Source organism: Lentzea sp. NPDC058450, assembly GCF_042721395.1.
In the GTDB taxonomy this organism is placed as follows: Bacteria; Actinomycetota; Actinomycetes; order Mycobacteriales; family Pseudonocardiaceae; genus Lentzea.
In genome coordinates, this window is record NZ_JBHXLO010000012.1 from 57,672 (window position 1) to 172,058 (window position 114,387).

A 114,387-nucleotide genomic window follows, 5' to 3' on the forward strand; every position below is an offset into this window, starting at 1 on the left:
CGGCCCGACACCGCGGGCGATGAGGTGGTGCGCGATCCGGTTGGCGCGCGCGTCCAGTTCGCCGAACGTCAGGGTCCGCTCACCGCAGACCACGGCTGGTGCGTCGGGATCCTGGCGCGCCACCAACTCCTGGACCGTCACGTCCAGCGAGTGGTCTGCGGCCGTGTCGTTCCACTCCGCCAACTGCCTGCGTTCGCCCGCGGTCAGCACCGACAGCTCGCCGACCGGCAGGTCGGGCGTGGTGGCGAGCTGGTCCAGCAGCACGTGCAGGTGCCCGGCCATCCGCTCGATCCGGGCGGCGTCGAACAGGTCGGTGTTGTACTCGACCGCGACGTCCATGCCGTCGGCGTGCTCGGTGAACTCCACGGTCAGCTCGAAGATCGACGACACGTGCGGCAACCCCTGCCGCCCCACCGCCGCGCCCGCGAACGCCAGGGGCTCGTCCGGCGTGTTCTGCAGCACCACCAACGCCTGCACGATCGGCGTGCGGCTCGGGTCGTGCTCGGGCCGCAGCTCCGCGACCACCCGCTCGAACGGCACCTCCTGGTGCGCGAACGCCTCCAGCACCGTCGTGCGCACGTGCCCGAGGAACTCCGTGAACGGCAGCGCGGCGTCCACAGTGGACCTCAGCGCGAGGGTGTTGATGAAGCATCCGACGAGCCGTTCGAACTCGACCCGGTCGCGCCCGGACACCACGGTCCCGACGACGACGTCGCGCTGCCCGCTGTACCGGGCGAACAACACCTGGCAGGCCGCCACGAGCACGGTGAACACCGTGGTGCCGTGGGCTTCGGCGAGCCAGCCGAGCCGTGAGGTCAGGCTCTCGGGGAGCTGGAAGCGGTGCTCGGCACCGGCGGAGGTGCGGACGGCGGGGCGCGGCCGGTCGGTCGGCAGCTGCAGTGGCGCGGCACCGTCGAGGGTGCGGCGCCAGTAGTGCAGCGGACCGGCCAGCGCGGTGTCGGCGAGGGCTTCCCGCTGCCAGAGGGCGAAGTCGGCGTACCGGGCCGGGAGCGCGTCGACGCGGGCGGGGCGGCGTTCGAGGGCGGCGGCGTAGCGCTCGCTCAGTTCGCCGGTGAGGACGCCCATGGACCAGCCGTCGACGGCGATGTGGTGGACGCCGAGGACGAGGACGTGGTCGGTGTCGGTGACGCGGAGGAGGTTCAGGCGCCAGACGGGGCCGGTGGTGAGGTCGAACGGGGTGGCGACTTCGCGGTGGAGCAGGCGGTCCAGCTCGGCCGGGTCCTCGCCGACGTCGGTGAGCTCGACGACGCCGGAGGCCTGGCCCACGAGCTGGCGCGGGCCCTCGCCCACCACCGTGCGCAGCGGTTCGTGCGTCGCCACCACCTCGCTCCACGCCTGGCCCAGGGCCTCGACGTCGAGCGGTCCGCTGATCCGGTAGGCGAAGTGGACGTTGCTGTCGACGGCGTCCGGGTCGATCTGGTGCGCGACCCACAGGCGTTCCTGCGGGAACGACAGCGGGAACTCCGAGCCCGGCGTGTGGTGCGGTGCCTCCGGCACGAGCGCGGCGGGTCGGACGGCGATCTTGCCCGCCAGCTCGGCCAGCGTCGGTGCGTCGAACAGGTCGGCCACGGTCAGCTCGACGCCGAACCGCGCCAGGATCCGGGCCAGCACCCGCACCGCCAGCAGGGAGTCGCCGCCCAGTGCCGAGAACGCGTCGCCCGCGCCCACCTGGTCGACCGGCAGCACCTCGGCCCAGATCGCCGCCAGCGCGGACTCGATCTCGCCGCTCGGCGCCCGGTGGCCCGACTCCGCGCCGCGACGCGGTTCGGGCAGGGCGGCCCGGTCCACCTTTCCGTTGGGGGTCAGGGGGAACCGGTCGAGCAGCACGAACTCCGACGGCACGAACGGCTCAGGCAGCAGCCCGGCCAACTGGTCGCGCAGCGACGCCGGGGTGGCTGACTCGGCGATGACGTACGCGACCAGCCGGCCGTCCCGCACCACGACGACCGCGTCCGTGACGCCGGGACAGCGGCGCAGCCGGGACTGGGTCTCGCCGGGCTCGACGCGGAAGCCGCGGATCTTGACCTGGTCGTCGGTGCGGCCCAGGAACTCCAGCACGCCGTTGTCCAGCCGCACCAGGTCGCCGGTGCGGTACAGGCGTTCGCCCGACGGCGCCGCGACGAAGCGGGTCGCGGTCAGCCCAGGCCGGTTCAGGTAGCCGCGCGCCAGGCCGGAGCCGCCGACGTACAGCTCGCCCGTGGTCGCCGGTCGCAGGGACGCGTCGAGGACGTGCACGGTCGTGCCGGCGAGCGCGGTGCCGATCGGCACCGGGCCGGACACCTCGGTGATGTGGTGGCAGGCGGTGAACGTCGTGCCCTCGGTCGGGCCGTAGCCGTTGACCAGAGCCAGTTCGGGGAACTCGGCGAGCACCCGCGCGCAGTGGCTCGGAGAGAGCACGTCGCCGCCGGCGAGCAGGATCCGCAGCCCGCCGAACACCGTGACGTCGGCGTCCACGACCTCGTGGAACATGCCCGCGGTGAGCCAGAGAACGCTCACCTCGAAGCCGGCCAGGAACCTCCCGAGCTCGGCGACCGAGACCGCGCCGGACGGGCCGATCGCCAGCTGCGCGCCGCTCGTGAGCGCCGCCCACACCTCGAACGTCGACGCGTCGAACGACGCGGAAGCCAGGTGTGCCACCACGTCCGAGGGCGTCAGCGCGGCGTAGGACTGGCCGCGCACGAGCCGCACGATCGCGCGGTGCTCGACCAGCACGCCCTTCGGCCGCCCGGTGGAACCCGAGGTGTACATCACGTACGCGAGGTCGTCCCCGGACACCGGAACGTCAAGCGGCCCAACGGGTCCGTCGAGAAGATCGGCGTCCAGGCAGACGATCTCCGCGCTGCCGAAGGGAATCCGGTCGCGCAGCTCGGCCGACGTCAGCACCAGCGGCGCGGCGGTGTCGGCGAGCATGAACGCCAGGCGGTCGGCCGGGTAGCCGGGGTCGAGCGGCAGGTAGGCGCCGCCCGCCTTGAGCACGGCGAGTTCGGCGACGACCAGGTCGACACCGCGCTCGAAGCACAACGCCGTGACGACACCGGGACCGGCACCGCGCGAGACCAGCAGGTGCGCGAGGCGGGAGGCGCGTTCGTCCAGCTCGGCGTAGGTGAGGACGACCCCGGCGGAGGACACCGCGATCGCGCCGGGCGTGCGCCGAGCCCACTGCTCGAAGAGCTGGTGCACGGACGCGGGCATGACGGTGTCCACGCTGCTGCTCCGTTCTGTCGGATCCCCCGAGAAGAAAACGCGGGCATCCCACGACCCCTGTGGTCCCGCAATCGGAAGTCTTGTTCGGTGGACGGCCCGGCGGCAACGTGTTTAAGCCGTGACCAAAAAGGACCTGCGCCACATCGGCGCCGAGCTGGGAGTTTCGGCAGTGGCTAAAGGAGGTGGAATCCTGCGCCGTCCTGCGCAAGGCTGGTGTCGCCGGGCAACCGTCCCGTTCGCAGTCTGCGCACGGCAATGTCCGCGATGGACCGGACACGTTTTCCGGCTTTCCGAAAATCGGGGTCGCGGCGCGCCGCGCGACAGGAGGCTGTCCATGACCAGCACGACCACGCGGGCGACCGCGCAGATCTTCAACTCCGCGGTGGCCGCGTCCGCCATCGCGGCGGCCTGGGAACTGGGAGCATTAACCGAACTACGTGAATCAGGCACGCTGAAGGTGCCGGAATTCGCCGGGAAGAACGACTTGCACGAGGAGTCGACACGCGGGCTGTTCGTCGCTCTCGCGAGCGTCGGAGTGGTCAGCAGGGACGGCGACACGGTCGTGCCCGGCGAGCAGTTCGACGAGGTCTACCAGGCAAAATCGCTCTTCCACTGGCTCATGCGGGGGTCAGCCCCGCTGTTCGCCGAGATCCCGTCGGTGCTGCGCAACGGCAACCGCGAGGGGCGCTACTACCACCGGGACGCGGCCGCGATCAGCGCCGCCTGCCGGGAAGCGAACACCCAGTTCTACGACCCGGTTTTCTGGCCGGTCCTCGAAGGAATCGATTTCGAACCCGCGGGCGTGGCCGATCTGGGGTCGGGAAGTGGTGAACGACTTCTCCAAATCCTGAAGCGCCACCCGCAGGCACGTGGTATCGGAATCGACATCGCGAGCCCGGCGATCGACATGGCCAGGGCCGAGGCCGAACGGCAGGGCGTGGGCGACCGTCTTTCGTTCATCGAGGCGGACGTCCGCAAACTCGAACCGTCCCCGGAATTCGAGGACGTCGACCTGCTCACGTGTTTCATGATGGGACACGACTTCTGGCCGAGGGAACGCTGCATCACGTCCCTCCAGCAGCTGCGCAAGGCATTCCCGAACGCCCGCAGGCTGCTGCTCGGCGACAACGTCCGCACCACGAACGTGCCGGACGACGAAATCCCGGTGTTCACCCTCGCGTTCGAATTCGGCCACGCGATGATGGACGTCTACCTGCCGACGCTGGACGAGTGGCTGGACGTCTTCGACGAGGCCGGCTGGAAGTGCGTCGAGGCGCACCGCGTCGAGAGCCTCGCCGGGGCCGTCGTGTTCGAGCTGAGCTGAGGCGGCGATGACGGTCCTGATCCGCCCCGACCTCGACGCGCTGCCGCTGTACCAGCAGCTGCCCACGACCGCGCGGGTCCAGCTGTCCAACAACGAGACGGCCTTCCCGCCGTTGCCCAGGGTGGCCGCCGCGCTCACCGCGGGCCTCGCCGACATCAACCGGTACCCACCGGTCAGCCCGCACACCACCGCCACCCGCCTCGCCGAGCACCTCGACGTGCCCGCCGGGTCGGTCGCCGTGGGCGCGGGCTCGGCAACCCTTCTGCTGCAACTGATGCAGGCCGTGGTGCACGGCCCGAGCAGCATCGTCTACGGCTGGCGCTCGTTCGAGGCCTACCCGATCCTGGTGCGCGTCTCGGGCGCCGAGGCACGTCCGGTCCCGTTGACCGGCGACCTCGTCCACGACCTCGACGCCATGCTGGCCGCCGTCACGGCGACGACCCGCATGATCATCATCTGCAACCCCAACAACCCCACGGGGACTGCCCTGCACCGCGACGCGCTCGCGAAGTTCCTCGCCGCCGTGCCGGAGCACGTCGTCGTGGTGCTGGACGAGGCGTACCGCGAGTTCGTCACCGACCCGGACACTCCGGACGGGCTGGAACTCGTCCGCGAGGCGGCCGGGCGCGGCAACCTCGTGACGCTGCGGACGTTCTCGAAGGCGTACGGCCTCGCGGGTCTGCGCATCGGCTACTGCGCGGGCCCGATCGACCTGATCCGGGCGGTCACCAAGGTCGGCGTCCCGTTCAGCGTCAGCACGCTGGCCGAGACCGCCGCCCTGATCAGCCTCGACTCCGCCGACGAACTGGCGCAGCGGTGCGAGCTCGTCCGCACGGAACGCGACCGCGTCGGCGAGGCGCTGCACGGACTCGGGCAGGAGTTCCTGCCGTCACAGGGGAACTTCCTCTGGCTGCCGCTCGCGGACCGGTCGCCCGCGTTCGCCGCCCACTGCGCGGCCGACGGCGTGATGGTGCGCCCGTTCGGCACCGAGGGCGTCCGGGTCACGATCGGCAGCCCCGCGGACAACGACGCGTTCCTCGCGGTCGCCCGCACCTTCGCCTGACCCCCAAGGAGAACCCGATGAGCAGCAACCCGTTCGACGACCCCGACGGCACGTTCCTCGTGCTGGTGAACTCGCCCGGCCAGCACTCGCTGTGGCCGCGGGCGATCCCGGTGCCCAGCGGGTGGACCGAGGTCCACGGGCCGGGCACCAGGCAGGAGTGCCTCGACTACGTGTCGGGCCACTGGACCGACCTCCGCCCGCGCGAGGCCGTCGCCGGCGCGTGACGCTCACTCACCAGCCGCCGCTTCCATGAACTGGTACGTCGTGTACTCCAGCAACGCGGTGCCGAGAGGCGTCACGCTGTGCTGGACGGTGTTCCGGTTGCGGCGGCTGGTGATCAGGCCGGCCTCCCGCAGCACCGAGGTGTGCTGGCTGATACTCGCCGACGAGATGTTGAGCCGCTCGGCCAGCTCACCCGTGGTCGCGCTCTCCACCAGCTCCTGCAACACCGCCGCACGCGTGCGCCCGACCAACGCCCCGAGCGCCTGCTCGCCGCGTTCGGTGACGTCCCAGAACGCCGCCGCCGCGCTCGCGGCCGCAGTGACGGGCGGCGCGGCGAACACGAGGATCGGGCTCGACTCCGTCCACTCCGCACCGATCAGCACAGCGGCCGCGTTGTCGTGAAGGAACAACGACGGCGCCAGCAACAGGCCGCGGCCTCCGAGGTGGACGTCGATCTCCCGTTCGTGCGGGATCTCCAGCACGTTCGATCGCCATCGGACCCTCGGGTGCAACGTCCCGAGGAGACGTTCGACGCCTCCGGTCATCGCGAGCCGGCCGCGGACGTCGCGGACCGTCTCCAGGTAGCCCCGCACCTGCCGCCAGTACGGCGACACCGCGACCCTGGCGAACCCCTGGGCGGTCTCCACCACCTCCTCGCGGCTCAGGCCGGCTCTGCCGAGCGCGCGTTCGTCCGCCTTGAACCCTCCGTCCACGAGCCACAGCAGATCCGGGACCGGCCGCAACACCTGAGCCATGCGCTCGATGCGACCGGCACGCCTGCCGAGCCGTTCGCTCACGCGGTCGCGCCAGATCCCGAAGAACCCTCCTGTCCTGGTTCGCCCGAGCGACTCCATGGCGAACACGGTCTCTGCACCCATGCCCAACGTCGCCGAGACTTTCACCCGTGCGAGGTCCTCGCCGGTGAAATGAATCCTCTGCAACTCTGCCCCCCGGTCGTTGGCCCGTTCGACGGACGCGACGTGCGCGAACATCGCCGAACCGGGACCACCTCTATGTGGGCTGAACGGAGCACGCGAGGTTAATGCGCCTCCCAGCTCTTCTTTAGCCGCACACCAACAGAGCCCCTGATCCCCCAAGCGCGGGTACACGTTCCCCCAGACCGCGCGCCAGGTGCGTCGTTCACAGCGTACATACCCCGCAACGAAACCGCCGCCACTCAATGAACCGGGCTAAAGCAGCCCACCCGCGAACTCGATTTTTAAGCCAGAACCAAAACAGCCGCACGCCTGCGACCTGCACATACCACACAAACCGCGTTTCTCATGAGCTTTTGCTCCGAATAACGGAGAGACCGCCACCACACTCCCCGCCACCCTGCAACCTACTCATGAATAAAGTAAAAACTTCACTCTTTCGCGAGGTTCAGCTCAACTCGTCCGATTCACAGATGACAACCGTCGAAATCGCACTTCAGAACTCATGATTGCAGCCTGAACGTCCACTTCAGACGCCGAGCGATAACGATTTACACCATCAGCGGAACCGATCCGGCGTCAGGACGCCCCGGCCGCGATGTCCTGCACGACCTGGCACGCGCTCGGCACCGGGTCCAGCTCGTTCACGTGCCCGGCCAGCCGGCAGAGCAGTTCCTTGAACGTCCGGCGGTCCGCGGCGGGGAGGCTCGACAGGACGTGGGCCTCGGCGTGCTCCAGCCGGAGGTCGAGCTCCCGCAGCCTCGTCCGGCCGACCTCGGTGGCGACGACCAGGCGGGTGCGGCGGTCGGTGGGCGCGGGACGGCGTTCGACCAGCGACGCGCGTTCCAGGTCGTCGAGCAGGTACGTCATGACCGTGCGGTCGATGCCGAGCTGCTGGCACAGCGCGGACTGGCTCTCGGGCTGGTCACGGGTGGCGGCGGTGAGGATCTGGTAGCCGCGGTGGCCACCGGGCAGGTCGCCGACGGCCTGGTTCGTCGCCTTGACGTAGGCGCGGAACACCACACCGAGGGTCCAGCCGAAGTCGTCCTCAAGCGCGGTCACCCGGCCAATGATAGCCGCGACAGAACGTCTGCACAGCAGAACATCTGCGTGGCATACTTTCGGCATGACAGATTATGGCCACCCGCTGGAGTTCGGGGTGTTCCTGCCGCCGGCCGCCGATGACTTCGGCACCACACTCCGCCTTGCGCAGGCCGCTGACGTGCGCGGACTGGAGCTGGTCAGCATCCAGGACCACCCGTACAACGCGGCGAACCTGGACACGTGGACGTCGTTGTCGGTCATTGCCGCGTCCACCACCAACGTCCGGGTGTTCCCCAACGTCGCGAACCTGCCCCTCCGCCCACCGGCCGTGCTCGCGCGCGCGGCGGCGAGTCTGGACATCATCAGTGGCGGGCGCGTCGAGCTGGGACTGGGCGCGGGCGCGTTCTGGGACGCCATCGCCGCGATGGGCGGCCCGCACCGCAGCCCGGCCGAGTCGGTCGAGGCGCTCGAAGAGGCCATCGCGGTGATCAGGGCGCTGTGGACGCCTGGACGCGGAGTCCGGTTGCAGGGCAAGCACTACGGGCTCGACGGCGCGCGCCCCGGGCCGTTCCCGAAGCACGACATCGGCATCTGGCTGGGCGCCTACAAGAAGCGGATGCTCCAGCTCACCGGCCGGCTCGCGGACGGCTGGCTGCCGTCGAGCCCGTACTCGCCACCGGCCGAGCTCAAGGCGATGAACGCCATCATCGACGAGGCCGCGAACGACGCCGGCCGCTCCCCGAAGGCCATCCGCCGGATCTACAACATCGGCAGCGAGTTCACCGCCGAGCAGCTCGCCGAGCTCGCGCTGAACGACGGCATGAGCGGCTTCATCGCGATGGTCAACACCGAAGAGGAGCTCCTCACGTTCGCCGACGAGACAGCCCCGGCCGTGCGCGAGATCGTGCAGAAGGAACGCGGCGCGAAGCTCCCGTGGGACGAGTCGACCCGCCCAAAAGCACCGGCGCCTGAAGCGGGCGCCGTCTACACCGCTTCGGGCAGGGCTCTCGGCCGTCAGCTGGTCGGCGTCCACAACCATCTGCGCGACGAGCTCACGAAGGTCCGGTCGATCGTCGACCAGGCCGCCGAGGGGATCATCGGCATCGGCGAGGCGCGCGACGAGATCAACACGATGACCATGCGCCAGAACAACTGGACGATGGGCGCGTACTGCGAGAGCTACTGCCGTCTCGTCACGATCCACCACACGCTCGAGGACACGAGCCTCTACCCGCAGCTCCGCCAGGGCGACGGACGGCTGGGCCCCGTCCTCGACCGGCTGACCGAGGAGCACCAGGTCATCCACGAGGTGCTCGAACGGCTCGACGCCGCGCTCGTGGCGACGGTCGCGGAACCACACCGGATCGCCGAGGTGAAGGAGTCGGTCGACCTGCTGACGGACACCCTGCTCTCGCACCTGTCCTATGAGGAGGGTGAACTTCTCGAACCGATGGCGCGCATCGCGTACCACCACTGAGTGCACTTCGGCGTGTGCGGCGGCGCGCGACCGCGCACAGCCAACAGACTGGGGTGCGTGGACACCAGGAAGCGAGTCGATCCCGTACGCCGCGGTCGCACCATCCTGGGGGCGTCGCTGCTGCTCACAGCCGTGTTCGCGGGCGGAAGAGCCGCCGCCGGGTTCAGCCACGAGGCCGACACCGAGGCCGCGATCCGCGCGAAGGACGGCCTCGACCTCACGATCGCGCTGCACAACGGCATGACGTACGCGTGGCTCGCGTTCGCCGTACTGGCCGCGATCGCCGCGCTTCCGTTGCTGGTCAACGGCTCCGGCCGGACGTTCGCGGCCGGGGTCTGCTACGCGCTCGGGATGCCGTTGCTGCTGTTCAGCATCGGCGTGATCCCGCCGGTGCCGACGGTCCGCACGCTGACGTGGATCGCGTGCGGAACCGTCGTGCTGCTGGCGTGCTTCGTGATGCTGACCTCCGGACCGGTACCGGCTCCGGGGCGGCGCGGGCCGGTCCGGAGCCGTCCCCGTCGCTAGCGGCCGGTCACCGTGCAGGTGGCCGTCGCGGACCTGCCGGGGTTGCTCTCCGACACGGCCGTCAGCGTCACCTTCGACATGATCGGGCCGCTGCCGCGCTGCGCGTGCACCGGAACGTCGACCCGCCCGCCGAACTTGGCGGTGGCGAGCGCGTTCGGCACCGAGACGGTCCAGCCGTTCTCCGCCTTCGCGCTCACCCGGTAGACGTCACCGTCGACGTACTGGTCGACGGGCTCCGGGTGCTGCCCGCCGGGCGTCGCCGCACGACCGGTGTTGGTCAGCGGGAAGCGGCAGGTCGCCACGCCCGTCGAGTCGGCACGGGCCGCCGTCGGGTTGACGCGCACGCCACGTTGCTGCGGCCCGGCGCCGTCGAGCGACCGGATCGCCACGGTGTACGACAGCACGCCACGGGCGTCCCGCTGCACGTCGAGGATGTAGAAGTGCAGGCGGTTCGCGGTGTCGACGAACTCGTACTCGCTGCCGGAGTCGGTGCCGGCGTGGAACAACGCGTCCGAGAGCTGGCGGTAGTCGCCGACCGTGATCGGGACCTTCGTGCCGTCCGGCAGCACGTAGTCGGTCATGCCGATGTCCTGCGGGTTCGCGTCGATCACCCACGTGAACGGCGCCGCGTCGGCGTTCTTGGTCTTGGCGAGCAGCACGCCGGAGTCCGGGGTGAACGAGTCGGCGCCCATCCGGTCCACGACTTCCAGGGTGTAGTTGTTGTAGCCGCCGCCGTCGCAGAACGGGTTGGTGGAGACGTTGCAGGACGGCGTCTTGTCGCCGGTGCCCATGGCGAGGTTGATGCCCGTCAGCCCCGTGGCTCCGGGGTTGACCTCCCGTGCGGTGATCTTGGCGATGACCGTGCCGGAACCGGCCAGCGCCTCGCGTGAGAGTCGCAGCACGTTCTTCTCGTCGATGATGCCGAGCTTGATCCGGTTGCGCACGGTCTGTTGCGCGCCAAGGGATCCACCGCCGGTCGCCGGGATCGTCCAGCGCGAGTGCGGGCCGCCGGGACCGTTGAACGAACCGCGCGACAGCATGTCCCACGGGCCGCTGTAGTCACGGCGTGGCGGGCTGCCGTACGGGTTGTTGTAGTTGTCGCCGATGCCGAGGATGTGGCTCAGCTCGTGCGCGTAGACGCCCTGGCCGGAGCTCTCGGCCTGGGTCGACGAACCGCCGCCCGCGTTGGGCCAGATCGACGAGCCCGCGGCCCACGACGTCCAGTCGACGTACCGGGTGCGCGACCAGTTCGGCAGCGCGGGGTCCGGCGGGCCGAAGTCGTCGGTGACGTCCTCCTTGGTCCGGAACTTCATCATCCCGAACTCCTGCCAGGTGCCGGACTCGTCCTGGCCCGCCGACAGGTAGTAGATGAAGTCGTAGCCCGCCGGGACCTCCGCGCCGGCGTCCGCGACCCACGCGGCCCGGCCGTCGGTGCGGATGTTCCGGGTGCAGTTGTCCCCGGCCGGACATCCGGTGCCGCCCTGGAACTCCATGGCGTACTCGTGGTCCTTGCCCGGCATCGTGTACGGGCCGAACGCCTTCAGCTCGACGCCGTAGCGCCCGCCGGAGGTCTCCATCCAGTACTCGTGCACGGTGTGGCCGCGGTTCAGCCCGTTCGGCTTGTTCAGGAAGTCCTCGTAGAACTGCCCGACCTGCGCGCGCGGCACGTTGCTCGCCTCGGCGCTCGGGTTGCCGAACACCGTGGAGTTCTTGGCCTGCGTGACGACGAACGGCTGGTTCGGGTAGTCCAGGAGCACCAGCGCGCCCTTGAAGTTGCGCACCGAACCCTTGACCGACGGGTCGGCCCAGGTGGTGCCGGGGATCTTCTTGTAGTCGCGTTCCCAGGTCATGTGGTCCGGGTTGACCCAGTTCTGCGGGTCGATCGGACCGGGGAACCCCGCCTGCGCGAGGACGCGCGCGGAGTCTCTCGTCTGCTGCCACGGCTGTTGCTGCGGCCAGTGGTCGTACTGCCAGTGGTTCGCGGGACCGGGATCGGCAGGGGCGGCGGCGGAGTGGCCGACGTTGACCATCGCGATCGAGAGGAGCGCGGTGATCAGCAGGGCAGGGCGCCGGTGTTTGCGCTTCATGCCCTCACCGTGGTGCAGAGCGGGTGGTGCGAAACACCCGTCGATCGTCTGCCGCTTAACGGAACTCGGGCAGATCCACGCGAACGGACGCACCGCGCGGTCTCGGTTCGAACCGGACGCTGCCACCGTGGACGGCCACGACGTCCGCCACGATCGCGAGGCCCAGCCCCGATCCGGGCAGGCGGCGGGCGTCCGGGGCGCGCCAGAACCGTTCGAACGCGGCGTTGCGGTGCTCGAACGGCACGCCCGGCCCCTCGTCGCTGACGGTGAGCCAGCCGGGCTTCGACCGGACGGTGATCGTGGAGCTCGGCGGGGAGAACTTCACCGCGTTGTCCAGGAGGTTCAGCACGCTGCGTTCGAGCGCGTTGGCGTCGCCGACGACGGACCACTGCTCGTGGTCGACGTCGAAGAGGTGGTCGCGGGAACGGCTGCGGGCGCGTCTCACCGCCCTGTCGATCACCTCGGCGACCTCGACGTCGTCCTGCGCCAGCTCGCGGTCGTCCCTGGCGAGCACGACGAGTTCGGTGACGAGGTCGCCGAACTCCTTGCTCTGCGCCTGCAGGCGGTCGAGGACCTCGCTGCGCTGTGGGAGCGGTCTCCCGGTGCGTTCGCTGCGGACCAGCAGTTCGATGTTGGTGCGCAGGCTGGTCAGCGGGGTGCGCAGCTCGTGCGCGGCGTCGTTGACCAGGTCCTTCTGCCGGCGCCGGGACTCGGCGAGGGCGGCGGTCATCGACGCGAACGCACGGCCGAGCCTGCCCACCTCGTCCCGGCCGTCGACCTCGACCGGTGTCGTGAGGTCCTCGGTGCGCGCGATGTGCTCGGCGGCCGCGGTCAGGCGTTCCATCGGGGCGAGGGCGCGGCGGGTCAGCCAGAGCCCGGCGCCGGCGGCGAGCAGGACGCCCAGGACCGACACCGCGATCAGCACGCCGGCGAGCGTGGTCAGGGTGCTGTCGATCTCGGCCGTGCTGCGGCTCAGGATCAGCACGTCGCCGGTGCCGATCGGTTGCAGGAGAACGCGTGCCGGCGCGCCGGACGCCGTGACGCCGTCGCGGAACGTCGGGGTGGTGATGAAGTCGGCGCCGGTGGTGGCGACGGGGTCGACGCCGGGCGGGGCGCAGGTCTGGCCGTCGAGGGTCAGCGTCTGGATGCCCTGCAGGACCTGCTGGAGCCCCTGGGACGGGCCGGGGTCGTCGCAGCGGATCTTGATGCGGGGCGGCGGCATGCTCGCGAGCAACGACTTGTCGAGCTGCGAGCGGAGGTTGTGCTCGGTGGCGATCCAGGTGACGACGCTGATGCCCGCGATCGCGACCGCCACGACGAACGCGGTGATCAACGCGAGCTTGCCGCGCAGGAGGACCGGGCTTCTCACGGCGACTCGCGCAGGATGAAACCCATGCCCCGCACGGTGTGCAGCAGGCGCGGGCGGCCGCCGGACTCGGTCTTGCGGCGCAGGTAGCCGATGTAGACGTCGAGCAGGTTGGTGCCCTGGTCCTTGCCCCACACGGCGTGCTTGAGGTGCTTCTTGGTGAGCAGCCGGTCAGGGTCGTTCAGGAACACCGCGAGCAGGTCGAACTCGGTCGGCGTCAGGTCGAGCCTGGCGGTGCCGCGCAGGACCTCGCGGGCCTGCGGGTCCATGCTCAGGTCGGCGAACCTGAGCAGCTGCGGGGCGGCGCGGCGGCGGTTCTGCTTGAGCAGCGCGCGGACCCTGGCCAGCAGTTCCTCCAGCGCGAACGGCTTGACCAGGTAGTCGTCGGCGCCGGCGTCCAGGCCGGTCACGCGGTCGCCCAGCGCGTCGCGGGCGGTGAGCATCAGCACGGGCAGCCGGACGCCCGCCGCCCTGATCCGGCGGCACGCCTCCGAGCCGTCCAGGTTCGGCATCATCAGGTCGAGTATGGCCAGGTCAGCGTGCCTGACGAGGGGCAGCGCCTCGGCACCGTCCGCGGCGGTCGTGACCTCGTAGCCCTCGAACTCGAGGCTGCGCCGCAGACTGTCCCGCACATCGGGGTCGTCGTCCACCACGAGCAGTCTCATGGGCGGAACGGTAGGGCGTCTCGCTGTGAGCCAGCTGTGCATCCGCGCTCTCACGAATCTCTCAGCGGAAGCCAAGGACGTTCTCACAGAAGGATCAGCAGGCTCGGTCTCACAACGGTCACAGCTGTGTCCACAGTGGAACGGAGATGGCATGACGGTGAGCACCGCCCAGGCCACGGGGACTGTCGACATCATGATCCCCGTCTACAACGAGGAACGGGCCCTGCCCGGCTGCGTCGAGGTGCTGCACGCGTTCCTGAGCGAGCAGTTCCCCTTCGACTGGTCGATCGTCGTCGTCGACAACGCGAGCACGGACGGCACGCTGGAGGTCGCCTGGAACCTCGCTTCCAAGTACGAGCGGGTCCGGGTGCACCACCTCGACCAGAAGGGCCGCGGGCTGGCCCTGCGGGAGTCGTGGGGCGCCAGCGAGGCGGCGGTCGTCGTCTACATGGACGTCGACCTCTCGACCGGCCTGGACGGGCTGCTGCCGCTGGTCGCGCCACTGCTCAACGGGCACTCGGACCTCGCGATCGGGTCGCGGCTCGCACCCGGTTCGCGGACGGTGCGCGGGCCTCGCCGTGAGCTGGTGTCGCGTGCCTACAACGCGTTGATCAGGCTGACGCACGGGGCGCGGTTCAGCGACGCGCAGTGCGGGTTCAAGGCGGCGCGCACCGAGGTCGTCCGGCCGTTGCTGGGACAGGCACGCGACGAAGCCTGGTTTTTCGACACCGAACTGCTGTTGTTGGCCGAGCACAACGGGTTGCGGGTGCACGAGGTGCCCGTCGACTGGGTCGAGGACGTGGACAGCCGGGTCGACGTCGTGCGGACGGCGATGGACGACATCAAGGGGCTGATCCGGGTCGCCCGTGCCAAGGCGAACGGCACCGCGCTGGTGACCGGGTTGCCGCAGCGGCCGTTGCCCCGCGCGATCCACCCGGACGCCGTGCTGAGCCGCAGCTCCGGTGGGCTGTCCTGGCAGATGCTGTCGTTCGCGGTGATCGGGGTCATCTCGACGTTGGCGAACTTGGCTCTGTACGGCATCTTCCGGACGTGGTGGCCGGTGCTGGGGGCGAACCTCGCCGCGCTGGTGATCACGACTTTGTTCAACACCGAGGCGAACCGGCGCTTCACGTTCACCGCGCGCAAGGCGTCGCGCGGCAGAACACATCTGCAAGGGCTCGTGGTGTTCGGGCTCTACTACGCGTTCACTTCGGCCGCGTTGCTCGTGTTGCACGCGGTCTCCGTCTCTCCGTCGCGCACGCTGGAACTGGCGGTGCTGCTCGGTTCTTCGGCGCTGGGCACGGTGGGGCGCTTCTTCCTGTTGCGGAGCTGGGTGTTCCGCAGGACCGACCGAGAGGATGAGGGATGACCGCCACTGCTTCGGTGGCAGTTCCGGCCGGGGAACCGGTCGTGCAGAGGGGTTCTCGTTGGCCCGCTTGGGCTTTGGTCTTCGTTTGCGTGCTCGCCGGCGTGCTGTACGCGTGGGCGATCTGGGGTGGGCAGGTCGGCAACTCGTACTACTCCGCCGCCGCCAAGTCGATGTCGACGTCGTTCACGAACTTCCTGTTCGGGTCGTTCGACCCGTACGGGGTGGTGACGGTCGACAAGCCGCCGATGGCGTTGTGGCCGCAGGCGATCTCGGTGTGGCTGTTCGGGTTCTCCGGGTGGGCGGTGTTGCTGCCGCAGGTGTTCGAGGGTGTCGCCGCGGTGTTCCTGCTGCACCGGACCGTGCGGCTGTGGGCGGACGAAAAGGTGGCGCTGCTCGCCGCGTTGATCTTCGCGTTGACGCCGATCACCGTGGCGATCAACCGGGACAACAACCCCGACACGCTGCTGGTGCTGCTGCTCGTCGCGGCGGCTTACGCGTTCACGCGGTCGGTTCAGTCGGTGGAGGCTCGTCCTCGCACGAAGTGGTTGCTGTGGTGTGCCTTCTTCATCGGGTGCGGGTTCCTGACGAAGATGTTGCAGGCCTGGATCGTGGTGCCGGCGTTCGGTTTGGCCTACCTGGCGGGGACTTCCGGTGCTTGGAAACGGCGGATCGTCGACCTGGTGGCGGCGGCGGGCGTGTTGGTGGTGTCGTCGTTCTGGTGGGTGGTGCTGCACGCGTTCTGGCCGGGGTCGAAGCCGTACATCGGCGGGAGCACCGACGGCGGGGCCTGGGACCTGATCATCGGGTACAACGGGCTGGGCCGGGTGTTCGGCGGCAGCGGGAACCGGGGCGGAGGGCCGGCTTCCGGCGGCCAGATGCCCTCTGGTCAGCTTCCTCCAGGTCGGATGCCCACCGGTCAGGGCCCGATGGAGTTCATGGGTCCCGGTGGTGGCGGGATGTTCGGCGGCCAGCCCGGTGCCACCCGGATGTTCGACGCGTCGGTCGGCGGCCAGATCTCCTGGCTGCTGCCGCTCAGCCTGCTCGTGCTGGTGGTCGTCGCGGTCGCGGGCATCCTGCGATGGCGGCGTGGTGTCCCAGGGGTGCCGGCCGAACGCGCGGGCTGGTTCATGTGGGGTGGGTGGTTGCTGATCACGGCGGCGGTGTTCAGCTTCGCCCAGGGCATCTTCCACCCCTACTACACGACGATGCTGGCTCCGGCGATCGCGGCGATCAGCGCGGCCGGAATCATGATGTTCTGGCGCGCCAGGAGTTTCGTGCGGTTCCTGCTGCCGTTGTCGGTGGCGCTGACGGCCGGGTGGGCGATTGTCGTGGTCTCGCGCGACACGTCGTGGCACGGCTGGCTGCGGTGGGCCGTCCTCGCGGTGGCGTTCGTGGCCGTCGTGGTGCTGCTGGCCGGGTTGCGGCGCACCGGGTTGGTGGCCGCGATCGTCGCGGTGTTGCTGGTGCCTGCCGTCTGGTCGTCCGCGACCGCTGCGACGGCGAGCACCAACGGGGTGATGCCGGCGGCCGGACCTGCCGAACGCGGTGGTGGCGGCTTCCAGTTCTACGGGCAGCCACCGTCCGGGACCGGCAACCGGCCCGCTCGTCCGCAGATCGGGTCGCCGCCGGGTGGCCGCGAGCTCACCGACGAGCAACGGCGGATCCTGGCCTACGCCAAGGAGAACGGCGGTGGCGCGGAGATCACGCTGGCGGTCGCCGGGTCCGCGCAGATGGCGTCGCCGTTCATCATGAACACCGACGAGGTCGTGATCGGCATGGGCGGGTTCTCCGGGTCGGACGACGCGCCGTCGGTCGACCAGCTCCAGTCGTGGGTGGCCGAGGGCAAGCTGAAGTACGTGCTCGGCATGGGCGACCGGATGGGGGCGCGTGGTCCTGACGGCCGCGGCGACAACGGCCGTCAGGAGTGGATCAACACGCACTGCACCGCGGTGGATCCGAGCGCCTACGGAGGTTCGTCCGGTTCTCAGCTGCTGGAGTGCCGGGCGTGACGGTCAGGGCACCAGCGCCCAGGCCTGCTGCGCGCTGGCCTTGCAGAAGGCGAGCCAGCGGCTCTGGGTGGTGATCACGCCGTCGGAGCCGGCCCGGACGAGGGCGGCGGAGGAGTCCCGCTGGGTCTGCGGGCCCCAGTCTCCGTCGATGCCCGTCGAGTAGCCCCAGATGTACTGGCAGGCGGCCTGGACGAAGTACGTCTGGGTCGCCGAGCTGGTGGCGAAGCTGGAGTCGCCGCCGCCCGAGATCGCGTTGTCGATGTGGGCGTGGTTGTGGTGCTCGGCGTTGTCGAGGTACGAGATGACGTGCCGGAAGTGGTAGTGCAGGGACGCCATGGTGCCCCAGTAGCGGATGCGGGCGGTGCGCAGGGCGTCGCCGGTGGAGTTGCGCCACTGGTCGTAGCGGGCGTTGAAGGCGGTGAACGTCGCCCCGGTGTCGCGGTTGGTGATGAGCATGCGCGCGAGGTCGAACGCCCTGCCCTCGCCGTGCATGCCGGACTTGTTCACGTATGCGCCGTACGAGTAGATCTTGTGCGGTGCGGTCCAGTGGTAGGGCGTCCAGTTGCGCCAGTGCACGTGCCACGTCTCCAGCCGCGCGTAGAACGCGGGCTCGTAGCGGAACGACGTGGCGGCGCCGTTCACCTCGTAGAAGGTCGGCTGCGAGTTGATCTCGCTCTGGGTGACGAGGGTCGCCGCGGAGGCGTTCGTGGTGCCGAGCAGTACCGCCGCCGAGCCCGCCACTCCCGCGGCGAGAATGCTCCGGCGCGACAAGGATCCGTCCATGCCCGGCACTCTTCCTCCGGGCACGAACGCGATCCCTAGTCCTGCGACCAGTCTTCGGTCGCGCCGACCGGCTCGTCCTCACCGGCCTGCTGCCGCGCCTCCTCGAGCACGCGGCGCACCTGCTCCTCGCTCGCACCGAACATGAAGCACACGCCTGCGACGTTAGGCGCGCCCGGTGCGCCGAGCTTCTCGATTCCTGCTCGCTCTTCCGTTTTGCGAGGCCTCGCACCCCAACGCGAGCCGAATCGGAGACGAAATTTGCACGCGCACGCCGCGCGCGGCCCTCCGGCGTGCTGGGATTCCCACCCTGAGACAAGGGGTGACCATGACCGATCGCGGCGACCGCATCGTGAGCGTTCTCGAGGAGGCCTTCTCCGGCCTCATGTCCGCCGACCCGGCCGCGTTCCGGCACAAGTTCCGCAAGATGGCGGCCGAACCGTTCGCCTTCTACCGCGGCAGCGCCTGCCTGTTCTACGCCGACATGGCCGACCTGTCCGACGAGTGGGCCGACGACCGCACCAGCCGCGTGTGGATCCAGGGCGACCTGCACGCCCAGAACTTCGGCACCTACATGGACTCCGAAGGCACCCTCGTCTTCGACGTCAACGACTTCGACGAGGCCTACCTCGGCGCGTTCACCTGGGACCTCCGCCGCTTCGCCGCCTCCATGGCCCTCCTCGGCTGGCGCAAGGCCCTGCCCGACAGCGTGATCACCGACCTGGTGACCACCTACCTGCTGTCCTACGTCTCCCAGGTCCGCACCTTCGCCGACCACCCCGGCGACGAACTCTTCCGCCTGGGCCTCGACAGCACCGAGGGCGCTCTGCACCGCGTCCTGCAACGGGCCCGCCTCGCCACCCGCATCGGTCTGCTGAACGAGAAGACCACGATCGTCGACTACGAACGCCGCTTCCGCCGCGACAACGAAGGCACCCACGAACTCCCGTCCGACGTCCTCGAAGCCGTCACCAGCGCGTTCGAGTCCTACCTGGACACCATCCCCACCGGCAAGCGGGCGTCGTCGCGCACCTACGCCGTGAAGGACATCGTCGGCCGCAGCGGCTTCGGCATCGGCTCGGCCGGCCTGCACGCCTACAACATCCTGGTCGAGGGCCGCTCCCAGGCGTTGGAGAACGACGTCGTCCTGTCGATGAAGCAGGCCAACATCGCGGCCCCCAGCCGAATCGTCCCCGACGCCCGCATCCGCGAGTACTTCACCGACCACGGCCACCGCACCGCCGTCTCCCAGCGAGCCCTCCAGGCCCACGCCGACCCGTGGCTCGGCCACACCCAGATCGGCGGCGTCGGCTACGTCGTGGCCGAACTCTCCCCGTACGAGGCGGACCTGGACTGGTCGGACCTCACCGAGCCCGCCGACATGCTGCCCGTCCTCGACTACCTGGGCCGCGCCACCGCCAAGATGCACTGCGTCTCCGACTCGGACTCGGCCCAGACCCTCGTCGACTTCCAGTGCGAGGAGGCGATCGCCGCCGCCATCGGCGACCGCGAGTCCGACTTCGTGGCGTCGATCGTGGAGTTCGCGCTGGACTACGCCCGGCAGACCCGCGAGGACCACCGGCTGTTCGTGGACGCGTTCCGGGACGGCCGGATCAAGGGGGTCGGCGCCACGGCGTAGCGCCGAGGTGGTGCGCTTCCTCGCCGGGTGATCCAGGCGACAACACACATATTCGTTAGATGACTAGTCTAGTGAATATGCGCATCCTCTTCTCCAGCGTTCCTCAGCACGGCCACCTCCTGCCCCTCTTCCCCCTCGCCCGCGCCTTCCAGGAGCGCGGGCACGACGTCGCCGTGCTGACGGCGGCGGGGATGGCGCCGGTGGTCGCCGAGCAAGGGCTGGGACATCTGGCTGCCGGGCCGCTGCCGGACGTGTTGTTCGCCGAGGTCGCGCGGCGGACCGGGGCCGATCCCGCCAGTGCGCCCACGCCGGAGTCGGTGGCCGAGTTCTTCGCCGGTACGCGGGTCGATCTGACGGCGGACGAGGCGTTGACCGCGGCTGCCGGGTTCGGGCCGGATCTGGTGGTGGCCGAGTTGTGCGACTACGTGGGACCGCTGGTGGCGGCCGCGGCCGGGGTGCCGGTGGCGACGCTGGCGTTCGGGCCGCCGTTGCCGGACATGTTCACCGAGGCCATGGAGGCTTTGGCGCGCACGCGGTACGAGGCGCGCGGGGTGACTTGGCGGGAGCGGACCTGGTTGCTCGACACGTGGCCGTCGTCCATGCGTGCGGACGGGTGGCAGCGGCCTGAGGGGTGGCTGCCGTTGCGGCCCGAGGCGTTCCGCGTGCCCGGGGCGGTCAAGGGCGACGGTCTGGCGGTCAGCGGGCGGCCTCGGGTGCTGGTGACGTTCGGGACCTGGTTCGGCGACCCCGCGAAGCTCGGCCCGCTGCTGCGGGCACTGGCCGCGCTGGACGTCGACGTGGTGGTGACGCTGGGGCTCGCCGCGCAGGCCGAGGAGTTCGGCGTCGATCACGAGCGGGTTCGGTTCGTCGGGTTCACGCCCATGGACGAGCTGCTCGACGGGGTGGACGTCGTCGTCACCCACGGAGGCGCGGGGACTACGGCGGCCGCGTTGCTGAAGGGGGTGCCGCTCGTGGTGCTGCCACAGGGGGCCGACCAGTTCTTCCAGGCCGAGCGGGTGGCGGCGGCCGCGGTCGGGGTGGCGCTGGAGCCGGCGGCGCAGACGGCCGAGAAGGTGGTGGAGGCCGTGCGGCGCGTGCTGGAGGATGCGAGCATCCGGGAGAACGTTGTCACCGTGGCCAAGGAGATCGCCGGCATGCCCGACGCGCACGAGGTGGCCGCCCAGCTGGAAGCCGGTCTATGACGAGGTCCTACCACTCTCCGCGCCGCGCGCGGGATGCCGCCGACACCCGGCGGGACATCCTGCGTTCGGCCGCGGAGTTGTTCTCCGCCGACGGGTACGCGCGGGTCACGGTCGCCGAGATCGCGAAGCGGGCAGGGGTGGCGCCGCAGACGGTGTACTCCAGCGCGGGGAGCAAGTCGGAGATCCTGCTCGAGGTCGTGAACGAGTCGATCGCGCGCACCGACGCGGCCGCGGTGACGGAGGCGATCCGGCAGACCGAGGGGATCTCGGCGGCGCTCACGGTGCTGGCCAAGGGCACGCGGCTGGGCAACGAGAACGAGCAGCAGGTCATCGACGTGCTGTTCGCCGCGTTCCCGGTGCACGAGGACGGGGCCGCGCTGTGGGAGCACAGCACGCGGAGCTACCGGTTGGCGTTGCGCGAGGCCGCGGAACACCTGGAGAGCAAGGAACTGCTCAAAGTCGACGTCGAACGGGCCACGGATGTGCTGTGGTTCTGCTTCGGGTTCGGGGCCTGGCGGACGCTGGTCAAGGAGTGCGGCTGGTCCTGGGACGACGCCGAGAAGTGGCTGGCCCAGCAGGCCATCACGACGTTCACGCACTGAGCGGCGGGACGTCCGCGCGGCCGTTGTTCGTGGACGTGCAGCCCGTGAGGGTCGCGAGGGTGTCGCCGTACCGGACGAAGCCCTCACGGCCGTTGTCCTCGGCCGTGCAGCCGGTCAGCGTCGACGTGCCGCCCGCGAGCTCGAAGCCCGCCAGGGTGCCGCCGACGGTCCGGCAGCGGTCGAACGTCATCGTGCCGCCCATGACCATCACGCCGGGGTCGCCGGCGCCGGTGACCAGGCAGTCGGTGAAGGTCGCCGTGCCGCCGAAGACCTCGATGCCCTTGCCGGTCACGCCCGACACGGTGAGGGCCGAGATCTCGTGCACGCCCTGGTGCAGTTCGAGGCCGCCGCGGCCGCCGGTCACGGACACGTTCGCGACCACCGAACGACCGCGGGCCAGGGCGAGCGCCGGGTCGGGGCAGTCCTCGAAGTGGCAGTCGCGGATCTCGGCGACGCTGTCCTCGTGTGCCACGCGCACGCTTTGCGAGCAGGTGCAGCCGATCATCGTCAATGCGCCGCCGGCTGTCACCTCGGCGCCCAGTCGGCAATTCCGGAGGAGGAGCGAGCTGCCCGGTCCGGTGTGGACGGTGCCGGTGGTGAGCTCGCAGTTCTCGAACGTCGCCGACGTGCCGGAGGAGACCCAGATGTCGCCGGACAGGGCGAGGCCGCGCACGGTGACGTCGCCGCTGAGACTGAGCACGTAGTCGTCCGGCGCGGAGAGCCCGGCGCTGCTCGACCGGCCCATCGCGCGCAGTTCGATCGCGTGGTCGACGCGGACGTGTTCCGCGTACGCGCCCGGCTCGATCTCCACGACCTCGCCGGGGGCCGCGGCGGTCACGGCCTCCTGCACGCCCCGGTAGCCGTCCGGGCCCACCAGGCGGAGCACTTCTCCTTCAGGGGAAAGGGAAACAGCCTCCGGGCGGCTCAGGTCGTCCCGGATGCCGTTGCCGTACGACTCGCAGGCATCGAGCGAAACCTTCTGCAGCAGCGAGAAACCCTTGCCGGCGTTGTTGTGCGCCACGCACCGGGCGAACTCCGCTTTCCCGGCCACCACGAGGAATCCGTCGCGGTCGGAGTCGATGGCCTCGCAGCGTTCGAACCTCGCCCTGCCGCCCATCATCCAGACCGCCGGGCCGTGCGTGCCGGTGACACGGCAGCCGCGGAGCAGACCTTCGCCGCCGTGGAAGAGCACGCCGTCGCCGCCCACGCCGTCGATGCGGAACCGGTCGGCGCGCAGCACGCCGTCCTCGACCTCCAGGGCGGTTCCCCCACCGCCGTGCACCGCGCAGTCGGCGAGGTCGAGCCGCCCGGACGACCTGATCGCGGTGACCGTCCCGCACTCGATGTCGTTGTCCCGCAACGAGAGGGCGGCCCCCTTGTCCAGGACCACCGCGTGCCCGCGCTGACGGACGAACCGGGAGTCGGCGATCTCGAAGTCGGCGCCGAACGCGGCGGTCACCGCGGTGAGATCGGTGTCGGTGAACTCGCAACGCCAGTAGTCGCCGCCCGCCGCTTCGACGCGCAGGCCGTGTGCCGCCGGGCCGATCCGGCACTCGAGCACCTCCGGGCGGGCGTTGCCGCGCACCCTCAGGGCGGTGTGGTTCGGTGCGCTCAGCGTGCAGTTCTCGATGATCGGGCGGATCGGGCCGGACACTTCGACGGCGGCGGCACCCCAGGCGTTGCCGATGATCGTCAGGTCGACGATCCTCGCGTCGGCCAGCAGCATCAGGGTGTTGCCGGTGCCGCAGGAGAGGGTGACGGTGCCGGGGCCGTGCTGCGGCCGGAGCTCGATCCGGGCGTCCACGACGAACTCGCCCTCGTAGTGGCCGGGCGGCAGTTCCAGCACGTCGCCGTGGTGAGCCGACCGCAGCAGGGCCCGCAGATCTGTCCGCACGGACCGAGAAGGTACCTGTGGCAGAGGGCTGGGAACAGCGGTTCTAGTTGACCCGGCCGTGGTGCCGGTTCGTCCAGGCGGCGACGGCGGGCAGCACGTCGGTGATCCACTCGCGGGCGGCGGCCGTCAGCTCGTAGCGGGACGCGCGGCGGAGCACGAAGCCGTTGTCCTGCAGGCGTTCCAGGGTCATGATCACGCGTGGGCCGAGCACCGCGATCAGGTCCTCCGCCGACTTGGCGCCGTCGGAGAGACCGACGAGGACCTGCGGGAGCTGGTCGCTGCTCATCAGGTCCTGCAACGCCAGCAGGTGGTGCAGGGCCGCGGAGTCGGTGCGCTCGGCCGGGTGCGTGCTCGGGTCGTGCACCTGGACGCGGGCGCGGCCTGCCCGCTTGGCGCGTTGCAGGGCCGCGTCGGTGTCGCGGACCAGGTCCAGCAACGAGTCCTCCGCCGTCGGCACGTGTGCCGCGACGCCGATGGACGCCGTCTGGCCGTGCAGCGTCAGGTGGTGGCCGTCGTTGGTGGTGACCTCGGACTGCAACGCGCGGATGCCGCGCAGGATCCGTTCGGCGACCAAGGCCGCTTCTCCGCCCGTGGTGCGCGGCAGCAGCACGAGGAACTCGTCGCCCCCGTAGCGGCACACGAGGTCCGTCGGTCGCGTGTGGGCGTTGAGCACCGCGGCCACGTCGCTGAGGACGATGTCCCCTGCGGGGTGGCCGTATTCGTCGTTGATCTTCTTGAAGCGGTCCAGGTCGACCATGAGCAACGCGACCTGTTCCCACCGGCGTTGCGCGCGGCGGTACGTCCCCGGCGCCTGGTCGTCCCAGCCCCACCGGCCGAGCAGGCCCGTCAGGCGGTCAGTCGCCCACGCCCCAACGGGTTGCGCGCACGAACCACATCGCGAGGGAGCGCTTTCGTCGTGCAGGCGCAGAGAACCGCGGTCCGCCGGCAGCCCCATCCGCACAGTCGCCACGAGTCCCCCCAGACTTCAGCTCCGACCGGCCCGATCTGCCCCTTTCAACTGAGGTGACGTCGTTCGGATCAAACGCGACACATCAGTGCAAGCGGCGGAGTGTGATCATAGGACTACGGACAGGTGGATTCAACCCCTGTGATGTCATATGATCTCTTGGTTCCACAGCAGTGGAACGATCACCGGGCCCTGAGTCGCTCCAGCGGAGGTGTGGCGTGAGGCCGTTCGCCGAGGTCCTCAACGAGCTGTGCACCAACCCGCCCGATGGCCGAGGCAAGGTCACCAACGTAGCGCTTGCCGCCGCGGTCAAGTCACGGGGTGGGGACATCGGGCACGGCTACATCTCGCAGCTGCGGCTCGGCGTGAAGGACAACCCCACCTGCCAGGCGATCGTCGACCTCGCCGGCGCGCTCGGCGTGCACCCCGCCGCGTTCCTGGGTGGGCGCCGCGAGCTGCACCCGGACGAAAGACCCTGTTGGCGCGCAACGGCGTTGAGCACGCTCTTCGAAGCCGTGCACCCGCCGGACCGCGGCCCGTGGTCGCCGGAAGAGGTCGCCGCCGCGATCAGCTCGTCCGGTCAGTTCGGCAGCATCTCGGCGAGCTACATCCGTGAATTGTTGAGCAATACAAGCGACAATCCGCGACTGAAGCACATTCTGGGGCTCGCGGATCACTTCGGCGCCGACCCCGGATACTTCTTCGACGACGACCTCGCGGCGAAGGTGGATTCGGAGCTGACGGACTTCCTGGCCCTGCGCGAACTCGGTGTCGTCGAGTTCGTCACCCGTCTGGCCGAACGCACGGGCGATCTCTCCCCACAGGCCAGGGCCGCTGCGGTAGAAGGATTCCGGCAGGCGCTGGAGGGCGGCGAGGGCTGGTCGTTCCCACTGAACAGCCGCCGTACGCCCGCGGACCACAATTGATGAAGACGACGGCGTGAAGATCTCGGCCTGGAACGCTGCAGACGACATCGAGAGGAGGCGACGGGTGAACCGCAGGAAGCTGCGCAAGCTGGTCGACGAGGTCGCCCGCGACCTCGACCTGCCGCCCGACGCCACGCACCAGGAGGCGAGCCGCCGCGTCTGCGAGCTGATGAGCGAACGACTGGGGCGCCGCGTCGACGTCCGCTTCGCCACCATCACGAACGCGGTCTGCCTGAGCGGCGCGACCGCGTTGCTGGAGAACGGCACCTATCTCGTCATCTGCGCCGACTCACCGTCGTGGTACCACCGCCTGCACGTGCTGCTGCACGAGTTCGCGCACGTGCTGCTGAAGCACCAGCCCGTCGCGCTCACCCGGGACGAGGGCATGCGCCGGCTCGCCCCGAGCCTCCTGCCGCGGATGGCGAAGATCATCGCCGGCCGGACGACGCTGACCGAGGACGAGGAGCGCGAGGCCGAGAACCTCGCCGACCACCTGCTGGAAAGGCTGACCGAACACCGGGTGTGGGCCGACACGGCCGCCACCGAGGAGCCCGCGCACGTGCGGCGGGTGGCCGAGTCGCTCGAGGGAAGATCCCGCTGGGTGCGTCGTGGCGATCTTTAACCTGATCTACCTCTCGTGCGGCTTCGTCGGCCTGCTCCTCCTCGCGTACAAGATCCGCGCACTGCGGTCGAGCTGGGGCAGTCCCAGGGTCGTCGCGCTGATCTCGACCGTGTTCTTCTCGGCGTTCGCCGTGCTCTTCGCGGCGCCCGCCAACATCACCTGGATCAACTGGGCCTCCGGCGTGCCGAACTTCGCCGCGCTGCTCGTCTACAGCCTCGTCGTGTGCTTCGCGGGGGCGGCGTTCGCGCTGGTGCTGTACTGGCGGTACCCGGCGGCCCAGGCGTGGCAACGGGTGCGGCTGATCGTCGTCAGCTACGCCACGATCGTCGCGGCGATGATCGTGCTGTTCTTCAAGTCCGAGGTCGACGAGGAACGCCAGGTCGACTTCGACACCTTCTACGCGACGCAGCCGACGATCGCGGTGTTCCTGTTCATCTACCTCGTGGCGACGATGGTCGGCTGCGGCGGGCAGGCGTACCACTGCTGGCAGGGCTCGCGGGACCCGGCGATCTCCGCGCGGCCGTGGCTGCGGCTCGGGCTGCGCTGGTACTGCGCGGCGGCGTTGTTCCCGATGGCGTTCGCGGTCATCAAGCTGTTCGTGCTGCTGATGGACTGGGCCGGCGAGCGCAGCTTCGACGTGCTGAGCACCACCGCGCCGTTGATGGCGTCGCTGTCGATGATCCCGCTGGTGATCGCGATGGCGCTGCCGGTCTTCGGCCCGCGCCGCCCGTCGCCGTCGTTGTGGCTGCGGCGCTGGCGCACGTACTTCGCGCTGCGGCCGTTGCACCGCGCGCTGGTGCACGTGAACCCCGGCATCGTGCTGGTGGCGCCGGGCAAGTTCCTCAACCCGCACCACCGCGTGCGACGGCAGATCATCGAGCTGAACGACTGGCGCTGGGCGCTGACGCCGTACTTCGACCTGAGCGTCGGCGAGGCGGCGGGTTCACTGGCCCGTGAGGCCTCGCTGGCGAAGGACGAGGTGGCCGCCGTCGTGGAGGCCGCCCAACTGCGCGCCGCGGGCTCCTCCGGCCGTTCGAAGCCCGCGAAACGCCGTCCCGCCTCGGAGATCGTCGACGGCACCGACCTCGCCACCGAGCACGACCGGTGGGTGCGGATCTCGCGGGCGTACCAGCACTCGCCGATCGTCGTCGCCGCCGTCGCCGATGCGGCACGGGTGCGAGCAGCAGGGGGAATGGATTAGATGGCACCGACACACGCCGTGGTCCTCGGCGGCGGACTCTCCGGCATGCTCGCGGCGTCCGTCCTCGTCAAGCACTTCGACGAGGTCACCGTGGTGGAACGGGACAAGCTGCCGGACGGGCCTGCGTCGCGGTCCGGTGTTCCGCAGGCACGGCACGCGCACCTGCTGATGTCCGGTGGCGCGCGGGCGATCGAGTCGTTGCTGCCCGGCACGCTGGACGCGTTGTTCGCTGCGGGCGCGCATCGGATCGGGGTGCCCAACGACCTGGTGTCGCTGAGCGCGCAGGGATGGGTGCCGCGGTTCCCCGAGATGCAGTTCATCGTGTCGTGCAGCCGTGGACTGCTCGACTGGGTGGTGCGGTCCCAGGCGTTGCGGGACGACCGGATCTCGGTGCTGACCGGCACGGAACCGGTGTCGCTGCTGGGGTCTGCCTCCGGTGTGACCGGGGTGGTGGTCTCGGACCGGATCTCCGGTGGGGAGACCTCGCTCGACGCCGACCTGGTGCTGGACGCCTGCGGTCGCGGCTCGCGGTTGCCCGCCTGGCTGGTCGCGCTCGGGCTGCCCGAGGTGCACTCCGAGAGCGTCGACTCCGGCCTGGCCTACGCCACGCGGATCTTCCGGGCGCCGCCGACCGCCTCGTCCGGGTTCCCGATCGTCAACGTCCAGGCGAACCCGCGCGATCCGCATCCCGGGTGCACCGCGACGTTGCTGCCGATCGAGGACGGGCGCTGGCTGGTCACGCTGTCCGGAACTCGCGGCGGCGAGCCCACGACCTCGGAGTCGGAGTTCGTCTCCTTCGCCCGGTCGGTGCGGAACCCGGTGGTCGGCGATCTGATCGCGGACGCCGAGCCGTTGTCTCCGGTGTACGGGTCGCACAGCACGTCGAATCGGCGGATGTTCTTCGAGCGCTTGAAGTCCTGGCCCGCCGGGCTGCTGGCGCTGGGCGACTCGGTGGCCACCTACAACCCCGTCTACGGGCACGGGATGTCGATCGCGGCGCAGAGCGCCGAGGTGCTGGACGCCGGGCTGGCCGCCGGGCAGTCGGCGCACCAGATCCAGCGCGGGATCGGCAAGGTCGTCGACGGGGCCTGGGCCATGGCCACCAACCAGGACATCCTGTATCCGGGGGCCGTCGGGAAGCCGCTGCCGTTCGCCGGGCGGGTGTTGCAGCGGTACGTGGACCGGCTGGTGCGCACCGCCACCACGGAGGCGGCGGTGACGCGGGCGTTCCTGGACGCGTTCACGTTGTCGGCGCCGATGGCGAACCTGTTGAGCCCCAAGGTGTTGTGGGCGACGCTGCGCGGGCCTCGGTCGGCCTCGCCGGAGCCGACGCTGACGTCGGACGAGCGCGAGCGGGTGACCGGCTGATGTACGACCTGCAGGCGGCCATCGCCCCGGCCGGGATGCTCGGCGCCCGCGCGGTGCCACTCGCACAGGGCCTGGAACTGCTGCCGCTGCCCGACGGTCCGGGGGAAGCGCGGCTCGCGGAGTGGTCCTCGCACGGGCCGGTCGCTCTCGTGGACGCGGAGTACTTCGGCGGCGTGGGCACGCAGCGGGCCGAGGTCTGGGACCAGGGCAGCCTCGTGCTCGGGCCGCTGGTGCTCGGGCACGACGACCCGCCGCCCGACGTCTCCCCGATCTCGCTCGCCCTCCGGCGGCTCGGTGCCGTGCGGGGCGAGCACCACGACGAGTTCGACGCCGTGGGGCTCGGCCGGCACCGCGACACCAGCGACTGGGTCACGTCCGCCGGCTGACCTCGGCCGGCACCTGCCCGCTCCGCCACGCCCGCAGGGTGCCGCACGTCCGCGGGGTGAACTCAGCCAGCACCGCAGCACGCACCGTTGGGTCACATCCGCCGACCGAACCCAGCCGGCACCGCGACACCTGCCCACCGAGTCACCTCTGCGGGGCGCACTGCCGCACCTGCCCGGTGCGTCACGCCTGCGGGGTGAAGACCGCGCTCTGCACGTAGTTCATCGCCTCGACGAACGCCGGGTCCGTCATGCGCGCGGTCATCTCCTCCTCCGTGGGCTGCACGACTCGCTGGTGCACCCACCACAGGTTGCCGAACGGGTCGGCGAAGCGGCTGACCCTGTCGCCCCAGAACAGTTCCGTCGGCTCGGTGACTACCTCGGCGCCCAACCGCACCGCTCGGCTCAGGACCTCGGCGTCGTCGGCGACGTAGAGGCGCAGGAAGCCCGGGGTGGGGGTCCAGTCCGGCTTGTCGAAGAGCATCACGACCGAGTCGCCGATGCGGACCTCGGCGTGGCCGATGTTCGGGGCCTCGCCGACGCGGCCGAGGTCGGTGGCGTCGAAGACCTCGACGATGAAGTCGATCAGGTCCGCGGTGCGGCCTCGGCTGATCAGCCACGGCGTCACGGTGTGGTAGCCGTCGGGCACGACGTTCATGCGATCTTCCCCTTTGCGTTCGTTGGGGACGACCGTATGGCGCAGATAGGACCATTTCGGTCCTAGTTCGCGCTTAGGCTGGCGACCATGAGTGATGCGGCTCGGTTGTTGCGGCTGCTGTCCCTGTTGCAGACGCCTCGGGAGTGGCCCGGCAGTGAACTCGCCGAGCGGCTCGGGGTCACCGGCAGGACCGTGCGGCGGGACGTCGAACGGTTGCGCGACCTCGGGTATCCCGTCGAGGCGAGCTTGGGCGTGCTCGGCGGGTACCGGCTCGTGGCCGGGGCCGCGATGCCGCCGCTGTTGCTCGACGACGAGGAGGCCGTGGCCATCGCCGTCGGGTTGCGGACGGCCGCGCGGCAGCCCGTGGCCGGCATCGCCGAGGCCTCGGTGCGGGCGTTGGCGAAGTTGCAGCAGGTGTTGCCGCCGCGGCTCGGCCGGCGGGTCTCGGCGCTGACGACCGCCACGTCGGCGGCGGAGGCGTCGTTCGCCACGCTGGTCGATCCCGGCCAGCTCACCGTGATCGCCGGCGCCACCACCGCGCGCGAGCGGGTGCGGTTCACGTACGTCACCAATGAGAGCGCGGTCTCCAAGCGGCACGTGGAGCCTGTTCAGTTGGTAGCGCTCGGCCGGCGCTGGTACCTCCTCGCCTTCGACGTGGAACGGGACGACTGGCGGATCTTCCGGCTGGACCGCGTGTCCGAGGCGGTCGCCACCGGGGCGCGGTTCTCCCCTCGCCTGCCGCCCGGCGGGGACGCGACGGAGTTCGTGACGCGCAAGATGTACGACTCAGCGCCCACCTACCGGGCACACGCGACCCTGCGGCTGCCCGCGGACCTCGCGCGGGCACGGCTGGCGGACTTCGCGGGCGACATCACCCCGGCCGGCGACGACTCGTGCACCTGGCACAGCGTCGAGGACACGATCGACTACCTCGCGTTCCGGCTGACCCTGCTGGGCTGCGACTTCGAGGTGCACGGACCCGCCGAACTGGTCGAGCACCTCCGGAGGCTGGGCGAACGGATCACCCGCTCAGTCAGGTGATGCCCTGATCCCCAGCACCGGCTGCCCTCCCCGCACCCCGGAGTACGAGCGATCCCACGGCCAGCGCCCCGCCGCGTCGGCGTGCGCGAGCTGCAACGCCGAGATGCCCTCGCCGTACAACCGCGCGGACACCAGCAGATGCGCCCACGGCCGTGCGACGCGCACGACCTCCAGCAGTCGGTCGCCCACGGTGAAGCGATCCCCCGGCGACGGCAGGCAGGTGCGCACGACGTGGTCCGCCGCCGAGTCGAGCAGGCGCCCCGCCTCCAGCACGGGCAGGCCCGTCACGACGAGCTCCGGCAGGCCGTGCGGGCTCAGGCCGACCGTGTAGGCCCACGGCGGATGGGCTCTGTCCCGATCCATCGCCTGCACGGCCCACCCTCGCGCGTCGATGCAGCGGCGCAGGGTGGCCAGGTGTTCTTCCATGCGGTCGGCGGGGTGGTCGCAGTCCCAGCACATCGCGGTCTCCTCGGATCGGTGGTGGATCCAGTGTGCCGAGGAGCACCGACAAGATCGTTTGGGCAGTTCGTTGACAGAAAGTGGACAAACGATCTGTGGGCCGTCTGGATCGTTAATCTGCGACGCACGGAGGATCGTGCATGCGCCAACGAACGCGTCTCACCGCGGCTGTCGCGGCCGCGGCCGAGTCCACCCGCCGGTCCTCCCGATCGGACGGAGACATGGGCGAAATAGGACCCGGTAATGCGCCCACAGTGGACGCCAGGGGCTGCGGGGCCTGAATGCACTTCGAACCCGGCACCCCGCTCGCGGACGCGGTCAAGGCCGCCCGGTCCGCGGCACTGCGCGGCAACGTGCTCGGCGTCGACCTCGCCTACCGCCGGGCCGCGACGATCAGCCCGCTCGTCGCCCACGACCACTGCGCCACCCTGCTGAACCTCGGCGCGGTGACCAAGGCCGCGCAACGCTGCGACGAGTACCTGAGCCGCACCAAGGACACCACCCTGCGCATCCTGCGCACCCAGATCCGCAGTGCCGCAACGGATCACACCGCCGCCGAGCAGGACGTCCGCGAGCTCCGCAAGCTCAAGCTCACCGAACTGGAGCAGGCGCGGCTCGCCCGCGTCGCCGCGCTCGCCGCCGCCGACCGCTACGACTACCCCACCGCGGAGAGCGAGCTCGACGCCGCCGAACGCCACTTCCGCCGCGCCGGACGACCGGAGCACCTCGAGCACCTCGGCCGGGACCGGGTCCTGCTCGACGTCCGCAGGGGCACCCGCGTCGCGAAGATCACCACGACCCCGCCGACCAGTCCCGCCGAGTTCCTGCAACGGGCCACCGCGCTGCGCCGGGAGGTCCGCTACGACGAGGCGCTGGCGTTGATGACGAGGTGCGCCACCAGCTACCAGATCGAACCCGCGCTGAGGTTCGCCGTCCTCTTCGAGCTGACCGTGCTGCTCGTGCTGACCCGGCAGGCGGGCGCGGCCCGCCGGCTCTTCCCGCTGCTCGTCGCGGCGGCGGGCCCGGAAGTGCTCGAAAAGCTGCCCGACGCCACCCAGACGTTGCGCCCGGAACGCCGGCTCACGCACGTGCGCCGCCTGATCGCCGACGACGAACTCCTGAAGGCGGAGGGCATGCTGGGCGAGGGGAACTCCCCGCTGTGGCACCTCACCGCCGCCGAGCTCGCCTACGCGCGGGGAGAGCTCGAACAGGCCGCGAAGCACTTCGAGGTCGCCAGCAGGTCGGGTCACGCCGAGCTCACCGCGCTCGCCCTGCGCAAGCTCGGCGACACCTTCGCCGACGCGGGCCACGAGGCACTGGCGACCCGGCACTGGGCCGAGTCGCACCGGGTCGAGGAGAGCGTCGCCGACCACCGCGACAGCGCGAGCGTCAAGCTCAGGATGCTGCGCACGGCCCCGGACGTGCGCGACGGCCGGGTGCGCGCGGCCGCCCGCCGGGTCCACCGCGAGGGCCCGAAAGCGTTGCCCGGCCTGGTGGTCGCCGTCGAGGCGGCGCGCGGCGCGGCGTTGTTCGACCACCGCGACCTGCCGGGGTTCGCCGACCTCAAGGCCGCGCGGCGCTGGCTCGCGCGCGCCACCGCGCGGCTGCCGAAGGACCAGGTCGTGTGGATGATGCACGCGACCCCGGACCAGCTCCACCACGTGCTCGTCAGGGGCCGCCGGATCACGCACCTCACCCAGGACGTCCACATCGGCGACCTCACCGACACGATCCGCCGCATCAAGGCCTGGAAACCCCGCTACGACCCGGCGATCCTCAGCGCGTTGCTGCGGGAGCTCAGCCGCCAGATCGGGCTGGGCGAGGTCGTCGAAGCCCTGCCGCCCAACGCGACCAGGGTCGTCGTGACGACGGACGGCCTGCTCGCGGACGTCCCGCTGACGGGCCTGCCGGTCGCCGGGACGCACCTCGGCCGCGTCCTCGCGTTGTCGTGCCTGCCGAACCTCTCCGCGCTGCGCCCGTTGCACCGCCGCTCCCGGACGCAACGCGGCGACCAGACCGCGATCGTCGGGAAAGCCGAAGAGCTGCAACGGACTCTGGACGAACGCCGCTGCCAACGCCTCCGCGTGCACGCCCACGGCATGCACGACCGGATGAACCCCGAGCTGTCGTGGCTCCAGTTCAACGACGAACAGGTGTCCGTGGAAGCGTTGGCGAAGCTGGACTTCAGCGCGTTCGGCACGGTCGTGCTGGGCGCCGCCGACACCGGTTTCGTCCACGCGGCCATCACCGCCGGCACGGCGTCGGTCCTCGCCGCCCGCTGGCAGCCGGCGGCCGACGCGCAACGCAAGATGCTCGACGCGTTCGACCACCACCTGGCCAAGTTCCCGAGAGACCTCGCTCTGCAGCACGCGCTGAAGGAAGTCGCCGACCGGCACCCGGCCGACTGGGCGTGCTGGTCCCTGCACGGCGACGCGGGCGTTCAGACCTCAGCGGGCCCGCTGCGCAGAAGACTCAGGAAGGACGGAGACCCCGTGCCGCTCGAAACCCGCCCCAAGGTGTTCCTGTCGTTCGCCGGGAAGGACCGCGCGCAAGCCGAGCAACTGCGCGCCGAGCTGGAGGCCCGCAACGTCAACGCCTACCTGGACGAGAACGAGGCCGCGGCCGGCGACGACGCGACGACCGCGATCGACGAGGCACTGGCGACCTCGGACTACTACGTGCTGCTGTGGTCGGAGAACACCCCGCACCGCGAGTGGGTCGCGGCGGACTGGACGGCGGCGTTCAACCTGGAGATGACCCGCCGCCGCGCCTTCCTGTTCATCGTGCGGCTGGACGAGGAACCGCTGCCCCCGTTGCTCGCGCCGCGCAAGCACATCGACCTGGTGGACGCGGCCGACCGGCTGGTCGCGACCTGGCGGGCCGACCGCAAGTCCGAGCTTCCCGTGTTCCCGCAACCGGTCCCGCCGACGCCGGACGGTCCGACGGTCGCGATCTCCGTGCGCAGCCACGACCTCGGCACCACGCACGTCGTCATGACCCCGTTGCACCTCACCGGCGCCGGGCTGTACCGGTCGGTGTTCCAGGCGATGCAGCTGCCGACCGAGCAGGTCACGTTCGACGGCACGATCGGCATGCGCTTCACCTACGAGCTGTACCAGCAGAACGAACCGATCCCGGACGACCAGTCCACCGTGGAGCTGGCCTCGGACCTGGTGGACATCGCCGTCCGGGTCGAGTCGTTCAAGCAGGACGAGGAGACAGACGACGGGCTGGACGTCGACCAGCAACGGATGCTGCTGGTCGCCGCCTTCCGTCACCTGCTCCCCTGATCGGGTGAACTCGTCGACCGCTCTCAGCTTTTGCCACCTTCAACGCCTGTCACCGGTGAAAGTCGCCTCCAGGCGGTGAAGGACGCGCGCGGACGCTGAAGGGAAGGCCGTTGAGCACACCGGACCAGGGCTTCAGCGAGTTCTTCCGGGAGTGCCTGCCCGTGGTGACGCGGACGTTGACGGCCCTGAGTGGTGATTCACGCGTGGTCGAGGACATCGCGCAGGACGCGATGGTGATCGCACGGCACCGGTGGCACGACATCCACGCGTACGACAAGCCCGAGGCGTGGGTGCTCAAGGTCGCGATACGGCTGCTGAGGCGCTGGCAGCAGCGAGATCGCGAGACACCGGTGGCCTCGCTGCCGGATGTCGCGCAGCCCGCCGCCGAGGTGGAGGCGCTGCACGCCGCGTTGCGCGAACTCTCGCCCCGGCACCGCGAGACGGTCGCGTTGCACCACCTGCTCGGCTACTCGGTCAGCGAGATCGCCGCCGTGCTGACCGTCGGCGAGTCGACCGTGCGCACGCACCTCACCCGCGGCCGGGCCGAGCTGCGGCGCATCCTCGGAGGCAGTGATGAGTGAGCTGCTGGACGGCTTCGAGCTCGACGAGGCCGTCGAACGCCAGTACCACCTGGGCGCGGAGGCCGAACGGACCGGACGCCTGCGTGACGCGGCCGTCCACTTCCGGGTCGCCGCCGACCAACGCCTCGGCGACGGCGCGGTGCGGCTGGCCCGCGTCCTGTTCAAGCTGGGCGAAGAACCAGAGGCTTTGTCGTGGTGCCGGGCAGCCGTGGCGGACGGCTTCCCCGAGGCCGCGGAACTGGCCGAGGAGAACTCGGTGGCACGGCAGCGTTTCCTGCAGCACGCAGCCCGGATCATGGTCGGCGCGCCGACGTTCGACTGGGTGCCGTCCGGCGTACCGCCCGTTCAAGTACCGGCCGAGACGATCTCGGCTCGTACCAGGGCGTTGCGCGCGCTGGACGAACGCTACGGCGGAATCGCCTGCCACAGCGCGGTTCTGGAGCACCTGGCCGCCGTCGAACCGATGATCGTCGTCGGCGACCCTCCCACGTGGACCGCCGTCGCCGAGGTCTGCGCACTGGCGGGCTGGACGGCGTTCGACAGCGGTCTGCCCGGCACCGCCCTGCCCCACTTCGCACACGCCCTGACGCTCGCCCGCCAGGCCGAGAACGAGGCGTTGATCGCTTCCGTCCTGACCAGCGCAGGGCGGATGTTCCTGCACCACAACGCTCCCAATGACGCCCACCGGGCGTTCCAGCTGGGCCTCGTGGCCGCGCACAACGCCTGGGCGGACCGCCGAACGCTGGACGACCCGCCCACCGCCATCACGTCACTGACGACAGAACTGGGTGCGTACGACGAAGGCCGTGCCCGAACCCTGACCCTGATCGCCTTGGCCCGCAACCACCTCGCACTGGGCGACCTCGAGCGCGCCACCGAGTTCGCCGCTCAGGCAGTCGACGCGGGCAGGAATCTCCGGTCGGCCCGCGCCGACGACCACCTGACCTGGCTGGCGGCAGAAGCCCTCGCATCAGGCGCGACGGCACTGGCGGAACAGCTTTCCTGACAACGTCACCCAATCCGGGCCGATACACGCGTACGCGCATGCGAGTAGGTTCTCCGTCATGGCCGAGCCTTTCGCATGGGTGCCCGCAGGAATCAACACGGACGTGCCCAGCGCGGCACGCGTCTACGACTTCCTGCTGGGAGGTGGCCACAACTTCGCGTCCGACCGCATGGTGGGCGAGAAGGTGCTGCACGTCCTGCGCGACGGCCGCGCCATCGCCTCGTCGAACCGCTCGTTCATGCGCCGAGCCGTCCTCATGATGATGGAACAGGGCATCACCCAGTTCCTCGACCTGGGCTCCGGCATCCCGACCGTCGGCAACGTCCACGAGATCGTGCAACAGGAGAACCCGGACGCACGAGTCGTGTACGTCGACTACGACGAGGTGGCCGTCTCCCACAGCCAGCTCATCCTCGAAGGCAACCCCAACGCGGGCGTGGTCCAGGCCGACATGTGCCGCCCCGACGACGTCCTCTCCGACCCGGTCGTCAAGCACCTGATCGACTTCAGCCGGCCCGTCGGCCTGCTCATGGTCGCCGTCCTGCACTTCGTCTCCGACGAGAAGGGCCCGGCCGAGGTCGTCGCCCGCTACCGCGACGCCATGCCGCCCGGCAGCCTCATCGCCCTCTCCCACCTCACCGCCGACTTCAAGCCGGAGGAGATGGGCGCGGTCGTCGACGCCATGAAGCACAGCCGCGACCCGATGTACTTCCGCACCCTCACGGAGTTCGAGCCCCTGTTCGCCGGCCTGGAGGTCCTCCAGCCGGGCGTCGTCTCGGCGCCGCAGTGGCATCCGGAACTCGGCCCGGCCGGAGAAGGCGGTCCTGCCGACGTCTACGTGGGCATCGGCCGCAGGAGCTAGCCGGTTTGTGTACCACCACGTACTACCGAGTTCACAGATTGAAGTACGCAAACGTACTTGACGAGTGATCGACAGCGTCCTATCGTTCTCATCAACGCAGTCGGACAACTCGGCGATCCCGGATCGGGTGCGCCAAAGACAATGCCCCAGGTGGCATGCCGAAGCAGAGGCGAACCTGGGGCCTACTCACGCACCGTACCACGGCAAGTCGTGTCGTGGTTCTCATGATCCAGGGGGAATGTCATGACTTCGAGCACCGGCATCATCAAAACGCTGTCCGCAGTCCGCTTCGCGCCTTACCTCACCGCCAGCGGCGGCGACAAGGCGGCGGCGTTGCACTCTTACCGCTGGAACGTCCAGGTCAGCGCCGCTTTCTACCCGCTGCTCGGCTTCATGGAGATCGGGCTGCGGAACGCTTTGCACGATCAGTTGCACGCCAGGTTCCACCGACCAGACTGGTGGTCCGCTGCCCCACTCGCGGACAACGGTCAACGGCTCGTCAAGCACGCGCAGCAGAAAGCGTCCGGCGTCAACGCCGACGACGTGGTGGCTCAGCTCAGCTTGGGTTTCTGGGTGTCTCTCGCGAGCAAAGGCTACGACCGCGCGCTGTGGGTGCCCGCCCTGCACAAAGCTTTCCCTCACTACAGAGGCCGTCGTGACCACCTCCACCGGGAACTCATGAGCCTGCTCGTGCTCCGCAACCGCGTGATGCACCACGAGCCGATTCATCGCCGCGATCTGCGAGCGGACCACGCGATGCTCTATCGGGTGTGCGGATACCTCTCGACCGATCTCGTCACGGAGGTCGCGCTGGTGGACCAGGTACCCCACCTTCTCGACCACCGTACGAGTTGAGGAGCCTGATGTGAGCGAGCGCGACCTGCCGCTGTCCGAGATCGCCAAGCTGGCCGGCGTCCGTGTGAGCGCCGCCAGCAACTGGCGAACCCGGCACGCCGACTTCCCCGCTCCCAAGGTGGTGGCGGGGCAGGAACTATTCGACTCGACGGAGATGTCGCGCTGGCTGAGCCAGCGCAAGATCCCTCGCAACGGCCTGCGTCCCGACGAGCCTCACGGCACCACTTACGGAGACAGGTTCGCAAAGAAGAGCGGTGCGAACACCGCCGAGGCAGTGGCCGCAGCCCACCGGGAATCGGCGATCGGCAAGCTGTGGAACCTGGCGGACCTGCTGCGCGGAGAGCTCGACTCCGCCTCCGCGGTCCAGTTCACGATGGCTCTGTTGTATCTCCGCAAGACCGCGCCCGAACAGTGGTCCGAACTCCTCGCGGCGTCGGCGTGGGAGTTGCAACACCGGCTGGACAAAGCGCTCTCCCGAGGTCCGGACGCACATCTGTTCCCCGGCAACCGGGCCCCGCTGAGCGATCGAACGCTGATCGCGGCGGTCAGGCTGGTGGACGAACTGCCGGCCGGCACCGACTTCGGCGGCCTCTTCGACGATCTGTTCCAGCGAGCCGATCGTGACCTCGGTCGGCATGGTGGCCACTTCACGCCACCGAGCGTCGTGCGCGTGTTGGTGGAGATCCTCGCCACCAGCGACGGAGAGAGCGTCTACGACCCGTCCTGCGGTTCTGGTGAGTTGCTCGTCGCACTGGGCAGGACTGGCACCGCGGGAAACCCTCTCTTCGGACAGGCCCTGAACGATCAGTCGTACCGCTTCACCGCGATGAACCTCGCCATGCACGACCAGATCGCCGATATCCGCGTGGGCGGCCCGCAGATCGAGGACGGTTCGTTTTCGGACAAGCAGTTTGACGTCGTTCTGGCGAACCCTCCCTTCAGCGGCGTACTCCCCGATTCGGCAGAGTTCGACAACTGGCCGTTCGGGCCTCCCTCCAAGCGGGGCATGGGCTTCGCCTGGCTCCAGATCGCGGCCGCCAAATTGAAGCCCGGTGGACGTGCCGCGATGCTCATGCCGGCCGGCTCGCTCTCTCACGGCGGACGGGATGGAGACGTCCGGCGGAGGATGGTCGAGAACGGCCTGGTCGTCGGCGTCATCGCCCTGCCGTCGGGACTCTTCACCTCGACCGGCATCCCGGTCTCGCTGTGGTTGCTGCGAAAACCGCTGCCCGAAGAGCCTCCTAGGCACTCGATGCTCTTCGTCAACGCTTCCAGGCTTGGAACCCAAGCACGCACGCAGCGCCACCTGCTCGAGGAAGACCTTGAACAGATCCTCCGTGCCTGCCGAGGATGGCAGCACGGCGACGATCCCGTTCAGGTGGAAGCCGGGTTCTCCCGCTTCGTCGAGCTCGAGGAAGTTCGCAACCGCGACTACCAACTTCACCCAGGCCGATACGTGGACCAGTCAGCCGCGTCTTGGGAAAACGAGGCGGCCGACGCTCACTGGGCACGGGCCGACTCCCTTCGGCGACACCTCGGCTCGCTCCACGAGGAGATCGAGGGAGCACGACGGGCACTGAACTCCCGGCTCGACCAACTGGCCGATCTCGCACCCAGGAACTGGCGAACGGAAAGGCTCGGCGACCTCTGTGAGATCCAGGTAGGGCTCGGGCAGGCCGAACGCGACCGCGGTGTGCACACACCCGGTTGGACGCCGCTTCTGCTGCCGCGCAACATCAAGCTCGGTTTCCTCAGCCATGACGAGCTGGACACGCTCGACCCCGAGGTCGTCCGCAACGCTGGAACCAACTGGGCGAAGTACCAGCTACGAGCCGGAGACGTGGTGTCCGCACGTTCTGGCACGCTCGGCAGACACGGGTTGGTCAGTGCGAGGGAGTCGGGGTGGATTCTCGGTCCCAGCTGCATGCGCATACGGCCGAAGGGAGATGTGCAGCCGGCATACCTGGTGCACTACCTCAACTCGCCCGAAATGCACTCGTGGATCACGCAATCATCCACGTCGACCGCCATTCCCCACATCAGCTCCAAGCGCATGGAGCAGCTGCCACTAGCTCTCCCGCCCCTCGAGGTGCAGAGCGAGATCGCAGCGGCAATGGACGCGCTCGCGGACCAGATGAGGCGCTACGACGAAGCCGTGTCCGCCACGGGCTCTTTGCGTGACCAGGTGTTCAGCACACTGATGAGCGGCAGGAAGTGAGTGGGTCCGCAGCAACGGACCCACTCGGCCGCAGGAGCTAGCGGAGGCGCCAGGCCTGCGCGGCGGAACCGTTGCAGGTCCAGATGGTCAGGCGGGTGCCCGGAGTGGTCGAGGCGTTCGGGTTGTCCAGGCACAGGCCCGACTGCGGGTTCTGCAGGGAGCCGTCGGACCGCGCGCGCCACTGCTGCGCGCCCGTGCCGTTGCACTCCCAGAGCTGGACGATCGTGCCGGGGGTCGTGCCGCTGTTGCTGACGTCCAGGCACTTGCCGGAGATGGCGACGGTGCCGTCGGCGACGACTCGCCACTTCTGGGCGTAGGAGTTGTTGCACGTCCAGGTCTGGACCGGGTTGCCGTTGGCGGTGCCGCCGGCGTTGTTGTCCAGGCAGAGCGCGGGGTTCGCGGTCAGTTCGACCGTGCCGGTGCCGGACGGGAGGCGTTCGGCGGGCAGGGCCGGGGTGTTGCGGTGGTAGAAGTCGACGGCCAGGTAGTTCGGGGTCTTGCGGGCCGCCGGTTCGCAGAAGCGCTGGGCTCGGTTGACGGCCTTGGAGTTGTCGGTGGCGACGGTGTTCTCCATCGGGACGTCGCGGAAGTGGTTCATCACGAAGAGCGGGCGGAAGTTGGCTTCCGTTGCGGTGAGGGGCTTCTCGCCCCAGCGGGAGTAGCAGGACCAGTCGGAGGCGCCCACTCCGGAGCCCATGGACCAGTAGTTCTCGACGGTCCAGTCCCTCTGGTAGAGGACGCCGGAGTTCTCGCGGCCGTCGCGGCCGTGGTCGGTGAAGATGAGCAAACGCTTGCCGGCCGCCCTCATCTGGGACAACGTCGGCCAGCCGTTCTCCCGGACGCCTTCGGCGCGGAAGAGGACGTCGTTCAGGCCCTGGACGCGCGCGAGTTCGGACCGCAGGACGTCTGCTGAGACGTAGTCCTCCAGGAAGACCGTGACGATCTCCGTCGGGCGGGACTTGAGGAAGTCGACGATGCGCTGGATGTCGACGTTCAACGCCATGGGGCGGCTGACGGCCGTGCAGCTGTTGTGGCAGAGGATGGCGCCGTCGGGGGTCTGGTGGATGTCGAGCATGAAGCCGCGGACGCCGTCGTTGAGCTGCTGCACGATGCCGCGCGACTGGTTCGGGGCGATGTTGGCGAACATGAAGCCGCCGTCGACGCCGTTCGCGTAGGCGTTGTGCGAGGTCAGGAACGTCATCTCGTCCAGGCGCGGGTCGGCGGGGACGGGGACGCGGACCGGGTTGACCGGGGTCAGGTACCAGGTGTCGTTGCCGGTGCCGACGCGGACCTGGTCGGTGCCGGACGCGATCAGGTAGCGGTCGGCGCCGGGGTCCTTGAAGCGGTATCTGTCCTGGTCGTCGAGGAGGCCGACCCACTGGGCGTCGGCACTGGAGCAGCTGACCATCTGGGCAGCGTCACCGGCGCGGCCGAGGCACTGGCCGCCTTCGGAGAGGGTGCGGCCGTTCCACGAGAACTGCTGGCGGTCCTCGTTGCCCTTGGGGCGGTGTTGTTGGACGGCGGTGCCGGAGACGGCCGCGTTCTGGCCGGTCACGGCGCTTTGCAGGTAGTAGTCGCCGTTGGGGGCGGCGGCTGCGTCCACCGGGACGAGCAGCAGCGACAACAGCGCGAGTGCAGGGATGATGCGCATGGGGTGAAGGCTCGCTCATGGACGTGAACATGAAAAGGATTCATTCCGAAATCCGTCCGAACCGAGACATCGGTGAGCCGGGCCACAGAAGTCGATGCAGCGGATCGGACCGCCGGCGGGGTTTCCCACTCCGCAAGCGACCGCGAACGAGAAGGGGGCGGCGTGGGGTTCGACCAGTTCGTCCATGATCGGCTGGACCGGCTGTTGGGGTATGCCACGGCCATCACCTGCGACAAACACCTGGCGCAGGACATCGTGCAGAACGTGCTCATGCGCGCGCAGGGCAAGTGGGAACGCATCGGCGCGATGGACGCGCCGTACCTCTACGTGAAGCGCATGGTGACGAACGACTACCTGTCGTGGCGTCGCCGCAGGGCCGCGAGAGAGATTGCTGTCGAACGCGCGGAGCTCGCGCAGCACGTGCCGTCGACGGCGGACCCGGCTGACGCGCACGCCGAAGGCGACGCCATGCGCGCGCGGATCGCCGTGCTGCCGCGCAAGCAACGTGCGGCGTTGGTGCTCCGGTTCTACGAGGACTGCTCCGACGCGGAGATCGCACAGGTGCTCGGGTGCACGGAATCGACCGTGCGCAGCCAACTCTCTCGTGCGCTCCAGACGTTGCGCACCCACGAACTCGCCCGATCCGCCACCCTGGGGGTGCAAGCATGAACGACCTGATCCGTCAGGCCATCGAGGCCGAGGCCGAGGAGCGCGTCGACTCCCGGACGGTGCTCGCGAACCTGCACAAGCGCAAGAAGAAGCCGTTCGGGCTGATCGTCGGTGTCGCCACGCTGACCATCGCCGCCGCGGCCGTCGCCGTGATCGTCCCGACGACGATCAAGAAGACCGATGCCTCCCCCGCCGCGCAGCAGCCGGCGACAGCGCAGAACGTGCTGCTCATCGGCATGGACGACTTCACCAAGACGGACGCGCTGATGCTCGCGCGGTTCCGGGCTGACGGCGCGGCCGTCATGATCGTCTCGCTGCCGAGAGACATCTTCGTGGACGACGAGAAGCTCAACGACCTGTACCGGAAAGACCCGAAGCAACTGGCCGCGGCCGTCGAGCAGACGACCGGCGTGAAGGTCGACCACTACGCCGCCGTGACGATGTCCGGCTTCGCCCGGATCTCGCAGCTCATCGGCGGGGTCGAGGTGTGCCTGAAGGCAGCGGCGACCGACCCGGTCACCGGGGCGAGCTTCCCCGCCGGGCGGCAGTCGCTCGAGGGTGAGCGAGCGCTCGCGTTCCTGCGCCAGCGCCACGGCCTCGCGAACGGCGACCTGGACCGGGTCAAGCGGCAGCAGGCGTTCCTCGTCGGGCTGGCCTCGCAGATCACCAAGGAGAACGCACGCGAACTCGCCCAGGGCGCCAAGGGGATGTTCGTCGTGGACGACGGCTGGGACGTCCTGGAGTTCGCGCAGCGGTTCACCGGTCCGCTGGGGATCAGCGTGTCCACGCTGCCGGTGGAGTCGGAGGTCTGGCGGGAGACCGGCTCCGGCTACCAGATCGACCAGGCCAAGGCGAAGGAGTTCGTCGGCAAGGCGCTCGACGGCGGCGACACCTCCGGCGGAGACGGCTGCGTCGACTGATCACTCGGATGGAGCATCAAGTCGCTCTTCTGCGCAGCCGATGATCTGCATGTAGCGCGCGAGACGGCCGCTACGATCAATTCGTGCGCGAACCACTTGAACGTGACTCTGAGATCGCGCACATTCGTGAAGCTCTCGACGCAGCCACCCGTGGTGAGGGTCGCGTCGTCGTCATCGAGGGCCGTGCGGGCATCGGCAAGACCAGGCTCGTGCACGAGTGCCGCGAGCTGGCCAAGGAGCGCGGGTTCGGCAGGCTCCAGGCGGTGGGCGACGCCCTGGAGAGCGCCATGGCGTGGGGCGTCGTCCGGCAGATGGTCGAACGGTCCGTGTCGCGGTACTCGGGCGAGGTCCGCGAGAAGATCCTGGCCGGGCCGTCCGGCGCGGCGCTGAAGGCGCTCGACGACGCCGCGCTCGACCCGAGCCAGGCCGAGCTCGCCCGCACGTTGCACGCGCTGTGGTGGGTCGCGGTGGACCTCTCGTCCACCCGGCCGCTGCTGATCACGGTGGACGACGCGCACTGGGCCGACCACTCGTCGCTGCAGTTCCTCGTCTACCTGTCGCGCCGGATCGCGGACCTGCCGATCGCGCTGGTCGTCGCCACGAGGCCGCCGCTCGACAACTTCGGGCCGCTCGCGCAGCTCAGCGTGTCCGCCGACCGGTTGCTGCCGCGCCCGCTCACCGCGGACGCGCTCGGCGAACTGGTCGGCGGGCACCCCGAGGTGATCACCGCCCTGCACGCGGCGAGCGGCGGAAACCCCTTCCTGTCCGGGGTTCTGGTCGACGAGCTCACCGCGCTCGGCCTGCCCCTGGACGAACCGGCGACGGCGGAGAAGGTCGGCTCGCTCGGCCCCAGCACGGTCTTCCGCGCCACGCTCGGGCGGCTGCCGGCCGAGGCGGTGGCGCTCGCGGGCGCCGTCGCCGTGCTCGGCACGCACGCGGACCCCTGGCAGTCGGCGGAACTGGCCGAGGTCGCCGACCTCCCGGCCGCGGTCGAGGCGCTCACCGCCGCCAACGTCCTGCTCACCGGCGAGCAGCTGGAGTTCGCGCATCCCGTTGTGCGGGAAGCGGTTCTGGCGAACCTGGGGCCGATCGCCCGGGCTTCGCTGCACGCGCGCGCAGCGAAAGCGTTGCAGGAAGCCCACGCTCCGGCCGACCGGATCGCCGCGCATCTCGTCCACGCTCCCAAAGGGACACTGCCGAACGCCGCCGAGGTGCTCAGGAAGGCCGCGGCGGCGTTGCTCGCGGCCGGTGATCCCCGCACGGCGGCAGGACATCTGACCCGGGCCGTCGACGAGAAGCCCGCGGACGCGGGACTGCGCGCCGAACTCGGTCGCGCACTCCTGCGGGTCGGCGACGCGGTCAACGCGCACCGGCACCTCAAGGCCGCGGCACAAGGTCTGCCGGACGCCGAGCTCGTGGCGGCAGCGGCATCGGCCACGGCAGCGCTCGAAGGCCCGGCGGCCGCCATCACCGAACTCACCGAGGCCATCGACGCACGGCCCGATGGCGAGTCACGCCTGCACCTCGAAGCACGGCTGGCGGTGTTCCGCTCGTTCCTCCCCGACCAACGCCAGACCGCGTCGGCGCACCTCAGCGCGTACGCGGGCCTCGCCGGCGGCACCCCAGACGAACGCACGCTCCTCGGCCTTCTCGCCCAGATGGGGCGCTACGAGGTGTGGCCGCACGAAGAGGTCGCCACGACCGCAACGCGCGCGCTCGCGAACGGCGCCTACCTCGACGACGCGACGGGCAGCACGGACGCGATGGTCGCCTGGCTGGTCGCGTTGCTCGCGCTGATGGCTGCGGACGGCGTCGACACCGCACGGCACGAGATCGAGCGAGCCAGGCTGAAGGTCCGCGCCCACGGCTCCCCGATCGAGTTCGCGATGGTCGCGAACGCGTCGCTGTTCCTGAACTGGCGCTGCGGAAACATGCAGGCCGTCGAGGCGGAGGCCGAGGGCGCGCTGGCCGCCGTCGCGCACGAGGACCCGGTGTCCGAGGTGATCAGCCTTCGCGCCACCTCGACGCACTTCGCGGTCTACGCGGCCCTGGAACGAGGTGACGTCACGGCCGCGAAGGCGTTCACGACGGCGTTCGACGGCAGGCACGCCGACGCCCGCCTGACCATGCCGATGATCTGGCTGCACGAGGTGCGCGCGCTCACCGCGTTGGCCGAGAACGACCCGAAACGCGCGATGTCCGAGGCCTACCGCCAGCGCGACGCGATGCACCAGGTGCACGTGGACCCGCCGACGATCCCGTGGCGTGCCCCGGCGACGAGGGCCGCGCTCCTGCTCAACCAGCACGAACTCGCCCTCGAACTGGCCACCGAACAGCTCGACGTCGCCCGGAAGTGGGGCGCGGCGACCGAACTCGGTGCCGCCCAGCGCCTGCTCGCCCACGCCGACCCGGACGAGCGCCTGCCCCTCCTCACCGAGTCGGTCAGCACTCTCGAAGACTCCCCCTCACGCCTGGAGCTCACCCGCTCGCTCGTCGACCTGGGCGAAGCGCTGCGAGTGGCGAGGCGCAGGTCAGACGCCCGAGAACCGCTGCACCGGGCCATCGAACTGGCCGAGGCGTGCGGCTCGACCGTCCTGCAGACCCGCGCCTCCGAGGCGTTGGAGGCGCTCGGCGACCGGCCACGGCGCCACGTCGTGCTGGGGGCGGAGGCGCTCACGGCGTCCGAACGCAGGGTGGCCGACCTGGCGGCGGCGGGCCGGGCGAACAGGGAGATCGCGCAGGAGCTGTTCGTGACCCCCAAGACCGTCGAGAACCACCTCGGCCGCATCTACACGAAGCTCGGAATCGCAGGTCGCAGGGACCTCTCCCGAGTACTCGCCTGAGACAGAGCGACGTGGGGGTGTCCCTGATACACCCATCTTTCGGCCCCGGACGTTGAGGGTCGTTCCCTCATGCCCTTGGGGGTTCGCCTCGGCGAATCTTGTGTCACCGCAGGGGAACACAGGAACTCGAAGGGGACACCGAAATGATCCGCAACGCTCTCATCGCCGCCGCCGCTCTGACCGCCGTCGTCGCTCCCGCCACCGCGATGGCCGACCCGATCATCGGCACGCCCGCCCCGTGCGTCGGCGCCTCCGACCTCGTCGGGCCGCAGTTCAACGTCAAGAAGTGCGGCGTCAGCGACGTGGACCAGCACCGCGCCGGCCTGGAGAGCAACGGCAACGCCTACTGCGGGCCCGCCTCCCTCTACAACGTCCTGCACTACTGGGGCCACGAGAAGAACGCCCCGGTCGGCTGGCTGACCACGAAGGTCGGCAACCTCGATCCGAAGGACCCGGCCGACTTCAGCGTCATCACGAACTCGATCTGGCGCATCGGCGTGGACTCGAAGTACAACGGCGGCACCAACCTCACGAACCTCCGCAAGGCGTGGGACATCGCCACCAAGCCCGCCCGCGACGCCGGTTGGAGCACCTCCACGGGCGTGGTGAGCACCAACGACGTCAGCGACTTCGGCGGTGAGCTCGCCAAGAAGCTCAACGAGGGCCCGATCCAGCTGGTCTACGGCCGCTACAAGGCGGGCCCCACGACCGGGTCGTTGCAGCGCAGCGGCGGTCACATCGTCACGGTCGTGTCGGCCACCGGGTCGTTCAACGGCAACACCATCCAGCTCAAGCTCGCCGACCCGGGCCGCGCGGGCGACAGCGGCCAGGGCAACTACCTCTACACCCAGTCCGCCTACGAGTCGCTCGACGTCACGCTGACCAAGAAGGTCCTCAACGAGTACGTGCCGGTCAAGGACGACGAGGACACCCGCGAGGACGAGTCGCAGCAGCCCGGCACCTACCGCACGGTGACGCGCTGGGAGCTCACCGGCCCGCGCTACGTCAGCGACACGACCCGGCAGATGGTCGAGGGCTTCAACTGGTTCGACATGGCCAAGTGACTCTGTTCGAGGCACCTGCTTGAGGTAACTGCTTGAGGCAGCTTGGGGCCGCGCTCTTCGGGGCGCGGCCCTTTCGCCATAGCCTGAATCCATGCCCAGCCGCGATCGGGAACGCACCCGCCGCCGGTTGCTGGACGCCGCGTTCGTCGAGTTCGCCGCCTACGGGATCGCCGGGGCGCGGATGGAACGCATCGCCCGCATCGCCCGGTGTTCCGCGGGTCTCGCCTACACCTACTACGGCGGCAAGGACGAGCTGTTCGACGCCGTGCAGTCCGAGGTGGTGCACGCGTCGTCGGTGGAGTTCGACGCCTTCGACCTGCCGGGCTACGCGGCCCGGCTGTACGACCTGCAGCACCAGCACCCCGAGCTCGCCCGGCTCGCGACGTGGCAACGGCTGGAGCGGCGCGGGGCGGTGAGCCGGGCCGCGGACGTCGAGGCGATCAGGTCGGCTCAGGAGCTGGGGCTGGTGTCCACGCGGTTCGCCGCCGAGCAGATGCTGCAGCTCGTGCAGGCGATCGCCTCGATGTGGGCGTCGGCGCCGTCGAGCTCGGACCACGTGGTGCGCCGGCAGACCGTCGAGGACGCGGTGCGCCGGCTCGTGGAGCCCTGAACGAGGGTTAACGTGGAGGTATGCGTGTTCTCGTGGTCGCCGCTCCCCTCCTCGGTCACGTCTTCCCGGTGATGCCGCTGGCGCTGGCGTTGCGCGAGGCGGGCCACGAGGTCGTCGTCGCCACGGGCGGCGAGGCGTTGCGGGTCGCCGATTCGGGACTGCCGGTCGAGGACGTCGTGCCGGCGAACGTCCGCTTCGGACCCATCGCGCTGCGCATCATGCTGACGCATCCGTTGGTGGCCAAGAGGGAACTGCGCGGCAGCGGCCGGCTCGACTTCGTGTCACGCCTCTTCGGCGCGGTCGGGGACGCCATGACGGCGCCGTTGCGCGCGCTCGCCGATCGGTGGCGGCCGGACGTCGTGGTGCACGAGCCGCTGGCCGCCGCCGGGTCCGCGCTGGGCGTGCCGTCGGTGGTGCACGACGTGTCGTTGTTCGACGGGCTGGAGCTGACGGCGGCGGTCGGCGCGCGGATGAAGGCCGAAGTGCGTTCTCCCGCAACGGTTCTGCGCACGGCACCGGCGTCGCTCGCGGAGTTCGCCGGGGGTGAGCCGATGCGGTTCGTGCCGTACAGCGGGGACGGCGAGGTGCCCGACTGGCTCGCCGGGCCGTCCGGGAGGCCGCGCATCCTGGTCAGCCGGAGCACCGCGCCAGGTCCCGGCGCCGGGCGGATGATGGCGGCGGTGGTGAAGGCGGCCGAACGGGTGGACGCCGAGTTCGTGCTGGTGCGTCCTGACCGGACCGGCGGGCTGCCGGAGAACGTGCGGACCGTCGGGTGGGTGCCGATCCCTCGGGTGCTGCCGTTCTGCGACGGGATCGTGCACCACGGCGGCGCGGGGACGCTGCTCGGCGCGCTCGCGGCCGGGGTGCCCCAACTCGTCGAGCCGGGGCCGGGTGACCGGACCGCGCACGCGACGGCGATCACGGGTCGTGGGGCGGGGCTGCGGGCCGAGCCGCGCGAGGTGACGCCAGACCTGCTGACCGCCCTGATCGAGGACGCGAAGCTCCAGCGGGCGTCCGGCGAGGTGCGCGCCGAGATCGCCGCCATGCCCTCACCGGCCGATGTCGCCGATCGGTGGGAAAGTGTCCTGCATCGGGGTCAAGATTTACGCGAATGACTCCCGAACCATTCGGTGAGCACCTAATGTGTCCGCGTGCGCATTCTCTTTTCGAGCCTGGGCTCGCACGGACACGTGTATCCGATACTTCCGCTCGCGATCGCCGCCCGCGAGCAGGGACACGACGTTCTCTACGCCGTCGACGGAGGATTCCACGCGACGGTGGAAAAGCTCGGCCTGACGGTGGTCGACGCGGGCATCAGCATCTGGGACGCGTTCCGCCAGGCCAACGAACTGCACGGCACGGGCGAGTTCCGGCGCGACATGCTGCGCCAGACGGCCGTCGACGCGTTCGGATCGCTGCTGCCCAGGGCGTTCGTGAACGATCTGGAGCCGGTGCTCGAGCGGGACAAGCCGGACCTCGTCGTCTTCGAGCTGATCAACCCCGGCGCGGGCCTCGCGGCGATGCGCGCGGGCATCCCGGCGGTGTGCCACGGATTCGGCAAGATGGACGGAGACCTCGTTCCGGAGGCAATGAGCGACCTCCTTTTGGAGTACGTCGCCGAACTCGGCATCACCTTGCCTGATGGGCATCATTACGGACTCGGATCGACTTATCTGGACGTCTTCCCGCCGTCTTTGCAGGACCTGGACTTTCTTTCGGATGTGGATCGCATTCCGATGCGACCCGTTCCGTTCGCGGAACCGGGCGAATTGCCCGATTGGGTCGTCGCGCACGAGAAGCCGCTCGTCTACCTCACGTTCGGCACCGCGTTCTCGAACCCGGACGTGCTGAAGACCGCCGTCGCGGGCCTCTCCGGGCTCGACGCCGAGGTGCTCGTCGCGACGGGGCCGCAGGTCGACCCGTCCGCGCTGACCGACGTGCCGGGCAACGTGCACGTGCTGCCGTGGGTGCCCCAGGCGGATCTGCTCGCGCACGCGGATCTCGTGGTGCACCACGGCGGCGCCGGCACCACGGTCGCCGCGATGACGAACGGCCTGACGCAACTCGTGCTGCCGCAGGGCGCCGACCAGTTCCGCAACGCCGACATCGTGCGGGACACCCGGCTGGGTGACCGGCTCGTCGGCGAGGACTTCACCTCGGACGCGCTGCACGAGCTGGCGCGGAAGTTGTTGCGGGACAACGACGTCAAGGCGGCGAACGCGACCATCAAGGCGGAGATCGCCGCCATGCCCGCCCCCGGCGAGGTCGTGCCGAAGCTGGTCGACCTGGCCGGGTGAACACGGGACCGGTGCCTACTCGGTGGGCACCGGTTTCAGCGCCGACAGCGCCTCGTCGACGGAGTCGTGCAGCCTGAGGACGTCCGCGACGCCCGTGACCTGCAACGGTCTCCGCACGGCGCGCTGCGGCGCGACGACGTGCAGCTTCTTGTTCTGCTTCTCGGCCAGCTCATGTGCGCTGATCAGCGTCGAGATCCCCGTCGAGCCGAAAAAGCTGACCAGCGTGAGGTCGGCGACGAGGGCAGGACCCGCGGTGGCGAAACCGAGCTGAACGGCGTCCAGCACGACGTCGGCCGTGTCGACGTCGATCTCCCCCTCCACCGCGATGACCACCACTCCGGCCACTTCCGTGGCACGTGCTGTGAGCAGCGGTGCTTCCTGGAACTCTTCTTCGTTCACCAGCACTCCCCGGTGGCCGAAGCGCACGAGACTCGGACTCCGAGCACGCTGTTGAACCCGGCTGCGTCCCCGACGTTACGGCCGTTGCCTGCCTCCCACAACCTACCTGGCGGCGTAGCGGAAGTTGCGCGAACGTCCGACCACGAACGGTCGGGCCTGGTCGAACACCTCTTCGTGCTGCCGCTCGACGCCGAGGTGCGGGGAGATGAGCTTGAGCAGGTGCGTCGCGCCGGTGCCGAGCGCGCCGCCGAGCGGGAGGAGGCCGAAGAAGATGTCCGTGCTCGATGATTCCGCTGTCGCCAGCGCACGTTGGAGCGCTTCCAAGGGCACGTCCTTCAGGAGGACGTTGTCGCCCTGGTAGGCGTGCGGCGGCAGTGGCCTGCCCGCTGCCTGCGCGAACGGCCTGACGCCGAACTCCTCCTTCAGCACGGGGGCGACGCGGAGCGGTCCGATGTCGAACGGTCGGGTGCTCGCGAAGGTGACGCGCACGACGTCGCCGAGGGTGGTGAACGCCGGGGTGACGTGGTCCGGCAGGTCCCAGCCTTGGAACGCCTCCAAGACGCGTTCCGCGTGCTCGGCCGCGAAGAACAGTTCGCCGGCGTGGACGTTCTCGATCGGCAGGAGCTCGAACTCCAGCGCGGTGACGACCTCGCCGACCTTCTCGGTCCTGGTCACGCGGTCGCTCGCGAGGCCGAACTCCCTTGCCAGCACGCTGAACCCGCCGCCGAGGGTGTAGCCGACGACCCCGACGTCGCTCGCGTCGCCGCTCAGCGGGGCGAGGCCGTGGTCCGCCGCCTGCTCGATCACCTGGTGCCACACCGCGCCCGCCTCGACCCTGGCGGTCCTGGTCGCGGGGTCGATCTGAACCCCGTTCAGGCGCCTGGTCGAGATGAGGACGCCGGTGGTGGCGGTGGTCAGGCCGTGGCCGGTGGTCTGGATCGCGTACTCGAGGCCGTGGTCCTCGGCGTGGCGGACAGCCTCCTCGACGTCTTGGACGCTCTCCACGGCGAAGACCACCTGAGGTTCGTGGCGGAGTCCGGTCTGGAAACCGCTGCGTTCCTCGTCGTAGCCGGGGTCACCGGGGTAGAAGATCTGCATAACTCCAGGGTGCGTGAGCTGCGAGTATATGTCCAAGATCTAGTTGTGCTGGCTTCTATAATCGTTGGTTATGGAGCTTCGGCAGCTGGAGTACTTCGTGGCGGTCGCGGAGTCGGGGTCGTTCACGCGGGCGGCGGAACGGGTGCACGTCGCGCAGCCCGGGGTGAGCGCGCAGATCCGGCGGCTGGAGCGGGAGCTCGGGCACGACCTGCTGGACCGGTCCGGGCGGGTGGTGACGCTGACGGACGTGGGCGCGGCCGTGCTGCCGCTGGCCCGGGCGGCGCTGGGGTCGGTGGAGTCGGCGCGGCGGACCGTGGAGGAGATGGCCGGGCTGGTGCGCGGGTCCGTGCGCGTCGGGATGGTCGTGTCGTGCGGGATCATGGACATGCCTGAGCTGCTCTCCGCGTTCCACACCTCGTTCCCCGCTGTCGAGATCACGTTGTCGGAGGCCAACTCCGACGCGCTCGTCACGTCCCTTGTGGACGGTTCGCTGGACTTCGCCCTGGTCGGGTACGCGGGTGAAGTTCCGGAAGGGCTGGCCGTCCGGGTGCTGGCCGATGAGCCGCTGGTGGCGGCCGTGTGTGCGGCAGATCCCTGGTACGGCAGGGAGTCCGTGCCGGTGGGCGAACTGCTGGAGCGCGGGCTGATCAGCCTGCCGCCGGGCACGGGGTTGCGCGGGGCGCTGGACGCGGCCTGCGGTGCGCGCCGGCCGCGGATCGCGTTCGAGGCGTCCGCTCCGCCGATGGTGGTCACGCTGGCGGAGCGCGGGCTCGGCCCGGCGATCCTCGCGGCGTCGATGGCCGGCGACCTGCACCCCGTGCGGATCACCGATCCCGTGCCGCACAGCAGGCTCGCGTTCGCGTGGCGTGCGGCCGGCCCGCACAGCCCGGCCGCGCGGGCGTTGATCGAGCTCGCGGAAAATGGGGTGACAGCGGTCTAGACCGCCTGTCACGATCACCGCATGTTCCTGACGGCTGAGCTGCACACGTGCGCGGGTGTTCCCGCGGACGCGCTCGCCGTCGCCTCGGCACAGCTGAACGGCGCGCGACGCTGACCCTTCTCCAGTCCATCCTTCAGGACCACTGGAGGAGGGTGGTAGCGGTCCACGGTTCTGAGCCACCGTTCGCCTTGAGGACACAGGAAGATGAAGCAGGAGTTCGTGCGCGCCAAGCCGCACCTCAACATCGGCACCATGGGGCACGTCGACCACGGCAAGACCACGCTGACCGCGGCCATCACCAAGGTTCTGTCCGAAAAGGACCCTTCGGGCACGACCTTCACAGCGTTCGACCGGATCGACCGGGCGCCGGAGGAGCTGGCCCGCGGCATCACGATCAACATCGCGCACGTCGAGTACGAGACGCCGACGCGGCACTACGCCCACGTCGACATGCCCGGCCACGCCGACTACGTGAAGAACATGATCACGGGCGCGGCGCAGCTGGACGGCGCGATCCTCGTGGTGTCCGCGGAGGACGGCACGATGCCGCAGACGCGTGAGCACGTCGTGCTCGCCCACCGGGTGGGCGTGCCCTACGTCGTGGTGGCGTTGAACAAGGCCGACGCGGTGACCGACCCGGAGCTGCTCGACCTGGTGGAGCTGGAGATACGCGACCTGCTCTCCCAGTACGGCTTCGACGGCGACGCGACCCCGGTCGTCCGCGTCTCCGGCCTGCGCGCGCTCCAGGGCGACCCGGTGTGGACGCAGTCGGTGGTCGACCTGCTCGACGCCGTGGACGAGCACGTCCCGGTGCCCGAGCGGGACGTCACCGGCCCGTTCCTGATGCCGATCGAGAACGTCCTGACCATCACCGGCCGCGGCACCGTCGTGACCGGCGCGGTCGAACGCGGCGTGCTCGGCCTCGGCGACGCGGTCGAGGTGCTCGGTCTCGGCGACGCGGTGACCTCGGTCGCCACCGGCATCGAGACGTTCGGCAAGCCCATGCGGCAGGCGCAGGCGGGAGACAACGCCGCGATCCTGCTGCGCGGTGTGAAGCGCGGCGACGTCCGGCGAGGCCAGGTCCTGGCCCTGCCCGGCAGCGTCGCGCCGCACACCAGGTTCCGCGCGACGGTGTACCTGCTCTCGCACGCCGAGGGCGGCAGGCACACCGGTATCGCGACGAACTACCGCCCGCAGTTCCACTTCCGCACCGGCGACGTCGTCGGCGTGGTGGAGCTCGACAGGACGCTGGCCCTGCCAGGAGACACCGTCGAGGTCACCGTGGAGCTGGGCAAGGCGGTGGCGATGGACACCGGACTGGGCTTCGCGATCCGCGAGGGCGGCAAGACCGTGGGTGCCGGCACGGTCGGCGAGATCCTCGCCTAGGCGGCGGTCGACGGCCCGAGAAGGTGGTCGCGTCGCCATGAGGAGCGCGGTGGGACTTCTGTCCCGCCGCGCTTTTCACTGCACGGTGAGCATGGCGCGGAGGTCCGCGTTGTCGTAGCTGGGGGCGGATCGGGCCGTGCACGAATCGGGTCCAGATGGCGAGCGCGCGGGCGACGGCACCTGGATCGAAGTGCTCACGCTCGACCGTGGCGATGGAACGTGCCGTGGCCGCGGACACCCTGGCCACCTGTGGGATCGACCTGCGGGTCCGCTGGGCGCGGACGGGGCGCCTACGCGGCATGGCCCTTTCGGTTGGTCATGCCGCCACCCTAGTCGTCAGTCGTCGAGCAGCGGCACGACTTCCTTGGCCCAGAACTCGAAGAACTCCTGCTGTTGCGGCCCGATCTGCTGCACGTACACCTCGTCGAACCCGGCTTCGGCGAACTCCCGGACCTTCTCGGCGTACCTCTCCGGATCGGGACCGCACGGGATCGCCGAGGCGATCATCTCCGGCGTGACGAGCTGCGACGCCTGCTCGAAGTGGCGCGGCGTCGGCAGCACCTGGGCGAGCTCGCCCGGCAGGCCGTCGTTGGGCCACAACCGGTGTGCCGTGGCGACGGCGTCCTCCTCGGACTCCGCCCAGCACACCTTCAGGCCGCTCTGCGCCGGACCGCGGCCGCCTTCCGCGCGATACCGGGAGACCAGGTCGCCGGCCGGTCCCACCGACACGTAGCCGTCACCGCAGCGGGCCGCCAGCCGCACGGCCTTCGGGCCGAACGCCGAGACGTAGATCGGCACCGGGCGTTCGGGGACGGTGTAGAGGCGGGCGTTCTCCACCGTGTAGTGCTTGCCGTGGTGGGTGACCTCCTCGCCCTGGTGGAGCGTGCGGATCAGGGCGATGGCCTCCTCCAGCATCTCCAGCCGCACGTCGGCGGACGGCCAGTGGTCGCCCAGCACGTGTTCGTTCAGGGCTTCGCCGCTGCCGACGCCGAGGACGAAGCGGCCTTCGGTCTGGACCGCGGCGGTCGCGGCGGCCTGGGCGATGACGGCCGGGTGGATGCGGACGGTCGGGCACGTCACGGCCGTGGTGATCGGCAGGGTGACGGCCTCGGACAGCGCGCCGATCGTGCCCCAGACGAACGGGGACTGGCCCTGCTCGGCGTTCCACGGGTGGTAGTGATCGGAGATCCACAACGACTCGAAGCCGTGGTCCGAGGCCAGGCGGGCGTGCTGGACGAGCTCGCGCGGGCCGTGTTCTTCTGACGAGAGGAAGTAGCCGGTGATCACGGCAGCAGCTCCTGGATCTTGGTCTTGAGGCCGCGCGTCATCAGGTCCCAGGCGTCCGGGTCGCCGCGCAGCACGGCCTCGGTCATGTCCTTGATCTGCTCGAACGTCGCGTGCGGCGGGATCGGCGGCACGTTCGGGTCGCAGCGCACGTCGAGCACGGTCGAGCCGTCGAACGCGAGCGCGGTCTCCCAGGCGGTGCTCAGCGACGCCGGGTCGTTGACCTCGATGCCCTGCAGGCCGATGGAACGGGCGAACGCGGCGTAGGAGATGTCCGGAAGTGTTTGCGACTCCTCGAACTTCGGTGCGCCGCCCATGGCGCGCAGCTCCCAGGTGACCTGGTTGAGGTCGTTGTTGTGGAACACGCACACGACGCAACGAACGCCGTATCTCCGCAGTGTCAACAACTCCGCCATGCCGTTCATCTGCATCGCGCCATCGCCGACCAACGCGATCAACGGCCGGTTGGGCTGCGCGAAGGAGGCGCCCAGCGCATAGGGAACAGCGCACCCCATCGTGGCCAAAGTGCCGGACAACGACGACCGCACGCCGCCGCGGATCTTGAGCAGCCGGGCGTACCAGTTCGTCGCCGAACCGGAGTCCGCGGTGACGATCGCGTTGTGCGGCAGGCGTTTCGAGAGCTCGGAGACGATCCGCATCGGGTTGACCGGGTCGGCCGGCACCTGCGCCTGCCGTTCCACGACCTCCCACCAGCGCGCGACGTTCGACTCGATCGTCTCGCGCCACGAGCGGTCGGTCTTGCGCTCCAGCAACGGGATCAGCGTGCGCAGGGTCGCGCCCGCGTCGCCGACCAGGTTCACCTCGGTCGGGTAGCGCATGCCGATCACCCGGCCGTCGAGGTCGATCTGCACGCCCCGCGCGGCCCCGAACTTCGGCAGGTACTGCGAGTACGGGAAGTTCGAGCCGATGATCAGCACCGTGTCGCAGTCGCGCATCATCTCGTACGACGGCCGGGTGCCGAGCAGGCCGATCGAGCCCGTCACGTACGGCAGGTCGTCGGGCAGCACGTCTTTGCCCAGCAACGCCTTCGCGACGCCCGCCCCCAGGATCTCGGCCAGCGCGCGCACCTCGTCGGCGGCCTCGCGGGCGCCCTGACCGATCAGCACGGCGACCTTCTCACCGCTGTTGAGCACCTCGGCCGCGCGTTCGACCTCCTCCGGAGCGGGCACCACGGACGAGATCGGCCGGGACGGCGGGCTCGACGGGATGTACTTGAACTCGTGCTTCGGCGCCGCGTACTCCTGCTCCTGCACGTCGTTCGGGATGATCAGCACGGCCGGCGCGCGGTCGGCCGCGGCCGTGCGCATCGCCCGGTCCAGCGCGTTCGGCAGCTGCTCCGGCACCGTCACGTCGACCAGGTAGGAGGCGACGTCGCGGAACAGCGAGTGCAGGTCGACCTCCTGCTGGTAGCTGCCGCCCTGCGCGGTGCGGGCGGTCTGACCGACGATCGCGACGACCGGCACGTGGTCGAGCTTCGCGTCGTACAGGCCGTTGAGCAGGTGGATCGCGCCGGGGCCGCTGGTCGCGAGGCACACGCCGACGTCGCCGCTGAACTTCGCGAAGCCCACGGCGGCGAACGCGGCCATCTCCTCGTGCCGCGTCTGGATGAACTTCGGGTCGTTGTCCGCCTTGCCGAACGCGGCCACGATCCCGTTGATGCCGTCGCCGGGATAGGCGAAGACCTGGCGGACACCCCAGTCACGCAGTCTTTGGACGACGAAGTCCCCGACGGTCATCAGTTGTTCCCTTCCAGCACGTAGACCGTGTAGGCGGAGCGGATGATCGGCTGCGCGACGTTGCGCACGCGCACGCCGCCGGGGGTCATGCCCTGCTCGGTGCCGAAGTGCGCGTGGCCGTGCACGGCGAGGTGCGTGCCGGTGGCGTCGATCGCCTCGCCGAGCAGGTACGAGCCGAGGAACGGGTAGATCTCCGGCGGTTCGCCGCGCAACGTGTCCGGCACGGGCGCGTAGTGCGTCAGCGCCACCTTGACGTCGGTGTCCAGTTCGGACAGTGCGCCCCGCAGGTTCTCGGCGATCTCGCAGGTGTGCTGGATGAACGCCTTCATCTCGCGCTCGCCGAACGCGCTGCCGCACTTGCCGGCGAAACCGCCGCCGAACCCCTTCACACCCGCGATGCCGATCGAACGGCCGTGGGCGCGGTGGGTGAACGTCGTGCCCTCCAGCACGTGGATGCCCTTGTCCTGCAACGTCTTGGTGACTTCGAGCGGCTTGTCGTCGTGGTGGTCGTGGTTGCCCAGGACGGCGACGACGGGCACCGGCAGGTCCGCGAACTCGTCCGCGACGACCTCGGCCTCGGCGACGGTGCCGTGCCGGGTCAGGTCGCCGGCCAGCAGCAGGACGTCCGCGTGCTCGCCGACCTTCTCGAGCGCCGGCCGGAGGTGCCCGCGCATGTCCTCGCCGAGGTGGATGTCCCCGACCGCAGCAACCCGGATCATCGCAGGTCCTCCTCACCCTCCGGCTCGCCCGCAGGTGTCACGCGCACATCGTTGAAGATCGTCAGTTCGGGGGCGGCCTCGTGCAGGACCTCCTCCAGCGCGGCTCGGCGGTCCGCGCACGCCACGTCGCCGGAGAGCATCACGTGATCACCGCGCACGGTGACGCGCACTCCCAGCTCGGCGGTCCGCGGGTCCTCGGCCACCGCCCTACGCAGATTTGCCGCCAGGTACTGCTCGGAACTCATGGCCCCTCCCGATGATGTCGAGACGTTCGATGAGCATCAGAAACGCTTCGGCGTAAGGAGAGTCCTTGGTCTCCTCACGCACCTGCTCCCAGTCGATCTGTTCGCGCAACGCCCGTGCGAACGGCAGCAGCTCGCTGAAGTCGCACCGATGTCCGTCCAGCACGAGGAGCTTGCTGCTCAGCACGAACGTCGCCGGCATGACCGGCAGCATCACGGACCCGACCGACATCTCCTCGGCCATCGCGAGGACCTCGTCGGTCACCGGCCGCTCGTTCGGCCGGAAGAGCAGGTCCACCAGCGAATCGCCGTCGTAGACCTTCAGCAGCCAGTCCTCCGGCGGCTCCGCGCCGCGCAGTCCCTCCTCCACCAGCAGTCGCACGGCCTCGTTGACGTCCTCCTCCTTCACCAGGAGATCGACGTCGTGCTCGCTCACGGGTCCGCCGCGCGCGTAACCGGCACATCCACCGGTCAGGGCGAACGGGATCTCCGCTCCACGTAAGACCTTGGCGACCTTCGTCAACGTCATCAGCAGTTCGGCCTGCACGTCGCTCATGCACTCCGGGCTACCCGGACGGGGCGGAAGTGAACCTTGACAGAGGGGAAGGGGAGGGAGAAACCGGGCGGGGAGTTCAGTCCGTGGCGAGGCGCGCGTGGGTCTCGGTGTCGTAGCGGACGCCGTCGTAGAGCAGCCGCGCCCGTTCGACCCCCTCCACCGCGAACCCCGCCCCCGTCGCGACCCGGCAGGAGGCGGGGTTGTCCAGCCGGTGCGCCAGTTCCAGCCGGAAGAGTTCCAGCTCCGCGAACGCGAACTCGCTCACCGCCCGGCACGCCTGCGTCGCGATCCCACGACCCCGCGCCGATTCCAGCGTCCAGTACGAGATCCACCCGGTGAGGTGGCGGCGTTCGACGCTCGACACCGCGACGTTGCCGACGGGGACACCGGAGTCCAGCACGGCGAACGAGTAGGCGACGTCGTCCTCGCGGCGGGCCGTGAGCAGGGCGATCCAGTCCTCGGCGGCCGCGAGCGAGTCGATCGGGAGGGTGAACTGGCGGCTCATCCCGGGTTCGGCCGCCGCGGCGAGGATGGTCGGGGCGTCGTCAGGGGTCCAGGGCCGCAGCAGGGTGTCCACCTGTCCACCTTCTGAAGAAGGCGAACCGATCGCAACTCAGATGCCTCGCCGTGCGTCTTACGTGCAACCCGACATCAGGAGCGCTAATGGTCATTTTCGGCTGGCGGACGACGATCGAGACGGTGCGCATGCTGACGCTGGTGTGCGGGCACTGCCACCACCAGTCGGCGCACAACCTGTTCCGGCGCTACACGAAGCCGACCATCTTCTTCATCCCGCTGTTCACCGTCAGCAGCAGGTACGGGCTGCAGTGCACGTTCTGCGGGGTTCAGTACGACATCAGCAAGATGCACGCGCATCAGCTGGTCTGACAGGCCGGGCAACCGGGCGCGCCCGAGTCGGTGGTGACGCGCCCGCACTCCGGGCAGATCAGTTCGAGAAGGCAGGCCGGCTCAGCTTCAGGGACACGGCCGAGGTCCACAGCCAGCCGATCGTCGCGACCACGTACAGCAGCACCGTGCCGCCGGGGTTGCCCAGGAACGCCATCGGCACCATCAGGAGCACGCCCGTCAGGCCGCTCAGCATCGCCAGCCACCCTCCGAGCCTACGCGCGAACACGAAGCACGCCCCGATCCAGCCGATCATCGCGATCCCGAACGCGACCGCGTGCAACGCGCCGTGCCAGGACAACGACTCCGGTGGTCCGGCAGGCGCGCCGGCGGGGAAGCCCATGGCCGGATCGGCGACGAAGACACCGCCGAGGATCATCCCCACCCCCATCAGGCCGATCAGCCGCGCTCCCCACTTCGAGAACCGCGCCATGCCCGTGGCGGCGACCACGAACAGCGCGCCGCTGACGACGAAGTTCGCGATCTGGATCCAGCCGAGCGAGCCGAGGCTCAGCATGCTGAACGGATGTTGCGCCAGGTCGAAGCCCTCACGGGTGAACGCCTGGGCGTACCCGACGACGAGGTAGAGCGGACCGGCGACGACGCCACAGGCGATGCGGGACATGGGGTTCCTCCAGGAGGTCTCGGGTGCCTCATCACCGAATCACCGACAACTTTTTTTGTCAAGACTAGGTTCACTGTCTTGACGAAGAGAATCGTCGGGAGCAGGATGGGACCATCCACGAACCGAGCAAGGGGAGAGCTGATGGGCCACGAGTTCAGGAGCACCGACGAGATCGAGGTGCCGGCGTCCGTCGAGGACGTGTGGACGGCCATCGCCACCGGCCCCGGCATCGACTCGTGGTTCATGGGCCGCAACGAGGTCGAGAACGGCCAGGTCAGGATGGCCTTCGGCGGCTACCGGCCGACCAGCGAGATCACCGCCGAGGAACGGCTCAGGCACTTCGCCTACGACTCCGGCAAGGCGCCTGACGGCCGGTTCGTCGCCTACGAGTTCCTCGTCGAGGGCCGCGAGCACGCCAGCACGGTGCTGCGCATGGTCACGAGCGGCTTCCTTCCCGGCGACGACTGGGCCGACGAGTTCGAGGCCATGACGCTCGGCGGCGCGCTGTTCCGCCGCACGCTGCTGGAGTACCTCACGCACTTCCCCGGCCGCACGGCCCGTCCGCTCACGGTCTTCGGCCCGATGATCAGTGACTGGGACGAGGCCTGGAAGAAGCTCGACGCGGCCGTCGCCGAGAAGCTGCCGGACGCCGTCGAGTTCCACCGCAACGCCCACACGCTCGCCCTGCGCACCGACAGGGCCATCTACCGGTTCATGCGCGGGTTCTTCGGTCCCGTCATCGCCGCGCACCACGTCTTCGAGGGCGACGAGTCCGAACAGGACTGGCAGGACTTCCTCGACACCACCTTGGGAGAGCAGAAATGACGCGCTTCACGACTTCCGCCGACGGCACCGAGGTCGCCTACTCGATCACCGGCTCGGGGCCCGCGCTGATCCTCGTGGACGGCGCGATGTGCCACCGCATGTTCGGTCCGTCGACCGAGCTGGCCTCGGTGCTGGACAAGAACTTCACCGTCTACACCTACGACCGCCGCGGCCGTGGCGAGACCGGCGACGGCGCGACCGCGTGGTCGCTCGACCGCGAGATCGAGGACATCGACGCGGTCGTCAGGGAGGCCGGCGGCAGCGCGTTCGTCTTCGGCGTCTCCTCCGGCGCGGTGCTCGCGCTGGAGGCGGCCTCGAAGCTGCCCGGCATCTCCCGGCTCGCGCTCTACGAGGCGCCGTTCGTCGTGGACGACACCTACAAGCCGCGCCCGGCGGACATCGTGCAGCAGATGAACGACATGCTCGCGCGCGGCGACCGGGGCGGCATGCTCTCGACGTTCATGAAGATGGTCGGCGTGCCCGGCATCGGGCTCGCGGTCATGAAGCTGACTCCGGTGTGGAAGAAGCTCAAGCTCGTCGCGCACACCCTGCCGTGGGACCTCACGATCCTCGGCGACGACGGCCGCGGCTCCAAGCTCCCTGCCGACCGGTGGAACATCAAGGTGCCGACGCTCGCGATGGACGGTGGCAAGAGCCCCGAATACCTCCGCAACGCCATGAAGAACGTCGCGGAGGCGGTGGGAGCGGAGCACAAGACGCTGCCCGGTCAGACGCACATGTACAAGTCGTCCGTCATGGCGCCGGAGCTGGTGGAGTTCTTCGCACGGGCCCAGCGCACCGCCGGTCCCATCGCGTAACCCGCCACGACGAACAACCCGCCGACCGCGAGCCACCCGAGTGCTCCCCAGCCGAGCACGACGGTGGTGAGCAGGGCGGGGCCGACCATGCGCGCGACGGCCGTCCCGGTCGCGAAGAAGCCCTGGTACTGGCCCTGCCGGTCGGCGGGCGCGAGGGAGAAGCTGATCTCCCACGCCCCGGAGGCGAGCATCATCTCGCCCAGCACCTGCAACGCGGCGGCCACGACGAGCAGTCCGGCCGCCGCCCACGCACCGGAGCTGAACGCCGTCACCGCGAACACCGCGCAGGACGCGAGCATGATCAGCCCGGCGTGCCGCACCAGCACCGAGGCCTCGGCCAACCCGGTGGCACGGCGGGCGATCCGCACCTGGAACAGCACGACGCCCGCGGTGTTGAGCACCAGCAACGCGGCCGCGAGCCAGGTCGGCGCCTCGGTCCGCTGCACGATCCACAGCGGGATGATCAGGCTGAGCAACGGCATGTAGAGGAGCATCACCGCGTTGATCAGCGTGATCAGCGCGTACGGCCGGTCCTTCAGCACGTCGAACTTGCCCTTGGCCCTGGTCATCACGGTCTCCGGCAACGTGCCCAGCACGACCGCGGCGATCAGGAACGCGACGACGTCGAGCACGAACACGGCCGTGTACGCGACCTCGGTGCCGAGGTGCAACGCGAACCCGCCCGCCGCCGCCCCGATCGCGATGCCCGCGTTGGCCGTGGACTGGATCCGCGCACGGACCCGCGTGCGCTCCTCGGGAGTCGTCAGCCCCGCCAGCAACGCCTGCCGCGACGCCTGCAACCCGCTCTGGAAGCTCGCGTAGAGGCACATCACCACCACGAACGCGGCGAAGTTCCTCGTGAACAGCAGGATCGCGATGCTCGCCGCCGTCGCGCCGGCCAGCACGACCGCCGTGGTCCGCGGACCCAGCCGGTCGGCGACGTGTCCCAGCGCGACTCCGGCGACGGCGCCGACACCCCACGCGAGCGTCAGCGCGAGGCCGACGCGGGCCGCGCTCAGGCCCACGACCTGCGTGAAGTAGAGAGCCGAGACGACGAGGAAACCGCCGTCCCCGATGGAGTTCGTCAGCTGCGCGTACGCGAGTCGCCTGGTCATGTCTCAGACCGTAAGGCGACTATTGGCCCTAGTCGCGGGACAAAGACAACGCCCTTTTCTGGGCCAATTTGGTGCCGACCCAGGACACCGCGAACGACAGCGCGACGAACACCACCGCCACGAACACGCAGCCCACCGCGACGCTGCCGTAGCCGTGCGCACGCGGGTCCATGAACGGGTACGGGTACCAGCCGACGATCGGGCCCCTGACCAGCGTGTACACCAGGTAGGCGGCCGGGAACGCGAGCCAGGTCCACCACCGCCGCGTCTTCTCCGGCGCGAGCAGCCACTCCACGGCGACGAGGATCGGCACGATGATGTGCAGCACCCAGTTCGCGTACGCGGGCGTCTGCACGTCGATGCCCCTCAGCAGGAACGAGTACACGAGCCCCGTGGTGGCCATGTAGACCACGGCCGCGCCCCTGAGCTGCGCCGACACCGGCCGGAACACCCCGAGCAGCATCACGACGGCCGCGAAGACGTTCGACAGCACGGTGAAGAAGCTGAAGTGGTCGGCCGGCCGGAACCGGTCTCCCAGCACGACGACCAGGTAGACCTCGGCCGACAGCACCAACAGGAACACGGCCATCCGGAGCAGCTTGATCACGCACGCATTAGAACCCGGTTTCGTCAGGGGTGCATCCGCGCGCCCTTGAAGATCTTGTCGACCGCGTTCTTCTGGCCGTGCACGGCGATCCCGACCAGGTCGAGGTCCTGCGTGTGCACCTTGCGGACGGCCGCGCGGTTGTCGTCGTCGTTGCCGGTGGCGAACAGGTCCGCGGTGAAGATCGTCATGGCCTGGTCGCGGTTCAGCGCCCGCTCGTGGGCCTTCCTGAGCAGCTCGGCGTTGCCCTGGAGCACGACCACGGGCTGGCCGAACATCGGCAGGTACCGCACGTCGTCGGCATCGACGTACGGCTCGCCCTTGAGGGTCTCGGGGAGGCCGCTCACGAGGAACGCGGTGACGTTCAGCGCCTGCCATCCGGCCAGGTCGTCCCGCAGCAGCACAGCGATCTTGGTGTCGAACATGGACTCCACGATCGTGGGCAGGTGCCCCGGCGGTCTTGTACGTTTCTGACATGAGCACGACCGCGTGGAAACCCGCGGTGGACGGCATCAAGGAGGCCTTCCACGCGTCGTTCACCACGCACGCCTACCCGACGCACACGCACGACGCGTGGACGTTGATGGTGCTCGACGACGGTGCCGTGAAGTACGAACTGGACCGGCACGAGCACGGCGCGCTCGTCTCCGCCGTCACGCTGTTGCCGCCGCACGTGCCGCATGACGGGCGGTCCGCGTACCCGACGGGCTTCCGCAAGCGCGTGCTGTACCTGGACGGCACGGTGCTGCCGGACGACCTGATCGGCAAGGCCGTCGACACCCCGATGCTGCCCGATCCCCTGCTGCGCCACCGGGTGCACCAGCTCCACCTGGTGCTGGACGAACCGTTCGAGGCGGCGTCACGGCTCGCGTTGATCGCCGAGCGAGTCCAGCACCACTTCGCCGGCACCGCGCCCGTCGTGCACGCGGACCCGACGCTCGCCGACCGGCTGCGGCAACTGCTGGACGCCTCACTGCCGGAGGGCCTGTCCCTGACCGCCGCCGCGCGGGAGTTGCAGACCAGCCCGACTCACCTCGTGCGGGCGTTCAGCCGCCGGTTCGGGCTGCCCCCGCACAAGTACCTGACCGCGCGCCGGGTCGACCTCGCCCGCGGCTTCCTGATCGAGGGGCGACCGGCGGCGGAGGTGGCGGTGCTGGCCGGGTTCCACGACCAGTCGCACCTCACGCGCCACTTTCGCCGGGTGCTGGGTACGAGCCCCGGCCGCTTCGTACGCTGACACCGTGCACGTCGGCATTCTCGGGCCCGTTGAGGCGCACTCCCCGGACGGCAAGCTCGCGGTGGGTGGTCCACGGCCACGCACCCTGCTCGCGTTGCTCGCGCTCCGAGTGGGGGAAATCGTCCCGCTTGACCGGTTGGTGGACGAGCTCTACGGCTCCGAGCCGCCGGCCGACGCGGCCAATGCGTTGCAGGGTCAGGTGTCCCGGTTGCGCAGGGCGCTCGGGGACGCGGCGCTGATCGAGTTCCACCCGGCCGGATATCGCCTCGCGCTGTCCGCCGCGCAGGTCGACGCACACCGGTTCGCCGCGCTGGCTGCGGAAGGCCGCCAGGCGCTGGAGGCCGGCGACGTCCGCGGCGCGGAATCCCTGTTGTCCGAGGCACTTCAGCTCTGGCGCGGTCCGGCGCTCGCCGACGTGCCGCTCGCCGACCACGCGACTCGCCTGGAGGAGCAACGGTCCGCGGCACTCGGTTCGCTGACCGCCGCGCGCCTCCGGCTCGGCACGGCGGACGTCGCCGAGATCCAGGAGCTCGTCCGGCAGCACCCGCTCGACGAACGGCTGCGCGGCTTCCTCATGCAGGCGCTGCACCAGCAGGGCCGCCAGGCCGAGGCGTTGCAGGCGTTCGAGGACGCCCGGCAGCTGCTGGCCGACGAGCTGGGCACCGACCCGTCGGCCGAACTGCGGGCCGTGCACCTCCAGGTCCTGCGCGGCACGACCCACCGCGAACTGCCCGCCCAGCTGACGAACTTCGTGGGCCGCCAGGAGGAACTCCGGCGGATCAAGGCGCTGACCTCCCGGCTGATCACGCTGACCGGGCCTGGTGGCGCGGGCAAGACCAGGCTGGCGTTGCAGGCCGCCGGTGCCGGGGCGATCTTCGTGGACCTCGCGCCCGCCAAGGACGTCGCGGCGGCCGCGCTCCAGGCGTTGGGGCTCAAGGAGACCGTGCTCGAACCCGAGGAACGGCTGGTGCTGGCGTTGCGCGAGCGCTCGGCGTTGCTGATCCTCGACAACTGCGAGCACCTGATCGTCCAGGCGGCGCGGCTCGCCGGGCACCTGCTCAGCACGTGCCGGTCGGTGCGGATCATCGCCACGAGCCGGGAGGCGCTCGGCATCACCGGCGAGACGCTGTGCCCGGTGCCACCGCTCGACCCGGCGCAGAGCGTCGAGCTGTTCGCGGACCGCGCCCGGCTGGTCAACCCGGCGTTCGTGCGCGACGACCACACCGCCGAGATCTGCCGGGAGCTCGACGGCCTGCCGCTCGCGATCGAACTGGCCGCCGCCCGCACCCGGACGCTGACCACGGCGGAGATCGCCTCCCGGCTGGGCAACCGCTTCCGGTTGCTCACCAAGGGAAACCGCGCCGCCGCACCGCGCCACCAGACGCTGCGCGCGGTCGTGGAGTGGTCGTGGGACCTGCTGTCCGACGACGAACGCGATCTCGCCGCGTGCCTCGCGACGTTCAGCGGCGGAGCGAGCCTCGACGCCGTCGAATCGGTGTGCGGGCACGACATCGAGGTGCTGGACGCTCTGGTGGACAAGTCGCTGGTCGAGGCCGCCGACGGCCGTTACCGGATGCTGGAGACGATCCGCGAGTTCTGCGCCGAGCACAAACGCGTCGACGCCGCGCACGCCGCTTACTTCGCCGACCTCGCCCGCCGCGCTGATCCCGAACTGCGCCAGGGCGATCAGGTCCGCTGGTTCACCCGCCTGACCGCCGAGCACGCGAACCTGGTGCAGGCCCTGGACTGGGCCACGGACGCCGACCCCGCGCTGGGGCTCGCGCTCGTCAACGGCCTGGCCTGGTACTGGTACGTCAAGGGCAGCCGGGCGGAGGTGCAGGGCCTCGCGCTCCGGCTGCTGGACCGGGTGCCCGAAGAGTCCACAGAGGACTACGCGGTGCTGCTGGCGCTGGCGGCCCCGGAACGCGTGCAGGACAGGCTGAAGGCGTTGCACGGCCCGATCAGGCAACCGTTCGTGCTCATCGCGTGGGCCATGCTCTCCGGCCCGCCCGGACCGGACACGCCGCGCACGGCGTTGCAGGACGAGATCGAGAGCAGCGACGACCCGTGGCTGCGCGGCCTGCTCGGCTTCAGCAACGCCTACACGGCCTGGACCACCACCGGTGACAGCCCGCCCGCGATCCGGAAGGCGCGCGAGGCGCTGGCGTTGTTCGAGGAGGTCGGCGAACGCTGGGGCGCGGCCCAGGTCCTCGACGTGCTGGCGACCATCACCGAGGACCCGGCCGAAGCACTCGCCCTGACCGACCAGGCGATCGCGGCGATGGCCGAACTCGGGGCCAAGGAAGAACTCGCGGAACTGCGGGGCCGCCGCGCGGACCGGCTGCTCGACGTGGACGAGGCCGCGGCGGAACGGGACTACCTGCTGGCGCTGGAACTCGCGACCGAGGCAGGCCTGACCGCGACCCGCTCGCTCGCGCACACCGGACTCGCCGAGATCGCCACGCGCCGGGGTGATCTCGGGCAGGCCGAAAGGCTCCTGCGGCTGGCCCAGCAGGAGCTCGGGGTCGGGTGGATGCACGCGTCGGCGCGGCAACGGGTCGAGGCCGCGCTGAGCGACCTGACCCGCTGACGTTCAGGAGCCGCCGCCGACACCTGAACCGCTGGCAGCTACACCCCGCCGATGATCTTCAGCATCTGCTGGATCTGGCCCTGCCGGGACGTGACCACGCGCTCGGCGTAGGCCGTCGCCTCGGGGTTCTGACCGTCCTTCTTCTCGGCCAGGGCCATCTCCACGCCGGCACCCTGGTGCCCGGTCATGAGGTTGAGGAAGTTCTGGTCGAACTCGGCCCCGCTCTTCTCCTTGGTCTCGTTGATGACCTTGTCGTCGAGCAGCGGCTGACCTCCGTGGGCGGCGTGCAGGTTCGCGCCGTCGCCTTCGGGCTTGTCCCAGAGCTTCAGCCACGACTTGAGCATCGTGAGCTCCTCGCGCTGCGTCACGTCGATGGCGCTCGCGAGGTCCTTCGCTTCCTTGCTCTCCGCTTTCGCGATGCCCACCTGCGACAGGCTGATGCCGAGCTGCAGGTGGTCGACCATCATCTGCACGAACGTCACGTCCGCGTCGTTGAACCTCGCACTGGCACCCGGAACGGGTGGTGCGGCGGAAGAAGCGCCGTGCCCGTGAGCCGCTGGGCTCTCCGGCACGACCGCCTCTCCGCCGCACCCCGCCAGCGCCAGGACCGCGACAGCGATCACCAGGCGCTTCATCGGATCAGATCTTCTCCCAGAGCGCCGCCACGTTCGGCGGTTCCCAGCCGACCAGCGAGGTGTGCGCCTGGCGGCAGCGGTAGCTCGAGCCGCCGTAGGTCACGGTCGCGCCGGTCGCGTACGACGTGTTCGCCGCCCACGTGCCACCGGCCGGCGGCTGCTGCGTGGTCGTCGTGGTCGTGGTCGTCGTCGGAGGACGGGTGGTCGTGGTGGTGGGCGGCGGAGTCGTGCCGCCACCACCGCTGATGTTGAGGTCGATGCACGAGTAGAACGCGTTGACGGTGTCGCCGATGTTCCAGACCGCGATCAGCTTCTGGCGACCCGAGAAGCCGCCGAGGTTGATCGAGTGAGTGGTCGGGTTGTTCGGCTGCTGGTTGTTGCCGGCGAAGAAGCCGACGCGCGTGTTGCCGATGAAGTACTCGTAGTCGCGCGTGGCGTGCCGGGCGGTGAAGGTCCAGGTCAGGGACAGGGTCTGACCGGTGTTGGTGACCTTCCAGGGCAGCGAGTCGTTGTCGAGGGGAGCGAAGCTGCCGTTCGCGCCGCTGCAGTTCTTCAGGCCCTTGGGGCCCTCCGCGCTCTGGGGCTCGTACTTCGCCTGGCCACAAAGGCTTTCGGCGATGTCGCCCCTGGCACACTGCGCCGAACGGCTCGCGGGCGACGACACGTAACCGTGCGCGCTCGCCGAACCGACCGGCGTGATGAGGACGATGGCGGGGACAGCGGCCAGGACGAGCGCCGCTTTACGCATGTTCTTCATTCGTCCGAACTCCTTGGATCGTTCCCAAACGGGTGGACCCGTAGGCAGGGGGCGGGAACCGGGAGCACTCTCAGGTTGCTCACCGATCCAGTTTCGGTTTGTGGTCTAGACCATAAACCTGGGTTCAGAAAGTGGTCAAGATGTCACCGGACATGAGCCGGAAACCGGTGCGCGTCAACAAGTCCACGTCACTCAGTGGTCTTGTATCCACCATTCGGGTCATCACGAAGACCCGATCGGAGCACTGAAACCTTTCAGCCACTGGGTATCCGCGAAGCATGCGCGATTTCGACGAGCCCAGCAGGGCAGCGGGTCCCGGTGTCGTGGCCGACGGACCCGCAGGCGCCGCAACGGTACTCGTGATCGATCCAGCCGGGGAAGCCCTCCACGACGGAATTCCCGCGACCTGGCGCCCGCTGTCGGAGACCGTGCGGATCGTGTGGCTGCGGGTGCCGGCCGCGCCGGGCTGGAAGTCCACAGTGGACACCGTGCTGACGAGGCACCGGGACGACACCAGGACGGTGCTGGACGTCGTCACGAGCGGCCCGATCGCCGCAGACGTCCTCGACCTCGTGGCGGGCCACCCCGACCTCGTCCGCTCGGTCCTCGTGGTCGATCCCGAGGTGCCGGTGGAGGCCACGTTCGCCCAGGTCATCCCGCACACCAACGACGTGGTGGCACCCCTGCCGCTGGGCCATCCGGACGTCGTCAGCGGGGTCGTCGCGGCACTCGACCGGCGGCCAACCACTTAGGTTCGGAAAGTTTCGCTGAACCGGACACATCGGCCACCCGTATCCCTCGGCAGGGAACCGAGACGGGAGGCTTCATGCGAGCGCGTCTGCTCATCGTCGTGCTAGGGCTGCTTGCGCTGGTGGGCTGTTCATCCGCCCCGAGCGGCGGCTCTGGAGAACCGGCGGCCAACGAGGCCGACGCGATGTTCTCGTTGCAGATGATCCCCCACCACCGCCAGACGATCGAGATCGCCAAGGTCGCCATGGAGAAGTCCAAGGACGAGTTCGTGGTGAACGTGGCGGACAAGATCGCGACCGCGGAGGCGGGCGAGATCGAGCAGATGTCCACCTACCTGCGCAGCTGGAACATCCAGGTGCCCGGTGACGACGCCGCGGCCACGCACAAGATGGCGGGCATGATGACCGCCAAGGACGTCGAGGCCCTCAAGGCGGCCAGCGGCAAGCAGTACGACGACCTGTTCCTCGCCACGCTCTCCCGCCACCTCCGCAGTGGCGTCGACATGGCCAAGTCCGCGCAGGCCAAGGGCGAGCACATCGGCTCGAAGGCGTTGGCAGGCAAGATCATCGTCTCCCAGAGCGAGGTCCTGGACCAGATCGCCGCCAAGCAGAAGTCCTGACACCGCACTGAGTTCACACGTCCACCGCCCCTGCGGCAGTGGACGTGTCGGCGTGTCCGGGCCTGCTCGAAAACCACTCGGCGTCCCCCGCGTTCCCCCAATAGCCTCGCCCGCATGTACCCACAGGTGGAGCCCTACGCGCAGGGCATGCTCGACGTAGGCGACGGCCAGCTCGTTCACTGGGAGGCGAGCGGCAACCCCGACGGCAAACCCGCCTGCGTCTTCCACGGCGGTCCGGGCTCCGGCGCCAACCCGCACTCCCGCGAGTACTTCGATCCCGATCACTGGAACCTGATCCTCTGGGACCAACGGGGGTGCGGGAAGAGCACGCCCCCGATAGCGGACCCGTCGACCAGCATGGAGCTCAACACCACCCAGCACCTGATCGACGACGCCGAGAAGCTCCGCGACCACCTCGGCTTCGACAAGTGGCTGCTCGAAGGCGGTTCCTGGGGATCGACCCTGATCCTCGCCTACGCCATCCAGCACCCCGACCGCGTCACCGAGATCGTCATCCCGGCCGTGACCACCAGCCGTCCGGAAGAGCACGCGTGGATCACCCGCGGCCTCGGTCTCTTCTTCCCCGACTACTTCGACGCCTTCCGCGACGGCGTCCCCGAGGAGGACCGCGACGGCAACCTCGCCGCCGCCTACAACAGGCTCCTCAACTCCCCCGACCCCGCCGTCCGCGAGAAGGCCGCCTGGGACTGGAGCAAGTGGGACCTCTCCACCATCACCGGCGGCGACAACTCGTTCGAGGGCACCCGGTACGCCGACCCGACGATGCGCTACCAGCTCTCGCGGGCCGTCAGCCACTACTGGGGCAACGAGGCCTTCATCGAGCCGAACTACATCTTCGACAACCTCGACCGGCTCAAGGGAATCCCCGGCGTCCTCATCCACGGCCGCAACGACTTCGGCGGCCCGCTGTACACGGCGTGGGAGGTCGCGAAGAGGTGGCCCGACGCCGAGCTCGTCATCCTGAACGACGCCGGCCACCTCGTGATGGAGGGCAACAGCATGGACAAGGCCATCGCCGCCGCCATCCACAAGTTCCGCTAGGGCGCCACCGGACCTGACCTGTACAGGTCCTCCCCCGCCCAGCGGATCCGGTCGTCGAACCCGAAGCCCGGCGCCGCGACGAAGTTCGCGGCGTCGTCGATCGAGCCGGAGCCGGTGTACTTGGCCCGCAACGGGTACGGGTACACCGGCCGGGTGCGCACGACGTTCCCGTCCTGGTCACGTCCGGTCGCGATGATCCTGCTCGGTGCCTGGCCACCCTCGACCCACGACACCAGCGCGCGGAACGGGTCGAAGTCGGTCAGCGTGTCGCCGCCGGCGCAGTGCCACATCGACGGCACCACGAAGAGCCTGGCGTACGACGGGTTCCTGCCGCCGGTGAGCCGCTGCCAGTAGTCGAGCGTGCCCTCGAACGGGATGCCCTGGTCGCCCGCGCCGTGCCAGATGATCAGCTTGCCACCGGCCCGTTCGAACGCCCGCAGGTCGAGCGAGAGCGAGTTCGCCTTCACCGTCTCGGGCACGATCCGGCGCAGCTCACGGGTGGTGAACTCGAACTTCTCCAGCGACGAGTGCGGCCTGCCGATCGGGTACACGAGGTGCTTCAGGCCGTTGTCCGCGAGCTCGGGCGCGATGCCGCGGCCGAGGCCTTCGGACGGGTTGAGCCAGAACGTCCAGGAGATCTCCGACCCGTACGGCTGCCCGCCGGGGTAGAGCCGCACGCCGTGGTCGGACGGGCCCGCGTACAACCGGCGGACGCGGGCGATCTCGTCGTCGGTGAGCTGACCCGTGAGCGTGCCGGGGTCGAACCGGCAGAGCCTCGGGTCCTCGATCTGGCCGTCCACCAGGCCGTCGTTGCCGTCGCACGCCTGCATGACCGCGTTGTGCAGCACGAAGATCTTGTCGTTCGGGATGGTGTTGCGGGCGATCCACGCCTGGTAGCCGATCAGCGCGGTGTAGTAGGCGCCCGGTGCCGCGGCGACGATGCCGTCGAAGTCGCGCGGGTAGCGCTGGGCCAGCAGCAGGCCCTCGCGGCCGCCGTTGGAACAGCCGGAGAAGTACGACTTCACCGGCGGCCTGCCGTAGAACGCCGCGATGATGTGCTTGGACACCTTCGACAACGCGTGCGGCGCGCGGAAGAAGTAGTCGTCGCGGGCCTTCTGGTTGGAGGCGGCCCAGGTCGTGTCGAACGGGTTCTCCGGCGGCGCCTGGTGCCCGTCGTCGGTCGCGGCCACCGCGGCGTCCCCGAACGCCGGTCCGCAGCCCGGCGGGAAGGCCGGATCGTCGATGATCCCGCAGAACCCGCCGCAGCCGTACTGGACGTAGCGGCCCTGGTACCCGCGCAACGGCAGCTTCAGCTGGAAGCCGATGGCGGGTTCGATGGTGCCTCGGACGTCGCAGAAGCCCTTCTCCCCAGCCACGACCGTCGCGGACGTCACCTTCGCGCGGGCGTCCGGAACGTCGAACGTGCGCACGAGATCGGCGCACGTTCTGACGGTTCTGGGTCCTGAGGTTCCGACCGCCGGTGCGGCTCCGGCCCCCACCGTCCCCAGCACGAGCAGAGATACCAACAGCTTGCGGAACATGGCGTCCTCCCCCTGTGTCGGACGTACGGAGGGAGTGTTCCAGCTAGCTCACGTGCACGCGTGGCCTTCTGGACGGATCCTCTTCAGCCGAGCGGATGATTTCCCGTACGACCGGAGGCGTATCGCCGCGGCCGAGGATCAGGTAGCGGAACAGGTGGCCGAGCGGGTTGCCCTCGGACCACTCGAAGTGCGCGTGCGGGATGACCCCGGTCGAGTCGCGCAACGCCAGCAGGATCGCCGCGATGGCGTTCGGCGCGGCCGGTGCGGAGGCCCGCAGCACGCGATGCCCCGCCACCTCGACACCGGTCACGCAGAGGACGTTCGAGAACGCCGACGGGTCGACGATGTCGATCTCCAGGAAGATCACGTCCGCCGTGCCGGGCACCGGGTTCATGCCGCGCTGCTCGGTCTCCTTCTCGACGTACTCGGCCTCGTCCCCGTGCTGACGGCGGTTCGCGATCAACGTGATCCGGCCGTCGTTCTCGATCGTCTCGGTGATGAACCGGCGTGCCCGCTCGTCGAACTTGATGCTGTCGACGCGCAGCTCCGTCGTGCGCGAGATCCGCGACACCAGCGAGATCACGACGATGCCGATGATGAAGCCGATGGAGATCGTGATGCCGTCCGGCTTCTCGATGACGTTCTCCACCAACGCGTACAGCAGCACCAGCGTCAGCACGGTGAACCCGATGCCCGCGCCGCGCTGCCTCTTGCGCCACGCGGACACCGTCACCGCGAACGATCCGGAGACCATCATCGCGAGGATGCCCGTCGCGTAGGCGCCGGCCTGCGCGTTCACGTCGGCGTTGAAGATGATCGTGATGATGATGCAGATGACCGTGTAGACGATCACCACCGGACGGACCGCTCGGCCCCACTCCGGCGCCATGCCGTACGACGGCAGATAACGCGGGACGATGTTGATGAGCCCGGCCATCGCCGACGCACCGGCGAACCAGAGGATCAGGATGCTGCTGATGTCGTAGACCGTGCCGAACGCCTCGCCGAGCAGCTCGTGCGCGAGGTAGGCGAGCGCACGGCCGTTCGCCGGGCCGCCGGGCGCGAACTTCTCCTGCGGCACCAGCACGGTGGTGATGAACGACGTGGCGACCAGGTAGACCGACATGATCAGCGCGGCGGTCGTGAGCAGCTTGCGGGTGTTGCGGACGCGGCTCTCCAGCCGTTCCTCCGGCGTCTTCCCGTCCGCCGCCACCAGCGGCATCATGCTCACGCCGGTCTCGAAGCCGGACAGGCCGAGCACCAGCAGCGGGAACGCCAGGATCGCGGGCCCGACGACGCCGAAGAACCCGTCCCCGTGCGCGCCGAGCGCGGAGATCCACCGGTCGAGCGCGTCCGGCGTCGCGAAGACGTCCACGAGCCCCACCACGGCCACGACGGCGTTGAGGGCGAGGAACACCGCCACCAACGGGATCGCGACGCCCACGGCCTCGCTGAAGCCCATCAGGAACACGCCGCCGAGGATCAGCAGCAGGACGATCGTCACCCACAGCTCGGCGCCGTGCAGCGCCTCCGGCACGTACGGGTTCTCCAGCGCGTGCACCGAAGCGTCGGCCGCGGACAGGGTGATCGTGATGATCCACGACGTCGCCACGAACCCGAGCAGCACCAGCACGAAGATCTTGCCGCGCCAGAACGGCAGCAGGTCCTCCAGCATCGCCACGGACCCCTGGCCGTTCGGGCTCTCCCGCGCCACCCGCCGGTACATCGGCAGCATGCCGAGCAACGTCAGCGCGACGATCAGCAACGTCGCGAGCGGCGAGAGCGCACCGGCGGCCAGCGCGGCGATGCCGGGGAGGTACGACAGCGTGGAGAAGTAGTCGACGCCGGTGAGCGTCATGACCTTCCACCACGGGTGCGGCTTGGCGTGCGACTCGTGGCTCTCCGGGCCGGAGGGTGCCACCCGGTCCGCCAGCAGCCACCTGCCCACCGGTCCGCCGGGCGGGGCCGGCCGTTCCGGGCTCGGCACCTCGGCGGGAATGGCGAACTCCGTGCTCATGGCGCAGAGCATGGCACGGTCAGTGGATCATGGCCTGAAGTCGGCCGGGAAACCCGCTTCCTGCACGGACAATCCGGACGGACGCAACATTCCGATGCTGCCCTGGGTGTGCAGGTCGAGGAACATGTCCACTACGTCCGGATCGAACTGTTCGCCGCGTCCGGCCCAAAGTTCCCGCCGCGCCCGGTTTTCATCCAATGCGGTCTGATGTGGACGGTTCGACCGCATCGCCGCCCAGGCGACGCACACGGACAGGATCCTCGCCTCCGCGCGGATGTCCGCGCCGCGCAACCCGTCCGGGTACCCGGCGCCGTCGTAGCGTTCGTGCTGCTGCCGGATCACGTGCGCGACGCCCGCGAACCCCGGCACCATGCGCGCCAGCCGGTAGCCGAAGTCCGGATGCTGGCGCAGCAGCCGCCATTCCTCTTCGGACAGTGCGCCCGGCTTGGTGAGCACCACCTCGGGGATGATCACCTTGCCGATGTCGTGCAGGCGCCCGGCGAGCTGGGTCACGCGGATCGTGGGCGCGTCCAGGCCGAACTCCCCCGCCGCCACACCGGCCCAGCGCGACACCGAACGGCTGTGGTCGTAGCGGTGCAGCCAGCCGTCCACCCGGTCCGCGACCTGGCAGAGGAACTCCGCCATCGCGCCGTCGGTGTCCGGGTCCACGGCGGGCAGCGGCTCGGGGCCGACCGCGATCCGGTTGCGCCCGGCCGCCTTCGCCGCGTACAGCGCGCGGTCCGCGATCACCACGATGTCGTCGGGGCCGTCGCCGTGGGTCGGGAAGCTCGCCGAGCCGACCGACACCGTGACGAACAGCGGGATGTCGTCGTTGCCCGCGTTGACCGGGATCGGCTTCTCCGCGACGCGTTCGCGCAGCCGGTTCGCGATCACGGACAGCCTGCCGGGCCCGGCGTCCGGCACGAGCAGCGCGAACTCCTCGCCGCCGTAGCGGGCCAGCACCTCACCCGCCCGCGAGGCCGCGCGCAGCCGGGCCGCGACCTCCATCAGCACGTCGTCGCCGGCGGGGTGGCCGTAGTTGTCGTTGATCGACTTGAAGCGGTCGACGTCGATGATGAACACCGCGACCGACCCGTCGCCCCGCCGCGCCCGGGATATCTCCAGCGGGAGTTGCGCCTCGAAGAACCGGCGGGTGTGCAGGCCGGTGAGGCTGTCGGTGATCGCGAGCTTGCGCTGGTCGGCGACGAGACCGGCGAGCCGGGCGATGATCAGCAACGACAGCACCGCGCTGCCCACCGCGATGACCAGGACGTCCTGCGACGACTGGCCGACGTCGTGCACCAGCATCAGCACGGGTGCGGCGAGGACGGCCGAGCACAGCGCGATGATCCGGCCGCGGCTCAGGCCGACGTCCTTGACGTGCGCCCGGTCGACGAGCCGCGCCATCGTGGGGTGCAGCGCCGCCGCGCCCATGCACAGGTTCGCCGACAGCCAGATGGCGTCGAGGAAGTTGCCCGCGTGGTAGCTGCCGTCGAGGCGTTGCAGCACGTAGATGGTGTCCGCGGTGAGAATGCCCAGCAGGTTGCAGGTGAGCAGCACGAACGCGCGGGGGCGCGGGCCGGCGCCGAAGATGAGCCGCAACGCGACGACGAACAGCGCCAGGTCCATCATCGGGTAGCCGAGCGAGGCGATCTTGACCAGCACCGGCGAGGTGAGGCGCGCCTGCGGGCCGATGACGTAGAGCCAGGACGCCATGCCCGCGACGACCGCGAGCACCGCGGCGTCGAGCAGGCTCGGCAGGTCGAGTCCCGGGGTGCGCCTGCGGATCAGCAGGATCACGCCCGCGACCATCAACGGGTAATGCCCCAGGTAGAAGATGTCCGCGTAGGACGGGTAAACCGTGTACTCGAAGATGTAGTGAGATGCGTAGAACGTCAGGTCGGCGATCGCGTAAACCACCTGGCTCAGCGCGAGGAACACCCACGGCCTGCGCCATTGGGGCCGGTTGCGCTTGACCCCCGCGAATGTCGCGATGGCGGCCGAAGCGCTGATCGTGCAGTAGAGCACCACCCGTACCGTTTGCCCCGTTGTCCCCGCAGGGCTGACCGGAATCAGGTAGTAGACGCCCAGCAGCAGGTGACCCGCCACCAGGTACATCCACCACGCTCCGGTGCGGCCTGCACGGAAGATGGTCACACGAGACCCCTCGTTCTACGACATGGTCGAGCCACGTGATGATGCCCGACTTGGGATGATCGCGGCACCGTCGTTACTCCAATTAGGTGATCCACCAATACGGACGCTACCGCAAATCCCTGTTCTGTTTTCCGCCACCACGACGACGTTGATCTCGCACTTCGCCGATCTGTCCCCGCTGCCGGTCCCCCGATCGATTTTCGCACGACTTTTCGCAGCTCGGCGAGGATTCGAGCACCTCGTACCCCTGTTATTTCCCGACCTTCCGGTCGGTAAGGGGGTTGCACGACGTTCGTCGTTGACCGTTGCTCGTCTGCAAGTTGCTGGACGGAAGTGCGCGGAGATCAACGGACTATCGTGAGGCCGTGGACGGCGTTCGGTTCGGGGTGCTTGGGCCGCTGCTCGTCACGCACGAGGGGCGCGTCGTGCACGTTCCCGCAGGCCAGCCCCAGCAGGTGCTGGTGTTGTTGCTGCTGCACGCGGGCCAGTCCGTCAGCGTCGAACACCTCATGTCGGTGCTGTGGGAGGGCGATCCCCCGGCCAGCGCGCGCAAGGCCGTGCAGGTGCACGTCTCGCAGCTGCGCCGGGCGTTGAAAGATCTGCCCGGTGTGTCACTGGAGTGGACCCGGCAGGGGTACCGGCTCGGCATCCCGGCGCGTTCGCTCGACCTCCAGCTGTTCCGGGACGCGGCCGATCCCGACGAGGCGCTGGCGCTCTGGCGCGGCCCGGCGCTCGCCGAGCTGACGACCGACACCCGGTTCGCGAGCCGGCTGGAGGAGGAACGGCTCGGCGCCGTCGAGCGCCGGGTCGACAGGGCGATCTCCGAGGGCCGGCACCAGGAGGTCGTCGGCGAGCTGACCGGGCTGGTCGCCGAGCACCCGACCCGCGAACGGCTGCGCGGCGCGTTGATGGTGGCCCTGCACCGCGGCGGACGGCAGGCGGACGCGCTGCGGTGCTACGACGAGGGCCGCCGGCTGCTGGCCGACGAGCTCGGCATCGACCCCGGTCAGGAACTCCAGGACCTGCACACGGCGATCCTGCGGGGGGACATCCCCGCGGTGCCGCGCGAGCTGCCCGCCCGGCCGGAGCCGTTCGTCGGACGGGGTGCGGAGATCGAGTTGATCACGGGGTCCGCGGACACCGTGATCGCCGTGCACGGGCCCGGCGGGCAGGGCAAGAGCGCTCTCGCGACCGCCGCCGCGCACGCGCTCGCCGGGCGGTTCCCGGACGGGCAGCTGTACGTCGACCTGCACGGCGCCACCCCCGGCCGGTCGCCGCTGCAGCCGGCCGAGGTGATCAGGCGGTTCCTGCGGGCGCTCGGCACCCCGCCGCTGGCCGTGCCGACCGACCCGTCCGAAGCCGCCGCGCTGTACCGCTCGGCGCTGGCGCGGCGCAAGGTGCTGGTGCTGCTCGACAACGCGGTGGACGCGGCGCAGGTCGTGCCGCTGCTGCCGGGTGAGCCGGGGTCGGCGGTGCTGATCACGAGCAGGCGGATGCTGGCGACGCTGAGCGCCCTGCACGTGCGGCTCGACCCGTTGCCCGAGGCGGACGCGCTGCGGCTGCTGGGCGACGACGGCGAGGCGGCCAGGGAGGTCGCGCGGGCCTGCGACCACCTGCCGCTGGCGTTGACGATCGCGGCCGCCCGGTTGCGGTCGCGGCCGGACTGGACGACGGCGACCCTGGCCAGGCGGCTCGCGGACCAGCGGCACCGGCTGGACGAGCTGGACTTCGACGACCTGGGCGTGCGGTCGAGCTTCCAGATGAGCTTCGAGGGACTCTCCCCCGCCTCGACGAGGGCGTTCACCCTGCTGTGCAGCCTGACCGTGCCGACGGTGAGCGAGCCGGTGGCACGCGCGTTGCTCGGGCAGGACGACGTGGACCGCGCGCTGGACCCGTTGGTGGACGCCAAGCTCGTGGAACCGTGCGGGCCCGAGCGGTACCGGGTGCACGACCTGCTGCGGCTGTTCGGTGCCGAGCGGGCGGACGACGAGGTGCCGGACGCCCTCGGCCGTGCGCTGACGCACTACCGGTCCACGTTGGCCGCGGCGTTGCAGAAGCTGCGACCGCACGCGTACGGCGCACTCACTCATTCGCTGGTGCGACAGGACGTCGACGAGCCGTTGCGGTGGCTGACCGACGAGGCCGAGAACCTGCTGGCCGCCGCCCGGTCGTCGGTCGGCTCGGAAGCGTTGGCGGAGCAAGGGTTGGCGATCGCGCACATGCTCTACCCGCATCTGTTCAAACAGGACAGAGTGGCGGATCTCGTGGAGCTGGGCGAGATCGCGGACCAGGCGGCGCGCACGGTCGGCAGTTCGGCCGCGCTGCAAACGGCTTTGCTCGTGCGGTCGGCCGCGAACCGGCGGATCGGGCGGTTCGGCGACGCCCTCGCGCAGCTGGAGGAAGTGCTGGAGGCGCGGGCCGACGACCCGTTCGGGCAGGGGCGCGCGCTGGCCGGGATCGGCGCCGTGCAGCGTGAGCTCGGCGAGCTGGACGCGGCCTGCGGAACCCTGGCCCGGGCGATCGAGTTGACCGCCGAGCACGGACCCGCTGGTGCACAACGGGTTCCGTTGTCCGCACTGGCCCAGGTGCACCAGGTCGCGGGCCGCTACGAGGAGGCTCTGGCCGCTGCCGAGGAGAGTCTGAAGCACGCGCGCGACCATCAGGACGCGGCCGGGACGGCGTACGCGCTGGCGTCGCGGGGCCAGGCGTTGTTCAGGCTCGGCCGGCTGGCCGAGGCGGAGGCCGCGCTGAGCGAGTGCATCGGCCTGTGCCGGGAGACCGGTGAGCACAACGACGAGTGGCAGGCGTTGCTGTGCCGGGCGGAAGTGCTGCTGGCGTCGGGAGAGCGCGCCCAGGCCGCGAAGGACGCCCAGCGGTGCCTGGAGATCACCGGCGCTCGCGGTGACCGGTACGGCGAGGGCGTGGCCTGGCTGGTGCTCGCGAAGGCCTCGGAAACGCCCGCGGACCGGGCGGCCGAACTGCTCGGCACACCCGGTCTGCGAAGGGACAACCTGTTGGACAGCGTTCTCGGCTGATCAGCCGCAGTGCTCGAACGCGCTGGTGTAGGTGGAGGTGCCGACGTTGCCGCCCCACTTGACGCACTTGCCGGGCGCCTTCTTCTTCACCGGGCCGGCGTAGTAGCCGTAGTCACCGCGGTCGGTCGTGCGGGCCTCGCCCTGGACCTCGAGGAACGAACCGACGTCGGACGCCGAGCCGATCTTGGTGGACTTGATCGTGACGACGCAGTTGTAGCCGTTGGAGGCGTTGTACAGCAGCGAGACGCGGCCACCGGTCACGTTGGCGCCGTCGATCACCTTGTAGCCGTCACCACAGGCCTCTTCGGGGGTGTACGGGTTGGTCTCGCCACCGCCGCCGCACTTGTTGTTCGACTTGTAGTCCTTGGTGCCGTAGTACAGGATCGTCGACCCGCCGAACTTGATCTTCTGCGGCGAGCCGTTCAGCAGCTGCTCGAAGTGCAGGTGGGCACCCGTCGAGCCACCGGTGTTGCCGACGTTGCCGATGGTCGTGCCCTGCGCGACGGACTGGCCGACCGAGACCCGCTGCGCGGACAGGTGGGCGTACCGGGTGGTCCAGCCGCTGCCGTGGTCGATCTCGATCCAGCGGCCGTAGCTCGTGCTGCCCTCGTTGCGGACCTTGCTGACCGTGCCGGACGCGGAGGCCACGACGGCGTCACCCTCGTCGGCGCCGCGGTTCAGGTCGAGTGCGAGCTGCGGGCTGTGGTTGGTGCGGGTCTGGCCCGACCACGTCTGTCCACACGGGAACGGGAGCTCGAAGTTGGTGGCGGCGCTGGCCTGCGGGCCGCCGAGCACCAGCACCCCCATGCCGATCGCGAGACCGGCGATCCCGGAGACGATTCTCTTGACGTTCATGGTGTTCCCCTCAGTCGTCCGAAGATCCGGCGGACCTTCGTGTACGGCGTTGCGTGGTGGAGTCGTTGCCGGAGCGGTGTCAGCACCGGATGCTGGTGCGGGCGGTGGGGTGGTTGTCGCCCCACTTGACGTTGCCGACGGCGTGGGTGCACTGGCTGAGCGTGTTGGTGCCGGAGGACCAGTTGTCGGCCTTGTTGCTGATGCACTTCAGGCCCTCGAGCGAGTAGGGCGCCGACGAGCCGGTGGCGACCGAGACGCAGACCTCCCAGTTGGAGTGCGTCGAGCGGAAGCCCTCCCAGACGAAGGTGTAGGCGTAGTTCTTGCCGCAGCCCGCGAACTGCTTGACCGAGCCGATCTTGGTGTTGCCGCTCATGACGTAGGCGGTGGTGCCGATGGGCGGCAGCGACCCGCAGCCCGGCACGGTCTCGGCGTTGGCGGGTGAGGTGATGCCGAGCATCGCGCCGCCGACGATCACGGCCGCCCCCACCACACTGGCGATCCTGCTGAACATGCTTCTCCTCAAGGGTTTCGGGCTGGGGGCCGAGTCAGTCGGTGACGTAGCCGGTCATGGGGAGAACTCTGCTGGCCGACGCTCACAGCGACCTGACAGCTACACCCCTTCAGATGTCAGCGGGGTGTCAGAAGCGCAGGACAGGGCTGCTTTCAGGCCCGCTGACCGGTACCCCTTGCGGGCTCGGGCAGACGTCAGCGAGCGGTGCGCGATCGGTCAGCGGGGGTCGTCACGCTGACGCCATGACGTGGTTGCGCAAGCCCTGGGTGGGCCCGTTGGCGTTCGTGGTGCTGGCGTTCGTGGCGTTCTCGCTGCCGCCGTACCTGACCGGTGATCGCTTGCAGTCACGCGTGCAGTCGGACTGGGGACCGCACTACCCCCTGCTCGTGCTGCACGTCGTCTGCGCGTCGGTCGCGATCCTCACGTGCGTGGTGCAGATCTGGCCGTGGTTCCGTTCGAGGTTCCCCGCGTGGCACCGTCGGATCGGCCGTGTGTACGTGCTGGCGGGTGTGCTCCCGGCGGGCCTGTCCGGCCTGGTCATCGGCTGGATGACACCGTTCGGACCGGTGGCGATGGTGAGCAACGTGCTGCTGGCGTTGCTGTGGCTGACCTTCACCGGGCTGGCCTGGCGCGCGGCCCGGCGGCGCCAGTTCCGCGACCACCGCAAGTGGATGATCCGCAGCTTCGTGCTGACCGTCTCGATCATCACGAACCGGATCTGGGGCGTGGTGGCGTTCCTGGCGTTCGCGGACCGGGTGCCGGAGGACCAGCTGCCGAACACGATCGCGGGCATCTCGACGTGGACGGGCTGGGTGGTGCCGTTGCTGCTGTCGCAGTGGTGGCTGGAGCGCAGGCCGAAGCGCCGTCAGCCCGCGGCGGAGCAGCGCGAGGCGGTCCAGGTGGGCTGACAAGGGGTTATGCGGCGACTACGGTCGGCAGTCATGAGGCTACTGCTCGCTGTGCTGATGATGGTCGTCCTCGCCCCGGTCGCCGCCGCCGCGCCGTCGGCCCCGCCGACCGCGAAGTGCGAGTTCACCCCCACGCCGGACAACCCGGCCGCACGTCCCGTCTCCCCGCCGCGCGCCGTGGTGCCGGCCAGGGGCACGGTCAAGGTCACCATCGTGACGAACTACGGCGTGGTGATCGCGGACCTGGATCGCGCCAACGCGCCGTGCGGCGTCGAGAACTTCGCGCACCTGGCGCGGAACTGGTTCTACACGATGACGCAGTGCTGGCGGCTGACGGACACCACGCGGCTGGGCGTGCTGCAGTGCGGTGACATCTACCGCGCCGAGGAGGGCGGGCCCGGTTACAAGTTCGCCGACGAGGTGACCGGCGAGGAGACCTACCCGCGCGGCACGATCGCGTACGGGAACCAGGGACCCGGCACGAACGGCAGCGAGTTCTTCATCGTGCACTCGTTCGCCAACATCCAGCCCGTGTACACCGTGATGGGTCATGTCACGTTCGGCATGGACACGCTCGACCGGATCGTGAAGGCCGGGATCGTGCCGCAGCCGGACGGGTTGCTGGACGGCGCGCCGAAGAAGCCGGTGCGGATTCTGCACGTGCTCGCCCAGTAGTTGCGAGTTTTCCAAGTGGTCGCCATTTCTGTTGAAATGGCGACCACTTTTGACATGTCCCAGAAAGGTGAAATTCCGGGATGCGATCTCGACCACAGGGCCTACCTGCACTGATTCACCCGTTCGAACCACAAACAATTAAGGTGGATTTGAGGGTTCGTGTGATCCCGCTCGCCACTTCGAATAATTCTCGCGGCACCTGTGCTTATCTCGGTGCAGCAATTCGAAGGAGGCACCGGAAGTGTTACCCGAGTTCGAGCCGGCTCGACTCGACGACGTCGACGACCTGCTCAGGCTCTACCGTCGGGCGCACGGCGCGAACTACCCCATCGCGATGGGCACCGACCCCGCCGTCATGGCGGCCGAGATCGAGTCCCCGCACACCACCTGGCTGGTGTGGCGGCAGGCCGGCAAGGTCCAGGCCTCGATCACCGGGCACGTCGAGAGCACCGACCGCCTCGGCAAGATCGCCGGGCTGGTCGTGGACCCGGACGCGCAGGGCGGCGGCATCGCCCACCACGCGGTCGGCCAGATCACCGACAGGATGCTCGCGAGCGGCGACGTCGACTCGGTCTACGGCACCGCGCGCACCATCCACCTCGCGCCGCAGCGAGTGTGCCTGCGCAACGGCTTCCACCCGCTCGGGCTCGTCCCGAACCTGTTCAAGCACGCCCGGCGCGAGACGATGACGTTGCTCGCGAAGCACCGCGACGGCGTCCTGGAGCGCCGCGCCCGGGTGCACAAGGTGCCGCAGAGCCTCGAAAAGCTCGTCACCGCAACGCATTCCGCGCTCGGCCTGCCCGCGCTGCCGGAGTTCGTCGAGGACGACGGCTTCAGCGAGAGCCGCCAGTCACGGCTGGAGGTCATCGAGGCGCCGCAGTTCGTGCAGCGGCACTTCGAGCACACGATCAACGACCCGGCGCGGCGGTTCTACCCGTTGCACAGGCCGAACGTGCTGCTGGCCGACGAGCACGGCGAGTACCAGATCTACGGCCATCTCAACCGCCACGACGGTTACTGCACGATCTTCGGCGCCACGCCGAGCCCGCAGGCGTTGCTGCCGCACCTCGGCGGCGTGATCGACGCGCTGACCGAGCTCGGCGCGCCGCACGTCGAGACGCTGGTGCCGCTGCACGAGTTCGACGAGCTGAGCGCGTTGCTGGCCTTCGGTTTCCTGCCGGTCGCGCTGTACCCGGCGATGCGCGGCGACGGCGAGGTCTTCCACGACTACGTCGTCATGGTGCACACGCCGCAGCCGCCCGACTTCCGCGGCCTGCTGATCGACGAGGCGTTCCGCCCGTTCACCGAGCAGTACGTCGAGCTGTGGACGCAGAAGTTCCTCAACACAAACGGAGTGTTCCGCGCATGAACGCGCATCTAGGTCCGGCAAGGGTGCCGGACTCGTCGTTGGGCGCCGTCCAGGCGCTGTGCGACATCGCTGCCCCGTACGACCACAGCGACGACGACCTGTTCCTCGAAGCGATGAACGAGTCGAACCGGTGGCACGCCGAACGCAACGAGTTCTTCCGCAGCCTGTGGAACGGCAAGCCGCTGCACGACATCACGGAGCAGCCGTTCGTGCACGCCAACTTCTTCAAGATGCACGAGGTGCTGTCCGTGCCGCGCGCCCAGGTCGTCGTGCACGCCACGTCGTCCGGCACGACCGGGCAGAAGTCGCAGATGTTCTGGGACGCCTGGACGTTGCGCGCGGGCCAGCGGATGGTCGCGCGCATCTACGACCACAACGGGTTCATCACCGAGGACCCGACCAACTACCTGATCAACCTCAACCAGCCCACGCCGTCGGTCAAGCTCGGCAGCTCGTTCACCGGGCAGTTCATGACCGACTTCGCGCCGGTCGAGTCGGTCGAGTACGGGCTCGCGCACACCGGCGCCGGGCACGAGTTCGACGCGTTCGGCAGCATCCGGGCGCTGCAGCGGTTCGCGGACGACGGCAAGCCCGTGCGGATCTTCGGGTTCCCCGCGTTCCTCAGCTTCACGATCGACCGCATGCGCGCGATGGGCGTGGAACCGTTGCGGCTGAACGAGAACTCCATGGTCTGGTTCGGCGGCGGCTGGAAGGGCAACGCCGACAAGCAGATCTCCAAGGCCGAGCTGCGCGCCAAGGTCGTGGAGATGCTGGGCATCCCGGACGAACGCATCCGCGACAGCTACGGCTCGGTCGAGCACTCGGTGCCGTACGTCGAGTGCGCGCGCCACAACCTGCACGTGCCGACGTGGTCACGTGCGATCGTCCGGGACGTCCGGACGCTGGAACCGTTGCCGCACGGCGAGTCCGGCTACATCCAGTTCATGTCGCCCTACATCACCTCGGCGCCCGCGCAGAGCGTGCTGATGGGCGACCTGGCCGCACTGCACGCACCTGAGGAGTGCGGTTGCGGCAACGAGACCCCGTGGTTCGAGATCCTCGGCCGCGCCGGCGTCTCCCGCAACCGGTCCTGCGCGATCGCGGCCGCAGAACTCCTGAAGGGCAAGGCATGAGGCACCTCTGGCAAGGATCGTGGATCGACGACGAGGCCGCGTCCGTGCGGCTCGACACGCTGGACGACCTGACCCAGCAGGTGATCACCGGGCCGCGGCTGAACCCGCTGGTCGTGCTCGCCGCGGCCGAGAAGCTCGACCTGGAGCAGCACCGGCCGTCGCTGGTCGCGTGGGGCCTGGCCGAGACCGAGATCGACGAGACGCTGGACGCGCTGCGGCACGCCCTGAGCAGGCCCGCCCTGGAACGCAAGCTCCAGCGCGAGCTCGGCGCGCTCGACCCCGCGCGGATGGTCAGGTTCGACTTCCGCACGCCCGTCTACGAGGCCTGGGTGCCGCTCGGCCTGCTCGCCCACGTGACGGCGGGCAACGCCCCGGCCGCGGGCGTGCTGAGCGCCGTCGAGGGTCTGCTCTCCGGCAACCTCAACGTGCTGAAGGTCGCGTCCGACGACTCCGGGTTCACGGCGGCCGTCCTCGCGTCGCTGGCCGCGCTCGACCAGACCGGCCAGATCGCCGCACACCTGATCGTGCTGCACTTCTCGTCGTCGCGCACCGACTGGACCGAGCGGATGCTCGGCGCGGCCGACGCCGTCGCGGTCTGGGGCGGCGAGGAGGCGATCACGGGCGTCACGGCGCTGGTCAAGCCGGGCACGCGGGTGATCGACTGGGGCCCGAAGCTGTCGTTCGCCTACCTGACGGCCGACCTGTGGTCCGATGTGGACACCCTGCACGCGCTGGCGGCGGACGTCTGCCAGCTGGAGCAGCAGGCGTGCTCCAGCCCGCAGGTGATCTACCTCGACACCGAGGACTCCGCGCAGGTCTTCGCGTTCGCCGAGCGGTTCGCGTCGGTGCTGGAGCTGACCGGGCCGCCGACCCGCGAGCCGTCGCAGGCCGAGTGGGCGGAGATCACGAACACCGTCGTCGTGACGCGGCTGGAGGAGCACCTCGGGTTCACCAAGGTGCACGCCGGGAAGAACTTCCGGGTGCTGGCGGACGTGCGGTTCGCGCCGCGCACCTCGCCGCTGTACCGGACGGTGTGGGTGAAGCCGTTGCCGCGCAAGCAGATCACCTCGGTGCTGCGGCCGATGCGGCAGTACCTCCAGACCGTCGGGCTCGCGGCGGACCGGCCGGACACCGCCGCACTGGCGCGGGCGTTCGTGTCGGTCGGCGTGCAGCGGATCACCACGCCGGGGTCGATGCTCGGCGGCTACAGCGGCGAACCGCACGACGGCGTGTACGCGTTGCAGCGCTACAGCAACCGGGTGTCGGTGCAGCTGGACGACAGGTTCGCGTTCGACGCCTCGCTCGACGACCTGGCAGAGTCGCGGCAGCTGCCCGTGCCCGCCGTGCCGGTGACGGCGAAGGCGGACTTCGAGACGTTGCAGGACCGCCCGGCCGACGTGTACTTCCGCAGCGGCGGCAGCTCGGGCGCGCCGAAGCTCTCCGCGTACACCTGGGCCGACTGGGACGAGCAGATGTGGGTGGGCGCCGAGGCGTTGCTCGCCACCGGGCTTGACCCGCGCACCGACCGGATCATGAACCTGTTCTTCAACGGGCACATGTACGCGAGCTTCGTCAGCTTCTTCTCCGCGCTGGAACGCATGAACGCCGTGCAGTTCCCGATGGGCGGCGAGTGGGGCCACCTGGACGCCATCGCCCAGGCCATCGTGGACAACCGCGTCGACACGCTGCTGACCGCTCCTTCGTTCGTGCAACGGCTCTTCGCCGAGCACGGCGAGATGTTGAAGGAGTACGGCGGCATCCGCAAGATCTTCTACGCGGGTGAGCACTTCGGCGCGCAGGCCATCGCCCGGCTGCGCGACGAGTTCGGCGTCGAGGTGATCCGGTCGGCGGCGTACGCGACGGTCGACGCGGGCCCGGTCGGGTACCAGTGCCTGGCGTCGACGGGCAAGGTGCACCACGTGCTCACCGGCCTGCACACGGTGGAGATCCTCGACGACGACGACCGTTCCGCGGCGTCCGGCCGGCTCGTGATCACCACGCACACCCGGCGCGGCCAGCGGCTGGAGCGCTACGAGATCGGCGACCTGGGCCGCTGGGTGCCCGGCGACTGCCAGTGCGGCCGCCAGACCCCGCGGTTCGAGCTGCTCGGACGCACCGGCGACGTCTTCCGCACGGCCGCGCAGACGTTGAACTACCGGCGGTTCCTCACGGTCCTGGAGGACGAGTTCGGCTACTCCGGGGCGGTGCAGATCGTGCTGAACGACGGCGCGTCCCGCGACGAGCTGGTCGTGCGGCTCGAACACGGCCGCGCGCCCGAGACCGCTGTCACCGAGCGCGTGCTGTTGGCGCAGTACGCCGAGGTCGCGGAGGCCGTCGAGAAGGACGAGCTGCTGAGCTTGCGCGTCGAGAACGCGCCGCTGGCGGACTTCCTGCGGACGCGCAGCAGCGGCAAGCTGATCGAGGTCGTCGACCAGCGCAGGAGCGCGTGATGTCCGTACTCGACCTCGTCTGCTACGCGCGCACGCACTCGCCGTTCTACAAGGAGCTCTACGACGGCTACGACTCGTCGACGCCGCTGGCCGAGCTGCCGGTGATCGACCAGGCCGCGTTCTGGGCCGCGAACACCGTGCGGCACAACCAGGTGCTGACCAGCCCGCACACCGACGGCCTGATCTTCAAGACGGGAGGGACGACGCGGGCGCCGCGTGTTTCCTTCTACACCAACGCCGAGTGGGACGCGATGTGCCTCACGTACGCGGAAACCCTTCCCGCGGCGGGACTTCGGCACGGCGACCGGATCGCGAACCTGTTCGCGGCCGGGGAGCTGTACTCCAGCTTCATCTTCGCGCTGAACTCGTTGCAGCGCTCCCCGATCGACCTCGTGCAGCTGCCCGTGACCGGCAGCGCGCCGGTCGAGTTCACGCTGTCGACGATGCAGGACTTCGACGCTTCCGTGGTCGCGGGCTTCCCGACCACGCTCGCCCGGCTGGCCGCGCACGTCGTGTCGTCGGTGGGCTCGTTGCCGCTGGTGCGGCTGGTGTTGTTCAGCGGCGAGGCCCTGTACGACGACCAGCGCGCGGTGCTGGCGGAGGCGTTCCCGGCGGCCGAGTTCCGGTCGTTCGTCTACGGCAGCGTGGACGGCGGGATCATCGGCACGGCGGTGCTGGGCTCGGACGACCCGCGGGTGTTCCGGGCGTTCGTGGACAGCTCGGTGCTGGAGATCGTCGACGTCGACACGGGCCGGCCGATCACCACGCCCGGTGTGGCGGGCCGGTTGTTGCAGACCGACCTGACCCGGCGGTTGCAGCCGATGATCCGGTACCCGGTGGGCGACCTGGCGTCGTGGGTGGACGTCGAGGACGGCATCTTCCGGCTGCTCGGACGGGCTGACGAGGGTGCGCGGGTCGGTCCGGTGACGTTGCACCTCGACCACCTGCGGTCCGCCGTCGACCGTGCGGGCGTGGTGCACAGCGGCGTGCAGGTGGTGATCCGGCGGGTGGACTCGCGGGACCAGCTGGTGCTGCGGATCGCCGGTGCCGAGCAGGCCTGGGAGGCTCTGCGGGCCGAGGTCGACGTGATCAGCCCGCGGTTCGCGCTGCAGGTCGGGCGCGGGGTGGTGGCGCCGCTGGCCGTGGAGTGGGTTTCGGCGCTGGAGGTGAATCCCCGCACAGGCAAGACCGTCCGGCTCCTCGACGAGCGGTCCGTCTAGTTAGTGTGGCGCGGTGCGAAAGATCCTGGTCATCGGTATCGGCGCGGGCAACCCCGACCACCTGACGGTGCAGGCCGTCAAGGCGTTGCAGACGGTCGACGTGTACTTCGTGCTGGACAAGGGATCGGTGAAGCAGGAGCTCGTGGACCTGCGCGCGTCGATCCTGACCGAGCACGTGACGCGGCCGTACCGCTGGGTCGAGGGCCGGGACCCGGATCGCGACCGCGCTCCCGCCGACTACAAGGCGACCATTGACGCTTGGCGCCGTGACCGTGCCGACGTCGTCCAGGGCCTGCTCTCCGCCGAGCTGGGTCCGGACGAGGTCGGCGCGTTCCTGGTGTGGGGCGATCCGTCGCTCTACGACTCGACGCTCGCGATCCTCGACGACCTGCTGGCGCGCGGGGAGGCGTTCGAGGTCGAGGTGATTCCCGGGGTGACGTCGGTCGCGGCTCTGACCGCCGGCCACCGGGTGGCGCTGAACCAGGTCGGCAAGCCCGTGCAGATCACCACCGGGCGACGGCTGGCCGCCGGGTGGCCGTCCGATGTGGACGACGTGGCCGTGATGCTGGACGCGCAGTACTCGTTCGAGGGAGTGGACCCCGACACGTGGATCTACTGGGGCGCCTACCTCGGGATGCCCGACGAGATCCTGGTGTCGGGACGGGTCGGGGACGTGGCCGCGGAGATCCGCGCGGTGCGCTCGGAGGCCCGCGAGCGCAAGGGCTGGATCATGGACACCTACCTGCTGCGCCGCCCCTGATCACCTGGCCGTGATCAGCCGGTGGACCGCGCGTTCGACGAGCTCGCGCGTCGCGTTCGGGGTGCTGAACGCCAGGATCGACATGTGCACGACGAGGTTGAGCAGGTCCTCGGCGTCGAACGCGGACGAGATCCAGCCCTCGGCCTGGGCCTGGGCGATGGACGCGACCTTGAACCGGTGCGCCTGGACCTCCGCCTCCGGCAGGGTGTCGAAGCCGTTCTCCAGCCGGTGGTACGCCGCGAGCCTGAGGATCTGCGGCTGCTCCAGGTAGGAGTCGAACAGCCTGCCCGCGTAGCCCGGCAGGTCGTCCGGGGTGATCGGGACCGACTCGATCATGCGGTCGATCTGGATCTTCAGGAGCTCGTCGAAGAGCCCCTCCTTGCTGCCGAAGTAGGCGTAGATCATCGCCTTGTTGCAGCCGGCCTTGGCGGCGACGCGGTCGACGCGCGCGCCGGCGATGCCGTACTCCGCGAACTCGTCTAGGGCCGCGTCGAGCAGCTTGGCCTTGGTCGCTTCCTTGTCCCTCACCACGCCCCCATTCTAACCAACCGGTTGGTCGTAGCAACTAACTGTTTAGTTGACAGGCCGCCGCGGACGTGGTTGCCTGGTTCTAGCAACCAAACGGTTAGTTAGTCAGCGGGAGGAACAAGCCATGAAGGTCGCACTGGTCACGGGCGCTTCGTCGGGCATCGGCGAGTCCACGGCGGTTGAGCTGCACAAAGCCGGTTACACGGTGTACGCCGCCGCACGTCGGGTGCAGCGCATGGAGGGCCTCGCGGCGCAGGGCATCAAGGTGCTGGAGATGGACGTGACCGACGACGAGTCGATGGTCGCGGGCGTCAAGCACGTCATCGCGGAGTCCGGGCGGATCGACGTGCTCGTGAACAACGCCGGCTACGGGTCGTACGGCGCGTTCGAGGACGTGCCGCTCTCCGAGGGCAAGTACCAGTTCGAGGTGAACGTGTTCGGGCTCGCCCGGCTGGTGCAGCTCGTCGTGCCGCACATGCGTGCGCAGCGCAGCGGCCGGATCGTGAACGTGTCGTCGATCGGCGGCAAGATCTACGAGCCGCTCGGCGGCTGGTACCACTCGACGAAGTTCGCGGTCGAGGGGCTGAGCGACTCGTTGCGGCTGGAGCTCAAGCCGTTCGGGATCGACGTCGTGGTGATCCAGCCCGGCGCGATCAAGACGGAGTGGGGCGGGATCGCCGTCGACAACCTGCGCAAGCGGTCCGGTGAGGGTGCGTACCGGGAGCAGGTGCGGCAGCTGTCGGCGTTCTTCGGACAGGTCGAGCGGGGATCCGAGCCGAAGGTGATCGGGGACGTGATCGTGAAGGCGGTGAAGGCCCGGCGGCCGCGGACGCGGTACGCGGCGGGGTTCGGCGCCGGGCCGATCCTGTTCGCGCGCAGGGTGCTGTCCGACCGCGGGTTCGACGCGTTGTTCCTGGGCGCGATGCGCCGCGCGGGGCGTGTCTGAGCAGGTACCTTCGGTTCAGCACCACCGAGGGGAGTCGTGTGCACGAGGGGCTGTCGCGTGAGGCCGAGCAGCTGTACCTGGCGATGCTGCGAGGTGCCGCGAGCGAGCCCGGGGCGGCGCAGGACGAGCTGAAGCGGCTGGGGCTGGTCAGGGACGACGAGGTGCGGCCGCCGCGGTCGGCGCTGGCCGCGATCGCGTCGAGCCACGAGGCCGCGGCCGTCCGGGCGCGCGAGACCGCCGAAGTGCTCGCCGCCGCCTACGCCTCGTTCGGGGCGAAGGAGGTCGACTTCGTCGAGGTGCTCAAGGACGCGGACGAGGTGATCAGCGCGTTCGAGGAGATGCAGAGCCAGGCGAAGACGGAGATCCGGGCGCTGGATCCGGGTTCGTACCTGAGCCCGCAGCCGGAGGCGAGCCCCGCACAGCCTCCGGCGCTGGCCCGCGGCGTCGGGTACCGGGTGGTCTACGAGTCGGCGTTGTTGCAGACCGAGCGCGGGTTCGCCTCGGTGCAGGAGAGCATCTCGGCGGGCGAGCAGGCGCGGACGTTCCCCGGGGTGCCGTTGAAGCTGGTGATCGCCGACTCGGACCGGGCGTTGATCGCGGTCCCGACGGTCACGGGCGGGAACGTCGTAGCACTTCTCATTCACCCGTCCGTGCTACTGCGGGCGTTGATCGAGTTGTTCGAGGCGTTCTGGCGGATGGCGGTGTCGATCACGCCTGGCGGCCAGGAGGACACCCAGCAGGAGCCGACCACCGCCACCCGGCGGTTGATGGCGCTGCTCAGCGCGGGTCTGACGGACGAGTCGATCGCCCGCGAACTGGGTGTCAGCGAGCGGACCGTGCATCGGCGGGTGAGCCGGTTGCAGCAGTTGCTGGGGGCTCAGACCCGGTTCCAGCTCGGCGTCCAGGCGTCACGGCGAGGTTGGCTTTAGTCACTCCTCGTGATTGACGCACCGATCTTCATCACTCTGTGAACACGATCGGTGACGGTTTCCAGACATGGCGACTTTCTGCCATCACCCAGGAGTGTTAAACGCGGCGTTTTCCCCTTCTCCTTTGTCGCAAGCGCGGTCTCACCCAGGCCGTGCGGGGGCAGAAGGGGATCCACCGTGAGGAAGTACTTCAGAGGCGGCATCGCCGCGGTGACGGGGGCGTTGATCGCGTCGAGCCTCGTGCTCACCCCGGCCGCGAGCGCCGCCGCCAAGCAGGACCCGGACACGGCCGCGCTCGCGGGTGCGCTCGCCACGCAGAAGGTGACCTGGGAGGAGTGCACCTTCCCCGGCGTCGACCCGGCCACCGTGGCCAAGTTCAAGACCGTCAAGGGCCTCGCCTGCGCGACCGTCCAGGTCCCGCGCGACTGGCACAACCCGGCCGACGGCAACACGATCGGCATCCGCGTCTCCAAGACCGAGACCGCCTACAAGGGCACCAGCCGTCAGGGCATCGCGCTCGTGAACCCCGGTGGTCCCGGCGGTTCCGGCCTGCCGTGGGGCGCGGCGATGGCCCTGCGCACCCCGGTCCTCGCGGGCCAGTACGACTTCATCGGGTTCGACCCGCGCGGCGTCGGCCTCTCCACGCCGCTCACCTGCAGCTACACCGTGCCGAACAGCACTGACGTCAACGTGCTGAACAAGGCCAAGGTCGACGGCTGCCTCGAGAACCCGCTCACGCAGTTCATCACCACCGAGCAGACCACGTACGACATGGACTTCATCCGTGTCCTGCTCGGCGAGAAGAAGATGAGCTACATCGGCTACTCCTACGGCACGTGGCTCGGCACCTGGTACGCCTCGACGTTCGCGTCGAAGGTCCACCGCATGCTGCTCGACTCGGCCGTCGACGCCTCGCAGTCGACCCTCGAGAACACCTGGGACCTGCAGCCGCGCACCCGCGACCGCCAGTTCCAGGAAGCGCTGCTGCCGTTCATGGCCCGCAGCGCCGACAAGTACGGCCAGGGCAGCGACCCGATGGAGATCCGCCGCAAGTGGGAGAAGGGCGGCGGCACCCGTGAGTTCGTCGGCCAGCTCTTCGTCGCGTGGTTCGTGATCCCCGCCATGTACGACACCTCGCAGTACCACGTGGCCGCCTCGGCCGTCGCCTCCGTGATCGACGCGACCAACCCGGCCGCTTCCGATTCGGAGAAGGTCGAGCAGATCGTCGCGAAGATGCTTTCCGTGCCCGGCACCACGGACGAGAACAAGGCGTTCATCGCGAAGGCCAAGACCAACGCCCTCGCCGCCATCGCCAAGAAGGAGCGCGTGGCCGTCAAGTCGACGACCGCCGCCGCCGAGGTCGAGACCTGGGACGCCACCTTCGAGGCGATCCGCTGCCAGGACGGCCAGTGGAACCAGAACCTGCACTACTGGAACTACTGGCTCGCGGACCTGACCGTGAACGCGCCGTTCATCGCGCCGTTCATGAGCACCCCGCTCTGCGCCTACTGGCCGGCCAAGACCTCGATGCCCAAGCCGGACAAGAAGACGTTCCCGCGTCTGCTCGTCGCCCAGGCCGAGCTCGACGCCGCCACCGCGTACGAAGGCGGCCTCGCCACGGCCAAGGCCCTGCCGAACGCCAAGCTGATCAGCGTCGACAACGAGGGCTCGCACGGCCTGTTCCCGTACAACACGGACTGCGTCGACGACCCGATCGTCTTCTACTTCCAGACCGGCGCCACCCCGCGCAAGCAGTTCACCGGCTGCCAGGCCGTGCCGCTGCCCAACGAGGACAAGACCTTCGAGGTCGGCGGCAAGCTGACCAACGGCAAGGTGCAGATCAAGATGATCACGCCGGCCGTCAAGCAGGCCAACAAGATCGTGAAGGACTTGCTCAGCGGCTCCTCCACGGCGGCGGCCGACGAGTCGGGCATGCCGGCCAACCTGTAACACCCCTTGAGGCTGCGGCCCCGGTGCGCGTTGCGCGCCGGGGCCGTTTCCATGCTCGCCCGGGGTTGGGGGAAGCGTTGGTGGGCAACGGGTTGGGGTGCGGTCCGGTGGCGGGCGGCCGACGGGCGGGAGGGCTGCGGAGCGGTCTGCCGGCGGGTGCAACCGGCATCGGCGAGACGGCTGCGCGGCGGGGAAACCTAGCGCTGCCACCACTTCTTGCGGATCACGTCCACGATCACGCACGTGATGTTGTCCGGCCCGCCGTTGCCGTTCGCCAGGGCGATCAGCTGCCACGCCGCCTCGGTCCCGTCCTCCGTGGACAGCAGGACCTCGTGCACGTCCTCCAGGTCCGTGTAGTCGGTGAGGCCGTCGCTGCACAGCAGGTACCGGTCGTCCACCTTCGCCTGGTGCCAGGACAGATCGGGGTCGTGCGAGTTGCCGGACTGCAAGGCCCGCAACACATACGCCCGCCGCGGGTGAACCAAGGCCTCCTCAGGCGTCATGCGGCCGGCGTCCACCAGGGCCTGGACCATGGTGTGGTCGTGGGAGAGCTGGCGGAGTTCGCCTTCGCGCAGCACGTACGCGCGGGAGTCGCCGATGTGGGCCAGCTGGAAGGCGAGGCCCTCCCAGCGGATGGCGGTGAGGGTGGTGCCTGCGCCCGTGGGGGTTTCGGCGTCGAGGCGGCGGGCAATTTCTGACACCGCTGGGCCGAGGTCGCCCTGCCAGTCGGCCAGGACGTTCACCGCGAGCGCGCTTGCCACTTCGCCGTGTTCGTGGCCGCCCATGCCGTCCGCCACCGCCTGGAGGTCCGGGCGGACGTAGACCGAGTCCTCGTTGTGCTCTCGGACGAGCCCCGGATCGGTGGCCACGGCGATGCGCAGCTCGTGTGTCATGTTTCTAAGTAGAGCAGTTGTGAAGTGAGTTCACAAGCAATACGGTTGTGAACATGGATGAGACGGTCAGCGCTGGGGACATCGCGCGGCTCGCCGAGGTGGGGCGGGCGGCCGTGTCCAACTGGCGGCGGCGGTTCGAGGACTTTCCCTCGCCGGTCGGCGGGACGGCGTCCAGTCCGTTGTACCTGTTGCGCGACGTCGAGGTGTGGCTCCGGCGCAACGGGAAGTCGTTCCGGGTGTCGCCGGCGGAGAGGTTGTGGACGCAGCTGCGGACGCACGACGACCTCCGTCTCGGTGAGGCACTGGCCAACACGGAAACGGACGACACCACGTTCGAGTTCCTGCACGAGCGCTACCTCGAAGCCCACTCGCGGCTGCTCAACCCCACGCCGCCGGAAGTCATCGAGGCGGTCATCGCCACCACCGACGGCCAGACGGTCGTCGACCCCGCGTGCGGCACGGGCAGCCTGCTCAGGGCGTCGAAGGCCAAGAACAAGATCGGCCAGGAGATCGACCCCGTCTCGGCGGTCATCGCCCGGCGCAGAATGCCGAAGGCGCAGATCTTCACCGGCGACTCGCTGCGCCACAACGGGATCCACGAGAAGGCCGACGCGGTCATCTGCGACCCGCCGTGGCACGACCGGACCTGGGGCCACGAGGAACTCGTCGGCGACACCCGGTGGACCTACGGCCTGCCGCCGCGAGGCGAGCCGGAGTTGGCCTGGCTCCAACACTGTCTGTCCCTCACCAAACCCGGCGGCCTCGTCGCCGTCCTGCTCCCGTCTGCGGCGGCCACCAGGCGGCCGGGCAAGAGGATCCGCGGCAACCTCCTCAGGGCGGGCGCCATCCGGGCGGTCGTCACGGTCACGCCGGGCCGGGACCTCTGGCTGCTCAGGAACCCGATCGGCCGCGCCCCCGAACAGATCGCCCTGCTGCAGTCCCCTGGCCCGCTCGACCCCAACACCAGGGTCATCGACCTGCTCGACGACGACGTCGACCTGAGCCCGGCCCGACGCACCGGCACGGACGCCACCGAATACACCAGAGCGGTCTTCGAAGCCCCGACCTTGCCCGAACTCCAAGAAGTGGCCCCACCGATGACCACCATCGGCGAACTCGTCCGCAAGGCACCCGGCAACCACCCCGTCACCTCCCCCACCGGCGCCGTCTACGAGATCAACCCGCGCAAGATCGACCCCGACTTCCTCGAAGGCGTCCTGAAGGCCGCGTTCGCCAGAACCCCCACGGGGTCGACCAGGCTCGACGTCAGAAGAACGCAGGTCCCGTCACTGCCGATAGACGAACAACGGAAGTACGGACAAGCCTTCAAGCAGCTCAAAGAAGCCGAGGAGAAGCTGAACGACGCGGCCGAGCTGATCAGGATCGGGTACGCCGGCCTGCTGCAGGGCCAGATCGGCCCGCGGTGACGGTTAGGCTTCAGAAGTGCTGATCGCCGACCGCTACGAGATCGACGACCTGCCGCTGGGGCGGGGCGGCATGGGTGCCGTGCACGAGGGACGCGACCTGCGCCTGGACCGGAGAGTCGCGGTCAAGCTGCTCAGGCTGCCCGGCAGCGACGACGAGGTGGCGCACCGGTTCGCGCGCGAAGCCAGGATCGTCGCTGGCCTGGAACACCCCGGCGTGCCCGTCCTGTACGACTTCGGCACGCACGAGCAGCGCCTCTTCCAGGTCATGCAGTTCGTCGAGGGCGTCACGGTCGCGGATCTCGTCGGCGAGTTCGGCCCGCTGCCCGAGGCCTGGGCCGCGAACATCGCCGCGCAGGCCGCCGCCGTGCTGACCACGGCCCACGACCGCGGCATCTGCCACCGCGATCTCAAGCCCACCAACCTGATGCTGTGCCCGGACGGCGCGGTGAAGGTCCTGGACTTCGGCCTGGCACTGCTCAAGGAGAGCGACGTCGCCCCGTTCAGCCGCGCCGGGCAGATCCTCGGCACGCCGAGCTACATGGCCCCGGAACAGATCCAGCGCGGCACCGCCGAACCGAGGAGCGACCTGTACGCGCTGGGCTGCGTGCTGCACGAAATGCTGACGGGCGAACAACTCTTCACCGGTCCCACGGCCTACGCGGTGTTCGACAAGCACGTCAAAGAGGCGCCGCCGCAACTGAAGAGCCCGCTCAACGCGACGCTGCAAAGCCTGCTGGCCAAGGAACCCGACGGACGCCCCAACACGGCGCTCGACGTTTTCGAGGCCCTCCAGCAGTTCGCGCAGAACCCGCCACCGCTGCCCGGCTTCGTCCACCAGGACTCCACGGCGATGTACGCGAGCGTGCAGGTCAGGCCGGGATTCGGTTCACCTCGTGATCACCGGTCGCCCACAGGTGCTGCACCGCGTACGCCCGCCACGGCCGCCACGCCTCCGCACGCTTGACCAACGCGCCGGGCGTCGACGGCAGTCCCAACGCCTCGGCGGCCAGCCGGATCCCGAGATCCGTGGGCAGGAACGCGTCGGGATCCCCCAAAGAGCGCATCAGGATCGACTCAACGGTCCACGGCCCGAACCCCGGCAGCGACGAAAGCCATTCCCGCGCAACGACTCGATCGGCACCAGGCGAAAGGTCCAAACCGGACTCCAGCGCCTCCAGCAACGCCGCCATCGTCCGCCGCCGCGACTCCGGCATCGCCAGCTCGGCGACGTCGAACGACAACGGGAACAGGAACAGGTCTCCCACCGGCGTCCCATGAGCCGCAACGAGCCGTGCGGCGTGCGTACGAGCCGCCTTCGTGGACACCTGCTGCCCCAGAACGGCCCGCACGGCGAACTCCGCCCCGTCCACCGTGCGCGGCACACGACGCCCAGGAGCAGCCGCCACCAACGGCGCCAAAAGCGGATCGGCCGACAACGCCGCATCGACCACGAATGGATCCACGTCGAGGTCGAGCAGAAACCGGCAAAGGTCTAGAGCACTTGCCGAATCGCGAGAATCCGACAGTTCGAGGACACACTCAACGTGGTCCTGGAACGGTTGCAAAGCCGCGATGCCAAAGCCGTAAGGAAGTCGCAAGGTTCGCCGGTAGACACCGTCCCGCCACTCCTCCACGCCGGGCACGGCGGTGGCGATGAGGTGGCCGAACAGGTTGTCGGGGCAAAGAGGTGCCTGAAAGTGCAGGCGTTCCGAGAACGTGGCCGGCGGCATGTGACCAAGCATGACGCCATTCCAACCGAGACGCTGGCGGGAAAGCGACATCATTCTGGACGGGGCCAACCGGGTGACCTGCTACTCGGCGCGAAAATCCGTGGCTAGGCTGACCGTCGCGCCGTTGCAGGAGTTGTCGGATTTCAGCAGGGAAGGGCGGCGTCGCGTGCGATGAGAGCGGCCTGGACGCGGTTGTCGCACCGAAGTTTCGTCAGCAGTCGGCTGACGTGGGCTTTGATAGCCCCCTCCGAGAGGTACATGAGCCTTGCGATGCGTGCGTTCGCCATGCCTTGCGCCAAGTACACGAGCACTTCCTGCTCCCGCCGGGTGAGCAGGCTGATGCGGCTGCGCGCGGCGTCCCGCCGTTCCGAGTCCGCGCCGGTGAAGTGGTCGATCAACGCACGGGTCGCGGACGGCGAGAGCATCGCCTCTCCCGCGGCGACGGCACGCACGGCCTTCACGAGAGCGTCCGGTTCGCCGTTCTTGAACAGGAATCCCGCCGCGCCCGCGCGCAACGCCGGGAACAACATCTCTTCGGTCTGCGGGGTGCACAGCATGATCACCTGGGTGCCCGGCACGTGCCTGCGCACCATCCGCACCGCCGCGAGGCCTTCCATGCCGGGCATGGACGCGTCCATCAGCAGCACCTGCGGACGTTGCCGCCGTGCGAGCTCCAACGCCCCGCCGCCGTCGCCCGCCTCGCCGACCACCGCGACGTTGCCGCTGCGCTCCAGCACACCGCGGACACCCGTGCGGATCAGGACCTCGTCATCAGCGATGCCGACGGTGATCGTGCGCGGTTTGTCCACGAGCTGCAGCCCTGCGCTCGTCCACGAGGTGCTCGTCGTCAACGTCATGCGGACTCCCTGTCAGACCGGACCAGCTTCCAGTTTGTTCCCGAACGAGGACTCCGGGAAGGGACGCATAACGAGCAGGTTGCGAACCGTCTCACGCGCACGGAGGCGTAACGGGTTGCACACCTCGGGCCACCGCCCACGAACAGCGCAAACGCCGGAGCGAGACAGGAACCTCCTGCCGTTACGGCTTGCGGAGAGGGACTCATGACCAGCACCGGACGTTGCGCTCTGTGCGACGGCGCGCTGCCTCCCGCCACCTCCGAGCAACGCAGGTCCTACTGCTCCAACGCCTGCCGCCAACGGGCCTATCGCCGCCGTGCGACCGTTACGGCACCAACGCCCACCACCAGGCAGAACCTGCGTGTCCTCTCCAACCTGCCTGCTGCCCGCGACACGTTCGTGGGCCGCCAGCAGGAGCTGTCGAAACTCGACCAGCTGTTGCGCAGGCATCGTCTCGTTACGCTCGTGGGCAGTGCGGGTGCGGGCAAGACGAGACTCGCGCTGGAGGCCGCCGGACGGCTGCGGCGTGGCCGCACGGACCGCGTTCTGCTCGTCGAACTGGGCGAGGTCACCACCACCCGAGACGTCGTGCCAGCCCTCGCTGACGCGCTCGGAGTGGCCGCCGAGACCGACGAACCGTTGCGCGACACCGTGCTCGAGACGCTGGTGAACATGAAGGTCGTCGTGGTGCTCGACAACTGCGAGCACCTCCTCGACGCCTGCGCCGAGCTCACCGACGTGCTGCTGAACCGCTGCCCCGGCGTCCGGGTGCTCGCGACGTCCCGCGAGGCGTTGTGGATCACCGGCGAGGTCAGCTTCCCCGTCGAGGGGCTGCCCGTGCCGTCGACGGACCGCGACCTGGTCACGACGGCCGCGCCGCGCTCGGAGGCCGTGAAGCTGTTCGTGGACCGTGCGCGCGAACGCAAGCCCGACTTCCGTCTGTCCGTGGACAACACAGCTGCTGTGGCGTTGTTGTGCGCACGTTTGGAAGGCATGCCGCTCGCGATCGAACTCGCGGCGCGCTGGGTGCGGTTGCTGCCGGTCGAGGACATCTGCGACCGCCTGGACGAACCGCTGGAGCTGCTCACGCTGGGCTGCCGCAAGTCGCCGCGGCAGAGTTCGCTGCGGGAGGCCATCGACTGGAGCTACCAGCTGCTGCAGCCGGACGAGCAGTTCGCGCTGCGCCGGCTTTCCGTGTTCGACGGTGGCTTCGACCTGGCCGCGGCCACCGAGGTCTGCTCGTCGGAACGGTCGGCGGAGCCGGTGCTGGACGTGCTGTCGCGGTTGCAGGCGAAGTCGCTCGTGACGGCCGTGCCCGGCACGACGCGGTTCCGGCAGCTGGAGACGATCCGCCTGCACGCCAAGGAGAAACTGGTGGCGGCGGGCGAGCTGGACGTCGCCTACGAGGCGCTGGCGCGGTGGTTCACCGACCTGTCGGACGTGCTGATCACCGCGCCGTTGTCGATGTCCGCAGACGTGCAGCACAAGCTGGACAACCACGTCGACAGCCTGCTCGGCACGGTCGAGTGGGCGGCCGATCGCGCCGACGAACGGTTGCTGCTGCTGACTTCCGCGCTGGCCGACTGCGCCGCCCGGCGCGGCCGGCTCGGGCAGGCTCGCGTGATGCTGCGGGACGCGCTGCGCCGACCGTCCACAAGGGACGACTACCGCTGCGTGGCGCTGAACCACGCGGCCCGGTTCGCGGCCGAGCAGGGCGATCACGACGAGGCCGTCGAGTTCTCCGCCGAGGTGTCGCGGCTGGTCGGGACCATCGGGCAGCCGGCGTTGGTGATGAGCAGCCGCAGCACGCTCGCGGCCGTGCAGCAGTCGTCCGGCGAGTGGGAGGCGTCGGACAAGAACAACACCGAGTGTTTAAGGGTCGCCGAGTTGTTGGGCGAACCTCTTGCCCGTGCGACGGCTTTGGTCGATTTGGCACGCACGGCCTTGTCGCTGGGCAAGCACGCACGCGCCGAAGAGAACGTCATGTCGGCGTTGCCCCTCTCGCGCGCGTCGGGCGTCCCCGCGCGCATCGCCTCCGCACTGAACACACGGGGTGCCGTCGCGTTGGTGCAGGGCGACCTCGACGAGGCCACACACGCGTTCCAGGAAGCACTGCGCATGGACGGCATCAACCCGTTGACCGCGCCTGACGCCCTTGAGGGTTTGGCCGTGGTCGCGTTGACGCGTGGTCAGGCAGAGCGCGCGCTACGGCTGGAAGCCACCGGACGCGCCATGCGCCGTTCCGTCGGTGTCGTGCCCAACCCGTTCTGGGCAGAAAAGGTCGCCGGAGCCATGCGCACCGCACGGCTGATGCTGCCTGTTGCGCGCGCAGAGGCGGCATCAACGCCGTTGAGCGCGACCGAGACGGAGGCGTTCATCCAGGACGAGGTGTGGCTGGACCGCACCGAGGCCGCGTTCGACTCGCTCGACGACCACGAACGCCGGGTGATCGCGTTGCTGGCCACGGGCCTGACGAACCAGCAGATCGCCAACCGCCTCAACGTGTCGCTGCGGACCGTGGCCTCCCGGCTGCACCGGCTGCGCGACAAGCTGGGCCTGCGCAGCCGGGAGGACATCGCCGCGTGGGGAGCGGAACGCGCTATCGGCTGAGCGCGTAAACGTTTACCCACAGTTGACAGATTTCTTTGGCCGCTGTGCGCGCGTCGGTGGCCTGGAGCGCCGCCAGCTTCAGCACTTCGGCGTTGCGGGCCGTGGTGGCGTTGGGAATCGCGAGCACCGTCATCCCGGCCGCGTGCGCCGACCGGATGCCGGACGCCGAGTCCTCGACCGCCAGGCAGTTCGCGGCGTCGAGCCCGAGCTTGCGCGCGGCCAGCAGGTACGGGTCGGGCGCCGGCTTGCCGTGCACGACGTCGTCCCCGGTCACGATGGCCTCGACGTGCCTCCTGAGCCCGGACGCCGACGCGGCCGCCCGCACGTACCGGCGCGGTGACGCCGACACGAGCCCGACCGGCCCCAGCTCCGCAGCCTGGGCCACGAGCTCCGCGGCTCCGGGAAGCAGCCCGAACTCGCCGCGCGCGATGGCGTCCACCATGCCGTCGACACACTCGGAGGTCGCCCGCTCCGGCGTGAGGTCGCCACACCGTTCGGCGAGGTAAGCGCCCCAGGTGGACGTCCCCTGGATCGCGGTCCAGTCGTGTGCGGTCCAGCGGTACTCGTGGCGGGCAGCGACGGCGCCGATCACCCGGTTCCACGTGCCGGCGCTGTCGACCAGCGTGTCGTCGAGGTCGAAAACGGTGGCGAGCAACGTCATCGCGCCACCACACCCTCCTGCGCGAAGGCCGCGACCTGCTCGATCGACACCAGCTTCAACCAGTGCTGTTCCGCGAACTTCCGCAGCTCCGGCACGCGCGCCATGCTCCCGTCCTCGTTGCACATCTCGCTGATCACGGCCACCGGCTGGAGGTGTGCCAACCGCATGAGCTCGACGGCCGCCTCTGTGTGCCCACGCCGCACGGAGAGACCACCTTCACGCGCGCGCAACGGAAACACGTGCCCAGGGCGCCGCACGCTCTTGTGGGTGCTCGTCGGATCGGCCAGAACCTGGAGCGTGTGGGCCCGGTCGGCGGCGGAGATGCCGGACTCGATGCCGGTGGAGGCGTCCACCGAGACCGTGAACGCCGTGCCTTCGGGATCCTCGTTGTCCTGGACCATGAGCGGCAGCCGCAGCCGGTCGGCGACCTCGGGCGACATCGGCGCGCAGACCAGCCCGCTCGTGTGCCGGACGTAGAACGCCAGCGCGTGCGGGGTGGCGTGTTCGGCGGCCATGACCAGGTCGCCTTCGTTCTCGCGGTCCTCGTCGTCGACCACGATCACCGGGCGTCCGGCGCGCAGGTCGGCGAGGGCGGATTCGACCGTGTGGTCACGTCTTGCCTGTTCAGGAACGGTGAAGTGCACGCCCCTCATCGTTGGCAACGGGCGTGGGCGACGCTCGGCGGACTAGCGGTGTTGACCCGATGGTGCGAACTTGCCGTCCTTCACGAAGCCCAGGAACGCGAACCACGAGCTGGGCGCGACGGGAAGGTGGGTGGCGGGGGCTTTGCTGTCGCGGAGGCCGACACCTCGACCGACTTCAACGCAGTCGACCGCGTTCGCGCTATAGCTGCTCTTACGCCACATGCGGGGCCCTTCATCAGGTCGCGTGTTGGGAGATCCTCCTCCTGGATTCTTCCGCACCCAAAGCGATCTTTTCGAGGGACTTCAGCACCTCGCTATAGCCCTCGACGGCGATCGGAGCCTCGATGATGAGGCTGGAGTTCTCGGCCTCCACGAAGACGACCGGTTCGATCCGGTCGAACTCCATCATCGTGAACGCCCCGGCAAGCCCCGCGTGGGCACCAGCTTCGGTGGGCACGACCCTGATGTCGATGTACGGGCGCACCCACATCTCCAGCAGATGGTGCAGCTGCGCACGCAGCACGCTGTGGCCGCCGACAGGCAGCAGCAAGACCTGTTCGTGGAGGTAGAACACGCAGTCAAGGCGCTGCCGGAACACCTCCTGCATGTTCTGCCGGATGGCGACCCGTTCTTCGATCTCCTCCGGCTTGCTCTTGCCGGCGGCGAGACACACGGCTCGCGTGTAGTCCGGGATCTGGAGGAGGCCCGACACGGCCAGGGGCGACCAGCCGATGAACTTCTTGGCCTTTCGAAGGTGCTCGATGAAGGTCCGCGGGCGGATCGGCTGCGTCGCGCCGTGGTGCTGCCACCAGTCCTTGGCGTCGGTCTGGCGGAACAGATGCAGCAAGTGGTCGCGCTCCTCCGGCGCGATGCGGCAGAAGCTGAGCAGGATGGCCACGTCGATCTCGGTGCAGCCGCCCTTGCCGTTCATCAGATCCGAGAGCTTGCCGGGGTCCCAGTCGATCTTCTCGCAGATCTCGCGCGCGGTCATGCCCGTTGCGGCCAACGCCGCACGAAGGGCGTCGCCGAACTCGCGGCCGCGTGCCGTGGAGAAACGCTTTGGCATGGAACGAAGCTAGGGCCGACCGTCCTCTGTGTGCAGTCACCTGGGCCGAAGTCCGCCCGAAGGGTTGTCGTCTCGGAACCCCTCCAATGGTTAACCAAATAGACCGAAACAAGACAGGCCGGACTTACTAAACCGTTTTCGGACTGCTCCGTTCGAGTGACGGCAGAGGTCTAGACCTTGACCTTCGAGTGGTCTAAACCACATCGTTCCGGTACCCCTGCGACTGAGGAGACCGATGTCCAAGTTCCGATGGCATCTAGCTGCTCTCTTCGCGGCCCTGTCCGCGTTGGTCCTCGGAATCGTCGTCGTGCCCGCTGCTAGCGGCGCCGGTGGCGTTTCCGCCACGTTCTCCAAGGGTTCGGACTGGGGAACGGGCTTCGAGGGCAAGTACACGATCAAGAACAACAGCGCGGCGGCTCTGACGTCGTGGACCGTCGAGTTCACCATGCCGGCGAACCACAAGGTCACCTCGCTGTGGGACGGCTCGTACACCACGAGCGGTCAGACCGTCACGGTCAAGAACACCTGGAACGGCAACATCGGTGTCGGCGGGTCGGTGAGCTTCGGCTTCAACGGCTCCTACACCGGCACGTTCGGTGCGCCGACCAACTGCAAGCTCAACGGTGGCTCGTGTGAGGCCGGCGGGACGAACCCGACGACCACCACGACGACGTCGACCACGACGACTACCACCACCACGACCACCACGACGACGACCACGACCGGTGGTCCTCAGCCTGGCGGCAAGATCAACCTCGGTTACTTCACCGAGTGGGGCACCTACCCCGCCAAGAACTACCTGCCGAAGAACATGGACACCTCCGGCACGGCCGCGAACATCACGCACATCAACTACTCGTTCGGCAACGTGACGAACGGCCGTTGTGTGATCGGTGAGTCGTTCCCGGCGATCGAGAAGTCGTACACGGCGGCCGAGTCGGTCGACGGCGTTGCTGACGTGTGGGACGCGCCGGTTCGCGGTGCCTTCAACCAGCTGCTGAAGCTGAAGAAGAAGTACCCGCACATCAAGGTGCTGTACTCGTTCGGTGGCTGGACCTGGTCCGGTGGCTTCGCTCAGGCGGCGGCCTCCGAGTCCTCGCGTCAGACGTTCGCTGACTCCTGCTACTCGCTGCTCGAGGACCCGCGCTGGGCGAACCTGTTCGACGGCATCGACATCGACTGGGAGTACCCGAACGCCTGTGGTCTCACCTGCGACACGAGCGGTTTCGACTCCTACCGCCTGCTGATGCAGAAGCTGCGCCAGAAGTTCGGCCAGAACTACCTGGTCACCTCGGCCATCACGGCCGACGGCACCAACGGCGGCAAGATCGACGCCGCTGACTACGCCGGTGCCGCGCAGTACGTCGACTGGTACAACGTCATGACGTACGACTACTTCGGCGCCTGGGCGGCGCAGGGCCCGACGGCCCCGCACTCCCCGCTGACGAACTACGCCGGCATCCCGACCGCGGGCTTCTACTCCGACGCGGCGATCCAGAAGCTCAAGGGCAAGGGCGTTCCGTCCAAGAAGCTCCTGCTCGGCATCGGCTTCTACGGCCGCGGCTGGTCGGGCGTTTCGCAGGCTGCTCCTGGCGGCACGGCGACCGGCCCCGCGCCGGGCATCGAGCCGGGCATCCAGGACTACAAGGTGCTCAAGACGTCCTGCCCGGCCACGGGCACCGTCGCGGGCACGGCCTACGCCAAGTGTGGCGACCAGTGGTGGAGCTACGACACCCCGGCCACCATCGGCAGCAAGATGAGCTGGGCGAACGGCCAGGGTCTCGGTGGCGCCTTCTTCTGGGAGATGTCCGGAGACACCTCGAACGGTGAGTTGGTGAAAGCGATGAAGAACGGCCTCGGCTGATCTTCATAAACGCCGGGAGGGGAGCTGGGTCAACCCAGCTCCCCTTTTGTTTTGCCCGGGATCAGCAGAAGTGCTGGTCCATCAACTTGCGGTAGGCATCGCCGGGTTCGGCGTTGCTGCCGTTGTCGGTGACGGACAGCTCGAAGCGCTTGCCGTCCGGCGAGCCGAGCATCAACGACGCGAACCCGTGGATCGAGCCGTCGTGGCCGTAGATCGTGGTGCCGCACGCCAGCTTCACCACCGAGAGGCCCAGGCCGTAGCCGGGGCTGACGGCCGTGGTGCGCGTCAGTTCCCTTTGCTGGGCGGGTTTCAGCAGCTTTCCGGCGAGCAGCGCGGCCAGGAACGTGTCGAGGTCGCGGGTCGTCGAGATCATCTCCCCCGCCGCCCCTCCCCACGACGGGTTGAGGCGCGTGACGTCGATGACGTTGCCCGCGGCGTCCGGGTAGTAGCCGTGCGCATGCCGTCCGGGGATGTCCACAGTGGTGCGTGGCAGCACGGTGTCCTTGAGCCGCAACGGCTTCAGGATGCGCTGCTCGACGGCGTGCTGGTACGGCCGTCCGGTCAGCTTCTCGATCAGCATGCCCAGCACGATGTAACCCGTGTTGGAGTAGCTCTGCCCCGCGCCCGGTTCGAAGAGCAACGGGCGGCTGGTGGCGATGTCCACGAGTTCCTGCTGGGTCCACGTCCTGAAGCGGATCGAGTGGAACCCGGCGGGGTCGAGCGGCAGGGCTTCGGTGTGGTCGTAGAGGCCGCTGGTGTGCTGCAGCAGCTGGCGGACGGTGATGCGGGCGTCGACCAGGCCGGGCAGGTGGCGGACGACCGGCGCGTCCAGGTCGAGCCTCCCCTCTCCTGCGAGCTGAAGCACCACGGTCGACACGAACGGCTTGGTGACGCTGCCGATGCGGAAGGTTCCGTTGTGCGGCACGGGTTTGCTCGAACCGCGTTCGGCGAACCCCGACCGGAGCGTGTCGCGGCCGTCGATGCGGACCTGGATGCCCAGCGCGCCACCGGACTTCGTCAGCTCGTCGATGGTCCGTTGCACGGCCTCGTGCTCGGGTGGTGCCGCCGCCGCGGTGCCGGCGGTGGCCAGCAGCGTGGCGGCGGTGAGTGCGGCGATCAGTCTCATGGTCAGCAGAAGACCTCGGTGAGGATCCGGTTGAAGGCCTCGCCGGGGTCGCCCTGGGTCGGGCCGCTGGTCGCGTTGAGCTCGAAGCGTTGCTTGGTGTCCGGCGAGGTCAGCAGCTGCGACGAGTAGCCGGGGATGCCACCGCCGTGGCCCCACACCGTCGCACCGCACGGCAGGGTCTCGACCTGGAGACCGAGGCCGTACCCAGGGCTCACCGCGGTGGTCTTGCTGAGTTCCTTCTGCTGCGCGGGCTTCAGCAGCTTGCCGTCGGCCAGCGCGTCGACGAACGTGTCGAGGTCGCGGGTCGTGGAGATCATCTCACCGGCCGCCCAGGCGACCGACGGGTTCATCCTGGTGATCTCGGACGGCTGTCCGGCCACCACCCAGTACGCCTTCGCGTGCGGGCCGCTGATGGCCGCCTTGTCGCCGGGCACCTCGGTGTCGTTCAGGCGCAACGGCTTCAGGACGCGTTGTTCCACCGCCTTCTCGTAGGGCCTGCCGGTGATCTTCTCGACGAGCAGCCCGGCGACGACGTAGTTGGTGTTGGAGTAGTTCCACTGCGTGCCGGGGTCGAAGTCCAGCGGCTTGCTCGTGGCCAGCGCGAGGAGCTCGGCGGGTTCCCAGTGCTTGTAGCGGATCTGCTCGAACGCGTCCGGGTCGAGCGGCAGCGCCTGCGTGTAGTTGTAGAGGCCGCTCGTGTGCTGCAGGACCTGGCGGACGGTGATGCGGTCGTCGACCAGGCCGGGCAGGTAGCGGACGACGGGTGCGTCCAGGTCGACCTTGCCCTCCCCCACGAGTTGGAGCACCACCGTCGCGACGAACGTCTTGGTGATGCTGCCGACGCGGAACCGGCCGTTGTCAGGCACCTTCCTGTCGCTGTTCAGCTCGGCCTTGCCGGACACGGCGGTGAAGCGCTGCCGCCCGTCCGTGACCCTCGCCTGCACGCCCAGGGCCGCACCGCTCTGCGTGACCTGGTCGAGCGCCTGCTGGATCACCTCGCGATCGACGCCCGGCGACGTGTCCGCCGACGCGACGCCCGCCGTGGTGAGAGCCAGCAGGCTCGTTGCCGTGATCGTTGCTGTCAGTCGAATCCCCATGCGCTCCAGCTAATCGAGGCGCGGCGTGCGTTCACATCCACCTCGAGTCGCACAGGAGCCCGGGGATGTCCCTTGCTCCGTTCAGCAGAAGATCTCGTTGATCAGCTTGCCGTAGGCCGGGGTCGGGTCCCCGGTGCCGACGCCCGCGGAGATCGAGAGCTCCACCCGGCGCTTCAGGTCCGGCGTCGAGTAGGCGTAGCTCGCGAAGCCGGGCACGCCGCCGGTGTGGCCGATGATCGTGACGCCGCACGGGGCCTTGTCGACGAAGATGCCGAGGCCGTAGTCGGTGCTGACCGCCGTGGTCTTCGTGAGCTCGGCCTGCTGGGCGGGCTTCAGCAGCTTGCCGGTGAGCAGGGCGCCGTAGAACGTGTCGAGGTCGCGGGTGGTCGTGATGACGTCACCGGCGGCCCAGAAGACGGACGGGTTGAAGCGCGTCGTGTCGACCGTCCTGCCGTCCACGATCCCGTACGAGTGGGCGTGCGGACCACGGATCTCCACGTCGTCGCCGGGGAACCTGGTCTCGGTGAGGCGCAACGGCTTCAGCACCCGCTGCTCGACGGCCCGCTCGTACGACCTGCCGGTGGTCTTCTCGATCAGCAGGCCGAGCACGACGTAGTTGGTGTTGGAGTAGTTCCACCGCGTGCCGGGCTCGAAGTCGAGGGGCCGGGCCGTGGAGATCGCGACGAGCTGCTCCGGCGTCCAGCTCTGGAAGCGGTCCGGTTCGAAGCCCTGCGGGTCGAACTTCAGCGCGTTCGTGTAGTTGAACAGCCCGGCGGTCATCTGGAGCAGCTGGCGGACGGTGATCCGGCGGTCGACGAGGCCGGGCAGGTAGCGGTCGACCGGCGCGTCCAGCTCGATCCTGCCCTCTCCGGCGAGCTGGAGCACGACGGTCGACGTGAACGTCTTGGTGATGCTGCCCGCGCGGAAGCGGCCGTTCAGCGGCACCGGGCGCGAGCTGGTGTTCTCGGCGGTGCCGGACCGCGCGCTGAAGCGGGTCCGGCCGTCCGTCACGTGCACCTGGGTGCCGGTGGCGACCCCGACGGCCACGAGCTCGTCCAGCCCCTCCTGGACGATCCTGCGGTCTACCTGCCGCGGCTCGGCGACCGCGGTCCCCGTGAAGAGCAGGCACAGAGCTGCTGTGGTGGCGAGCAAACGTTTCCCCATGCCACCACAACGGTCAGTACGGGCGTTTCGCTGCATTCATGGCCGAAACGAGCATGGGGCGCACTTTCGGCCAATGCACGTCCTTCTGGCACGAGTACGGCGGCAGGAAGCCACCGCACCTGCCGGAGCCCGCGCCGATCTCCCAGACGAAGCTGGGCACGCCCAGGTCGTCGTACACCCAGTCGTCGGTGGCGCCGGACGCGTTGTAGAGCACCTCACCGGGCTGGCCGGCCGTGAAGCCGGACAGCGAGGCCATGTCCTGGGCCATCTTGCGCAGCGCGGCGTCGTTGCCGGTCTTCTGCGTGCTCCAGCCCCACGGGAAGAGCACGTAGTTGCCGTAGCTGTGCATGGAGATCACGGCTCCGGTGGTGTCCGCCGACGCCGCCGCGGTGTCGCCGGGCAGGCGGGTGTCGCGGTAGAGCTTGCGCCACAACGACTCCAGCGCCTGGACCTCCACCTCGGAGTCGGCGCGCGGGCCGCGGTAGGTCTCGGCGCACTTGTTCGTGGACGAGCCGACCTCGCCCCAGTGCGAACCCGCGTTGCGGTTCAGGTCGACGCCGCGCGAGGAGGCGCAGGTGCCGTTGGCGTTCTTGCGGTGCAGGACGGGCGTGTCGCCGCCGGACTCCACGATCTCGACGCCGTCCGGGTTGGCGATCGGCACGACCCAGACCTCGATGTCGTTCAGCATCGGCGTCAGCTCTGAAGCGACCAGGTCGTCGATGAACCGGTACGCCATGTCGCCGGTCGTGATTTCCCGTGCGTGCAGCTGACCCATCACGAACAAACGCGGCTTCGGCGCGTTCGGCGACAACGCACAATCACCTGGGCTTTTGCGGGTGAGACAGAGGGCCTTCAAGTCATAACCGCCGCTGCCCTGCGTCTTGCGCCACGAGTCGCCGTAGTCGACGACGGTCGCGAGTTCGGGATGCGCTGCCGCGACTTCGTTCAGATGGGCGAACTGCGCGGTGATGGTCCGATAGCCGCCGTAATAGGTGGTGTCGGCCAGAGAACGCGCCTCCCACTGAGACGGGGGCATCACCGTCTCGACCGCGGCCTGGAACCCGTCCGCGGCGAGCTCGTCCGCGGTCTGCTTCTCGCCCACGACGAACAGGTCGTCGCCGTCACGTTGCTCCAACACGTCGTAACCGAGGCGCAACAACCGTTGGGCAGAATCACCCATTGGTGCAGGCACACGCAGCACGTATGTCGCTTGTGGACCTTCCGCCGGCGCGGGCGCGGGGGCGAGCAGGAGTGCTGTGCAGGCGAGCAGGGCGACGGCGGTCCGCATGATCAACGAGGATGGCCCGTTCGGCCGGACATCGCCAGTCCGTTCGACCGACCGGATGATTACCGTCCGGTGCTTGGGATCGGGAAACCGGCCACTTGGCGCGCTGTGACGAAAATCAATAGGATTTCTCCCAGCACCGCAGCGGTTATTGTGCTGGTGAGGCCGAAACCGACTCGACGGACAGCGAGGTCCCGCGCGACAAACCTACCTTGGGAAGATTGAGGAGACCAGGCCATGGATCATCTCTACATCGACGGTGTCACCGAGGCCGCACACTTCGACTTCCCCTGGCGCGGTTCCCTCACGGACGACGACGAAGGCTTGGAGCCGACCATCGTTCGCAGCATGGACTGACAAAACTCGGGGGTTCCCCATGACCGGCCTGTCCACCGTCGTCAAGGGCAGTGGCCCGGCTCTCCTGCTCGTGCACGGCGCGGGCGGCAGCATCCAGGCCAACTACGGACCGATCCTCGGAACCCTGACCCAGCACTTCACCGTCATCGCACCGGATCTGCCGGGCTCCGGCGGGTCCCCCAAGGCGGCGGGAGCGCTCGACCTCGAGCAGCTCGCCGACGACCTGGTCGACGTCGCGGTCAAGGCCGGGCACGAGTCGTTCTTCGTGTCCGGCTACTCGATGGGCTGCGCGGTCGCCGTCACGGCGGCGGTCCGGCACCCCGAGCGGGTCCGCGGACTGGTGCTGAGCACGCCGTTCACCAAGATCGACGCCGCGACCAAGGTGAAGATCGACAAGTGGAAGGTGCTGCTCGACGGGCCGCGTGCGGCGCTGGCGCGGTACATCCTCTCCCTGATGTGCAGCAAGGCGTACCTGGCCCGGCTCTCGCCCGCGCAGGCCGAAGGGTTCGCCGAGCTGATCGGCGCGTCCGTGCCGACGGGATCGTCCGCGCACATCGACCTGATCCTGAGGACCGACCTGTCGGACGCGCTGCCGCAGGTCACGCAGCCCACGCTGGTGATCGGCGCGACCGGTGACCAGCTGCTGTCGCCCGAGCTGGGCAAGGAGGTCTCCGACCTCGTCCCCGGCGCGAAGTACGCCGACCTGCCGTGCGGTCACGCGATCGCGCTGGAGTCCGCGATGCCGTGGGCGCGGCTGATCACCGACTATCTGAAGTCTGTGTAGTGCGGAGGCGGTGGGCCAACGCCGTGTGGCGGCGGCCCGCCCCGACCGTGCGCACCGCCTGCCCGATGGCCCGTTTGCTGCCCACCAGGACCACCAGCTTCTTCGCGCGCGTCACGGCCGTGTAGAGCAGGTTGCGCTGGAGCATCATCCACGCGCTGGTCGTGATCGGGATGACCACGCACGGGTACTCGCTGCCCTGCGACCGGTGGATGGTCATGGCGTAGGCGTGGCTGAGCTCGTCCAGTTCGGAGAACTCGTAGTCGACCTCTTCGTCCTCGTCGGTGCGGATGGTCAGCTTCTGTTCGACGGTGTCGAGGGCGATGACCACACCTAGAGTGCCGTTGAAGACGCCGTTCTTGCCCTTGTCGTAGTTGTTGCGGATCTGGGTGACCTTGTCCCCCAGCTTGAACACCCTGCCGCCGAAGCGCTTCTCGGGCAGGTTGTCCCTGGACGGCGTGAGAGCCTCCTGCAGGACCGTGTTGAGCGCGCCCGCGCCGGCCGGGCCGCGGTGCATCGGGGCGAGGACCTGGATGTCCTTGCGCGGGTCGAGCCGGAACTTGCGCGGGATGCGGTTCGCGACGACGTCGACGGTCGTCGTCGCGGCCTCCTCGGCCTCGTCGGTGCTGAAGAGGAAGAAGTCGGGCATGCCCTGGACGATCGGGTAGTCGCCGCTGTTGATGCGGTGGGCGTTCGTGACGACGCCGGACTCCTGGGCCTGCCGGAAGATGTGGGTGAGGCGGACGTTCGGGATCGGGCTGCCCTGCGCCAGCACGTCCCGGAGCACCTCGCCCGCGCCCACGGACGGCAGCTGGTCGACGTCGCCGACGAGCAGCAGGTGGGCGCCGGGCGGGACGGCCTTGACGAGTTTGTTGGCCAGCAACAGGTCCAGCATCGAGGCCTCGTCCACGACCACGAGGTCGGCGTCGAGCGGGTGGTCCCGGTCGTAGGCCGCGTCGCCGCCCGGTTTGAGCTCCAGCAGGCGGTGGACGGTGCGGGCCTCGTGACCGGTCAGCTCGGTGAGGCGTTTCGCGGCACGGCCGGTCGGGGCGGCGAGGACGATCTTCGCCCGTTTCGCCTGGGCCAGCCGCACGATCGAGCGGACCGTGAAGCTCTTGCCGCAGCCGGGGCCGCCGGTCAGCACGGCGACCTTCTTCGTCAGGGCCAGTTGCACGGCTTCGCGCTGGTGCTGTTCGAGCTCGGTGCCGAGCCAGGCGATCGCCTTGCCCCAGTCGACGGTCTGGAAGCTCGGCATGCGGTCGGCGTCGGTGTGCAGCAGGCGTTTGAGCTGGGCGGCCATCGAGATCTCGGCCCGGTGGAACGGCACGAGGTAGATGGCGATCTCGTCGTCCGGGAACTCCTCCCTGACCACGCCCTCCTCCTCGACCAGTTCGGCGAGGCAGTCGATGACCAGGCCGGTGTCGACCTGGAGGATCTTGATGGCGTCCGCGATGAGTGCCTGTTCCGGCAGGTAGCAGTTGCCGTCGGTGGTGGCCTCGGACAGCGTGAACTGGAGGCCCGCCTTGACCCGTTGCGGGCTGTCGTGCGGGATGCCGACGGCTTTGGCGATGACGTCCGCGGTCTTGAAGCCGATGCCCCACACGTCCGACGCCAGCCGGTAGGGCTCGTTCTTGACCACGTCGATCGACTTGTCCGCGTACTGCTTGTAGACGCGAACGGCGAGGCTCGTGGAGACGCCCACGCCCTGGAGGAAGACCATGACCTCCTTGATGGCCTTCTGCTCCTCCCAGGCGTCGGCGATGAGCTTGGTGCGCTTCGGGCCGAGCTTCGGGACCTCGATGAGCCGCTGCGGCTCGTTCTCGATGACGTCGAGCGCCTGGACGCCGAAGTGGGTGACGATCTTGTCCGCGAGCACCGGGCCGATGCCCTTGATCAGGCCGGAGCCGAGGTAGCGGCGGATGCCCTGGATGGTGGCGGGGAGGATCGTCGTGTAGTCGTCGACGTGGAACTGCTTGCCGTACTGCGGGTGCGAACCCCAGGTGCCGCGCATCCGGATCGACTCACCGGGCTGGGCGCCGAGCAGCGCGCCCACGACCGTGACCAGGTCTCCTCGGCCCGTGTCGACCTTGGCGACGGTGTAGCCGTTGTCCTCGTTGGCGTAGGTGATCCTCTCCAGGACCGCTTCGAGGACGTTCATGCTCCGAACCTACTGCTTTCTGCACACGATCTTCACAACTCGTCCCGGCATCCTCCACGACATGCACATAAAGTCGCCGTCATGACAGGTCAGCGCCGGGTGCTCGTCGTCGAGGACGACATCACGATCGCCGAGTCCGTGGCCGCTCGGCTGCGGGCCGAGGGGTTCGAGGTGGCGGTCGCGCACGACGGTCCGTCCGGGGTGGCCACGGCTTTTTCCTTCCTGCCCGACCTGGTGGTGCTCGACGTGATGCTGCCGGGGTTCGACGGGCTGGAGGTGTGCCGGCGGATCCAGGCGTCGCGGTCGGTGCCGGTGTTGATGCTGACGGCTCGCGGGGACGAGACCGATCTTCTGGTCGGGCTCGCCGTGGGGGCCGACGACTACCTGACGAAGCCGTTCTCGATGCGCGAGCTGGCGGCGCGTGTGCACGTTCTGCTGCGTCGGGTGTCTCGTGCCGTGTCGTCGCGTGCGTTGGAGTTGGGTGATCTGCTGATCGACCTGTCTTCGCGTCGTGTGTCGCGGGCGGGCGTTGAGGCTCATCTGACGCCTACCGAGTACGACCTGTTGGTTTTCCTGGCTGAACGTCCTTCTGCCGTGCAGGCGCGTGAGCGGTTGCTGGCGGAGGCCTGTGGATGGCACGAGGGGGCTTCGTCGCGGACCGTCGACTCGCACGTGAAGGCGTTGCGGCGCAAGCTCGGGGCCGATCTGATCCGGACCGTGCACGGGGTGGGGTACGCGCTGGAGGTGCCTCGGCAGGTGCCGTCGTGAGGCGGCTCGGGGAGTTGCTCGACATGCTGCCGCGTCCGTTGGACTCGGTGCGGTCGATCAAGCTCAAGATCG

General features: G+C 69.4%; 101 protein-coding genes (2 of these 101 running past the window's edge). 57 read left to right on the plus strand and 44 right to left on the minus strand.

What is annotated here, in order from left to right; all coding sequences use genetic code 11:
• Positions 1–3,225, minus strand: the start of a protein-coding gene (locus ACFWNN_RS20015; RefSeq protein ID WP_382441410.1) for an amino acid adenylation domain-containing protein. It extends 5,973 nt beyond the left edge of the window; only the first 3,225 of its 9,198 coding nucleotides appear in the window; the start codon lies at positions 3,223–3,225; the stop codon falls past the left edge of the window.
• Positions 3,226–3,559: 334 nt separating this feature from the next.
• Here ACFWNN_RS20015 and ACFWNN_RS20020 point away from each other — a divergent pair, with 334 nt between their 5' ends.
• Genes ACFWNN_RS20020 through ACFWNN_RS20030 form a run of 3 tightly spaced genes read left to right on the plus strand, consistent with a single transcriptional unit; the run spans position 3,560 to position 5,836 of the window.
• Complete coding sequence (locus ACFWNN_RS20020) at positions 3,560–4,549, plus strand: class I SAM-dependent methyltransferase (RefSeq protein WP_382441411.1); 990 nt, start codon at positions 3,560–3,562, stop codon at positions 4,547–4,549.
• A gap of 7 nt (positions 4,550–4,556) precedes the next feature.
• A complete protein-coding gene (locus ACFWNN_RS20025) occupies positions 4,557–5,612 on the plus strand; it encodes a histidinol-phosphate transaminase (protein ID WP_382441412.1) in 1,056 nt (351 codons plus the stop codon).
• 17 nt (positions 5,613–5,629) lie between these two features.
• A complete protein-coding gene (locus ACFWNN_RS20030; RefSeq protein ID WP_382441413.1) occupies positions 5,630–5,836 on the plus strand; it encodes an MbtH family protein in 207 nt (68 codons plus the stop codon).
• Between the two features lie 3 nt (positions 5,837–5,839).
• Here the strand turns inward: ACFWNN_RS20030 and ACFWNN_RS20035 are convergent, their stop codons facing one another.
• Both ACFWNN_RS20035 and ACFWNN_RS20040 read right to left on the minus strand, forming a co-directional pair.
• A complete protein-coding gene (locus tag ACFWNN_RS20035; protein ID WP_382441414.1) occupies positions 5,840–6,826 on the minus strand; it encodes an ArsR/SmtB family transcription factor in 987 nt (328 codons plus the stop codon).
• Positions 6,827–7,348: 522 nt separating this feature from the next.
• Complete coding sequence (locus ACFWNN_RS20040; protein WP_382441415.1) at positions 7,349–7,831, minus strand: MarR family winged helix-turn-helix transcriptional regulator; 483 nt, start codon at positions 7,829–7,831, stop codon at positions 7,349–7,351.
• 64 nt (positions 7,832–7,895) lie between these two features.
• Between ACFWNN_RS20040 and ACFWNN_RS20045 the strand changes: the two genes are divergently transcribed.
• Positions 7,896–9,290, plus strand: a complete 1,395-nt coding sequence (locus tag ACFWNN_RS20045; protein WP_382441416.1) for an LLM class flavin-dependent oxidoreductase — start codon at positions 7,896–7,898, stop codon at positions 9,288–9,290.
• A gap of 57 nt (positions 9,291–9,347) precedes the next feature.
• Entirely contained in the window at positions 9,348–9,815 is a 468-nt protein-coding gene (locus ACFWNN_RS20050; protein WP_382441417.1) for a hypothetical protein, read from the plus strand.
• On the opposite strand, the gene ACFWNN_RS20055 is transcribed toward ACFWNN_RS20050, so the two are convergent.
• Genes ACFWNN_RS20055 through ACFWNN_RS20065 form a run of 3 tightly spaced genes read right to left on the minus strand, consistent with a single transcriptional unit; the run spans position 9,812 to position 13,933 of the window.
• On the minus strand, positions 9,812–11,902 hold the full coding sequence (locus tag ACFWNN_RS20055; RefSeq protein ID WP_382441418.1) for a M6 family metalloprotease domain-containing protein: 2,091 nt from the start codon (positions 11,900–11,902) through the stop codon (positions 9,812–9,814). The two genes, ACFWNN_RS20050 and ACFWNN_RS20055, sit on opposite strands and share 4 nt — an antisense overlap.
• A gap of 55 nt (positions 11,903–11,957) precedes the next feature.
• Positions 11,958–13,271, minus strand: a complete 1,314-nt coding sequence (locus tag ACFWNN_RS20060) for a sensor histidine kinase (protein ID WP_382441419.1) — start codon at positions 13,269–13,271, stop codon at positions 11,958–11,960.
• Complete coding sequence (locus ACFWNN_RS20065; protein WP_382441420.1) at positions 13,268–13,933, minus strand: response regulator transcription factor; 666 nt, start codon at positions 13,931–13,933, stop codon at positions 13,268–13,270. The genes ACFWNN_RS20060 and ACFWNN_RS20065 overlap by 4 nt, the downstream gene beginning before the upstream one ends.
• 151 nt (positions 13,934–14,084) lie before the next feature.
• Between ACFWNN_RS20065 and ACFWNN_RS20070 the strand changes: the two genes are divergently transcribed.
• Entirely contained in the window at positions 14,085–15,302 is a 1,218-nt protein-coding gene (locus ACFWNN_RS20070; RefSeq protein ID WP_382441421.1) for a glycosyltransferase, read from the plus strand.
• A gap of 74 nt (positions 15,303–15,376) precedes the next feature.
• Complete coding sequence (locus ACFWNN_RS20075) at positions 15,377–17,311, plus strand: ArnT family glycosyltransferase (RefSeq protein WP_382441422.1); 1,935 nt, start codon at positions 15,377–15,379, stop codon at positions 17,309–17,311.
• Between the two features lie 3 nt (positions 17,312–17,314).
• On the opposite strand, the gene ACFWNN_RS20080 is transcribed toward ACFWNN_RS20075, so the two are convergent.
• Complete coding sequence (locus ACFWNN_RS20080) at positions 17,315–18,094, minus strand: hypothetical protein (protein ID WP_382441423.1); 780 nt, start codon at positions 18,092–18,094, stop codon at positions 17,315–17,317.
• 325 nt (positions 18,095–18,419) lie between these two features.
• On the opposite strand from ACFWNN_RS20080, the gene ACFWNN_RS20085 reads away from it, so the two are divergent.
• The 3 genes from ACFWNN_RS20085 to ACFWNN_RS20095 all read left to right on the plus strand — a co-directional run bounded on the left by ACFWNN_RS20085 (position 18,420) and on the right by ACFWNN_RS20095 (position 21,534).
• Entirely contained in the window at positions 18,420–19,730 is a 1,311-nt protein-coding gene (locus tag ACFWNN_RS20085) for a DUF2252 domain-containing protein (protein ID WP_382441424.1), read from the plus strand.
• A 77-nt stretch (positions 19,731–19,807) separates the two neighbouring features.
• Complete coding sequence (locus tag ACFWNN_RS20090) at positions 19,808–20,932, plus strand: glycosyltransferase (RefSeq protein ID WP_382441425.1); 1,125 nt, start codon at positions 19,808–19,810, stop codon at positions 20,930–20,932.
• Positions 20,929–21,534: a TetR/AcrR family transcriptional regulator gene (locus ACFWNN_RS20095; protein ID WP_382441426.1), complete on the plus strand. Its 606-nt coding sequence runs from the start codon at positions 20,929–20,931 to the stop codon at positions 21,532–21,534. The genes ACFWNN_RS20090 and ACFWNN_RS20095 overlap by 4 nt, the downstream gene beginning before the upstream one ends.
• On the opposite strand, the gene ACFWNN_RS20100 is transcribed toward ACFWNN_RS20095, so the two are convergent.
• Positions 21,524–23,428, minus strand: a complete 1,905-nt coding sequence (locus tag ACFWNN_RS20100; protein ID WP_382441427.1) for a right-handed parallel beta-helix repeat-containing protein — start codon at positions 23,426–23,428, stop codon at positions 21,524–21,526. The genes ACFWNN_RS20095 and ACFWNN_RS20100 overlap by 11 nt on opposite strands.
• A 43-nt stretch (positions 23,429–23,471) precedes the next feature.
• Positions 23,472–24,398: a diguanylate cyclase gene (locus ACFWNN_RS20105; protein WP_382441428.1), complete on the minus strand. Its 927-nt coding sequence runs from the start codon at positions 24,396–24,398 to the stop codon at positions 23,472–23,474.
• Positions 24,399–24,613: 215 nt separating this feature from the next.
• On the opposite strand from ACFWNN_RS20105, the gene ACFWNN_RS20110 reads away from it, so the two are divergent.
• The 5 genes from ACFWNN_RS20110 to ACFWNN_RS20130 all read left to right on the plus strand — a co-directional run bounded on the left by ACFWNN_RS20110 (position 24,614) and on the right by ACFWNN_RS20130 (position 28,898).
• Positions 24,614–25,321, plus strand: a complete 708-nt coding sequence (locus ACFWNN_RS20110; protein WP_382441429.1) for a hypothetical protein — start codon at positions 24,614–24,616, stop codon at positions 25,319–25,321.
• A gap of 64 nt (positions 25,322–25,385) precedes the next feature.
• On the plus strand, positions 25,386–25,943 hold the full coding sequence (locus tag ACFWNN_RS20115; protein WP_382441430.1) for a hypothetical protein: 558 nt from the start codon (positions 25,386–25,388) through the stop codon (positions 25,941–25,943).
• The gene (locus ACFWNN_RS20120; protein ID WP_382441431.1) at positions 25,930–27,144 is read left to right on the plus strand and encodes an MAB_1171c family putative transporter; all 1,215 of its coding nucleotides are present in this window, start codon (positions 25,930–25,932) and stop codon (positions 27,142–27,144) included. The genes ACFWNN_RS20115 and ACFWNN_RS20120 overlap by 14 nt, the downstream gene beginning before the upstream one ends.
• Complete coding sequence (locus tag ACFWNN_RS20125; RefSeq protein WP_382441432.1) at positions 27,145–28,512, plus strand: NAD(P)/FAD-dependent oxidoreductase; 1,368 nt, start codon at positions 27,145–27,147, stop codon at positions 28,510–28,512.
• Positions 28,512–28,898: a hypothetical protein gene (locus ACFWNN_RS20130; protein ID WP_382441433.1), complete on the plus strand. Its 387-nt coding sequence runs from the start codon at positions 28,512–28,514 to the stop codon at positions 28,896–28,898. Before ACFWNN_RS20125 ends, ACFWNN_RS20130 begins: the two co-directional genes overlap by 1 nt.
• A gap of 181 nt (positions 28,899–29,079) precedes the next feature.
• Here the strand turns inward: ACFWNN_RS20130 and ACFWNN_RS20135 are convergent, their stop codons facing one another.
• Positions 29,080–29,553 carry a VOC family protein gene (locus ACFWNN_RS20135; RefSeq protein WP_382441434.1) on the minus strand — a complete coding sequence of 158 codons (474 nt, stop codon included), beginning with the start codon at positions 29,551–29,553 and terminating at the stop codon, positions 29,080–29,082.
• 87 nt (positions 29,554–29,640) lie between these two features.
• Between ACFWNN_RS20135 and ACFWNN_RS20140 the strand changes: the two genes are divergently transcribed.
• On the plus strand, positions 29,641–30,594 hold the full coding sequence (locus ACFWNN_RS20140) for a helix-turn-helix transcriptional regulator (RefSeq protein WP_382441435.1): 954 nt from the start codon (positions 29,641–29,643) through the stop codon (positions 30,592–30,594).
• Here the strand turns inward: ACFWNN_RS20140 and ACFWNN_RS20145 are convergent.
• Complete coding sequence (locus ACFWNN_RS20145; protein WP_382441436.1) at positions 30,583–31,053, minus strand: DUF4262 domain-containing protein; 471 nt, start codon at positions 31,051–31,053, stop codon at positions 30,583–30,585. The genes ACFWNN_RS20140 and ACFWNN_RS20145 overlap by 12 nt on opposite strands.
• Before the next feature lie 281 nt (positions 31,054–31,334).
• Here ACFWNN_RS20145 and ACFWNN_RS20150 point away from each other — a divergent pair, with 281 nt between their 5' ends.
• The 6 genes from ACFWNN_RS20150 to ACFWNN_RS20175 all read left to right on the plus strand — a co-directional run bounded on the left by ACFWNN_RS20150 (position 31,335) and on the right by ACFWNN_RS20175 (position 39,865).
• Entirely contained in the window at positions 31,335–34,343 is a 3,009-nt protein-coding gene (locus tag ACFWNN_RS20150) for a TIR domain-containing protein (RefSeq protein ID WP_382441437.1), read from the plus strand.
• Positions 34,344–34,453: 110 nt separating this feature from the next.
• A complete protein-coding gene (locus ACFWNN_RS20155) occupies positions 34,454–34,924 on the plus strand; it encodes an RNA polymerase sigma factor (RefSeq protein WP_382441438.1) in 471 nt (156 codons plus the stop codon).
• Positions 34,917–35,930, plus strand: coding sequence for a hypothetical protein (locus tag ACFWNN_RS20160; protein WP_382441439.1), 1,014 nt, complete (start codon positions 34,917–34,919; stop codon positions 35,928–35,930). The genes ACFWNN_RS20155 and ACFWNN_RS20160 overlap by 8 nt, the downstream gene beginning before the upstream one ends.
• Positions 35,931–35,988: 58 nt before the next feature.
• On the plus strand, positions 35,989–36,792 hold the full coding sequence (locus tag ACFWNN_RS20165; RefSeq protein ID WP_382441440.1) for an SAM-dependent methyltransferase: 804 nt from the start codon (positions 35,989–35,991) through the stop codon (positions 36,790–36,792).
• 243 nt (positions 36,793–37,035) lie between these two features.
• Positions 37,036–37,647, plus strand: a complete 612-nt coding sequence (locus ACFWNN_RS20170; protein ID WP_382441441.1) for a hypothetical protein — start codon at positions 37,036–37,038, stop codon at positions 37,645–37,647.
• Positions 37,648–37,657: 10 nt separating this feature from the next.
• The gene (locus ACFWNN_RS20175; RefSeq protein WP_382441442.1) at positions 37,658–39,865 is read left to right on the plus strand and encodes an N-6 DNA methylase; all 2,208 of its coding nucleotides are present in this window, start codon (positions 37,658–37,660) and stop codon (positions 39,863–39,865) included.
• A 37-nt stretch (positions 39,866–39,902) separates the two neighbouring features.
• On the opposite strand, the gene ACFWNN_RS20180 is transcribed toward ACFWNN_RS20175, so the two are convergent.
• Complete coding sequence (locus ACFWNN_RS20180) at positions 39,903–41,516, minus strand: ricin-type beta-trefoil lectin domain protein (protein WP_382441443.1); 1,614 nt, start codon at positions 41,514–41,516, stop codon at positions 39,903–39,905.
• Between the two features lie 162 nt (positions 41,517–41,678).
• On the opposite strand from ACFWNN_RS20180, the gene ACFWNN_RS20185 reads away from it, so the two are divergent.
• From ACFWNN_RS20185 to ACFWNN_RS20215, 7 genes are all read left to right on the plus strand, one after another.
• Positions 41,679–42,185 carry a SigE family RNA polymerase sigma factor gene (locus ACFWNN_RS20185; RefSeq protein ID WP_382441444.1) on the plus strand — a complete coding sequence of 169 codons (507 nt, stop codon included), beginning with the start codon at positions 41,679–41,681 and terminating at the stop codon, positions 42,183–42,185.
• Entirely contained in the window at positions 42,182–43,105 is a 924-nt protein-coding gene (locus ACFWNN_RS20190) for an LCP family protein (protein WP_382441445.1), read from the plus strand. The genes ACFWNN_RS20185 and ACFWNN_RS20190 overlap by 4 nt, the downstream gene beginning before the upstream one ends.
• 83 nt (positions 43,106–43,188) lie before the next feature.
• A complete protein-coding gene (locus ACFWNN_RS20195) occupies positions 43,189–45,948 on the plus strand; it encodes an AAA family ATPase (RefSeq protein WP_382441446.1) in 2,760 nt (919 codons plus the stop codon).
• Between the two features lie 143 nt (positions 45,949–46,091).
• Positions 46,092–47,012 carry a hypothetical protein gene (locus ACFWNN_RS20200; protein ID WP_382441447.1) on the plus strand — a complete coding sequence of 307 codons (921 nt, stop codon included), beginning with the start codon at positions 46,092–46,094 and terminating at the stop codon, positions 47,010–47,012.
• 91 nt (positions 47,013–47,103) lie between these two features.
• Positions 47,104–47,622, plus strand: coding sequence for a TetR family transcriptional regulator (locus tag ACFWNN_RS20205; RefSeq protein ID WP_382441448.1), 519 nt, complete (start codon positions 47,104–47,106; stop codon positions 47,620–47,622).
• 20 nt (positions 47,623–47,642) lie between these two features.
• Complete coding sequence (locus ACFWNN_RS20210) at positions 47,643–48,737, plus strand: nucleotide disphospho-sugar-binding domain-containing protein (RefSeq protein ID WP_382441449.1); 1,095 nt, start codon at positions 47,643–47,645, stop codon at positions 48,735–48,737.
• Positions 48,738–48,773: 36 nt separating this feature from the next.
• Positions 48,774–49,919 (plus strand): glycosyltransferase, encoded by a 1,146-nt coding sequence (locus ACFWNN_RS20215; RefSeq protein WP_382441450.1) that lies wholly within the window; start codon positions 48,774–48,776, stop codon positions 49,917–49,919.
• Between the two features lie 15 nt (positions 49,920–49,934).
• On the opposite strand, the gene ACFWNN_RS20220 is transcribed toward ACFWNN_RS20215, so the two are convergent.
• The gene (locus ACFWNN_RS20220; protein ID WP_382441451.1) at positions 49,935–50,318 is read right to left on the minus strand and encodes an STAS domain-containing protein; all 384 of its coding nucleotides are present in this window, start codon (positions 50,316–50,318) and stop codon (positions 49,935–49,937) included.
• Positions 50,319–50,420: 102 nt separating this feature from the next.
• Complete coding sequence (locus ACFWNN_RS20225) at positions 50,421–51,416, minus strand: FAD-dependent oxidoreductase (protein WP_382441452.1); 996 nt, start codon at positions 51,414–51,416, stop codon at positions 50,421–50,423.
• A 70-nt stretch (positions 51,417–51,486) separates the two neighbouring features.
• Here ACFWNN_RS20225 and ACFWNN_RS20230 point away from each other — a divergent pair, with 70 nt between their 5' ends.
• Both ACFWNN_RS20230 and tuf read left to right on the plus strand, forming a co-directional pair.
• Positions 51,487–52,356, plus strand: coding sequence for a LysR family transcriptional regulator (locus ACFWNN_RS20230; protein ID WP_382441453.1), 870 nt, complete (start codon positions 51,487–51,489; stop codon positions 52,354–52,356).
• A gap of 204 nt (positions 52,357–52,560) precedes the next feature.
• Positions 52,561–53,742 carry an elongation factor Tu gene (tuf, locus tag ACFWNN_RS20235; protein WP_382441454.1) on the plus strand — a complete coding sequence of 394 codons (1,182 nt, stop codon included), beginning with the start codon at positions 52,561–52,563 and terminating at the stop codon, positions 53,740–53,742.
• 336 nt (positions 53,743–54,078) lie between these two features.
• On the opposite strand, the gene ACFWNN_RS20240 is transcribed toward tuf, so the two are convergent.
• The 6 genes from ACFWNN_RS20240 to ACFWNN_RS20265 form a co-directional block, all read right to left on the minus strand.
• Positions 54,079–55,029, minus strand: coding sequence for a TIGR03557 family F420-dependent LLM class oxidoreductase (locus tag ACFWNN_RS20240; RefSeq protein ID WP_382441455.1), 951 nt, complete (start codon positions 55,027–55,029; stop codon positions 54,079–54,081).
• Complete coding sequence (locus ACFWNN_RS20245) at positions 55,026–56,783, minus strand: thiamine pyrophosphate-requiring protein (protein ID WP_382441456.1); 1,758 nt, start codon at positions 56,781–56,783, stop codon at positions 55,026–55,028. Before ACFWNN_RS20245 ends, ACFWNN_RS20240 begins: the two co-directional genes overlap by 4 nt.
• Positions 56,783–57,502, minus strand: coding sequence for a metallophosphoesterase (locus tag ACFWNN_RS20250; protein WP_382441457.1), 720 nt, complete (start codon positions 57,500–57,502; stop codon positions 56,783–56,785). The genes ACFWNN_RS20245 and ACFWNN_RS20250 overlap by 1 nt, the downstream gene beginning before the upstream one ends.
• Positions 57,499–57,747 (minus strand): BON domain-containing protein, encoded by a 249-nt coding sequence (locus ACFWNN_RS20255; RefSeq protein WP_093592439.1) that lies wholly within the window; start codon positions 57,745–57,747, stop codon positions 57,499–57,501. The genes ACFWNN_RS20250 and ACFWNN_RS20255 overlap by 4 nt, the downstream gene beginning before the upstream one ends.
• Positions 57,710–58,300: a nucleotidyltransferase family protein gene (locus ACFWNN_RS20260; RefSeq protein ID WP_382441458.1), complete on the minus strand. Its 591-nt coding sequence runs from the start codon at positions 58,298–58,300 to the stop codon at positions 57,710–57,712. Before ACFWNN_RS20260 ends, ACFWNN_RS20255 begins: the two co-directional genes overlap by 38 nt.
• 76 nt (positions 58,301–58,376) lie before the next feature.
• Positions 58,377–58,877 carry a GNAT family N-acetyltransferase gene (locus tag ACFWNN_RS20265; RefSeq protein ID WP_382441459.1) on the minus strand — a complete coding sequence of 167 codons (501 nt, stop codon included), beginning with the start codon at positions 58,875–58,877 and terminating at the stop codon, positions 58,377–58,379.
• An 86-nt stretch (positions 58,878–58,963) separates the two neighbouring features.
• On the opposite strand from ACFWNN_RS20265, the gene ACFWNN_RS20270 reads away from it, so the two are divergent.
• Complete coding sequence (locus tag ACFWNN_RS20270) at positions 58,964–59,188, plus strand: zinc-ribbon domain-containing protein (protein WP_382441460.1); 225 nt, start codon at positions 58,964–58,966, stop codon at positions 59,186–59,188.
• Between the two features lie 58 nt (positions 59,189–59,246).
• Here the strand turns inward: ACFWNN_RS20270 and ACFWNN_RS20275 are convergent, their stop codons facing one another.
• Positions 59,247–59,831 carry a DUF998 domain-containing protein gene (locus ACFWNN_RS20275; protein ID WP_382441461.1) on the minus strand — a complete coding sequence of 195 codons (585 nt, stop codon included), beginning with the start codon at positions 59,829–59,831 and terminating at the stop codon, positions 59,247–59,249.
• 141 nt (positions 59,832–59,972) lie between these two features.
• Here ACFWNN_RS20275 and ACFWNN_RS20280 point away from each other — a divergent pair, with 141 nt between their 5' ends.
• Together ACFWNN_RS20280 and ACFWNN_RS20285 are read left to right on the plus strand one after the other, a co-directional pair.
• On the plus strand, positions 59,973–60,656 hold the full coding sequence (locus ACFWNN_RS20280; protein WP_382441462.1) for an SRPBCC domain-containing protein: 684 nt from the start codon (positions 59,973–59,975) through the stop codon (positions 60,654–60,656).
• Positions 60,653–61,474, plus strand: a complete 822-nt coding sequence (locus ACFWNN_RS20285; protein ID WP_382441463.1) for an alpha/beta fold hydrolase — start codon at positions 60,653–60,655, stop codon at positions 61,472–61,474. Before ACFWNN_RS20280 ends, ACFWNN_RS20285 begins: the two co-directional genes overlap by 4 nt.
• Here the strand turns inward: ACFWNN_RS20285 and ACFWNN_RS20290 are convergent.
• Genes ACFWNN_RS20290 through ACFWNN_RS20300 form a run of 3 tightly spaced genes read right to left on the minus strand, consistent with a single transcriptional unit; the run spans position 61,384 to position 63,618 of the window.
• Complete coding sequence (locus ACFWNN_RS20290; RefSeq protein WP_382441464.1) at positions 61,384–62,589, minus strand: MFS transporter; 1,206 nt, start codon at positions 62,587–62,589, stop codon at positions 61,384–61,386. The two genes, ACFWNN_RS20285 and ACFWNN_RS20290, sit on opposite strands and share 91 nt — an antisense overlap.
• A gap of 28 nt (positions 62,590–62,617) precedes the next feature.
• Positions 62,618–63,196, minus strand: a complete 579-nt coding sequence (locus tag ACFWNN_RS20295; RefSeq protein WP_382441465.1) for a Pr6Pr family membrane protein — start codon at positions 63,194–63,196, stop codon at positions 62,618–62,620.
• Positions 63,197–63,219: 23 nt separating this feature from the next.
• On the minus strand, positions 63,220–63,618 hold the full coding sequence (locus tag ACFWNN_RS20300; RefSeq protein WP_382441466.1) for a DUF2000 family protein: 399 nt from the start codon (positions 63,616–63,618) through the stop codon (positions 63,220–63,222).
• 50 nt (positions 63,619–63,668) lie between these two features.
• Here ACFWNN_RS20300 and ACFWNN_RS20305 point away from each other — a divergent pair, with 50 nt between their 5' ends.
• Both ACFWNN_RS20305 and ACFWNN_RS20310 read left to right on the plus strand, forming a co-directional pair.
• The gene (locus ACFWNN_RS20305) at positions 63,669–64,430 is read left to right on the plus strand and encodes an AraC family transcriptional regulator (protein ID WP_382441467.1); all 762 of its coding nucleotides are present in this window, start codon (positions 63,669–63,671) and stop codon (positions 64,428–64,430) included.
• A gap of 4 nt (positions 64,431–64,434) precedes the next feature.
• Positions 64,435–67,020: a BTAD domain-containing putative transcriptional regulator gene (locus tag ACFWNN_RS20310; protein ID WP_382441468.1), complete on the plus strand. Its 2,586-nt coding sequence runs from the start codon at positions 64,435–64,437 to the stop codon at positions 67,018–67,020.
• Between the two features lie 38 nt (positions 67,021–67,058).
• On the opposite strand, the gene ACFWNN_RS20315 is transcribed toward ACFWNN_RS20310, so the two are convergent.
• Positions 67,059–67,655, minus strand: coding sequence for a DUF305 domain-containing protein (locus tag ACFWNN_RS20315; RefSeq protein ID WP_382441469.1), 597 nt, complete (start codon positions 67,653–67,655; stop codon positions 67,059–67,061).
• A gap of 4 nt (positions 67,656–67,659) precedes the next feature.
• A complete protein-coding gene (locus tag ACFWNN_RS20320; protein WP_382441470.1) occupies positions 67,660–68,412 on the minus strand; it encodes a lytic polysaccharide monooxygenase in 753 nt (250 codons plus the stop codon).
• Positions 68,413–68,690: 278 nt separating this feature from the next.
• On the opposite strand from ACFWNN_RS20320, the gene ACFWNN_RS20325 reads away from it, so the two are divergent.
• From ACFWNN_RS20325 to pip, 3 genes are all read left to right on the plus strand, one after another.
• Positions 68,691–69,164: a hypothetical protein gene (locus ACFWNN_RS20325; protein WP_382441471.1), complete on the plus strand. Its 474-nt coding sequence runs from the start codon at positions 68,691–68,693 to the stop codon at positions 69,162–69,164.
• A 74-nt stretch (positions 69,165–69,238) separates the two neighbouring features.
• Entirely contained in the window at positions 69,239–69,781 is a 543-nt protein-coding gene (locus tag ACFWNN_RS20330) for a DUF305 domain-containing protein (protein ID WP_382441472.1), read from the plus strand.
• Positions 69,782–69,895: 114 nt separating this feature from the next.
• A complete protein-coding gene (pip, locus tag ACFWNN_RS20335) occupies positions 69,896–70,843 on the plus strand; it encodes a prolyl aminopeptidase (RefSeq protein WP_382441473.1) in 948 nt (315 codons plus the stop codon).
• Here pip and ACFWNN_RS20340 read toward each other — a convergent pair.
• From ACFWNN_RS20340 to ACFWNN_RS20350, 3 genes are all read right to left on the minus strand, one after another.
• Positions 70,840–72,273 (minus strand): tannase/feruloyl esterase family alpha/beta hydrolase, encoded by a 1,434-nt coding sequence (locus ACFWNN_RS20340; protein WP_382441474.1) that lies wholly within the window; start codon positions 72,271–72,273, stop codon positions 70,840–70,842. The two genes, pip and ACFWNN_RS20340, sit on opposite strands and share 4 nt — an antisense overlap.
• 154 nt (positions 72,274–72,427) lie before the next feature.
• A complete protein-coding gene (locus ACFWNN_RS20345; RefSeq protein WP_382441475.1) occupies positions 72,428–74,401 on the minus strand; it encodes an amino acid transporter in 1,974 nt (657 codons plus the stop codon).
• A 27-nt stretch (positions 74,402–74,428) separates the two neighbouring features.
• Positions 74,429–76,558 (minus strand): diguanylate cyclase, encoded by a 2,130-nt coding sequence (locus tag ACFWNN_RS20350; RefSeq protein ID WP_382441476.1) that lies wholly within the window; start codon positions 76,556–76,558, stop codon positions 74,429–74,431.
• 365 nt (positions 76,559–76,923) lie between these two features.
• On the opposite strand from ACFWNN_RS20350, the gene ACFWNN_RS20355 reads away from it, so the two are divergent.
• Positions 76,924–79,593: a BTAD domain-containing putative transcriptional regulator gene (locus ACFWNN_RS20355; RefSeq protein ID WP_382441477.1), complete on the plus strand. Its 2,670-nt coding sequence runs from the start codon at positions 76,924–76,926 to the stop codon at positions 79,591–79,593.
• On the opposite strand, the gene ACFWNN_RS20360 is transcribed toward ACFWNN_RS20355, so the two are convergent.
• Positions 79,594–80,448 carry a M23 family metallopeptidase gene (locus tag ACFWNN_RS20360; protein ID WP_382441478.1) on the minus strand — a complete coding sequence of 285 codons (855 nt, stop codon included), beginning with the start codon at positions 80,446–80,448 and terminating at the stop codon, positions 79,594–79,596. It lies immediately after the preceding gene.
• 79 nt (positions 80,449–80,527) lie between these two features.
• Positions 80,528–80,959, minus strand: a complete 432-nt coding sequence (locus ACFWNN_RS20365) for a hypothetical protein (RefSeq protein ID WP_382441479.1) — start codon at positions 80,957–80,959, stop codon at positions 80,528–80,530.
• 242 nt (positions 80,960–81,201) lie between these two features.
• On the opposite strand from ACFWNN_RS20365, the gene ACFWNN_RS20370 reads away from it, so the two are divergent.
• The 7 genes from ACFWNN_RS20370 (at position 81,202) to cobF (ending at position 89,474) form a co-directional block, all read left to right on the plus strand.
• Complete coding sequence (locus tag ACFWNN_RS20370; RefSeq protein WP_382441480.1) at positions 81,202–81,867, plus strand: DUF2306 domain-containing protein; 666 nt, start codon at positions 81,202–81,204, stop codon at positions 81,865–81,867.
• Between the two features lie 33 nt (positions 81,868–81,900).
• The gene (locus tag ACFWNN_RS20375) at positions 81,901–82,542 is read left to right on the plus strand and encodes a peptidylprolyl isomerase (protein WP_382441481.1); all 642 of its coding nucleotides are present in this window, start codon (positions 81,901–81,903) and stop codon (positions 82,540–82,542) included.
• 241 nt (positions 82,543–82,783) lie between these two features.
• Entirely contained in the window at positions 82,784–83,911 is a 1,128-nt protein-coding gene (locus ACFWNN_RS20380) for a GNAT family N-acetyltransferase (RefSeq protein ID WP_382441482.1), read from the plus strand.
• Positions 83,908–85,044: a hypothetical protein gene (locus ACFWNN_RS20385; RefSeq protein ID WP_382441483.1), complete on the plus strand. Its 1,137-nt coding sequence runs from the start codon at positions 83,908–83,910 to the stop codon at positions 85,042–85,044. Before ACFWNN_RS20380 ends, ACFWNN_RS20385 begins: the two co-directional genes overlap by 4 nt.
• Positions 85,041–87,494, plus strand: coding sequence for an acyl-CoA reductase (locus ACFWNN_RS20390; RefSeq protein ID WP_382441484.1), 2,454 nt, complete (start codon positions 85,041–85,043; stop codon positions 87,492–87,494). Before ACFWNN_RS20385 ends, ACFWNN_RS20390 begins: the two co-directional genes overlap by 4 nt.
• Positions 87,494–88,714: a phenylacetate--CoA ligase family protein gene (locus ACFWNN_RS20395; RefSeq protein ID WP_382441485.1), complete on the plus strand. Its 1,221-nt coding sequence runs from the start codon at positions 87,494–87,496 to the stop codon at positions 88,712–88,714. Before ACFWNN_RS20390 ends, ACFWNN_RS20395 begins: the two co-directional genes overlap by 1 nt.
• 13 nt (positions 88,715–88,727) lie before the next feature.
• On the plus strand, positions 88,728–89,474 hold the full coding sequence (cobF, locus tag ACFWNN_RS20400) for a precorrin-6A synthase (deacetylating) (protein WP_382441486.1): 747 nt from the start codon (positions 88,728–88,730) through the stop codon (positions 89,472–89,474).
• On the opposite strand, the gene ACFWNN_RS20405 is transcribed toward cobF, so the two are convergent.
• Entirely contained in the window at positions 89,475–90,005 is a 531-nt protein-coding gene (locus ACFWNN_RS20405; protein WP_382441487.1) for a TetR family transcriptional regulator, read from the minus strand. It lies immediately after the preceding gene.
• A 121-nt stretch (positions 90,006–90,126) separates the two neighbouring features.
• Here ACFWNN_RS20405 and ACFWNN_RS20410 point away from each other — a divergent pair, with 121 nt between their 5' ends.
• From ACFWNN_RS20410 to ACFWNN_RS20420, 3 genes are all read left to right on the plus strand, one after another.
• Positions 90,127–90,948, plus strand: coding sequence for an oxidoreductase (locus ACFWNN_RS20410; RefSeq protein ID WP_382441488.1), 822 nt, complete (start codon positions 90,127–90,129; stop codon positions 90,946–90,948).
• Between the two features lie 38 nt (positions 90,949–90,986).
• A complete protein-coding gene (locus ACFWNN_RS20415) occupies positions 90,987–91,877 on the plus strand; it encodes a helix-turn-helix domain-containing protein (RefSeq protein ID WP_382441489.1) in 891 nt (296 codons plus the stop codon).
• A 177-nt stretch (positions 91,878–92,054) separates the two neighbouring features.
• The gene (locus ACFWNN_RS20420) at positions 92,055–93,827 is read left to right on the plus strand and encodes an alpha/beta hydrolase (RefSeq protein ID WP_382441490.1); all 1,773 of its coding nucleotides are present in this window, start codon (positions 92,055–92,057) and stop codon (positions 93,825–93,827) included.
• Positions 93,828–94,024: 197 nt separating this feature from the next.
• On the opposite strand, the gene ACFWNN_RS20425 is transcribed toward ACFWNN_RS20420, so the two are convergent.
• A complete protein-coding gene (locus ACFWNN_RS20425) occupies positions 94,025–94,720 on the minus strand; it encodes a PP2C family protein-serine/threonine phosphatase (protein ID WP_382441491.1) in 696 nt (231 codons plus the stop codon).
• Positions 94,721–94,773: 53 nt separating this feature from the next.
• On the opposite strand from ACFWNN_RS20425, the gene ACFWNN_RS20430 reads away from it, so the two are divergent.
• Positions 94,774–96,147, plus strand: a complete 1,374-nt coding sequence (locus tag ACFWNN_RS20430; RefSeq protein WP_382441492.1) for an N-6 DNA methylase — start codon at positions 94,774–94,776, stop codon at positions 96,145–96,147.
• 16 nt (positions 96,148–96,163) lie between these two features.
• Entirely contained in the window at positions 96,164–97,111 is a 948-nt protein-coding gene (locus ACFWNN_RS20435) for a serine/threonine-protein kinase (protein ID WP_382441493.1), read from the plus strand.
• Here the strand turns inward: ACFWNN_RS20435 and ACFWNN_RS20440 are convergent.
• Entirely contained in the window at positions 97,017–97,931 is a 915-nt protein-coding gene (locus ACFWNN_RS20440) for a DNA-3-methyladenine glycosylase family protein (RefSeq protein WP_382441557.1), read from the minus strand. The two genes, ACFWNN_RS20435 and ACFWNN_RS20440, sit on opposite strands and share 95 nt — an antisense overlap.
• Before the next feature lie 89 nt (positions 97,932–98,020).
• Positions 98,021–98,734: a response regulator gene (locus tag ACFWNN_RS20445; protein WP_382441494.1), complete on the minus strand. Its 714-nt coding sequence runs from the start codon at positions 98,732–98,734 to the stop codon at positions 98,021–98,023.
• 204 nt (positions 98,735–98,938) lie between these two features.
• On the opposite strand from ACFWNN_RS20445, the gene ACFWNN_RS20450 reads away from it, so the two are divergent.
• Positions 98,939–101,344 carry an ATP-binding protein gene (locus ACFWNN_RS20450; RefSeq protein ID WP_382441495.1) on the plus strand — a complete coding sequence of 802 codons (2,406 nt, stop codon included), beginning with the start codon at positions 98,939–98,941 and terminating at the stop codon, positions 101,342–101,344.
• On the opposite strand, the gene ACFWNN_RS20455 is transcribed toward ACFWNN_RS20450, so the two are convergent.
• The 4 genes from ACFWNN_RS20455 to ACFWNN_RS20470 are packed head-to-tail and all read right to left on the minus strand — an operon-like array spanning position 101,334 to position 103,715.
• Positions 101,334–102,005 (minus strand): HAD family hydrolase, encoded by a 672-nt coding sequence (locus tag ACFWNN_RS20455; protein ID WP_382441496.1) that lies wholly within the window; start codon positions 102,003–102,005, stop codon positions 101,334–101,336. The two genes, ACFWNN_RS20450 and ACFWNN_RS20455, sit on opposite strands and share 11 nt — an antisense overlap.
• Positions 102,002–102,649: a 3,4-dihydroxy-2-butanone-4-phosphate synthase gene (gene ribB, locus ACFWNN_RS20460; protein ID WP_382441497.1), complete on the minus strand. Its 648-nt coding sequence runs from the start codon at positions 102,647–102,649 to the stop codon at positions 102,002–102,004. The genes ACFWNN_RS20455 and ribB overlap by 4 nt, the downstream gene beginning before the upstream one ends.
• Positions 102,650–102,691: 42 nt before the next feature.
• Entirely contained in the window at positions 102,692–102,871 is a 180-nt protein-coding gene (locus ACFWNN_RS20465) for a DUF397 domain-containing protein (protein WP_382441498.1), read from the minus strand.
• Between the two features lie 13 nt (positions 102,872–102,884).
• Complete coding sequence (locus ACFWNN_RS20470; RefSeq protein WP_382441499.1) at positions 102,885–103,715, minus strand: helix-turn-helix domain-containing protein; 831 nt, start codon at positions 103,713–103,715, stop codon at positions 102,885–102,887.
• Between the two features lie 235 nt (positions 103,716–103,950).
• Between ACFWNN_RS20470 and ACFWNN_RS20475 the strand changes: the two genes are divergently transcribed.
• Entirely contained in the window at positions 103,951–105,579 is a 1,629-nt protein-coding gene (locus tag ACFWNN_RS20475) for a glycosyl hydrolase family 18 protein (RefSeq protein ID WP_382441500.1), read from the plus strand.
• 61 nt (positions 105,580–105,640) lie between these two features.
• Here the strand turns inward: ACFWNN_RS20475 and ACFWNN_RS20480 are convergent, their stop codons facing one another.
• The 4 genes from ACFWNN_RS20480 to ACFWNN_RS20495 all read right to left on the minus strand — a co-directional run bounded on the left by ACFWNN_RS20480 (position 105,641) and on the right by ACFWNN_RS20495 (position 110,104).
• A complete protein-coding gene (locus tag ACFWNN_RS20480) occupies positions 105,641–106,705 on the minus strand; it encodes a serine hydrolase domain-containing protein (RefSeq protein ID WP_382441501.1) in 1,065 nt (354 codons plus the stop codon).
• 2 nt (positions 106,706–106,707) lie between these two features.
• On the minus strand, positions 106,708–107,802 hold the full coding sequence (locus tag ACFWNN_RS20485) for a serine hydrolase domain-containing protein (RefSeq protein ID WP_382441502.1): 1,095 nt from the start codon (positions 107,800–107,802) through the stop codon (positions 106,708–106,710).
• A gap of 81 nt (positions 107,803–107,883) precedes the next feature.
• The gene (locus ACFWNN_RS20490; protein WP_382441503.1) at positions 107,884–108,966 is read right to left on the minus strand and encodes a serine hydrolase domain-containing protein; all 1,083 of its coding nucleotides are present in this window, start codon (positions 108,964–108,966) and stop codon (positions 107,884–107,886) included.
• Positions 108,967–108,979: 13 nt separating this feature from the next.
• Positions 108,980–110,104, minus strand: a complete 1,125-nt coding sequence (locus ACFWNN_RS20495; RefSeq protein ID WP_382441504.1) for a M14 family zinc carboxypeptidase — start codon at positions 110,102–110,104, stop codon at positions 108,980–108,982.
• 523 nt (positions 110,105–110,627) lie between these two features.
• On the opposite strand from ACFWNN_RS20495, the gene ACFWNN_RS20500 reads away from it, so the two are divergent.
• Positions 110,628–111,392, plus strand: coding sequence for an alpha/beta fold hydrolase (locus ACFWNN_RS20500; protein ID WP_382441505.1), 765 nt, complete (start codon positions 110,628–110,630; stop codon positions 111,390–111,392).
• On the opposite strand, the gene ACFWNN_RS20505 is transcribed toward ACFWNN_RS20500, so the two are convergent.
• Complete coding sequence (locus ACFWNN_RS20505) at positions 111,367–113,547, minus strand: ATP-dependent RecD-like DNA helicase (protein WP_382441506.1); 2,181 nt, start codon at positions 113,545–113,547, stop codon at positions 111,367–111,369. The genes ACFWNN_RS20500 and ACFWNN_RS20505 overlap by 26 nt on opposite strands.
• 81 nt (positions 113,548–113,628) lie before the next feature.
• Here ACFWNN_RS20505 and ACFWNN_RS20510 point away from each other — a divergent pair, with 81 nt between their 5' ends.
• Both ACFWNN_RS20510 and ACFWNN_RS20515 read left to right on the plus strand, forming a co-directional pair.
• A complete protein-coding gene (locus ACFWNN_RS20510) occupies positions 113,629–114,315 on the plus strand; it encodes a response regulator transcription factor (RefSeq protein WP_382441507.1) in 687 nt (228 codons plus the stop codon).
• 23 nt (positions 114,316–114,338) lie between these two features.
• Positions 114,339–114,387, plus strand: the start of a protein-coding gene (locus tag ACFWNN_RS20515; protein ID WP_382441558.1) for an ATP-binding protein. Its footprint extends 923 nt past the window's final position; 49 of the gene's 972 nt are visible here — the first part of the coding sequence; the start codon lies at positions 114,339–114,341; the stop codon falls past the right edge of the window.

What these genes read in the sequence shown, in the direction of transcription:
- ACFWNN_RS20020 (WP_382441411.1), top strand. Translation starts at nt 3,560, where the DNA reads ATGACCAGCACGACCACGCGGGCGACCGCGCAGATCTTCAACTCCGCG.
- ACFWNN_RS20025 (WP_382441412.1), top strand. Translation starts at nt 4,557, where the DNA reads ATGACGGTCCTGATCCGCCCCGACCTCGACGCGCTGCCGCTGTACCAG.
- ACFWNN_RS20030 (WP_382441413.1), top strand. Translation starts at nt 5,630, where the DNA reads ATGAGCAGCAACCCGTTCGACGACCCCGACGGCACGTTCCTCGTGCTG.
- ACFWNN_RS20035 (WP_382441414.1), bottom strand. Translation starts at nt 6,826, where the DNA reads ATGTTCGCGCACGTCGCGTCCGTCGAACGGGCCAACGACCGGGGGGCA.
- ACFWNN_RS20045 (WP_382441416.1), top strand. Translation starts at nt 7,896, where the DNA reads ATGACAGATTATGGCCACCCGCTGGAGTTCGGGGTGTTCCTGCCGCCG.
- ACFWNN_RS20055 (WP_382441418.1), bottom strand. Translation starts at nt 11,902, where the DNA reads ATGAAGCGCAAACACCGGCGCCCTGCCCTGCTGATCACCGCGCTCCTC.
- ACFWNN_RS20065 (WP_382441420.1), bottom strand. Translation starts at nt 13,933, where the DNA reads ATGAGACTGCTCGTGGTGGACGACGACCCCGATGTGCGGGACAGTCTG.
- ACFWNN_RS20070 (WP_382441421.1), top strand. Translation starts at nt 14,085, where the DNA reads ATGACGGTGAGCACCGCCCAGGCCACGGGGACTGTCGACATCATGATC.
- ACFWNN_RS20080 (WP_382441423.1), bottom strand. Translation starts at nt 18,094, where the DNA reads ATGGACGGATCCTTGTCGCGCCGGAGCATTCTCGCCGCGGGAGTGGCG.
- ACFWNN_RS20085 (WP_382441424.1), top strand. Translation starts at nt 18,420, where the DNA reads ATGACCGATCGCGGCGACCGCATCGTGAGCGTTCTCGAGGAGGCCTTC.
- ACFWNN_RS20090 (WP_382441425.1), top strand. Translation starts at nt 19,808, where the DNA reads ATGCGCATCCTCTTCTCCAGCGTTCCTCAGCACGGCCACCTCCTGCCC.
- ACFWNN_RS20095 (WP_382441426.1), top strand. Translation starts at nt 20,929, where the DNA reads ATGACGAGGTCCTACCACTCTCCGCGCCGCGCGCGGGATGCCGCCGAC.
- ACFWNN_RS20125 (WP_382441432.1), top strand. Translation starts at nt 27,145, where the DNA reads ATGGCACCGACACACGCCGTGGTCCTCGGCGGCGGACTCTCCGGCATG.
- ACFWNN_RS20130 (WP_382441433.1), top strand. Translation starts at nt 28,512, where the DNA reads ATGTACGACCTGCAGGCGGCCATCGCCCCGGCCGGGATGCTCGGCGCC.
- ACFWNN_RS20135 (WP_382441434.1), bottom strand. Translation starts at nt 29,553, where the DNA reads ATGAACGTCGTGCCCGACGGCTACCACACCGTGACGCCGTGGCTGATC.
- ACFWNN_RS20140 (WP_382441435.1), top strand. Translation starts at nt 29,641, where the DNA reads ATGAGTGATGCGGCTCGGTTGTTGCGGCTGCTGTCCCTGTTGCAGACG.
- ACFWNN_RS20145 (WP_382441436.1), bottom strand. Translation starts at nt 31,053, where the DNA reads ATGTGCTGGGACTGCGACCACCCCGCCGACCGCATGGAAGAACACCTG.
- ACFWNN_RS20150 (WP_382441437.1), top strand. Translation starts at nt 31,335, where the DNA reads ATGCACTTCGAACCCGGCACCCCGCTCGCGGACGCGGTCAAGGCCGCC.
- ACFWNN_RS20160 (WP_382441439.1), top strand. Translation starts at nt 34,917, where the DNA reads ATGAGTGAGCTGCTGGACGGCTTCGAGCTCGACGAGGCCGTCGAACGC.
- ACFWNN_RS20165 (WP_382441440.1), top strand. Translation starts at nt 35,989, where the DNA reads ATGGCCGAGCCTTTCGCATGGGTGCCCGCAGGAATCAACACGGACGTG.
- ACFWNN_RS20170 (WP_382441441.1), top strand. Translation starts at nt 37,036, where the DNA reads ATGACTTCGAGCACCGGCATCATCAAAACGCTGTCCGCAGTCCGCTTC.
- ACFWNN_RS20180 (WP_382441443.1), bottom strand. Translation starts at nt 41,516, where the DNA reads ATGCGCATCATCCCTGCACTCGCGCTGTTGTCGCTGCTGCTCGTCCCG.
- ACFWNN_RS20190 (WP_382441445.1), top strand. Translation starts at nt 42,182, where the DNA reads ATGAACGACCTGATCCGTCAGGCCATCGAGGCCGAGGCCGAGGAGCGC.
- ACFWNN_RS20200 (WP_382441447.1), top strand. Translation starts at nt 46,092, where the DNA reads ATGATCCGCAACGCTCTCATCGCCGCCGCCGCTCTGACCGCCGTCGTC.
- ACFWNN_RS20205 (WP_382441448.1), top strand. Translation starts at nt 47,104, where the DNA reads ATGCCCAGCCGCGATCGGGAACGCACCCGCCGCCGGTTGCTGGACGCC.
- ACFWNN_RS20210 (WP_382441449.1), top strand. Translation starts at nt 47,643, where the DNA reads ATGCGTGTTCTCGTGGTCGCCGCTCCCCTCCTCGGTCACGTCTTCCCG.
- ACFWNN_RS20225 (WP_382441452.1), bottom strand. Translation starts at nt 51,416, where the DNA reads ATGCAGATCTTCTACCCCGGTGACCCCGGCTACGACGAGGAACGCAGC.
- ACFWNN_RS20230 (WP_382441453.1), top strand. Translation starts at nt 51,487, where the DNA reads ATGGAGCTTCGGCAGCTGGAGTACTTCGTGGCGGTCGCGGAGTCGGGG.
- tuf (WP_382441454.1), top strand. Translation starts at nt 52,561, where the DNA reads ATGAAGCAGGAGTTCGTGCGCGCCAAGCCGCACCTCAACATCGGCACC.
- ACFWNN_RS20245 (WP_382441456.1), bottom strand. Translation starts at nt 56,783, where the DNA reads ATGACCGTCGGGGACTTCGTCGTCCAAAGACTGCGTGACTGGGGTGTC.
- ACFWNN_RS20250 (WP_382441457.1), bottom strand. Translation starts at nt 57,502, where the DNA reads ATGATCCGGGTTGCTGCGGTCGGGGACATCCACCTCGGCGAGGACATG.
- ACFWNN_RS20255 (WP_093592439.1), bottom strand. Translation starts at nt 57,747, where the DNA reads ATGAGTTCCGAGCAGTACCTGGCGGCAAATCTGCGTAGGGCGGTGGCC.
- ACFWNN_RS20260 (WP_382441458.1), bottom strand. Translation starts at nt 58,300, where the DNA reads ATGAGCGACGTGCAGGCCGAACTGCTGATGACGTTGACGAAGGTCGCC.
- ACFWNN_RS20270 (WP_382441460.1), top strand. Translation starts at nt 58,964, where the DNA reads ATGGTCATTTTCGGCTGGCGGACGACGATCGAGACGGTGCGCATGCTG.
- ACFWNN_RS20275 (WP_382441461.1), bottom strand. Translation starts at nt 59,831, where the DNA reads ATGTCCCGCATCGCCTGTGGCGTCGTCGCCGGTCCGCTCTACCTCGTC.
- ACFWNN_RS20280 (WP_382441462.1), top strand. Translation starts at nt 59,973, where the DNA reads ATGGGCCACGAGTTCAGGAGCACCGACGAGATCGAGGTGCCGGCGTCC.
- ACFWNN_RS20285 (WP_382441463.1), top strand. Translation starts at nt 60,653, where the DNA reads ATGACGCGCTTCACGACTTCCGCCGACGGCACCGAGGTCGCCTACTCG.
- ACFWNN_RS20290 (WP_382441464.1), bottom strand. Translation starts at nt 62,589, where the DNA reads ATGACCAGGCGACTCGCGTACGCGCAGCTGACGAACTCCATCGGGGAC.
- ACFWNN_RS20300 (WP_382441466.1), bottom strand. Translation starts at nt 63,618, where the DNA reads ATGTTCGACACCAAGATCGCTGTGCTGCTGCGGGACGACCTGGCCGGA.
- ACFWNN_RS20305 (WP_382441467.1), top strand. Translation starts at nt 63,669, where the DNA reads ATGAGCACGACCGCGTGGAAACCCGCGGTGGACGGCATCAAGGAGGCC.
- ACFWNN_RS20315 (WP_382441469.1), bottom strand. Translation starts at nt 67,655, where the DNA reads ATGAAGCGCCTGGTGATCGCTGTCGCGGTCCTGGCGCTGGCGGGGTGC.
- ACFWNN_RS20320 (WP_382441470.1), bottom strand. Translation starts at nt 68,412, where the DNA reads ATGAAGAACATGCGTAAAGCGGCGCTCGTCCTGGCCGCTGTCCCCGCC.
- ACFWNN_RS20325 (WP_382441471.1), top strand. Translation starts at nt 68,691, where the DNA reads ATGCGCGATTTCGACGAGCCCAGCAGGGCAGCGGGTCCCGGTGTCGTG.
- ACFWNN_RS20330 (WP_382441472.1), top strand. Translation starts at nt 69,239, where the DNA reads ATGCGAGCGCGTCTGCTCATCGTCGTGCTAGGGCTGCTTGCGCTGGTG.
- pip (WP_382441473.1), top strand. Translation starts at nt 69,896, where the DNA reads ATGTACCCACAGGTGGAGCCCTACGCGCAGGGCATGCTCGACGTAGGC.
- ACFWNN_RS20345 (WP_382441475.1), bottom strand. Translation starts at nt 74,401, where the DNA reads ATGAGCACGGAGTTCGCCATTCCCGCCGAGGTGCCGAGCCCGGAACGG.
- ACFWNN_RS20360 (WP_382441478.1), bottom strand. Translation starts at nt 80,448, where the DNA reads ATGAACGTCAAGAGAATCGTCTCCGGGATCGCCGGTCTCGCGATCGGC.
- ACFWNN_RS20365 (WP_382441479.1), bottom strand. Translation starts at nt 80,959, where the DNA reads ATGTTCAGCAGGATCGCCAGTGTGGTGGGGGCGGCCGTGATCGTCGGC.
- ACFWNN_RS20370 (WP_382441480.1), top strand. Translation starts at nt 81,202, where the DNA reads ATGACGTGGTTGCGCAAGCCCTGGGTGGGCCCGTTGGCGTTCGTGGTG.
- ACFWNN_RS20375 (WP_382441481.1), top strand. Translation starts at nt 81,901, where the DNA reads ATGAGGCTACTGCTCGCTGTGCTGATGATGGTCGTCCTCGCCCCGGTC.
- ACFWNN_RS20385 (WP_382441483.1), top strand. Translation starts at nt 83,908, where the DNA reads ATGAACGCGCATCTAGGTCCGGCAAGGGTGCCGGACTCGTCGTTGGGC.
- ACFWNN_RS20390 (WP_382441484.1), top strand. Translation starts at nt 85,041, where the DNA reads ATGAGGCACCTCTGGCAAGGATCGTGGATCGACGACGAGGCCGCGTCC.
- ACFWNN_RS20395 (WP_382441485.1), top strand. Translation starts at nt 87,494, where the DNA reads ATGTCCGTACTCGACCTCGTCTGCTACGCGCGCACGCACTCGCCGTTC.
- ACFWNN_RS20410 (WP_382441488.1), top strand. Translation starts at nt 90,127, where the DNA reads ATGAAGGTCGCACTGGTCACGGGCGCTTCGTCGGGCATCGGCGAGTCC.
- ACFWNN_RS20425 (WP_382441491.1), bottom strand. Translation starts at nt 94,720, where the DNA reads ATGACACACGAGCTGCGCATCGCCGTGGCCACCGATCCGGGGCTCGTC.
- ACFWNN_RS20430 (WP_382441492.1), top strand. Translation starts at nt 94,774, where the DNA reads ATGGATGAGACGGTCAGCGCTGGGGACATCGCGCGGCTCGCCGAGGTG.
- ACFWNN_RS20440 (WP_382441557.1), bottom strand. Translation starts at nt 97,931, where the DNA reads ATGATGTCGCTTTCCCGCCAGCGTCTCGGTTGGAATGGCGTCATGCTT.
- ACFWNN_RS20445 (WP_382441494.1), bottom strand. Translation starts at nt 98,734, where the DNA reads ATGACGTTGACGACGAGCACCTCGTGGACGAGCGCAGGGCTGCAGCTC.
- ACFWNN_RS20450 (WP_382441495.1), top strand. Translation starts at nt 98,939, where the DNA reads ATGACCAGCACCGGACGTTGCGCTCTGTGCGACGGCGCGCTGCCTCCC.
- ACFWNN_RS20455 (WP_382441496.1), bottom strand. Translation starts at nt 102,005, where the DNA reads ATGACGTTGCTCGCCACCGTTTTCGACCTCGACGACACGCTGGTCGAC.
- ACFWNN_RS20465 (WP_382441498.1), bottom strand. Translation starts at nt 102,871, where the DNA reads ATGTGGCGTAAGAGCAGCTATAGCGCGAACGCGGTCGACTGCGTTGAA.
- ACFWNN_RS20470 (WP_382441499.1), bottom strand. Translation starts at nt 103,715, where the DNA reads ATGCCAAAGCGTTTCTCCACGGCACGCGGCCGCGAGTTCGGCGACGCC.
- ACFWNN_RS20475 (WP_382441500.1), top strand. Translation starts at nt 103,951, where the DNA reads ATGTCCAAGTTCCGATGGCATCTAGCTGCTCTCTTCGCGGCCCTGTCC.
- ACFWNN_RS20480 (WP_382441501.1), bottom strand. Translation starts at nt 106,705, where the DNA reads ATGAGACTGATCGCCGCACTCACCGCCGCCACGCTGCTGGCCACCGCC.
- ACFWNN_RS20485 (WP_382441502.1), bottom strand. Translation starts at nt 107,802, where the DNA reads ATGGGGATTCGACTGACAGCAACGATCACGGCAACGAGCCTGCTGGCT.
- ACFWNN_RS20490 (WP_382441503.1), bottom strand. Translation starts at nt 108,966, where the DNA reads ATGGGGAAACGTTTGCTCGCCACCACAGCAGCTCTGTGCCTGCTCTTC.
- ACFWNN_RS20500 (WP_382441505.1), top strand. Translation starts at nt 110,628, where the DNA reads ATGACCGGCCTGTCCACCGTCGTCAAGGGCAGTGGCCCGGCTCTCCTG.
- ACFWNN_RS20505 (WP_382441506.1), bottom strand. Translation starts at nt 113,547, where the DNA reads ATGAACGTCCTCGAAGCGGTCCTGGAGAGGATCACCTACGCCAACGAG.
- ACFWNN_RS20510 (WP_382441507.1), top strand. Translation starts at nt 113,629, where the DNA reads ATGACAGGTCAGCGCCGGGTGCTCGTCGTCGAGGACGACATCACGATC.